This window comes from Caballeronia sp. A2-2 (assembly GCF_057612605.2).
Genome location: NZ_CM173618.1, coordinates 916209 through 1028873, shown reverse-complemented (window position 1 = coordinate 1028873; position 112665 = coordinate 916209). Strand labels below are relative to the sequence as shown.

The window sequence follows — 112665 nt, the reverse complement described above, 5'->3', positions numbered from 1 at the left end:
CTTATCACCGCTGGATGGAAACGGTCGTGCCCGCGACCATGGGCGCATTACCGGCGCTTTGCGTGCCCGCAGGCTTTGGCGCGAATGGTTTGCCCGCGGGCATTCAGATAATCGGCCCGACGCAAAAAGATCTTGCGGTATTGCAAATGGGTCTGGCCTATCAACAGGCAAGCCGTTGCAACGAAGTGCAAAGTCCTTTGCTTGCCTGAGCATTCATCACGCAGCCGCGCTTTCAACCGTGCGTTTTCTCACAGGCGGACGTCCCGCGCGTTTGACTTTCGTGCTGCTGTTTGCAATCAGAAATACATCACGATCCGGCGCGTCCTTGATCCATGCGGGAGGACGCGCATGGCCGCTCCACGTGAGACCCGAAACAGGATCGCGGTATTTAGGCGGGAGTTTGCCTTTCTCCGCGTGACCGTTCGCAGCCTTGACGGTTTTCTTCATGCCATTCTTCGAACCGGGCGGACGGCCACGGCCGGACTTGGCGAGATCGGCCACGCTCAGTCCGTATTCCTTCATTAACGCGCAAATGCTGGCAATGACTTCAGTGGATTTCTTTTCACGCAATGCATCTGCGCGGCGCTGCAACTTCTGTATCTGGCTTTCCAGTTGCGAGAGTGAAGGCATAGTCCCTCCTTGGATTGAACTGCGAAGTAAGCATGAGCGGGAGCTAAAGCAGAAAACAAGGCGGCCTTGCCGCGAACATAGAGTTTGCAAAGTAAGTCACTCGACGCTTTCATTCAGCCACAGCGATATCTTAGAGGCCCCGTTTATCGCCAGTCTTTTTTTATCAAAAGATTACCTTTGATTTTGAAAATAACAGCGCGCCCGGCGTTGGCTTCGCTTAGTCATTTTCTTTAGGCCGTTTAGCGAGGCGCAAAAAAATCGGTGCGGGCCGCTTCGCTTTTTTCGGAGGAGTAAAAAAAGGCCGGCATTCTTTAGTCGAATGTCGGCCTTTCTGGTTGAACCACTAGATCTATTCGTGAGACGTGACGGCCTCTGCTGCAACCGCCACCGCCGACACGGGCGCAAGCGCCAGCGCGAGAATCATCGCGCCGCTGTTGAGCGGCACCGAACTGCCGACGCGCCTCGGACGATAAACCGGCTGACCGCGCCGGATGGACTGCCCGCTCAACACGCACGTGCCGCCCTTGCGCGCCGAGCATAGCGCCCAGACCTGCTCCGAATAGTTAAAGGAAGTTGGATCGTGCCACGAAAGCGCGAGCGTCGATTCGCTCAGACGTTCCAGCACACGAATGTTCACGCACCGCGCTTCGCTTGTGCCGTGGCCTGTCCACTTTACCGTTCTATGCGCCGGCGACGGCACCGCGCAGGCATGCACGCCCGCTCGTTCGGTCGAACGGCTCGCGCGGCCATCGAGCATTGCAAGCGTCCTGCTCCAGGGATCCAACACCGAGGGATGTTTCATGTTCCGCTCCTGCTGACGGCAAATCACCGCCAGCGAAAGCTGGCCGCATGTTGCCCGGTGGACTTGCAGGGATGCGCGGTTGGCCTGCCGTCCTACACAGGGCCGCCGCTTCGGATGATCCGCCCAGACCGCTATGGGCGCAGTGTGCCGCTATTGCCAAACGTAACTAGGGTAGTACACCTGAGCATGCTTTTGTTTTCGTTTTTTCCATTGCTGCTCCGACCATGCACACGCTCCTTTGAATTTTGCTTCGAGTTCAGCATGAAAACCCGCCATTTGAGATTGCGCCCACCCGCGCATCACCAACCGTCCGCACTAAGGCAACCGAACGGTCGTTCATCGCGAACCTGAAATGCCAGTGCGGGTTTATCCTAGCGCGCCGAAAAGCGCAGCGCCATCCCTCTCGTACGGCTGATGCTTACACCGGAGCCGCTGCGGAAACTCAGCCGGCACAAAACCATAAAAAACTCGCGTGTCAGCGTAATGAATGCACGACATTTGCCCGCTCGCGCACGTTTCAGGACATATGATTGCTGCGTGCTCCGGCCAATTTCTGACAAAATAAAACCAGCGAACCGGACAACCCTCTGTCGAATCATGACAAGCAAGCTCGCCATCCACGCAACCATTTCGGCGGACCGCGCCTCCGTCAGCTTCGTCTCGTTCTCACGTGAACAGGCGATCCAATGCAATATCACCCGCAAGGCTCTGGAGCAGTGTTTTTGGGCGCCGGCGGGCGCAAGCGACGAGCGCCTGCTCAAGGCGCTCGCGGACGGCTATGAAAGGATCAGCGCGCGCGTGCACCGCAAGTTTCTGGCGCATCCGTCGCAGTCCATTCATCTGGACGTCATGGATTTTTCTTCGTAAGCGTCGCTTGCCTTAACTTCGCGACATCCTCCACGGCCACGGCGGGCGTTGCGTTGTTCCATGAGCCGCGAATGAATGTCAGCACATCGGCGATCTGCTGGTCGCTCAGTACCGGCGCGTAGTGCGGCATGGGATACGGCGCGGGCACGCCCTGAATCACGAGATCGCCCGTGCCGTTGAGCGTCACGTTGATGAGCGAAGTCGCGTCCTTTTCCAACACATTCGGATTGCCCGCCAACGGTGCCAGCATGGGCGCGAAGCCGCGTCCGTCCACGCCGTGGCAATGCATGCAGAACGCGGTATAGACGCGCGCGCCCGAATCGTTCGCTGCGGGGCGCGCAAGCGATACCTTCGTGGCCTTCGCATCATACGAATACGGCGGCGCGCCGTTGCCCCCTTGCGGTGGCAAAGACTTGAGGTAGCGCGCCATGGCCGTCACGTCGTCATCGCTCATGCCTTGTGTGCTGTTATTGATGACGCTCGTCATCGCACCGAACGCCGACGCATGCGCGTTCGCGCCGGTCTTGAGAAACGCGGCGAGGTCCGCTTCCGACCATCGTCCGAGGCCGACGTTATGTTCGCCGGTCAGGTTCGATGCGAACCAGTTGTCGAGCACGCCGCCAGTGAGATAAGCGCTCTTGCTTTCATCGAGCGCCTGTTCCTGAAATGCGATGCCGCGCGGCGTATGACACGAACCGCAATGCCCGAGCCCTTGAATGAGATATGCGCCGCGATTCCACGCGACATCCTTGCCCGCCTTGTCCTGATAAACGTGCTTATCCAGAAAGACGATATTCCAGAGCTTGAGCGGCCACCGCATGTTCATTGGCCATTTGATATCCGGTTCGCGATTGGCTTGCTTGACAGGCGTCACGCCATGCATGAAATAGGCGTAAAGCGCCTTCATGTCCTCATCGTTGATCTTTGCATAGGACGGGTAAGGCATCGCGGGATAAAGATTGTGGCCGTCTTTAGCGATACCTTCGCGCATGGCGCGGGCGAATTCTTCTTCCGTATAGCGGCCGATGCCCGTATCAGGATCGGGCGTGATATTGGTCGTATAGATTGCGCCCATGGGCGTCATCATCGGCAGGCCGCCCGCGAGCGGTTTGCCGCGCGGCGCGGAATGACAGGCCACGCAATCGCCCGCGCGCGCGAGATAGGCGCCGCGCGTGACGAGCGCATCGTCGGCGCGTGCCATCGATGACGAGACAAGGCACGCGGCAATCAGCAGCTTCAATGCGGTTTTCATGGTCGGGCCTCCGTCACGCGCTTTGCAACTGATTACCGACCGGCAATTGCCTCAAGCGCTTGCCCGTCGCCGCAAAAATCGCATTGGTGATGGCCGGCGCGAGTGCCGCCGTGCCTGGCTCGCCAATGCCGCCCGGTGCTTCCGTGCTCTGCACGATATGCACTTCGATGGGCGGCGTTTCGTGAATGCGCAACATTCGATAATCCGTGAAGTTGCTTTGCTGAACGCGTCCGTCCTTGATCGTGATCTCGCTATAAAGCGCTGCCGTGATGCCGAAAATAATGCCGCCCTGCACTTGCGCCTCGACGGTATTCGGATTGACCACCATGCCGCAATCCACCGCGCATACCACGCGATCCACGCTGACCGCGCCGCTCTTGTCCACCGTGATATCCGCGACCATCGAAAAGAAGCTGCCGAATGCGTGCATGACCGACACGCCGCGTCCCTTGCCCTGACCTTGCGGCGGCTGCTTGCTCCAATCGGCCGCTTGTGTGGCGACATCGAGCACGTTGAGCGCGCGTGGCGATTTATTCAGGAGTTCTCGCCGATATTGCACGGGATCGGCTTTGGCCTGAACCGCGAGTTCATCGACGAAACTCTCAACGACGAAAGTCCCGCGCGTCGGACCCACGCCGCGCCAGAAAGCGGTCGGCACATTACGCGGTTCATGCCGCACATAATCGATGAGTTGATTGGGCAAGTCATACGGCAAGTCGGAGGCCACTTCCACCGCGTCAGGATCGACGCCGTTCTTCTTGACGGCAGGCGGCGCAAAACGCGCCAGCACCGATGACCCGACGATGCGATGCGTCCACGCAACCGGCTTGCCCTTGTCGTCCAGTCCCGCCGAGAGCTTGTCGTAATAGCACGGGCGGTACATGTCGTGCTGAATGTCTTCCTCGCGCGTCCACATGACCTTGACCGGCGCGTTCACTTGCTTGCCGATCTTGAGCGCTTGCGTGGCCATGTCGAATTCGAGCCTTCTGCCGAAGCCGCCGCCTATCAGATGGTTATGCACGATGATCTTGTCCGCGGGCAAACCGGTGGCCTTCATGCCTGCATCGCGGATGCGCGTGGGCACTTGCGTGCCGAGCCAGATGTCGCAGGAATCGGCCTGAATGTGGACCGTGCAGTTGATCGGCTCCATCGTCGCGTGCGCGAGGAACGGTTGTTTATAAACGGCATCGACGCGCGTTTTAGCGTTTGAGAATGCATGATCGACATCACCATCCTTGCGCGCGATGGCTTCGGTCTTTTGCTGCGACGCGTTCGCCATGTCATCGAAAATCTGTTCGACGGTCACGCTCGCGCCAGGGCCTTCGTCCCATTGAATGGCGAGCGCCGCCGCACCGCGTTTCGCGGCCCAAGTGTGATCGCCGATTGCCGCGACGCCATCGTCGAACTTGATGACTTGCCTGAAGCCGGGGATTTTCTTCGCGTTCGTATCGTCGACCGAAACCAGCTTGCCGCCGAATACCGGGCAATTGACGATGCACGCATAGACCATGTCCGGCAAGCGCACATCCAGTCCGAACATAGCCGCGCCATCTACTTTCTCGGGTGAGTCGAGACGCTTGACGGGCTTGCCGATGATTTTAAATTGCTTCGGATTCTTAAGGCTTACGCTTTGCGGCACGGGCATTTTCGCGGCGGCTTCCACGAGATCGCCATAGCTCGCGCTTTGTTTCGTCGATACGCGCATGACCTTGCCGCCTTGCGCATCGCAGGTTGCGGGATCGCATTGCCATTGTTGCGCGGCTGCGGCGACGAGCATGACGCGCGCGGTCGCGCCTGCGCGTCGCAAAGGCTCCCATGCATAGCGGATCGAAGTCGAACCGCCCGTCAACTGACCGCCGAGAAGCGGGTCCGTAAAGAGCTTTTCGTCGGGCGGCGCGTGATCGATCGTAACGCTTTCGAGCGGTACTTCGAGTTCCTCCGCGATCAGCATCGGCAAGGACGTATAAACGCCCTGACCCATTTCGACCTTCGGCATGATGAGCACGACCTTGCCGCTTTTGTCGATCTGCACGAAGGCATTCGGTGCGAATACGCCATCCTGCGGCGCTTCGACGGCGTCGCCGCCGATCACGGTCTTGTCGTTGCGTTGATCCTGACTCGCCGCCGGAAGGCTGAAGCCGATCAGCAAGCCGCCTCCCGCCGTGGCGCCCACCGATACACCGAACTTAAGAAACGCACGACGCGAAAACCCTGCGCGTGCCGCGTGCCGGCCCGCTTCGATCAGTCCTTGCGACATGTCACGCCTCCTTCGCAGCGTGCTTGATAGCCGCGCGAATGCGGTTATAGGTGCCGCAGCGGCAGATGTTGCCGGCCATCGCGGCATCGATGTCTGCATCGCTCGGATCGGACACGGTGCTCAACAGCGCCGAGGCCGACATGACTTGACCCGATTGGCAATAGCCGCATTGCACGACATCGAGTTCGCGCCAGGCGGTCTGCACTTTCTTGCCTGCGGGCGTATCGCCGACGGCTTCGATCGTCGTTATCTTGCGATCGCCGACGGCGGCCACGGGCAACACGCAGGAGCGCACCGCCGCGCCATCGAGATGCACCGTGCATGCGCCGCATTGCGCAATGCCGCAGCCGAACTTCGTGCCCGTCAGACCGACGAGGTCGCGCAATACCCAAAGCAGCGGCATGTCGGGCGGTGCATCGACGTTATGAGTCTGCCCGTTGATGGAAAGCGTAGTCATGAGCGGTTCCGTCCAGTAGTGGGGTCCAGCGGACAGCGCAAATGCGTAAAGCCTGAAATTAACCTGAAATTAATTCAGCGCTTTTCGTCCCTTTGAGTGAGTTTTTGGCAAAGGACGGCGGCAGGGAATTGCAAGGCATCGAAATAATAGCGCTGCTTTAAGGCTTTAGCACAAACCCCTGCATAGCGGCTTTGTAGCCTACATATGGCTTACGCTAAAGGAAATTGGCGGGTTCGACAGTTAGTTGCGGCTAAGAATAGCAAAACGATAACGGCGATGAGACGCGGTTACGCTCTCACTCATCGCATCTCTTAGGGCTATTCAGGCTTCTCTCGTCCTAGTCGTTACGCTTGAAGGAATGAGCCACGCGAAAGGCATAGAGTCATGGCCTCACAGGCAGAACTAAAAAGATTCCGCACCAATCTCGCCGATGAACTCGACAGCGCGGCGCTTTATGACACGCTTGCGCTTAGCGAATCGAGCGAAGACAAGAAGCGCGTCTATACCGAGCTTGCCGCCGCCGAGCGTCGTCATGCCGATATATGGGCCGCGAAGCTCAAGGCGAACGGTGCGCCGGTGCGCGCGCATCGCGTGAGTGCGAAGACGTGGCTCACGCGTACGCTTGCGCGCACGTTCGGCCCGGACTTCGTGTTGCGCACGGTCGCGGCCAATGAGATGGCCGATCGCGATAAATACGCGGATCAGCCCGATGCCGCGCAAATGTCGGTCGAGGAACGGCATCACGCGGAACTCGTTCAAGGCGTGGCGCGCAATAATAGAAAGAGCGATGTTTCGCGCGGTGCTTCGATTGCCGAAGCGGAATCGTGGCATCGGGGCGTGGCATCGGGGAATGACTTGCGTGCTGCGGTGCTCGGCGCAAACGACGGGCTCGTATCGAATTTTTGTCTCATCATGGGCGTGGCCGGTGCGGGCAGCAATAGCCGCACGGTCTTGCTCACCGCGCTCGCGGGGCTTGTTTCAGGCGCTGCATCGATGGCGTTGGGCGAATGGCTGTCGGTCACCAATGCACGCGAACTGGCGCGCACGCAAATCGCGCGTGAAGCGGATGAACTCGAACACATGCCCGATGCCGAGCGCCACGAGCTTGCGCTCATCTATCAGGCGAAAGGCATCGATCCTGTCGATGCAAGGCGCGTGGCATCGCAAATCATGCGTGATAAAGACAAGGCGCTCGATACCTTGACGCGAGAAGAACTCGGCATCGATCCTGGCGAACTCGGTGGCAATCCGTGGACCGCGGCGCTTGCTTCTTTCATGCTGTTTGCCATTGGCGCGATCTTTCCGGCGGTCGCATTCTTCTGGTCGAGCGGCATGCATGGCATCGTGCAATGCGTGATTTTGAGCGGTGTGGGATTGGCGGGCATCGGCATGTTCACGTCCTTGTTCAATGGACGCAGCGTGCTTTTTTCCGCCTTCCGGCAAGTCGCGATCGGGATGGTCGCGGCGGTCTTTACGTTTGCCTTAGGAAAATTGCTTGGCGTTTCATTGTCGTGATTCATCCGGAACGCGCATGGCTCCGTTAAACTGGTTTCCCTTTTCAACGCCGCCATGCCATGAATCAAATCTTAGCGCTTCGTCCTTTCGTGCCCGCCGAAAACTTCGACGTTTCCAAACGCTTTTATGAAGCACTGGGCTTTCGCATCACGCATGAAGACAAAGACATTGCGATGCTCAAGGCCGAGAGCTTCAGCTTTATTCTGCAGAATTATTATTCGAAGGAATTCGCGGAAAATCTCATGCTGCAAGTGCTCGTGCGCGATGTGGATGCGTGGTGGTCGGAGCATAACCCGGAGGCGCTTGCGGCGCAGTTTTCTGTGAAGGCGGCGCGGGCGCCGGCTGTTCAGAGTTGGGGGTTGAAGGTGGGTTTTATTTGGGACCCGTGTGGGGTGCTTTGGCATTTCGCGGAGGCGGTGTTTTGATTTGTATTGGCTGAGACTCGACCTATTGGACAGCGTCGGGTGACGTTTCGCTTTCGCTGTTTTGTCGGGGCGAGGGCTGCTGTTTTTTTGTCGTGCAAGGGGCTTCTTCTGTTTGTGTCTTTATTGCAGTAGCCGCCTCCCCGGCGGGGGGGTAACTTTCTTTGCTGCTGCAAAGAAAGTCACCAAAGAAAGCAGCTTTTTACCCCATGCTCGCTGGCTGGAAAGGGTTGGTCTGGATTAACGATGCAGTGGCCGCAATAGGACTTGCCACGCATAACAAGCCGCTTGGGCAACCTCGCGATCACGCGCTCGATTACTCAAGTCTTAGTGGACCGCATTCATGCTTTCGGCCATGCGCTTCGCGCGCCGAGAGCTTTAGAACGGAATCCCGCAGCCTATAAGCGCCCAGCCACCCCACGCTTTCCCGCAAGATTGCTATTCGGCCCTACCTTAGTTAGTGCTCCGACTGAAAGGTGCTTCCGTTGGTGTGTGCGCTTTGCCTAGAAGCACTTACCTAGGTAGGGCCCAATGGGAGAGGTGCGATGCGGTGTGATGTGGCTGGGCGCTGATACGCTGCGGGATTCCGTTCTAAAGTTCTCGGCGCGCGCAGCGCATGGCCGAAAGAATGAATGCGGTCCACTAAGACTCAAGGATTCGAGCCCGAAATCGCTAGGTTGCCCACACGCTTAACAGAACGTGGGACATCCTATTGCGGCCACTGTATCGTTAATTCAGACCACACTCTCCAGCCAGCGTGCGGAGGGGTAAAAGCTGCTTTCTTTGGTGACTTTCTTTGCAGCAGCAAAGAAAGTTACCCCCCCGCCGGGGAGGCGGCTACTGCAATAAAGTCCCAAACAAGAGCAGCGCTTTGCACGAAAGAACAACAAAACCAACTCAGCAACGACAACAAAAAAACCTCATCTCGAACGTTACTGTCTAAATTTAATGGCCAGCCGTTCAAGAGAAGGCGAACGTTGTTCAAGCCCGACCCCGGAATCATCCATCTCGTCAATCCATTCACGCCGAAAAGCCAAAGGCGTCTTCTGCTTGAGCGCTTTGAAAGCGCGATTGAAATTCGCCACACTAGGAAACCCCGTGCGCGCCGCAATCACCGAAACCGGCCAAGATGTATCGGTCAACATACGACAAGCATGCGCCAGCCGCACGCGAATCAAATACCGTCCCGCGCTCTCTCCCACGTGCTGCACGAAATAGCGATTAAGCGTGCGTTCCGACAAATTGGCCGCGTCTGCCAATTCCTTGAGCGACAGACGCTCCTTGAAACGCGTATCGATCAAGGCAAGCACGCGGTTGATGCGCTCCGGTTCGTGTCCTGAAGGCAAACCCGTACGAGCCTTGTCGAATGCGCTTGGCGATGCAAGCGCCTGCGCTTCTTCATCCGCAAGCATGCAAAGCAAGTTCAGGACAGCCGCGAGACGCACGCGCGGCAAAGGCGACAATAACGCGTCGAGTTGCGTACGCATCGTCGCCCCTGCGTTTGCATTGAATGCCAAACCACATGCCGCGCGCCGTAATAGCCGATTCAGCGGCTCGTATTCAGGACAGCATTGCGCCAGCCGCCGCGCCCATTCGCCATCGAACCAGACGACGATCGCCACTTGCGGCGCATCGGCATCGATCGAGCGATTCGACGACCACGTATGCGGCAAATCGGGCGGCACGAGTACGAGATCGTCCGCGCCGTAGTCCGTGATGGAGTCGCCGATATAACGCTTGCCGCGACTGTTGAGCGTCAACGTCAGCTCGTATTCAGGATGGTGATGCCATTCGAACGGAATACGCGCCAACCGCCGGTTGAAGAGGCGAACCGAGCAGCCCTCGTTCATCGCCACATGTTCGTAAGATGCCTTCATGCGCGCCTTGTCCGAATATGCAAAGTAGTTGACCGGATTATGTCACTCTTTCTGCGTGCCTAAGTCTATGCTTTTCTCACGACAAAGACATCAGGAGACAACATGACCCACTCCCCTTTACTCATCGACGACCTTCCCTCTGCCATTCGTAAGGCCAAGAAAAGCCTGCGCGAAGCATTGCCGAATTACCGCCAAGTCTTCGAGGAAGTACAAGACGACATCGCCCGCCAAACCCGATGCATAACCGAAGCAAGCGCACGCGGCGACTCCGTTATTCCCGAAGTGCATCAAGCGGATATCGTCGAAGGTCGAGTCAAAGAAGAAACCCTGCGCGCCATCAAAGAACGCGGCGCATGCGTAATCCGCAGCGTCTTCCCACGCGAGCGCGCCGAGGCCTGGAACGAACAAATCGCCCAATACGTCGAAACAAATAACCTCGATGCCAAACTCGCGCATCGCGCAGAAGACAAATACTTCGGCGATCTCGCATCCAGCAAGCCGCAGATTTACGGCATTTACTGGTCGAAGCCGCAAGTCGAAGCGCGGCAGTCCGAAGCACTCACCACCGCGCGTATCTTCCTCAATCGCTTATGGAAACACGAGAGCGAAGGTCGCGTGCATTTCGACCCGGACCGTGTGCCCGTCTATGCGGACCGTTTGCGCCGACGTCCGCCCGGTTCCGAATCGCTCGGCCTTTCCGCGCATTGCGATGGCGGCTCCGTCGAACGCTGGCTCGACGACAACTTCAGAAAGGTCTATCGCCACGTGTTCAGCGGCAACTGGCGCGACTACGATCCGTTCGATGCCGCGTATCGCCCCGAAGTACGCGAAGTGCCCTCGCCCGCAGTCTGTTCGATGTTCCGCACATTTCAAGGCTGGACCGCGCTCACGCCGCAAGGACCGGGCGACGGCACGCTGCAACTCGTGCCCGTCGCCAACGCAATGGCCTACGTGCTCCTGCGCGCCCTTCAGGACGACGTCCCCGACGATGACCTCTGCGGCGCCATGCCCGGCCGCGCGCTGTCCATCAGCCGCAAATGGCATGACGTGCTGTTCGACGCGGTATCGTCCATTCCGCTCATGCAGGCGGGCGACGCCGTGTTCTGGCATAGCGACGTCATTCATGCGGTGGAAGACGCGCATCGCGGCCAAGGCTACAGCAACGTCATGTATATCTCGTCCGCGCCGAACTGCGCGAAGAACGATGCCTATCTTTCAAGACAAGCGGCGAGCTTCCTCAAGGGAGATAGCCCGCCGGATTTTCCAGCCGATAATTTCGAAACCGACTTCGAGGGCCGCGCGACCTTAAACGATCTCACGCCCCTCGGCCGCTCGCAAATGGGTCTTTGATCAAACTCATTCCTCCAGCACGATCTGCACCTTCACATCCGTCGGCACGCCGCTCGCGGCCTCCTCGAATGCCTTGATGCCTTCCGCAAACGGGAACGTCCGCGAGATAAACGGCTTCACATCCAGCTTGCCGGATGCGATCAACTGAATCGCGCGCGGAAAAATATTGGCATAACGAAACACCGACTCGATGCGTGCTTCCTTGATCTGCAGCGCGACCACGTCCAATGGCACGGCGCGCTGCGGCATGCCCACCAGCACGAGACAGCCACCGGGGCACAGCAGATCGACGATGCCATCGAACGCCTTTTCATTGCCACTCGCCTCGAAGACGATATTCGCGCCCCAGCCATCGGTCAGTTCCGCGAGCACGTCTTTTACGGCCTTTTCCTTGATGTTCACCGCCGTCACGCCCTGCACGCCGCCGATGAGATCGAGCTTCTCCTGCACGAGATCGCACACGATGGCGCGGCTGCAACCGCCCGCAAGCGCGGCCAGCGCGCACATCATGCCGATGGTGCCCGCACCCAGCACGACGGCCACATCGCCCGGCTTGATAGCCGCTTTCTTCGCAGCCTGAAGTCCGATCGACAGCGGCTCGACAATCGCGCCTTCCGCGAAACTCACGTTATCGGGCAACTTGAACGTGAACGCCGCCGGATGCACGACAAAGGGCGCGAGGCATCCATTCACAGGCGGCGTGGCCCAGAAGCGCACCTTGGGATCGAGGTTGTAATTGCCCTCGCGCGAGGCCCGCGATTCCATGTCCGGCACGCCCGGTTCCATGCATACGCGGTCGCCTGCCTTCAGATGCCGCACCTCCTCGCCCACTTCCACGACCGTGCCCGATGCTTCGTGCCCGAGCACCATCGGCTCATTCACGACGAACGGCCCGATGCGCCCATGCTGATAGTAATGAATGTCGCTGCCGCATATGCCCACCGTGTGAATGCGGATGCGCACATCGCGCGGTCCCACGACCTGCGGCAAACTGAACGGCCGCAAGCTGATGCGCTTCACGCCTTCGAGAACCAGAGCGTCCATTATCGTTCCTTTGGTATCCGTATCAATTAGACTGGAATCCACCGTCCACCAGCAGACTCACGCCTGTGACCATGCTCGAATCCTCACCGAGCAGATAGGCGATGGTGCGCGCCACCTCCACCGGCTCGACGAAACGTTTGAGCGGAATGCGCGCGAGCATCGGCGCGGATTTCTCGGGTTCGCTCCATACCTTCTCGGCCATCGGCGTGAGCGTCACAACCGGGTTGACCGTGTTCGCGCGAATGCCGTGCGGGCCGAGTTCGTTCGCCATCACGCGCGTCATCGCATCGAGCCCGCCTTTCGAGGCGCAATACGCCGCATGCAACGCAAAGCCCACGTTCGCCGACAGACTCGACACATTGACGATCGACCCGCCCACGCCACGCCCGATCATGCTGCGCGCGCACTCCTGCGCGACGATCATCGCGGCGCGCACGTTCACGTTCATGATGAGATCGAAGGCCTCTACCGTGGTGTCGAGGAACGATTGCAGTTCGGTGATACCCGCGTTGTTGACGAGCAAGTCCACCGGCTGCGCGGCGCGTGCGGCTTCGCGCGCGGCGTTCGCATCCGCCAGATCGACGGCGATGGTCTCGCAACCGGTCTGCTCGTTCAGTGCCGCAAGATCATCCGGACTCCGACTCATCGCGATGACACGCGCGCCGCGCTCGGTGAGCAAATGCACGACCGCATGGCCGATGCCCTTCCCCGCGCCCGTCACCAGCACGGTCTTGCCCGCGAACTCGCGATTCCTGTCGATGGCTGTCATGGTCTCTCTTGTAAGGGCGCGTCGCACAGGCGTCGCGCCATGTCTTCATCGGTCACGAGCACCGATGCATAACGGCCACGCAGCGCCGCGCGCGTCACATGAAACTTCTTCACACCGCCGCTCACCAGAATCACGCGCTTCATGCGGCGCAGATCGTCGAGCGCAATCGCCACGGTGCGGCGGTTCAACGGATGATCGATTAGTTCGCCATCCTCATCCATGAAGTGACCGAGCATGTCGCCTACCGCGCCCGCCTTTTGCAGCGTGCGCAACTGCTCGGGACTTTCTATGCCATACGTCACCACCAGCGACTCCGTAAGATCGCCTGCGGTGAGCAAGGCGAGGTCCGCGTTACGCGCGAGATCGTAGGTTTCGCGCACAGCGGTTTCTTGCAAGATCACATCGCGCGCTTTCTGGCTGCTCACATAAATGGGCGCGGCGAACAGATAACCATCCGCGCGGCAGATGTTCGCGAAGTCGGACACGATATCGAACGTGTTGATGCTCGGGCAATGCGACAGCCCGCCTTGCAGCGATACCGCCGACACCGCGCCATACGAGCGTTGTGGCATGGCGCGCAGCACCGAGCGAATGGTTCTACCCCAACCCAGCCCGATAGTCTGTCCCGCGACAATCTGCTTGGAAAAATACGCCGCCGCACCAATGCCGAGCGCCGCATTGTTCGCCTCGTTGTTCGCACCGGTCGGCACGACCACCGCGCACTCTAAGCCAAAGCGTTTCGTCAACGCCTCTTCCAACGCGACACACGGCGCAATCTTGCTGTTGATCGTGATCTGCACAAGACCCGACTCACGGCTCGCCGCCAGCAGCCGATTCACGCGCACGCGATTGCTCCCGATACGCTGCGCGATCTCCTGCTGCGTCAAATTTCCGACGTAGTAATGCCATGCCACGCGCGCCTGCAGTTCTTCTTCCGAATCGATGGATTCGTCCGCTTCTGCGACGGCTATTGTCGGTGCGCTCTTGCTCATGTGTTTAACGTTCGCTCTCTATCAAAGGCCCGCGATCTTACTTCACCGCGCCCATCGTCAGACCTTGCACGAGGCGTCCGGACACGAGCAGCGCGAATACGACCATCGGCAGTACGATCAATGTGCCCGTCGCCATGATCTCGCCCCACGGCAACTCATAGCCGCTCATATAGCTTGTCGCGGCGACGGGCGATGTCATCGCATCCGTGCGTGTCAGGACGAGCGCGTACAGCAAATCGTTCCATGAAAAGATGAACGCGAAGATGGCGGACACCACGATGCCCGGCATCGCGAGCGGCAGATTGATTCGCCAGAACACGCGCCACGGCGATGCGCCATCGAGCCGCGCGGCTTCATCGAGTTCGACGGGGATATTGCGGAACTGATCCGTGCAGATCCACACGACGATAGGCAGCGAGAACGTCAGATACAAAAGGATCAGCACGATATGCGTATCGACCAGATCGAGCTGCGTGGCGATCAGAAAGAACGGCACCGCGAGCACCACGGGGCTGACCATGCGGTTCGAGATGAACCAGAACCACAGGTCTTCCTTGCCGCGAAATTCGTAGCGCGCGAGTGCATACGCGGCCGGCGTGCCGAGCAGGATCGCCAGCACCGTCGTGCAACTCGCGATGATGAGCGAGTTCAGCAGACTGCCCGCCACGTCATGCTCGAAAAGCGCCGCTGAATAGTGATGCAAGGTCGGACTGAACAGCCATTTCGGGGGATAAGCCAATGCATCGCTCTGGCTTTTCAGGCTCGTCGTGACCATCCAGTAGAACGGAAATACCGATGACATGAAAACGATCAGTAATCCGATGAAATGCCAGACCGTGGCCCGTTTGCGCGCCGCGCGAGCACGCTTCGCGCGTTGCGACACGTTGCCCTTCGTCGCTTGCAGAGCAGGTGAACTCACGCAGCCTCCCGATACACGAAGCGGATATAAAGACGCGACAGCACGATCGTCAGAATGAGCAGGATGATGGCCTGCGCGGACGCCATGCCCTGATCGAAGAGACGAAAGCCCACGCGCTGAATGTAGATGCTGATGAATTCGGTCGCAGCACCGGGACCGCCGCGTGTCATGGTGAAGACGGCATCGAACATCTTGAGCATGTCGGCCGAGCGCAGAATGAGAATGGCGGTCAGGCCCGGCAGCAGATAAGGCCGCTGCAAATGCCAGAGAATCATGCTCCATTTCGGCGTTTCAAGACGCGCGGCTTCTTCCGCTTCTTTTGGCACCATCGACAATCCGGCCAACAGAATGAGCGCGCAAAAAGGCGTCCATTGCCAGATATCCATGATCATCACGGAGACGAACGCAAGCGTCGGGTCCGCGAGCCAGTCCTGCGGCGGAATGCCGAACAAGCCAGTCAGATAGTTCGCCACGCCGAATTGACGGTTGAAGATGAGCCGTCCGATCAATCCAACCACTGCATACGTGGTCGCCATCGGAATGACAAGGCTCACGCGCGCCGCCACGCGCATCCACGACAACGCGGTTCTATGCAGCATCAATGCAGCGAACAACCCGAGCGCGATTTCAATGGGCAACGTGAGGCACAAAAACAACGCGGTACGTCCGAGCGCTTGCCAGAAAGAAGGCTCCGTCAGCGTCGCCACATAGTTGTCGATACCGACGAACGGCGTGCCCGATGCAAGGTCCGCGAGCTTGTACTGATGAAACGAGTTGTACAGCGCCAGCAGCAGCGGATAAATGCCGATGACCGCGAGCGCCGCGATGGCGGGAATCAGGAACCAGAAGGCAGGCGAACGCGGCAACACGCCGAGAAAGCGCGTGGGCTTGCGGGGTCGTCCCAAATGCGTTGCTGTCGATGCCATTGTTCGATCGCCTCCGGTTCCTTACCTTGTGCAAAGTTACTTCAGCAAAGGCTTCTTGCCATCGTAATAGCCCGCTTTCTTCAGGATATCTTCGGTTTTCTGGCCGATGGTCTGCGCGCCCTCCTTCACCGTGACCTGACCGAGCATCATCTTGCTGCCCCATTCGCCGATGACTTCCGACACCGCCGGCCATTCCGGGAAACGCGGACGATAATCCGGTACGCCGCCCTGCCACGATTCCACCATCGGCTTCACGAACGGATACTTGTCCTGCACCGCCTTGTCCTGATAGATGCCCATGCGCGCCGGCACGCCGCCCGCTTCGAGATACGGCTTCGCCATGGCCTCGGACGTGATCCATTGAATGAACAGCCATGACGCGGCCTGCTTCTTCGCATTGGACTTGGCGTTGACCGCGAGCGAGAAGCCGCCGAGCGCGGGCTTCAATCCCGCCGGTCCCTTCGGTTCGGTGGTGATGGCGAGGCAATCGCCGATCTTCGACTTGCTCGGGTCCGTCAGCGTGGGATAGAACGCGGACCATTCGGTGATCATCGCGACCTGACCTTGAGCGAGCGCATTGACCGCTTCCGCATGATCGAAATCGACGATGCCCGGCGGCATGTATTTCATGAGCTTTTGCCGGTATTCGAGGCCCGCTTGCGACTCCGGCGACATGAGGTTGGACTTGAACTTCGCATCGAGCAGCGAGCCGCCGTTGGGCCACAGCACGCGCATGAAGCTGTCGGCCGATTGCGTCTCACCGCGACGCGATTGCAGCGCGTAAGCGAACTTGTCGCCCTTGGTGAGCTTCGGGCCATACGTGTTGAGCAATTCGTCCCACGTCTTGGGTGGCCCATCGAAACCGGCGTCCTTCAACATGCACTTGTTGTAGAACATCAGGCCCGAGTAGTTATCGAACGGCAAGCCGTACGTCACTTTGTCCCACGAGCCGAACGAATCGAGCAGGATCGGGAAAAACCCTTTGAGATTGAGATTCGGGTCCGCGAGCTTCGGGTCGTTGGTGAACTTGCTGATGGGCACGAGCCATTTGTTGCTGGCGAATTCGCCGATCCACACCACGTCCACGAGCACGATGTCCTGATCGCCACCGCCCACGAAATTGAGCACTTCCTTCTCACGCGTATTCTCGTACGGAATCACTTCCCAGCGCACCTTGATGCCGGTCTCTTTCTCGAACTGAGGAATCAGGGTTTGCGCGGCCTTGTAGCCGGGACGATCCAGAAAAACGGCCTTGATGGTGGTGCCGGAATACGGTTCCGCGGCTTCCTTGAGCGTCCACGCCTGCGCGTTCGATGCCGCGAACGCAGCGCTTGCCGCCAGCAGCGCGAGCGCCGTGACGTGTTTGACCGGGCCCACGAATTTCGCCTGCGTGATGCGCTTCTTCATGCCTGTCTCCTTGGTTTTTATCGAGCGATGATGGTTTGCAGTTGCGGCAAAGGCGTGCGATGTTTCTGTATGTCGTTTCACTTGTAATTTCGGTTTTACAATTGTATATTTTGGCCCGAACAGGTTGTCAAGAACTAAATCGAAACCGCATCCGATGCTGCGCTGCGATGTCGCTCAAGACCGACCTCGCCGCGCGGCGATCATCAGAATCGGGAGACGTGCATGAGCGCAGTTCATCTGCAAGAGATCCGCAAGACCTTCGCGGGCACCGAAGTGCTCAAGGGTATCGATATCGAAGTGACGGACCGTGAGTTCATGGTGTTCGTCGGCCCGTCGGGCTGCGGCAAGTCCACCTTGCTGCGGACCATCGCGGGACTCGAAGAAAGCGATTCGGGACACGTGTTGATCGGCGGCGAGGACGTGACGGACCTCGAACCCTCGCAGCGCGGCGTGGCCATGGTGTTCCAGTCCTACGCGCTGTATCCGCACATGAGCGTGTATGAAAACATCGCGTTCGGGCTGCGCATGCTCAAGCTGCCCGAGGCGCAGATCAAGGAACGTGTGCAGCGCGCCGCCGAGATCCTGCAAATCAATCAGTTGCTCGAACGAAAACCGCGCGCGTTGTCGGGCGGGCAGCGTCAGCGCGTGGCCATTGGCCGGTCCATCGTGCGTGAGCCGAAGGTATTCCTGTTCGACGAACCGCTCTCCAATCTCGATGCCGCCCTGCGCGTGCAGATGCGCCTGGAACTCATCAAGCTCCACAAGCAACTCAACGCCACGATGATCTACGTCACGCACGATCAGACCGAAGCCATGACCATGGCCGATCGCATCGTCGTGCTCAATCATGGGCGCGTGGAGCAGATTGGTTCGCCGCTGGAGTTGTACCGCACACCGCGCAATCGCTTCGTGGCGGGTTTCATCGGCTCGCCCAAGATGAACTTCATGGATGTGCGGGTGACGCGCGTGGATGGCATGGGCGTGACCATCGAACTGCCGGGCGGCGATCCGCTGACGCTGCCCTTCGCGGCAGGCTCCGTGAAGGCGGGTGAGATGCTCACGCTCGGCATTCGGCCGGAGCATTTCATCGAAGCGTGCGGCGGCGATATCGACAGTGGTCTTGCGGGCGAGGTCATGGTGATCGAGCATCTAGGCGGGGAAACGCTGCTGCACGTGCGTTTGCCCAACGACCTCGTGATTCAGGTGAAGGGCTCGGGTGAATCCACTGCGGTCGAAGGGCAACGGCTCAACGCGGGCTTCAGCATTCGGCACGTGCATTTGTTTCGCGAGGATGGCAGCGCGCTCGAACGCATGAAGCCGGTGACGGAAACCGCCGCCGCGTGATTAAGTTTTTACCGGGAAATGCCGTATACGAGGACAAGCCGGTGCCCGCACAGCGGGCCGCCGTTTTCGATCCGTTCCCTGTCCTTTCATGGCACTCAGCTTCCGTCCGCTGGCGGCGTCCGCCACCGTGCTCGCGCTCGCCCTCGTGTTGAGCCCGGCACCGCTGTCCTACGCGCATTCCGGCAGCGCGGAATTGCCGGTGTCGCTGACCATTCGCGACATCTGCACGCTCGATACCGATGCCCGTCAGGCGCGCGTGTCGTGCGCGGCGGGCGGGCCGTATCGCATCGTCTCGGGTGCGTATTTCGCCACGCTCAAGGTGACTCGGATCTCTACAAGCACGGACCGCGGTGGCTCCGTCGTCGAAATCGCTTTCTAGCCCGAGCCGTTGCACTAGCACAAACGAAGCAGACGACTGTTACAATCTGTTACGTCTATCGTCGGAAGAATATTGATAATTGAATCGTCTCACGCCGCGCAGGTTTCGCTGAATCGATCACGCAAACGTTGGCGCGCACGGGACACTTCAATAAAAAAGACGAGAGAGGTGACGTATGCGCCGTCATGCGATCCCAGTTTCACTGCTTTCCCTCGCGCTGGCGACGGGACCGCTCATTCCCTTCGGGGCAAGCGCCGCCACGCGAACCACGACCTTCACGGTCACACTCACGCTGCAGAACGACTGCCAGATCGCGGCCAACGCGCTCAATTTCGGCAGCTCGGGCGTCATCGCGGCGAATATCGATCAGACCACCACGCTTGCGGTCACGTGCACGAACGGCGCGGCGTATAACGTCGGGCTGGATGGCGGATCGGTCAGCGGATCGAGTATCGCGAACCGTCTGCTTGCGGGCACCGGCACGCCCATTCCGACCGTCGCGTATCAGCTTTATCGCGATTCGGCGCGCTCGCAGGTGTGGGGCCAGACGGTCGGGACAGACACGCAATCGGGCACCGGCACGGGCGCGGCGCAAACGTTGACGGTGTATGGCCGTGTCGCGCCGCAGACCACGCCGGCCGCGGGCACGTACACTTCCACGATCACCGCGACCATCACGTTCTGACCATGCGCAAACCGCCCTTACGACGAGCCGCGTGGCGGCTCGGCGGGCGGGTCGTCGTCTGCGCATGGCTGGTGCTGCCGCCGATGTCCGGCGCGCAGGCCGCCGCGTTGCAGGTGTCGCCCATCCGCCTCGACCTCGGGGCCGAACAGCCCGCCGCCGTGCTCACGCTGCACAACGAAGGCCAGGCGCCGCTCGATGCACAAGTGCGCGTGTTCGCCTGGAGCCAGTCGCCCGACGAGGACCGGCTCGATCGCACGAACGCGCTGGTGGCGAGTCCGCCGATCGTGCGGATCGCGCCGAATGGAGACCAGACCGTGCGCATTCTGCGTGTGTCGAACACGCCGCTCGCGCATGAGGAAACGTATCGACTCCTGATCGATGAAATCCCCGATGGTCAGACGCAGCCCAACGGCGTGCGCATGCAGTTGCGCTATTCGGTGCCGGTGTTCGCGGGTGCGACGGATGCGCAAGCAAGTGCTGTCACCTTCGCACTGGAACGCGGCGATACGGCGAACGGCGCGGCCACGCTGATGCTGCGCGCATCGAACGCAGCGGATGGTCACGCGCAACTCAGCCGCGTGCGGCTCGAATGGTCGGACGGCCAATCCACCGCGCTCTCCGATGGCCTGCTCGGCTACGCATTGCCCGGCGCGACGCGTCGATGGCCCGTTGCCAACGCGCCCGCCGGTGCGACCTCGGCAACGCTGCACGCGCTCGTCAACGGCGTGCCGCTGACCGCGCGCGTGGCGATCGAACCCGAGCACGTTCCGGCATCGCCACCCAACCGCTGAGCCATGAATGCGCTCGTCTCACGGATGGTTGGGCTGGCTCGTCCCGCTCTGTCTCTCGATGCCCGTCGCGTCTTACTCACAATCGAACGATGCAACGTTCATGCAAGCCCGCACGCTGTATCTGGAAGTCGCGATCAACGGCACATCGACGCAGAAGATCGCGCAATTCTTCGTCACCGGGGAGATGATCTACACGAGCGCGAGTGAATTGCGCGACCTCGGTCTTCGCGCTGACGATCTGCATGCCGATCAGGATGGCCGCATCGCGCTCGGTCTTGTGCCGGGCTTGCGTTATGCGTATCGGCCGCAGCAACAACGCATCGACCTCGATGTGACGGATGCGCGCCGCATACCCGCCGCGCTCGCCAACGCGCGCGCTAGGCCGCCTGTCGCGGTGAGCGGCACGGGGCTCGTCGTCAATTACGAAGCGAGCGTGCAGACCAATTCGCCGACGCAATACGGTCTTTATAGCGAGGAACGGTTCTTCCATCCGTTCGGTGTGCTCGACAATACCGGCACGGCGTATTGGTATGCAGGCGCGCATCGATACATCCGGCTCGATACGTCGCTCACTCATTCGGATGCCGAATCGATGACGACGCTGCGTCTGGGCGATACCATCACATCATCGCTCACGTGGACGCGCGCCGTGCGCATGGGCGGCGCGCAGATTTCGCGCGATTTCGGTCTGCGGCCCGATCTCATCACGTATCCGGTGCCAGCGCTCGCGGGTTCGGCCGCCGTGCCGAGCGCGGTCGATCTGTACGTGAACAACGTGCGGCAATACAGCGGCGCGGCGCCTTCCGGGCCGTTCGTCATCAACGCGGTGCCCGCCATCAACGGCGCGGGCGAAGCGGTCATCGTGAGCCGCGACGTGCTCGGCCGCAGCGTGATGACCACGGTCCCGCTCTATATCGATTCGCGCTTGCTGGCGAGCGGTCTGAGCGATTTCTCCGTCGAAGCCGGTTTTGTGCGGCGCGCGTATGCGCTGCGTTCGTTCGACTACGCGGGCGAACCATCGCTCTCGATGTCGCTTCGACGCGGCATGACGGATGCCTTCACGTTCGAAGCGCACGGCGAAGCCACGCGCGGCGTGTATCAGGCGGGCGTGGGCGCGCTGATCGGCTTCGGGCAGGCGGGCGTGTTCAACGTGTCGCTTGCGGGCAGCGCGGGCAGTGGCGGCACCGCGCCCGCACCGTTTTATGCGTTCCCGGCGAGCTTCGACGACCCTGCCGTGACGCTCGGCCCCGTCACGCCCTCAGGTGGCAGCGGCCTGCAACTCTCGGCGGGATGGCAATGGCACACGCCAGCCCTTTCGCTCGATCTTCAGGCGCAAAAAGCCAGCACGCATTACAGCGATCTCGCTTCCGCCGAGGGCACGCCCGTGCCACGCACGACCTATCGCGCGACGCTCGCCGCACCATTGCGCGCATTCGCCACCCATGGCACGGCAAGCGCGAGCTTCGTAGGCCTGAACGATCCGTATTACGGCGACTCGCGCATCGGCTCGCTGTCGTACACAGTGACGTTGCCGCGCGGCACGTCGTTATCCGCGAGCATCTATCACGATTTCGGCGATACCCATAACACCGGTCTCTTCGCCGCACTGTCGTTCGCACTCGGCGGCGCGCTCAACGCAAGCGTCGATGCAGGCGCGGACCACGGCAAGCCACTGTTCGGCGCGGCCGTGACGAAGACCGCCGATTACGGCGGCGGAATCGGCTGGCAAGTACAAAGCGCGCAGCAGAACGGCGTGCAACAGTCGCTCGCGCAAGGCACCTATCGCGGCCGATACGGCGATCTGCTCGCCACCGCCGCCAACGCGCAATCGCGCGTCTACGGCGAACTGGATGCTTCCGGCTCCTTCGTCGTGATGTCGGGCGACGTGCTCGCGGGCCGCCGTATCGACGATGCCTTCGCGCTCGTATCGACCGATGGCGTCCCCGATGTCCCTGTGCTGCACGAAAACCGCGAAATCGGCAGGACCAACGGCGCGGGGCATCTGCTGGTGCCGGATTTGATCGCGTATCAGGCGAACCATCTCGCCATCGATCCGCTTGGTCTTCCAGCCGACACCGCCGTGGATACGACCCAACTCAATCTCGCGCCGCAAGCGCATGCAGGCGTGGTCGCGCATTTTCCGCTGCACGGTTTCACCGGCGCGCAGTTGCAAATGGTCGATGCAGACGGCGCGCCCTTGCCGCCCGGCACCGTGCTGATTCATCGCGAAACGGGCAAGCGTTACGTGGTGGGCTACGACGGCCTCGCCTTCATCGACGATCTCGCGCCACGCAACACGCTGGACGCGGCGCTGGCCAGCGGTCATTGCGAAGCGAACATTCCTTTCGAAGCCCATACACACGCATTGCCGACGCTCGGGCCGTTTGCCTGCCGGTCCGCGCCATGAAGCGCATCGCTTTTGTGTTCCTGTGGTTCATATTCGCGGGCACGCCTGTTTATGCTCAGGTCTGCACAGCATCGATATCGGGCATCAACTTCGGGTCGATCGCACCCGCGACGGATTCATCGGCGAACGCTTCAGGCTCGGTCTCGGTGACGTGCAGCGGCTTCGTGCTCACGTTGCCGGTGCGGGCGTGCATCAGCATCGGAACGGGAAGCGGCGGCACGTCTTACGCGCCCCGGCTGGCCGCGAATAGCACGAACACACTGCAATACAACCTCTATGCCGACTCGGCGGGGAGCACGATTTGGGGCTCGCGGCGCTCGGCGAGTTATGGCGCGGTGGCCGTCGATATTCCACTCACGCTCGCGCTCGGCACCGCGTCCGGCACGCGCACGGTGCCTTATTACGGACGCGTCGTGGCGGGACAAACGGCGCTCGTCGCGGGCACTTACGTCTCGACATTTTCCGGTGCGACGCAGGCCGAAATGACGTATCAGCAATACTTGTTGAGCGCGCCCGATTGCTCGGCCGTCACCGCGAATTCGAACGCGCTGTCGTTCATGGTCACGGCGAACGTCATCAACGATTGCACGCTTGCCGCGACCAACATCAATTTCGGCACGGCGGGCGTGCTCAACACCACGCTTTCCGCAACGGGCACGCTCACGGTGGCCTGCACCAATAACGACGCATGGTCCATCGCGCTATCAGCAGGCGGTGGGAGCGGCGCGAGCATGGCGGACCGTCGCATGACGCGCGGCGGCAGCGGCGATCAGGTGCACTACCAACTTTATTCGAACGCCGCGGCCACCACGCCGTGGGGCGATGGCACGAGCGGCACGGCAACGGTTTCGGGCACCGGCTCGGGCGTGAGTCAGGCGATCACCGTCTATGGACGCGTGCCCGCGCAAACCACGCCGCTTGCCGGGAGCTATGCGGACACCATCGTCGCGACCATCACATATTGAGGACATCGAGGTAATCGGGATTGCAAAATTTTCCGCGACGCCACGTACAAAACTTCAATTTGATCCGTCCGGTACAGAGAGGCCGGGTTGCAGAAACTGCGTGTCACCGTAACGCGGCTGACACGCGTCACGTAACCTTGGCAAAACGTGTTGCGAATGTGAACACTTCGGCCGGTAGAAAACAGTGCAAAGCGCCTTCCTTGCAGGTTTCCATCTGCACAAATGGCGGAAGCGGTCGTTATGACATGGCGTCGAATACTGGCACGACTCCTGCACGAGACACCACGGTCTAAACGGAGGCTTACGGGCATGAACACAGCGGTCATGACCAGCACGACACGCCGCGCGCACGCTGCGAACGCGGTTCCGAAAGCCGGCCCGGCGCTGTCTCGCCGCGTGCTGGATGGACTTCATGCAGGCGAATTCTGTATCGCGTATCAGGGTATCTATCGAGTCGACAACGGCGAACTCGCGCAAATGGAAGCGCTCATTCGCTGGCGTCATCCCGATTACGGCATGCTGCTGCCGGGCGCGTTTTGCGCCACCTTCGACGATCCCGAAGTGATTCGCGCGGTCACCTGGTTCGTGATCGATGCCGTGGCGCGCGACCTCGCCGCATGGCGTGCGCGGGGTGGCGCGCGTTATCCGGTCGCCGTGAATGTGCCGCCTTCGGTGGTGGTCGTGCCGGGTTTCGTCGAGCGCATGGAGGCGGTGTGTCGCACGCATGGCATTACATCGGACTGCCTCGAAATCGAATTGTCGGAAAACGAGGATCTCGCGTGTTTTCCGAGCCTGCGCAAACTCGTGCAGCGTTTGCGGGACCGTGGCGTGAACATTGCGATGGATGACTTCGGCACCGGTTACGCGTGTCTCGCCGCGCTCGGGCCGATTGCGTTCGGCACGGTGAAGATCGCCCGCGAATTGTTGACGGAAGCGCCGCGTTGCCCGAATGCCTCGATGGTTTTTTCGTCGGTGCTCGCGATGTTGTCACGACTGAAGGTTACGGTAATCGTGGAAGGTGTGGAAACGGCCACGCAGGCGCAGTGGCTTGCGCAATGGCCGCAACTGATGGCGCAAGGTTTTCATCTCGCGCGTCCGGCATTCGGCATCGGTGAAGTGCCGGGTGCGCAGATGGCGGCATCAGCGGCGATGGCACGCCGCAGGCCGCATGCGAACCGCATGCGTTTCGCGAATGCCGCATGACGTGCGTTTAAGGATTTGACCGGGTTCGGACCTCCCCACGCAGTACAGTTCGACCCACCAGAGCTTCTGGCAGCCCTCGTAAAGCCAGAACTTCGCCGGCGCCAGGCAAGCGCCGGCGTCTTTTTTTGTGCGTGCTCACACCGCTCTTGTTTCGGGCTCCTCGTCAAAGATCTGAAACTTGCGCATCTTTTCCCAGAGCACTTTCCGGCTGATGCCCAGATGTTGCGCCGTATCCTGTCTGCGCCAGCCGTTCGCATCGAGCGCGGCAATCACACGATTGCGTTCGTTCATGTCCCACTTGCTGCGGTCGATCAGCAGATCCGCCACGTGTTCGAGCGGCGCGGGCTGCGCGTTGCGCGCGATCACGAGCAGGCGCTTCACGCGCGATTCATCCCACCCGCCGAGTTGTCGCACCGTCACGCCCACGCGTTCGGCCAGATTGCGCAACTCGCGCACGTTGCCGGGGAAGTAGATATCGGCGACGGCATCCGCGAGCCAGTACGGCATGTCGGGCAATGCGTCGAGTTTCTCGCGTCCGACCACTTCACAGATAAAGGCCTTGAACAAGGCAATCTTATCCAGCGCGCCGCGTTCTTCCAGCGAAGGAATACTCAGTTCGATGACCGCAAGCCGATAGTAAAGGTCCGCGCGAAAGGTGCCGTCCTTCACGAGTTGCGGCAAGCTCTTGTTGCTGGCCGCGATCAGCCGGAATTCGAGCCGCACGGGCGTGGCGCAACCCAGCCGCGTGACGGCCTGATCTTCCAGCACGCGCAACAGTTTCACTTGCTGATACAACGGCAAGTCGCCCACTTCATCGAGAAACAGTGTGCCGCCATTGGCTTGTTCGAAATAGCCCTTGTGCGCGAGAACAGCGCCGGTGAACGATCCCTTAGCATGCCCAAAGAACAACGATTCGAACAGGCCATCGGGAATCGCGCCGCAGTTCACCGCGACGAATGGGCCTTCGCGATAGCGCGTGTGCTTCTCATGCAGCAGTTGCGCGACGCGTTCCTTGCCGACGCCCGTCTCGCCATGCAAAAGCACGCTCGTGTCGCAATCGGCGAAGGTATCGACTTCGTGAAGCAGCGCTTGCATGCAGTCCGCGTGCGCGATCAACGCTTGCGATGCCTGCGCCTCCTGTCCATGCGCGCGCATCTGCTGCGCGAGTTTGCCGACCATCGCGCGCAACTCCGCGCCCGTGAAATCGAGCGGCAGAATATGCGAGTAGTCCGCGGGAAACGTGGAAGGATCGCGTTCGCGCGGGGCCGCGCCGACCCAGATCACCGGCATCGAATCGCGCGCTTGCCAGTCGCGCAGGGCGAACGCGCCGGTATCGATCACGCTCACGCTGATGATCGCAAGCGCGGGACGCCCGGACTCGCGCGGCGCGTTGATGGACGTGCCGTCCGCGCGCATCACATCGACTTCATGGCCCGACATGGCGCGCACGACGCGTTCGACGATATCCGCGCGCCCTTCCCAGACGTAAATGTCGAGGTCGTCGATTTTGATGGTCTGTTTCATGGTGCTTGCGTGGAGTGGTTCAATACGACAGTTGCGATTCGCCGCACGACAGCGACAGGTCATGCACCGTGGCCTGTCCGACCTGCGCGCCGAGCAGATTGAGCACGGGCGTGAGCACGCTGTCGAGCGCGGGCAGCAACAACGCGAGCGGCGGAATCAGCAGGTTCAGCACGGTCTGCGACAGCAGCGCAAGAATCGGATTGAGCAGCGTGAGCGGCGAGGTGATCGACAACGCGCCGTTCTGTTGCAGGCTCGTGCCAAGGCCCGAAAGCGCGGCGGACAGCGTGGCCCCGGCGGGCGCGGCCGTGGTCTGATAATCGTCCGCGTTGCCGGCGATGCCATCGAAGGTCAAGGTCGGCGCATTCACCACGGGCACCGATGCATTGAGATTCGCGGCGAGCTTGATCGTCAGGATGCCTGCGTTAACCAGCGTGGCCGGTTGCGAACAACTCCAGGTTGCGCCCATGCTGGCCGGTATGTCGCCGATGCACGTGCGCGCGAGGCCCGTCTGCACCAGCACCGACGATGTACGCGCGGCCGGCGCACCCACGCATTGCGTACCGGTGAGCCATGCCTTGCCCGGCGAGACCTCGACATACAACGGCAGATGAATGAGCGACGAACCGCTCTGCCCCGGAATCAAACCGAGTGAAAGCGACGCCACGCTGATATCGAGGAACGCGCGCACTTGCGCCGTGCTCGCAAAGGTGCGCCAGTTGCCGCTGGCGTCCTTGATCGCTTCGCCGACCGCGAGGACCGGCGGCTGGATGACCTGCACGCTGAGTTTCGTGCTGACCACGCCGGGCAGCGTCAGTCCACCCGCCACGTTCACCGCCGCCTTGCCCGCCTGCGCGATTTCCGCCGCGACGAACAAGGCATCGAACGGGCTGACGGTCGCGTTCAGCGCGGACTGCGTGTTGGCAAGATTCAGCGCGAGTATGCCCGGCGTGGTCGATGTGTTGCCGAGCGCGATGGTCTGGCCACCCGGCACGACCGCGCTCGCGATGGTCTGCATCGTGCCGATGGCGGTGGAAAGCGATGCATTCGCCACGGTCGTGGTTTGCAACGCGCCGAGCATGAGGTTGGCGATCTGCGCCGCCGTGAGCTTGGCCGCAAGCAATTGATCGACCGTGCTCACGCCCGCTGCCGCCACCAGATCGCTGATCTTCACGCGCGTGTTCGCCAAGCCCTGATACGACGCCAGCGAGAGATTTAGATTGGTGCCGAGCAACGCATTGAGCAAGCCGTTGAGCGGTCCCTGACCGATCGATGCGAGCGTCGTGCCGAGCGTGAATGCGCCAATATTGACCGTGCGCGCCACCGCGCTCGCCGTCACGATCTGCGGCGGCCCGATGAAGAACGCATTGACCGTGCGATGCGCGATGACCTTGACCGCGTTCACCGGTTGCGTGTTCGGCACGTAATAGTCCGGCGCGGGGTTGGTCTGCGCGTTGAAGGAACCGCAGGTGGTAGTCATGTCGTTGCCGGCCGCACTCGCCACGAAGCCGTTGATGTTCGCCGTGCCGAGCGCGGCGTTTTGCGCGCGCGTGCACGCCGTATCCGCGACTTGCGAGCCCGCGCTCGCCGCGAGATCGACCACGCTTTGCAGACTGCGCCGCGCGAAGAACAAATTGCCGACATCGATCGCACCGAGCGCCGCGATGGCGATGATGATCCAGATGGCGGCGAGCGTGCCAGCCGCGCCGTGCTGCGCGCGCCGGGATGTCGTGCGGACGAGTCGGTTTCTCATGAAGGCGCGTGAAGGATCAGTTGCTATCGTGATAATTCACGTCGAGCGCAGGACGTCCCGCATCTTCGAGCGAGGAGCCGTAGTGCGCCGGAATCGATGTTTCGAACGACTTGAGATAGCGCTCATAGGCACGGCTCGCTTCCGCGCCCAACATCGGCTGCGCGGGCGAAGATGCGGCGTTGCTGGCCTGTAGCATGAACCAGGCGTTCGCGGCATCGCCGATCTGTGTCTGTGCCGCGCATGTCATTGGCACCATGCTCAATGCGAGCATCAGTCCGGTCACCTTACGAATCGTGCTCATTTTTCCGTTCCTGTTATTCACGCATGCCCCATCCTAACGCGATGCGACGTGCGCACGCTCGTCATCTTTCACCGCGCGTGGCGAAACCGCATCCGCGATACGCTGTGCATCGGTGCGAATGGCTTGCTGCAAGTCGGGCGCGAGCTTCTGTTGCGTCATCAGGCCTTGTGCTTTCACGTCCTGCCCGCTGGCGAGCAGATAGAGCGCCACGTTGCTCATGATCTTGGGATTGTCCGGCGCGAGTTCGGCGGCTTTCATCAAAGGCACGCGTGCGCCTGTTATGTCGCCCAGACGCATGCGGGCGTAGGCGAGATCGGAGAGCATCGGCGCATCGGTGGGCTCTAGGCGCGATGCTTCATCGAAACGCTGTGCGGCATGCGTGAAATCGCCCGCTTCGCCCGCGATCAATCCCAGTCCGCGCAAACCGCGCGCGGCCAACGGCGTGTTCGCAAGACGCGCGTAGGCCGTCGCACTCGCTTCCGGCTGGCCGGTTTGACGCAGCGCATCGGCACGCAAAAGAATGGTGTCGGGCGAGACGCCGTATTGCTGCTCGTAAGCGTCGATATGCGCCAGCGACGCGAAATACAGCCCTTGCCGCTGCATGCGGTCGATCAGCGCGAGATACATGCCGGGCGTGTCGGGCTTCGCATCCTGCTTCATGGCCTGATCGAGCGCGGCCTGACGTTCGGCCTGAATACCCAAACCGTAGCCGTTATCCGTTTTCGTGGCGCAGGCGGTCAGCATCGCGGAGATGAGTATTAAAACGAATCGGAGCATTTGCTTAGTCATCCTTTCAACGATGAAGCCGTGCAAGCGAATGCACGATGGCGATGAACCCCGGCCCCGCCGTGACGATCAACAATGCAGGCAGCAAGGTCAGCACCATCACGCCGGTCATCTTCACCGTGAGCTTGCCGATGCGCGCTCGAAGCGTGGCGCGACGCCCTTCGCGCAGGCGGTCGCCGAACTGCTTCAACGGCTCCTGCACCGCGCCGCCATGTTTTTCCACCTGAATGACGAGGCGCATCACAGCGGCGAGTTCATCGTTTTCGTAGCTTGTGGAAAGCCTTTTTAGCGATTGCTCGCGCGTGCGGCCAGTGACGAACTGCGCCTGCGCCATCGCCAGTTCCTTTGAAAGCACGGGGAGCACCACGGGGAAGTCCTGAATCATCACTTGCATGCTTTGATCGAGCGACAATCCCACGCCTTGCAACAAGCGCAGCAGATCGACGAACATCGGCAACTCGGAATCGACCGCGCGCTGGCGGGCAATGGCCTTGCTGCGCACGAACCACTTCGGCGCCATGAAGCCGCCGGAGAGCGCGACGAACATGAGCAGCATGAAACGCGTGCCATGCGCGCCGTGATGAAAGAGCAGCATCAGCACGAGCGGCGTGCATAGCGCGCCGAGCACGCGCGATGCGAGAAAGTAGCCGCGCGCGCGGACATCGAGAAAACCGCAGCGTTCCAGCAGATGCCGGTCTTCCTCGGCCACCGCGACACGTCCGAACGGCGTATCGAGCCAGCCGATGCCCGCGCGGCCAATCGCCGCCAGCCATCCGCGTCCTTGCGCGGGTGCCTGAGCAGGATTCGCAGGCATCGGCGCGGCGCGTTGCTTCAGCGCTTGTTCCAGCGTGCGCGCCGAACGTTGCATGCGTGCATGACGCGACAAGGCGAGCGCACCGAACATCGCGGCGGCGAGTGCGGCGGCAGCCAGCGCAAACGCGCCGATGAGCGAAGGCGTGGAGTTCATGATGTCATGTCCTGAGCTTCGCCAGCCGATACAGCAGCCACGCGCCAAGCACTTGCAGCCCGAACGCGATGAAGACCAGCTTGCGGCCGAGCGGATCGACCCACATCGCGTTGAAATAACGCGGATTCGTGACGATGACCGCGCCACCCAGCACGACCGGCAACAGACCGAGCACCCACGACGACAAACGCGTCTCCGTGGACATCGCGACGAGTTCGCGATCCGCCTGCTCCAGATCGCGCATGAACGCCGACATGCGATCGAGCATCACGTCCGAGCGTCCGCCGTATTTCACCGATACGCGCAGCACCGCGCCCACCAGTTCAAGCTCACGCACGCGATACATGCGCGCCACCGCCGCAAGCGCGTGATCGATCTCCATGCCGGTGCGCAGCATCGGCAACGCGCGGTCGAGGCATTCGCGCAGCGGCGCTTCGGTGGCGGCGAGCGTCGCCTGAAATGCGGCGGGCACGCTATGACCGATCACGATGAGCCGCACGATGCCATCCAGAAACGAAGGCAATTGCCGCGTGATGTGTTGATGGCGTTTCTGCGCGCGCCACGTGAGCCACGCGTGCATGAGCGCCATCACGAGCACGGCCGTTCCGATGCCGAACAGAAAACCCGCGCGCATGGCCGCCCACGACGACGCGCAGAACGTCATTCCGAGCATGACGAGACAAAACGCACGCGGATTGCGCACGCCCGCGCGATGCATGAGATTGACGAACATCGCCCAGACGCGCGCGGCTTCGTACACCATGCGCGTCGGTGCAGGACGCGCGGCTTGCGTGGCAGGCGCCGCGCGCGGCATCGATACCGGCGCGCTTGCGCTCTGCACTTGCCGTTCGACGAAGCGCGCCGCCAGCATGCGCTCGCGCCCGAGCATCGCGCGTCGCCACAACAAGAGCGAGCCCGCCGCGCACACCAGCGCGAGCATGCCGACGAGCGCCACACCGCTAGACATTGAAGCCTCCGAAGCCTCCCATGCGCGCGGAGCCTCTACCGAAGTCATCCGCGAGCGTCGCGTTGAGCGCTTGCCGGAACTTCGCGAGTTTGGGCGAACTCGGATGAATGCCGAGCGAAGTCCAATGGTCCGTTTCCTCGCCGTTGGCATCGGTCGCGGGATCGTAGCGATACAACTCCTGCATCGCGACGATGTTGTCCGACAGCCCCGTCACTTCGGTAACCGAAATGATTCTTCTGCGCCCGTTCGACAGCCGTCCGATCTGCACGATGAAATCGATCGCGTTGGCAATCTGCCTGCGCAAACTCGCTTCCGTGCCCTGAAAGCCCGCGAAACCGGCGAGCATTTCCAGCCGGTAAAGACATTCGCGCGGCGAACTGGCGTGGACGGTGCCCATCGAACCGTCGTGGCCGGTGTTCATCGCCTGAAGCATTTCGAGCACTTCGCCGCCGCGCACTTCGCCGACCACGATCCGGTCGGGCCGCATCCGCAATGTATTGCGCAAGAGATCGCGAATCGAGACGACGCCCGCGCCATCGAAGCCACCGGGACGGCTTTCGAGCCGTACCACATGCGGATGATTCAGCGACAACTCCGCCGTATCTTCGATGGTCACCACGCGCTCATGCTTCGGAATGAAGAACGCCAGCGCGTTGAGCAGCGAAGTCTTGCCCGAACTCGTCCCGCCCGACACGAGAATATTGCAGCGCGCCTCGACCGCCGCTTCGAGCAGCGCGGCGATATCGCGATCGAGCGTGTTGTTGGCGATGAGATCGTCGGGACGCAGCGGATCGCGGCGAAACTTGCGGATCGACACCACCGGACCGTCGATGGACAGCGGCTCGATCACCACGTTGAGGCGTCCGCCGTCGGGCAGACGCGCATCGACCATCGGGTTCGATTCGTCCAGCCGCCGGCCGATGGGCGCGAGAATGCGCCGCACGATCCGCAGCAGATGCGCGTTGTCGGCGAAACGCACGGGAATGCGTTCGAGCATGCCGTGGCGCGACACGTAGACATCGCTGAAACCGTTCACGAGGATATCTTCCACGGCGGGATCGGCGAGCAGGTCTTCCAGCGGACCGAAGCCTGCGAGTTCCTTCGTCAAGGCAGCCGCCACCAGACGCACTTCGCTTTCGTTGAGCGGCACGCGGCGCAAGCGCACGAAGCTGTCCATCTCAAGATCGACGAATTGCTGGATGGCCTGACGCGACCATCGCCCGAACTCCGCTCCCAACTCCTCGATACGCGTGAGCAAGTGCTCGTGCGCGGCGCTCGCCACGTCCTGAAACTGCTGCGAATGCGCGAACGCGGTGGCGTCTTCGGCCAGATCGTTGGCGAACGCGATGTCCTTGCTGAAGTCCTGTGCCATCGTCTATGACCGTTTCAGAAGAGTGGGAAGGAAATGCCCGAGACGCTGCGCGCGCGTTTGATTTTTCGATGCGGCTTCGTCGCCGCACAGGCGCGTGACGAGCGGTGCGAGTGCGCGCACGTAGGGATCGCGTTCGGCGCTTGCGCTCAATAAAAGGCCTTGATTCACGGCGCGCCCGAGTGCCTGCGCACGTTCCGGCAGCACCGCGACGAGCGGCAATTCGAGCCGCGCGGCCAGTTGATCCGCACCGAAGTTCAAGGCTGCATCGAACTTGTTGACGACGAGTCCGAGCGTGAATGTCGGCGTTTCGGATGCATCGACGTGCAGACCTTCGATGAACGCTCTCGCCGACACCGCCGAGGCCACGTTCGGATCGCACACGAGCCACGCAACATCCGCGGCCTGAAGCACTTGCGCGACGAAATCGAGATTCGAGAAGCCACCGAGATCCACTATCTGATGATCGAAGAACGCGCGCAGCCGGTTCAACGTGCTCACGGCGGACGCGAAGGAGATTGCGCGCATCGAAGAAAGATCGGCGGGCAGCGCGGTGATCGCCAAGCCGCTCGGATGACGCGCAAACGCCGTATTCACGAACGTTTCGTCGATGCGGCGAAGGCTGCGCACGGCATCGACGAAATGCAGTTCGCTTTGGGTGTCGAGCAACAGCGCGCTGTCGGCGGCGGGCAGGCCGAGGTCGAGCAGCGCGGTAGTTTTATGCCGCGCCGCGCCGCGCTGATGCACCGCATGCGCGAGATTCGCCGCCAGCGTGCTCACGCCCATGCCGGTGCGCGCGCCGACCAGCACGGTGATTCTGCCGTGACGGCTCACGAGTTCGGGGCGTTCATCCAACAAACGCCGGACCACGGGCAGCACATCGCCTGCGTCTCCATTGAGATCGATGAAATCGCGCACGCCCGCGCGCAGCGCGACCACCGCCGACACCGGCGAGGACAGCGTGCCGAGCGCGACGATGGGCACGCTGGGGAATGCATCGCGCGCGGCTTGGGCGAGCGCGCTGGCATCGTTCGCATGAGCGAGCGTGTGCGACGTGAAATCGACGAATACGATGGACGGCGCGTGCTCCGCAATGCTCGAAACCAACGCGGCGGATTCGCACGGCGCGGCCTGCACGCTGCCGACGCTCGCGAGCGCTTCCTGAAGCCACGCGGTGCGCGAAGGATCGGCGCTCGCACACAGAAAACGCGCTGCGGGCAAGGATTCCTGCGCGTTCATCGCGAGAACCCCGGCGCGGCATCGCTGGACAAGGCGCCGCCGACGAAACTCCGCCACACCGGCCCGTTGCGCTGTTCGGCCTGCTCGCCCGGCGTCGAGGGCAATGCCGCGCCGCGCGCAATCGGCGAGACCAGATGCGGCGTCACCACGATCACGAGTTCGCGGTCCGTCTGCGAATATTGCAGCGTCTTGAAGAACGCGCCGATGATCGGCAGATCGCCGAGAAGCGGCACCTTGTTCACGTTCGACGCCGTTTCGCGATCCACGAGTCCGCCGATCACGAAGCTCTCGCCATCGCCGAGTTCGACGGCGGTTTCGGCGCGGCGCGTGGTCAGCGCGGGCACCGATACGCCGTCGATGGTGATGGCATGCGCGAAGTCGAGCTGGCTCGCCTCGGGCGCGACCTTGAGCGCGATGCGTTCGGGGCCGAGCACCGTCGGCGTGAGCGACAGGCCGATACCGTACGGCTTATAGACGATGGTCGTGGTCCCGAGCGATTGCGGCACCGGCACGGGAATCTCGCCGCCCGCGAGGAAGCTGGCGCTTTGTCCCGACAGCGCGACGAGCGTGGGCTGCGCGAGCACGCGCGCCAAGTTATTTCCTTCGAGCAAGCTCAGATTGGCGAACAGTCCGCGCGATGTCGAATTGAGCACGAGGTTGAACGCTGACGCAATCGGCGACGTCGCCGTGACCTGCAACGGACTGCCCGCGCCGCCCGTGACATTGCCGAGCGAACTCGGTGAAAACGTCCCGAACGCGAAGCCCGCGTTGTTCTGCGAGAACAGGTTGAAGCCCGCTTCCTTCAGCACCGACTTGCTGAATTCGACCACTTTCACATCCACCTGAACGACGCTTTTCGTGGCGATGGTCACGGCATCCACAAGCGCGCCGTCCTTGCCCACCGATGCCTGCGCCGCCGAAACCGCGCGCTGGTGCGAGGTCATGGTCGGCGTGGAGCCGGTGAGCACGGCGGTTTTTCCCAGCACGCGCAATGACGGTGAATCGCGGCCGAGCAAGGCTTGACTCGCTGCGGCCTGCACGTCGATGGTGTAGGTGCGCGGGGCATCGCTGCCGCGTTCCCAGAGCAGCATATCGGTCGTGCCCGCTGCCTTGCCGACGAGCAGCGCGCCGCCGCCGTCCTTGAGCAGAATCACATCCGCGACAGCCGGATCGCCGATAGCGACGCGCGACAGCGCATGGCCGCGCGCAATCGACTGCTGGCCACCGACGACGAGCTTGTACGCTGCGCTCGCATCGGATTGCGCCGCTTGCGCGTTCGCGCCAAACGCCACGAGCACGCTGATGCTCAAAAAAAGCGCCGCCACGATACACATGCGCCGCGAGAAAAATTGCCGGTTCTTCATCATCGTCATGCCCGGACGCTTGCGCGCCCTGCTCTTGCGTAGGTCCTGCATTGAACGTTCAATCCGCGATGTGCTCCACGCGTCCGCCGCGAATCACTTCGATCACGCTTGCGCGGGGTACTGTTCGCTGCGTTGGCGCGACCGTCTCATGAACGACGCGCGCAACCGCCAGCGTTCCCAGCGACATCCCCGCCGCCGCGCGTGTCGAGCCGTTTTCCGGCGCGTTTGCCTTGACCTGCACGAGCGGCGCAAATATTGGCTGCGGCGGCGTTTCATCGTCACCGCCATTGCGCAAAGCCAGCACGATGCGGCCCGCGCCTTCGGCGAGCGTGAGGGCATCGACATCGGCGGTGCGCACGGCGAGCACGGCGGTGCGGGCGGCGCTGGCATTGCGTGCCGGTTGTGCATTCGCATCGGACGCGCCGTTGGGCTGCGCACCGCCCACCGATGCCGCGCCCACGCTCAGCACGCGCACCTTCGACAACAGCAGACGCGCCTGCGTCGTCTGTACTTCGGCATCCGAATGACCCGCGCCTTCGCGTTTGAGCGAGAAGAACACATCGACGAAATTGCCCGGCCGCACGTAATTGCCGACCGCGTTCGTTTCGTCGATCTGCACGGCGACCGCACGTTCGCCGGGGGCGATGACATCCGCGAGACCGCTGGACAGCGACGCTTCGGTGAGCGGCGCGCCCTGCACCACCGCCGCGCGCGTGACGCGGCCGGCGAGCAGGTTCGGATCGGTGAACGCGCCGGGTGTGGTTTCGGCCTGCATGCGCACGGTGAGCGCGGCGGCATCGAGCGGCTGACCGGCAGGCAGATCGCGCGCGGCGACGACCACGGGAACGAGGCGCGTATCGGCGGCAATGGAAGGCGCGGCCTGCGATGCGGGTGGCGCATGCGGTGCGGGCGAGCGCGCCAGCATGAAGGCGAATGCGCCGAGCACGACGGCGAGCATCAGCAGCAAAAAGGCGAGCGTGCGGGTGAGATTGGCCATGATGTGCGCGTTCAGAACAGGTTGTTCGGGTCGAGCTGGACGGACGCCTGAGCGACGAGCGCATCCGGCAAGGCCATCTTCAACAGCGGCAGCGTGGGCATGAGCGGCTTGCCCGCATAGTCATAGTCGAGCGTGACCTGGATGCAGTTCATCGTCGTGTCGAAGGTGCAGGCGGTGGTCGTCGTGCTGCATTGGGTCGGTTGCATCAGCCAGTTCGACATGTTTTGCGCGGCCAGACATGCGGCCTGCGCGCGCAACGTGAGCGAAGCCGCGATGCTCGTCGCGCCCGGCTGCACGCGCAACGCGGCGCGCGCGCCTTCCTCGGCGGCGAGCGTGAGCGACTGCTGCGCGACGAAGATCAGGCTGTAGGTGACGATGGCGTACAGCACGAGGAAGAACAGCGGAAACACGATGGCGAATTCGATCGCCATGTTGCCGCGCTGGGCTTTGCGGCTTTTCATGCGCGTGCTCCCAGCGCGATCACGGCGAGATGCCCGAGCGCCGCGAGCGCGAGCAATGCGCCGTAGGGCGTGCTGTTGCTTCGGCGATCATCGGCGGGAATCTCGCGCAGCGTCAGCGCGACACGACGACGCCGGACGAGCAGCATCAACGCATGAACGAACGCAAGCAGGCTCGCGACGCACCATATGCCGAGCAGCGCGCGCGGCCCGCACCATGCGCCGAGCGCGGCGAAGAGCTTGACGTCGGCGGCGCCCATCATGCCGAGCGCGTAGAACGGCAGCAGCGCGGCCGCGCCGGTGGCGAAGCCGCTCAGCGCGCCACGCGCGAAGACGCCGAACGGAGAATGTCCGAACGCCGACAACAGCAGCGCACAACCCGCTCCCGTGAAAACGAGCGAATTGGGAATCAGCCTGCGCCGCCAGTCGCACGAGACGACAGCGGACGCCCAGCCGATAAAAAACGCGTATTCGATCGAGATCATGAGACGCAGTAAATCGGCAGGCACGCGCATTACCGGCATCCGCCCAATCAAGGCGAATACCCGTAAAACGAAAATTCAGGGCGAAACGATTGGTCACGCGCCAGCGATTAACCGGCGCGCGATTCGAGTTTCCCAAAGAAAATCGGGTTAATACGGAACGCCCGTATTAACCCGTAGTGCTCTTGCCTTGCAACTCGGTCTTGATGGCTTCGAACGTCGAGGACAACTGGGTGGCGACGTCCCCGACCGCCGCCATGATTCCCAATGCCAAAACGCCTGCGATCAGCCCGTACTCGATGGCGGTAATGCCCCGGTTGTCCCGAATGAATTGAAGGAAGGTTGCTTTCATTTTAATGGCCCTCGGAATGGTCTTGCTCGGTGCAACAGGCGATCCTCTTCCTGCTGCTTTCGAACCGGCGCGCAACCCTTTGCAGCATGGGCGTGCGGGTTCGAAAGCAGCCTGACATGAGGCCACCTTTCTCTCAGTTATGTAATGTTTTTTTTGGGCGTTGCCTTCTCTCTGGAACGTTTGCGGAGGGAAGAACACTGCCTGACGAATTTATAACCCAACGCTATCTCGAAATCAATTATCGTCTAACAGAATCTTTGTGTTTTTAGAAACACTCGTCGGTTCAAGGGGAAAGAGCTGCTTAAAAGCAGCGAGTTGATTCCGTTTAATCCTGCCCGATTTAATGAATCGCGTATCGTCGATTTTCGATGATAGTCGCAATCAAAAAAATCGCACGTAACGTCGGAATGCGTAACGTATCCGTGAATTCGTAACGTTACGAGGTGCGTTCGGCGCTTCGCTTTTGCAGGTTCGCCGCCCTCCGCGAAATACCGTCCGATTGCGTCAAACGCTCGCCGCAGAAGGATTTTCCGATTACGTGCGATGCCCGATGCGCTCAATGGCATACCTCCTGCAAATGTCCGCTCGCGGTTCCTTAAAGACAAACACCGAGGGCATCATGAACACGAGCAATATCGGACGCGACCTTTTGCGCACCACTCTGATCGCGGCGGCGGCCGCAAGCGTGCTCTCGCTCGCTGCATGCGGCGGCTCCGGCTCCATGAGCAAGGGCGCATCGGGCAGCGGGTCGGGGACGATTTCGACGGGTGGCAACAGTGACATGGGTTCGGGGGGAACAGGAGGTTCGGGGACCACCACCGGCAGCACCGGCGGCGGTGGAAGCAGCGGGGGGAGCGGCAGCAACGGCGGCACGGGCGGCGGCGGAACCGGAACCACGGTGACGCCACCCGTCGCGGCGGTCGCCGACAAGACCGGCAACGTGGTGTCCGCGCTCGGCGACACGGTTTCGGGGTTGGGCACGGTCATCGCCACAACCCCGACACCGGCCGTCGATGCGGGCACCACGCAAGCCGCGGGCGGTGTCGTGTCGAATCTCGGCGCGGCGGTGTCCACGCTCGGCGATGGCGTGTCGGCGGGTCTGGGCACGATCGGCACATCGGCCGATCCGGTCGGCACAACGGTGGCGAGTGTCGGCGGCGTCGTGCAGAAAACGGGCGATGCCGTGTCGAGCGCGGGGACGCTCGTCACGAGTCTGGGCAGCGGCACGCTCGCGCCGCTCGCCCCGGTGACGACGCCGGTGGGCGCGATTGTCGGCATCGTCGGGAATGCGGTGAATCAGACGGGCGGTGTGCTGGGTCAGTCGCTCACGAGCGCGCCGGTCACGCAACTCACGCAAACCGTGAGTCAGGCGATCACGCCGATCACGGCTACTGTCGGCACGGCGACGCAAACGATTGGCAATGCAACCGGTCTTGGTCAGCCCGTCAACAACCTGCTTTCGTCGATTGGCGGCGCGTTGAATCAGGCCGGGCTGAATGTCACGGCCAACGGCGGCAATGCGCTCACGGCGGGCGTGGGTCAGCTCGTTTCCGCGACGGGAACGACGGTGGCATCGGCGGGCGGCTTGTTGAACGGGTCCAATCCGGTCGCGCCCGTCACGGGAATTCTCGGTGGCTCGACGGGTGGCGTGCTGGCGCCGGTGACGAGCGTCGTCAGTGGTCTGACGGGCGGGTTGGGCGGAGCCACGGGCAGCCCCGTGACGGGGACCGGCGCCCTCGCCCCTGTCACGGGACTGTTGAGCGGCGTCACGGGCGCGCTCTCTGGCAACGCGGCGAGCGGGGCTGGACCGCTTGCACCGGTGACGGGTGTCGTTGGTGCGCTGACGGGCGGAAGCGGCACGAGCGGTTCGGCAGGCAATGGCGGCGTGCTCGGCACCGTGACTTCGATTACCGCAGGGCTCGGCGTGACGGTCGCGACCACGCAAGGCAGCACGGCTGCGGCGCCTGCTCCGGCGTTGTCGTCGGCATCGGGTGGCACGAACAACACGACCGGCACCAACGGCGGCGGCTTGCTCGGCGCGGTCGGTTCGGTCGTCGGCGGCGTGCTGGGCGGGGTGCGGCGTTAAGGACATCGATCGGGCGTGGTCTTGCGCCCGATCGATGTGTCTACGAGCATCGAGTAAGGAAAGGCAGCACCACATAACGACACGACGAAGAACGCGGCGGCGCATTTAAACCGCACGACGTTCTCGCGGCATCATCACGAGGGAAACACCATGAAGATCCGTTCATTCAAACGGGCCTGCTGTCTCGTCGCGCTCACGATTCCCATCGCTCACGCGCAGACGCCGCCCGCCGCGCCACGCGCGAGCATCGGCGGGAATCCGCTGGATGCGCTGCCGAAGGTCGATGCGCCATCCAAACCCTCCGTTTCCGTCGATGTACAAGCGCCCGCGCCCGCACTCGATGCGCTGCTCGCGCGCCATGTCACGCCGACCAAAATCGAGATCGAAGGTGTGAAGGCGCTGCCCTTCAAGGACATCGCCGGGCGCTTCACGCCGCTGGTCGGCCATAACGTGACCATCGGCCAGTTGATCGAAACCGCCAACGGCGTGACCGCGCTGTACAAGGAACGCGGCTATGCGCTGTCGTTCGCGTTCATCCCCGCGCAGACGTTCGCGGATGGCGTGGTGCGCGTAACCGTGGTCGAAGGTTATATCGCGGATGTCGTCATCAAGGGCAATCCGGGCGCGGCGGAAAAACGCATCCGCGCCGTAGCCGATCGCATGCGCGCCGACCGGCCCTTGCGGCAGGCGACCTTCGAGCGCTACATCAACGTCCTCGGCATGATTCCGGGCGTGAAGACGCAGGCCACCGTCGCGCCGCCGCAGAACACCGACGGCGCGGCCACGCTCACGCTCGATGTCGAACGCAAGCCGGTGAATGTGAGCACGGGCATCGACTTCAATCATCCTGGCGTGCAGGGGATTCTGGGCGCGACGGAGAACGGCATGCTGGGGCTGGGCGAATCGCTGTCGGTGTCCGCGCTGCTGCCCAAGGGCCGCGACGATCAGACGTACTACGCCGCGAGCGGCACGCTGCCGATCGGCACGGACGGTCTGACCGCGAAGGTCGATGCCTCGCATTACCACGGTCATCCGGTCGACAATCCCGGCTTGCCTTCGTATATCGAGCGGACCGTCGTGAATGAAAAGCTCGCGTTTTCGGCGGTGTATCCGTTCATTCTGTCCAATGCGCGCAGTCTGACGGGCACGGCGACGGTGTATGCCTCGCACGATGAAGGCCGCTTGAAGAACACGATCGCGTTCGGCAATCCGCAACTCACGCAGCGTTCGCAAGTGCGCGTGACGCAGTTGCAGCTCGATTACACCGGCATCGGTGCGGGCGTGGTGCGGCGTGCGAGCTTCAACGTGGCGAAGGCGTTTGATGTGCTCGGCGCGTCGCGCAGTGCGGAGACGAATATCGCCGGTTATGCGCCGGTCAATCCCGTGTCGATCACCTTCGTGCGCACCGGTGCGACCTACACGCAGAGCAATGACTGGCCGCTGGGCATTGGCACGGTGTTTTCGACGACGGGGCAGTATTCGCCGGATACGCTGCCTACTTCCGAGCAGGTGTCGTTCGGCGCGCAGCATTTCGCGCAGGGTTATCAGCCGGGCGAGGTGTCGGGGGATTCGGGCTGGGGTGCGTCGTTCGAGGTGAACCGGGCTGTGGTGATCGGGATGACTTATCTGAAGACGTTCACGCCCTATGTTTCCTTCGATGCGGCGCGCGTTTATCTGCATGGCGGCACGGCGAATCCGCGGCGGTTGTCGTCGGCGAGCGTGGGCTTCAGGATTTCGGATGCGAAGCACTACAGTATTGATTTGTCGGTCGCGAAAGCATGGGGGATGCGCCGGTGGAGAGTGCTTCGAGGAGTCCTCGGGTGAACGCGGTGTTGTCGTATCAGCTTGAGTGAGGTTTGATGACGGGGGATTTTGTGGAAGGGGCTGCTGTTGTTTGTGCTTTTTATTCAGTAGCCGCCTCCCCGGCGGGGGGGTAACTTTCTTTGCTGCTGCAAAGAAAGTCACCAAAGAAAGCAGCTTTTTACCCCAGGCACGATGGCTGGAGAGGGTGGTCTGGATTAACGATGCAGTGGCCGCGTTAGGATGTCCTGCGTTTCGTTAAGCGCGTGGGCAACCTCGCGATTTCGCGCTCGAATCCTTTGGCCCTAGTGGACCGCATTCATTCTTTCGGCCATGCGCTTCGCGCGCCGAGAACTTTAGAACGGAATCCCGCAGCGTGCGCGTGCCCAGCCACCTCACGCGCCATCGCTGTATTGCTATTCGGCCCTACGTTCGTTAGTGCTCCGACTAAAAGGCAAGCGTCAACGTGCACCATTGCCAATGCAAGTTTGAGCTTTTGCGCGCGCGTGGCAAACACGCCTTTTGTGAAAGCACTAACCAAGGTTGGGCCGAATAGCAATCTAGCGGAGAAGCGTGAGGTGGCTGGGCGCTAATAGACTGCGGGGTTCCGTTCTAAGGTTCTCGGCGCGCGAAGCGCATGGCCGAATGAATGAATGCGGTCCACTAACGCTAAAGAATTCGAGCGCGATATCGCGAGGTTGCCTAAGCGGCGCGTCAAACGTGGAAGGTCCTATTGCGGCCACTGCATCGTTAATTCAGACCACACTTTCCAGCCAGCGTGCGGAGGGGTAAAAGCTGCTTTCTTTGGTAACTTTCTTTGCAGCAGCAAAGAAAGTTACCCCCCCGCCGGAGAGGCGGCTACTGAATAAACATCACCAACAGCAGCAGCCCCTTCCACGACAAAAAACCAGCAACACAAAATCACGGCGTAGAAGCCGGCACCGGCTTCCCAGCCTTCTGCGCCTGAACCTTAGCCTCCGCGTTCTGAATATTCTGCGGATAGTTATTTTGATCGCCGCCAGGGTTATACCCATTCTTCTCAAGCGCGCCCAACTCCGCGTTCTTCTTCTGACGCGCGGCCTTGCGCTGCTCTTTCTTAACGGCCTTGGGCGTCGAGGCCCCGGCGGCATCCTGCGCCTGCGCAGACGCAACCGGCACTGCAAACAAAACAGCAGCCGACAACGCGATAACAGCCAACGGTGCAGTGCATTTTTTCAGCATGGTTTCTTCTCCTCAGTCGATGGACAAACCTTCCAAACCCGCAAGCCAGCAAGTAACGCGCCTGAAACCTCACCGATCCACGATACGACTCAAGTTCCCCCGCACGCGCTGAAGCAACGCAATCAACTGATCGCTTTCGGCGCGGCTGAACCCCGCCAGCGCTTCCGCCGCGATCTCATCGCCGACACGCCGCGCACGGTCCAGCGCCTTCTCCGCCTTCGCCGTCATGCGCACCTGCCGCTCGCGCCGGTCATCGGGATTGAGCCGCCGCTCGATCCAGCCGCCCTCCTCCATGCGGTCCAGCAGCCGCCCGGCGGAAATCGGCGCGACTTCCAAAAGCCCCGCGAGCCGCGCCTGATTCACCTCGCCATAGTGCGAAAGATAAGCCAGCACGCGACACTGCGCACGCGTGAGATTGAGCGACGACTTCGCGAGTTCGTCGAAACGGTTGCCGCACAGGCGGTCCACGTCGGCCACCAGAAAGCCGAAGCGTTTGTCGAGTTGGGTTTCCATCCCGCGATTATAGGTAAGACGTCCGGTTTTTCGCCGGTTGCATGAGCGCGTGCCGTCCGTATAATAAGCTGGCTTATCATCACCCTGATTACAATTTCGACGAGCGCCCAAGGCGCGCCCCATGTCTTCCCAATCCCCGATGCAAAGCGCCCCCGTGCCGCTGAACCGCACGATGCTGACGGTCTCGATCATGCTCGCCACGCTGATCCAGACGCTCGACAGCACCATCGCCAACGTGGCGCTGCCGCACATGCAAGGCGCGCTGTCGGCGTCGCAGGACGAGATCACATGGGTGCTGACGTCGTATATCGTCGCGGCGGCGATCGCCACGCCGCTTACCGGGTGGCTGGCGGATCAGTTGAGCGTGAAGCGGCTGTTGTGCGTGTCGATTGCCGGATTCACGGTGGCGTCAGCGCTGTGCGGGTTGTCGGAGACGCTCGCGCAGATCGTCGCGTCGCGGCTGTTGCAGGGCATTTTCGGCGCGGCGCTCGTGCCCTTGTCGCAGTCGATTCTGCTCGATATCAACCCACCCGAAAAGCAAGGTCAGGCGATGGCCGTCTGGGGCATGGGCGTGATGGTCGGCCCGATTCTCGGGCCCACGCTCGGCGGCTGGCTCACGGACAGCTACAACTGGCGCTGGGTGTTCTTCATCAACGTGCCGATCGGTGCGTTCGCGTTGTTCGGCGTGCTGACTTTCCTGCCCGCGCAAGTCGCCCGAAAATCCGTCAGGTTCGATGCCTTCGGTTTCGTCACGCTGGGACTCGCCATCGGCGCGTTTCAAGCGATGCTCGATCGCGGCGAGCAGCTCGACTGGTTCGGCTCGATGGAAATCCGCATCGAGGCCATTCTCGCCGCGCTGGCGTTCGTGTTTTTCGTGGCGCATACGGCCACCGCCGGCACGCGTTCGTTCTTCAAATACGAGTTGCTCAAGGACCGCAACTTCGCGACCGGCACGTTCTTCATCTTCGTGATCGGCGCGGTGATGTACGCCACCCGCGCGCTCCTGCCGCCGATGCTGCAAAACCTCATGAACTATCCGGTGGCGACGACCGGACTCGTCACCGCACCGAGCGGCGCTGGCACCATGTTGGCGATGCTCGTCGCCGGGCGCTTATTGAAGCGCGTGGACGCGCGGCTATTGTTGCTCGCGGGCTTCCTGATCTCGGCCTTCGCGCTGTGGCAGATGATGCAATACACCATCGTGCTGTCCGCCTCCGATATCGTCTGGCCGGGCGTGATTCAGGGCTTCGGTCTCGGCTTCGTGTTCGTGCCGCTCTCGGCGCTCACGTTTTCCACGCTCACGCCGATGCTGCGCGCCGACGGCACCGCCACCTACAGCCTGATGCGCAATATCGGCAGCAGTATCGGCATTTCGATCGTGCAGACGCTGATGACGCGCAACACGCAGGTCGCGCACGCCGATCTCGCCGCGCAGGTCACGCCCTTCAATCCCGCGATGCAGCCGATGCTCGCCTCCGGCTCCCTGCAAGACCTGGCAATGATGAACCAGACCATCACGCAGCAAGCCGCGATGATCGCGTACCTCAACGACTTCAAGCTGATGTTCGTCGCGACCTTGCTGGTGGTGCCGTTGATTCTGCTGATTCGCCCCGCGCGCAAGATGTCGAACGAGTCGCTTGCGCATGCGGCGATGGACTAAGCGCACCTCAAGCCTCGTCCCGCGTCCTCCCGATGAACGCCCCGCCGCGCGACTTGCGCGCGCGCAGACCATCGACGATGAAGTCGGCCAGCTTGCTCTCGCTTTTCCACTTCGCGGCTCGGCGCGCGGCGTCGAGATCTTCCTTGCGGATGATCGCCTTGAGCACGTCCGCGGATTGTTCACCGAGCCACGCGCGCAAACCGTCTTCACCGCGCGCCGCCAGTTCCGCGTGGACGTCGGGCGCATCGACCGGCTTGCGTTTCGCGGGCGCACGCGCGCGCACGGGCGGTGCGCCGTCTTGCGCCGGACGCAGGATCGCGTCGATCTTTTCCGCGAAATCGGGGTTGGTCGCGTACTCGGCCTCGATTACCTCAAAGAACGCCCGCAGCGGATTGTTTACCGGGCTTTTGCCTGACATAGCGCGTGAATCTCCAGTGTGAGTCCGACGAACGCGTCATGCGCGCTGCCGTATTTGGTCCTCAGCGTTCGCCAGTCGGCCGCATGGTCCGCACTGTTGGACACCGCGACGGCTTGCGGAATGTAATTCGCGAAAAAGTGCGGCTGCCGGATGTCCGCTTCGGCGAACTTGCCCAGCCGGCCGTTCGCCAGATCCGTCATGACGCGCTGGTGCAGCTTGTTGCTTTGCACCTTGGTCGCCACGATTCCGAGCGATGCAATCGGCTGCTTCACGCTGATCGCGAACTCCCGCACCTTTTCGACGATCTGAAAAATACCCCATGTCGAAACGATGTCCGGAATGGTCGGCACCACGTAACCGGTCGAGATATTCAGTCCGTTCTTGGTGACCGTGCCGAGACTCGGCGGGCAGTCGATGATGACGTAGTCGTACCGGTCGAGCACCGGCCTGAGCGCATCGCGCAGAATGTCGCGCGGATTGACGTTGAAATGCCCCGACATGGCGATGGACGGAATGCGGTCCTGCAAATCGATCAACGCAATGCTCGATGGCAGCAGATCGAGCGTGCGGATACCGCCATCGACCGTGGATACGTTCCGGACAATGGAACGCTCGATATCGAAGCGCGGAGGCAGATGATCGTTGATCTTGTCCGCGAAAAGCTGCGCGATGGTGCGCCCTTCGCGGTCGAGTTCGTCCCAGTGCTCTTCCGAGATCAGATTCACCGTGGCGTTAGTCTGCGGATCGAGATCGATCAGCAGTACCCGCTTTTTCATCTCATGCGCCAGAATTTCCGCGACGGCCACCGCCGTGGTGGTCTTGCCGACGCCGCCCTTCAGATTGATGAAACTCAATACATGTGGCGAACCGTGTTCGATCATGGGTCTCTCTCTCGCTTGTTGAATTCCTTGTCCTCGCCGGCATCGCGTTGCGAGCTTTTGGCGGGCGGCAGAATTCTACCGAACGAAGAGGATCACGAAGGACTTCGAACAACGATTGAATCGTTACTTTTAGTCATCAATTGACAAGAACGAGGTTTTCCGCGCTTGGACACAGGTTTAGAATCGCGCACCGCTCTTCGATTGTCGCGCGAAAAAATCCATGAAACTCGACGGCTTCTACATCAACCTCGCGTCGAGCGAAACAAGGCGCGCGGACATGGAAGCGCAACTGGCCGGAATCGGCTATGACACGCGTATCGCGCGTTTCGAGGCCATCGACGGCGCTCGCTTCGGCCCGTATGAGAACCGCGCGCACAACGGCATCTGGGCATGCAGGCGCTCGCACGAAGACGTCATTCTCGGCGCTGACCCGGAGAGCGCCACTATCGTGCTGGAAGACGATGTGGAAATCAGCCGTCATTTCGCCAGGGTCGTGCATGACGACGCCATTGCCTTTTTCGTGCAGCAGTATCCAACGTGCGATGTGCTCTTTCTCGATTGCTGCCCATTCAGCAATCAAATCCCTGCAATGCTGGCACAAAGTGAATTGCAGATGCGCCATCGCGCGCAGGACGCCGACGAACCGCTGCGGCACGAACCGTCGGGCGTGTCGCTCCTCGATGCCCACGCGCTCTATGCCTATTGCGCGGCCGCCTATATCGTGACGCCGAAGGGCAAGCAGACGCTACGGCGTTTGTTTGCGGCCCACGAGGTCAAGTCGGTTGCCATCGACACCCTCTATCGCGACTGGATCGCGAGCCGCGAAATGGTCGCGCAGGTGAGCGTGCCGTTTCTCGCCACGCCGAAATACGTAAACGATTCGACCATCGCTTACGACGAACTCGGGCACGTGAATTTGCCGGTACACGAAGGACAGTTGATTAACGCCATCCGCCGGCTCCTGTTCGCGGGCGATGCGGATCTGGACATGAACGAGATCGCGCGCATCATGCGCGAGGTGCGGCCGTCGCGCGAGTACGCGCTCGGCATGCAGCTTTACGAAGCCGCGCGCACCATTCTGCCTGCCTGAGCGGCCGACGCAGGCACATCAGGCGCGCCTTCCTTCGGCTGCAACAAGCTCCCGAACGCATCCGCCGACAGCGGCCGCGCCAGCAAGAACCCCTGCATCTCATCGCACATCATGTCCTGCAGACGATCACGTTGCGAGCCGGTTTCCACGCCTTCCGCGACCACATCCATATCCAGCGAATGCGCCAGCGCGATGATCGCCGAGACGATCGCGCGCCCTTCCTGACCGTTCTCGTCCAGACCGTTCGTGAAAAAGCGGTCGATCTTCAACTGCTTGGCGCGAAAACGCTGCAAGTACGCGAGACTCGAATAACCCGTGCCGAAGTCGTCGATGGCGATCTCGAAACCGTTCGCCTGGAACGCGTGAATCATCTCGATGGTGCGTGGCGCGTCCTGCATCGCCACGGTTTCGGTGATCTCGAACATGATCTGCTCCGGCGGCACGTTCGCGTCGCGCACGATACGGATCATGTTGGCGACGAGATCGACCTCGGTCATCTGACGCGGCGACAGGTTCACCGCAACCTTCACCGGCGGCCGCCCTTCCGCGCGCCATTGCGCAATGTGCCGGCACGTCTCGCGCACGACCCAGTAACCGATCTGCACGATCTGCCCGGAACGTTCGGAAATCGGAATGAATTCGACCGGCGTGAGTTCGCCGATTTCCGGATGACGCAGGCGAATCAGCGCCTCCGCACCGGCCAGCTCGCCACTCTTGCCGCGAAATTTCGGCTGGAACATCAGGTAGAAAAAGTCGTCGCTCAGGGCGTCGTGCAAGGCGCGCTGAATCTGCAAGGTGCGCATCGCGGCTTCGTTCATGCTGGCTTCGAAGAAGCGATAGGTGCTGCGGCCGCCGCGCTTGGCTTCGTACATGGCCACGTCCGCGTGCTTGAGCAGCGCATCGACACCGTCGCCGTCTTGCGGAAACAGCGCGATGCCGATGCTCGGCATCACCGTCAGCGGATGATTGCCCGCGAGAATGCCGCGCCGCATGACTTCGAGAATGCGTTCGGCCATGCGTTCGGCATCATGCGCGATGGTCAGGTTTTCGAGCATCACGACGAACTCGTCGCCGCCGAGCCGCGCCACGGTATCGCCACCGCGCACGCATTGCAGGAGCCGCTTGGAGAACGCCTTGAGCACTTCGTCGCCGACCGTGTGGCCGAGCGAATCGTTGATGGTCTTGAAGCCGTCGAGATCCATGAACAGGATGGCGAAGCCGCTGCCCGTCGAGGACGCGTTCTTGATCGCGCGCTCGATACGCTCGGTCATGGTGCGGCGGTTCGGCAAATCGGTGAGCGTGTCGAAGCCCGCCATGCGCACGATCTGTCCGTTCAGGCGCGAGACGGAACCCGCGAGAATCGAGGTGCGCGCGTCGAAACGCGACAGCACCAGCGTGATGCTCAGGATCGCCAATGTAAAGAGCGCAACCGTGGTGCCGAGCCAGCGCGAATCGATGGCGTTGGCCGCGCCGCAAATGGAGCCGGGCAAAAATTCCGCCGCCGCGTTGCCGGTGTAGTGCATGCCGGTGATCGCGATGCCCATGACCAGCGCCGCGCCCGAGCGCTTGAGCAGCACGAAGTTCTGACTCGCGTCGGCGAGCGTGCGCGCGATCCACAGCGCCGCGCCCGAGGCAACGATTGCAATCGCGATCGAGGCGGCGAAGATCCACGGATCGTAGACGATCGCGGGGAACATCTTCATCGCCGCGTCGCCGGTGTAGTGCATGGCCGCGATGCCGATGCCCATCGCCACGCTGCTGACAATAAGCCGCCGCACCGTCAGCCGCGCCCCGTTGATGACCCACAGCGCGAAGTACGACACCGCCACCGCAATGCCGAGCGACGCCGCCGTGATGCCGAAGTCGTAGCCGAGCGGAATCGGCAACTGGAAGGACAAGACGCCGACGAAGTGCATCGACCAGATGCCGGTGCCCATGGACAGCGCGCCGCCCGCCAGCCACACATGACGAATGCGCGACTGCCCAAGCATGGAGATTCGCCCGGAGATATCGAGGGCGGTGAACGAGGCAAGAGTCGCGACAATGAGGGACGCCGCGACGAGCCAGAAATTGTAAGTGCCGTGCATAGCGGTGCCGAAAGAGGTGACCTATTTAGTTAAGCGTCTTATCGGCGTGCGCTTACCGATCTTTAGCCTCTCTGGCGTAAAAATTTCTGCGTGGCGCTCACAGTTCCGGTTCGAGCAAAGCCACCACGCGATCCAGCAATTTCTCGGCAATCGGCCTGCGCTGCCAGTCTTCCAGCGTGATTTGCCGCGACCGTTCGATGTCGCGCGCGACGATCTCCATCTGCAGGCGCGCGAAGTCGCGGTCGTAGATATTGAGGTTGGCTTCGTCGTTGAGGCGGAAGGAGCGCGGGTCGAAGTTGGTCGAGCCGACCGAGACGAGGAAGTCGTCCACCACCATCAGCTTGCAATGGAACATGGTCGGCTGGAATTCGTGCATTTCGACGCCCGCAGCAAGCAGATCGCCCCAGCAGGCGCGCGAGGCCTCGCGGACCGTGTGCGTATCGATATGCTTGCCCGGCGTGATGACGCGCACCTTCACGCCGCGCCGCGCGGCTTCCACCAGCGCGTTGATGGTGAGCTTGTCCGGCACGAAGTACGCGCTCGACAAGTGGATGTTGTGCGTCGCGGCGGTGATCGCCATGAGGTACATCAACTGCATGTCATCGCTGCCGCCGGAGGGCGAACTGCTGAACATGTGCGCGAGCCCTTCACCCGGTTCGGTCAACGGTTCGATATGCGGAAAGTAATTCGGCCCGTGCAGCACGTTGCCGGTCGCCTTCACCCAGTTGTCCATGAAAACGGCCTGCATCTGGCCGACAACTGGGCCTTCCACGCGGAAATGCGAGTCGCGCCAATGCTTTTCATCCTGCGCGTGCCCCGTCCATTCCTCGGCGATGCCCACGCCGCCCGTGAACCCGATCCGCCCGTCGATCACCAGCAGTTTGCGGTGCGTGCGGTCGTTCATGCGTCCAAGCCCGGTCCAGTGCGGCTTGTGATACTGGATGACTTCCGCGCCCGCCTCGCGCAACAGGTTCAGATAATGCCGGTCCATCTTCGACGACCCCACCCAGTCCAGCAGGATATGCACCGGAATGCCCGCGCGCGCTTTCTCGGCGAGCGCCTGCGCCACCTGCTCGCCGATTTCGCCCGACCAATAAATGAACGTTTCGAACGTGATGGTCTTCTGCGCCGAACGGATGCCTTCGAGCATCGACGGGAAGATTTCGTCGCCGTTGACGAGCACTTCGAAGCGGTTACCGTCCAGCACGGGCGGACCGAGCAAGAGGCCCATCGAGCGGAGGAATTGCGGATCGTGGCTGGCGTAGAGCCGCTCGATCTTATGCTCCACTTTCTTTTCACCGCTCGTCAGATTGGCTACGACGAGCACGACGATGACGGTTACCACCGCCGTCAGGACCATCAGGGCAATCGTCGGCATGCGTTTGGGTCTCGCGTGGCGGACGTGCGTCCGGAACCGCTAGTGTAGGCGGTTCCGGACACGTGCCGCATGCGAGGCCGTTCAACTTTCGTCATGCGCGCTCATCCAGCCCTGCGCTGCGCCGATCTTCGCGATCTGCTCGGCGATGGCATCGCCCAGACGCGTTTCGTCCGACTTCACGCCTGCGTGATTCGTTTCCGACATGGCATGCACGCCGCCCGATACCGCGAGCGAGGTGGCCGCGCGCCCCGCCGCCGCGCCGATGCCCGCCATTTCCGCGATGCCCGGCGCGTGGCCGCTGTTGGCATCGGCGTCGAATTGTTCGATGACTTGCGGCGCGCCGTTCGCGGGCTTGAACACGAGTTGCACGGTGGCCGCAGCCTGGCTCTTGCCCGCGCCGAGGCCGATCAGCGTGCGGCGGCGGCGATTGCCGGCATCGATATTGTCGATGCTGCCTTCCACCGCGAGGATGTTCTGCCCGGCGGGCGGCGGCACGTCGGCGCGGACGGCGCGCAGGCCCATCGACTGAAGTTTGGCGACGATGGCATCGGCCACTTGTTCGCGTGCTTGCGCGGCGCGTTGCGCTTGTTGTTGCGCGGACGAATCGCCGGACATCGCGCTCGTGAGTTTCGACGCGATGCCGTGGTTGTCGAGCTTCACGTCGCTGGCGTCGCTGTCGAACGCGTAGACGTAGATGGTGTCGGGCCGCACGGTGGGCACCGAAGCCGTCGCGGCGCTGGCCGGGGCACACATCGAAATCAGCGCCATGCCGGTCAGCATGCTTGCGGCGATCACGCGCTTTGCGCCGTTCACAAAAGACTTGAGCGAGGAAAAATAAGCCATGTCACATCTCCGGGTTGAGGTGCGTGCTGCGGTGTTTCTGCTGTCCGTCACGCCATGGACGCCACTATGAACGCACGTCATTTCCAACGCCATCGATGAGTTATGTCGTGAAGTTACGCGTGCTCCTGCGCCTTGCGCAGCAAGGCAAGCGACCGTCCAAAATCGCCCTCGAACCTCATCGTGCCCTGATGAATGAGGTTCGAGCGCGTATCGACCACAGGCTTGATGCCGATGGCCGCTATCCTCCGGCAGAACGCGTAATCCTCCGACAGATAGAAGCCGGTTTCCGGGTCCACCATGGTGTCGAAGAACGTGTAGAGATGTTCTGCGCTGCGATTATTGAACGTTCTCGACAGATCGTTCGCATACGCCCGGTAGCGCAAATGCGGACACCGCCGCGCCAGTTCCACGAGCACTTCCCGCTTGATGAGCATGAAGCCGGTCGGCGCGTCGAGCACTTCGATAAAGCCGTCTTCGTCAGGCTCCCCGGTGCAAAGACGACTGTTGACAGGAAAGCTCGCGAAGCGCGTGCGGAACGTGTCGCGCGTGGTGCCAGCCGGCAGCGGTTCGGGGATTCCCTCGTTCGGCCAGCCGTCGATCTTGAGCGGATAGATGCCCGCCGCGACCTGGCGGTCAGCATGCAGGAGCCGCAAGACATCCGCTGCCCGAAAGCCGATGTCCGCGTCGATCCACATAAGATGCGTGAAGCGTTCTTCCGCCAGGAAATGCGCGACCATGGTGTTGCGCGCGCGCGTGACAAGGCTTTCGAAATTGTTGAAGCCCATGGTGAAGGAAAGCTTGTGCCCATAGCTGACGTTCAGCAGTTCCATCAAGCCATTGACATAGCAGGTGGTCACCGCGCCTCCATAGCTCGGCGTGGCAATGTAGAGATTTGCTTCCTTGTTCCGTGTAGCCATGACTCGAATCGAGTAAATATGAACCGCTCAGTATAGATTTGAAGATCGGCGATCCTAACTAGATAGTTCCTAAGTTCACGCGTTATAACCTGCGCATAAGCATGGTTTCTGCACGATCTCGCTGCTTCGTTTAACTTCTCTCACATGCGGCGCGCCCAAACGTGTCTGCAATCCACGAACCACGAGAAAGGAACCGACATGGATCTAAAGATCGACAACAAGCTCGCGCTGGTGTCCGGATCGACCAAGGGCATCGGGCATGCCATCGCGGTGGCGCTGGCGCGCGAGGAAGCGCGCGTCATCATCAATGGCCGCTCGCAGGCCTCGGTGGACGAAGCGCTCGCCCGGCTTCACGAACTCGTTCCCGATGCGCGCGCCGAAGGCTTCGCCGCCGATCTCTCCGACGCGGCGCAAGTCGAGAAACTCCTCACGCGTTATCCGAGCGTGGACATCCTCGTGAACAACATGGGCATCTTCGACCCCAAGCCGTTCGAGGAAATCACCGACGATGAATGGCTGCGCTTTTTCAACGCCAACGTGATGTCGGGCGTGCGGCTCTCGCGCGCCTATCTGCCGAAAATGAAGGAGAAGGACTGGGGGCGCATTGTCTTCATCAGCAGCGAGAGCGGCATTCAGATTCCCGTCGAGATGATTCACTACGGCCTGACCAAGACCGCGCAACTGGCGCTCTCGCGCGGACTCGCCGAAACTTGCGCGGGCACCGGCGTGACGGTCAATTCCGTGCTGCCGGGGCCAACAAGTTCCGAAGGCGTCACGGAGTTTGTGAACAAGCTGTCGGGCGGCAAGAGTTTCGAGGAATTTCAGAAGGAGTTCTTCGAGCAGGCGCGGCCGAGTTCGATCCTCAAGCGCTTCATCACGCCGGAGGAAATAGCGAACACGGTGGCGTATGTGTGCTCCGAGTTGTCGTCGGCGACGAACGGGGCCGCGTTGCGCGCCGATGGCGGCGTGGTGCGCGCGGCCTTCTAAACCAGCCCGCGCGCGGTTTCCAGCGCCGTGACGATAGCCGCGACGGTTTTTTCGCGCGCGGCTTCGTCGTTCTGACGCAGCGCATAGGACGGGTGATAGGTCGCGACGATCACCTTGTCGCCATACGGCACGACGCGGCCGATATGCGCCGACAAGGTCGCGCGCCGCCCGAGCAAGGCGTTAAGCGCGGTGGCGCCGAGCGTGACGATCACGCGGGCATCGACCTGCTGTAGTTCCTGTTCGAGCCAATACGAGCAGGCATCGACTTCCTGCTGCGCGGGCGTCTTGTGCAGACGACGCTTGCCGCGCGGCTCCCACTTAAAATGCTTCACTGCGTTGGTCAGATAAAGCTGCTCACGCGCGACGCCCGCGCGACGCATGGCTTCGTCGAGCAATTGACCTGCGGGACCGACGAACGGTTCGCCCTTCAGGTCTTCCTGATCGCCCGGTTGCTCGCCCAGCAGCATGATGCGCGCTGTGGACGGCCCTTCGCCCGGAACGGCTTGCGTGGCATCGCGCCAGAGCGTGCAACGGCGGCAAGCGTCGAGCGTGGTCGGGGCATCGCGTTCGGGTTGGGCGGCTTGCGCATCGACCTGAACTTGCTTGCCTTCGAGCGCGCCCACGCTCGATGCCTGCCCCACGCGCCGCGCGCCGCCCCGCGCCTGACTGATCATGCCGGGAATCAGCGCGCCTTCCGGCAAGCCTTTCCAGAAACGCACGGGCATGTGCAGTTCCAGCGCGTTTTCATTCAGCCGCGCGGGGTTGAAGATGCTGCGGTAATAGGTCATCCACAACGCTTCGGCGGCGTCGGGCGTGTCGCTCGCGTGATCGGCGGCAAGCGCGCGGCGGCGTTCGAGATGAAGATGCGCGCCATCGAACATGGCCGCGCCGTGCGGTGTCGTGATAAGCCAGCTCGACCGTCCCATGCGCGCCGCGAAGTGATTCGCGCCGTATTCGAGCACGTCATGATCCGGCTCGTACCACGCGACATATTCAGGCGGTCCGAGCGATGCATCGCGCTGACGAAAGCGCACGTAGGCGATCATGTCGTGCTGCGCGCGCCGCACGGCTTTCGCCATTTTGTTCAGCCGCGCGCCGTCTTCATCCGCCGCCGATGCCGCCGCGCGATCGCCCTGCGCCCAGCGCCACAGCACGCGATAGAGAAAGCTCCAGCGCTGCGGATCGCGGAAATGCGCGGCTTCTTTGAGCAGCGTCGCGAGTTCGCGTGAGATGCGGACGTTGGCTTCGCTTTTTTCGTTCGCCAGCGGCTGCGCATCGAATAACGAGCCGTCGTCGTCCTTCATGCGCCAATCGATCGATTCGGGCGGCAAACCGCGCGCAAGGGCATCGCGCGCTGCGTCGCGCCAGGCGTCGAAATCGTCGTCGATGGTGATGACGTGCACGATCAGAGCAGCGACAACTGCACCGGCCCGGTCGCAAGCGAGCGCCTAAGGTGGTCCGATTGCACATCGCGTAAAGGCGGACGATAGTCGTCGGTCACGACGAACGGCTTGACCTTCTCCATGCCGCATCGCAGCCGCACGAGATCCTGATACCGCACCCGCCGCGCACGCCGCAACTCGACGATGCGCTTGGCATTGCGCATGCCGATGCCCGGCACCCGCGCGACCATCCGCACCGGCGCGGTATTGAGGTCCACCGGAAAACGCTCGCGATGCGCCAGCGCCCACGCGAGCTTCGGATCGACATCGAGCGGAAGATTGCCGGCATCGCCCAGCAATTCGTTGGCGTTGAAGCCGTAACCGCGCATCAGGAAATCCGCCTGATACAGACGATGTTCGCGCAACAGCGGCGGCGCTTTCGGCGGCAAGCCCGATGGACTATCGGGAATCGGGCTGAACGCGGAGTAGTACACGCGCTTCAGTTGATACGAACCGTAAAGCGTTTCCGCCGTGCCGAGGATGGTGCGGTCGTCGGTGTCGTCCGCGCCGACGATCATTTGCGTGCTCTGCCCGGCCGGCGCGAAACGCGGTGCGCGCGGCTCCGCTTCCGATTCTTCGCGCGCCATGCGGATATTGCCCATCGCGAGCTTGATCGTCCGGCCGCTTTTCTCCGGCGCGAGCCGTTCGAGGCTGATCTCCGTGGGCAATTCGATATTCACGCTCAGACGGTCCGCATAACGCCCGGCTTGCTCGATGAGACCGGCATCCGCATCCGGAATGGTCTTGAGATGGATATAACCGCGAAATCGATGCTTCTCGCGCAGCGATTTCGCGACGAGCATGAGTTGCTCCATCGTGTAATTCGACGACTGGATAATGCCCGAGCTTAGAAACAGCCCGTCGATGTAATTGCGGCGGTAAAAGTCCAGCGTGAGGTTCACGACTTCATCGGGCGTGAAGCGTGCGCGTGGCACATTGCTCGAACGCCGGTTGACGCAGTAACGGCAATCGTAAAGACAAAAGTTCGTCAGCAAGATCTTGAGCAGCGACACGCAACGGCCATCTGGCGTGAAGCTATGACAGATGCCCGAGCCGGTGCTCGCGCCCAGTCCATCTATGCCGCGCGATTCGCGTTTGGGCGCGCCGCTGCTGGCGCAGGAAGCGTCGTACTTGGCGGCATCGGCGAGAATTTCGAGCTTTTCTGACAATTCCATGGGTTGACACTGTATGTTTATACAGTATTCTATTGAGGTGTAAGTGGGAAAGCAATGCGGCGTTCATGCTTCTGAGTCCGATACGTCGAACGTCCCGCATTGGATGCTTCAGCAAGTCCCCGGCCACGAACCACGGAGAGCCCTCTATGCGTTTCGATTACCGCACGTTCCACGTCGACTGCACCGCCCGTCACGACGAAGACGGACGCTTCTACGCGCATGCCCGCATCACCCACGCGCCGGACGAACACACGCCTTATCTGCAGGCGTTCGAATCCGGCGATCTCGATGGCTTCGCCAGCGAATGGGACGCCGTGCATTGCGCGCGAAGCTGGGCGATCGAATGGTGCGACGAGGCGCTTGCTTGATATGCTTTGCACTCCCTTGCATGTGCGCTTTCATCCTGCGGCACAGCGATTGCGGGATGTAAGGTGCGACGCGGCCCGATATGCCGGCGCGCAATGGAAAATCATCCAAGGGAGACATCATGAAGATCATCAGTCAAGGTTTGCTCGTGTCGGCGCTGGTGTTGGGTTTGTCGAGCGCGGCATTCGCGCAGGGCGGCGGTGCCGGTGGCGGCAGCGCGGGCGGCAATGGCGCGGGTCAGGGCGGCGCGGGCATGAGCACGCCGAACGCGCATGGCGTGACCGGATCGACATCGGGTGCGTCGGGCGCCAGCAGCATGGATTCCGGCAGCTCGGGCAAGATGATGCACAAGAAGAGCAAGTCGAGCATGGGCGCATCGGGCACGAGCGCCAACTAAAGCACGTTGTTTTATCGATGAAGGGCTGCATGATTGCAGCCCTTTGTCACGTCTGCTCCCTCCAAAAGCATCCCTGCCGCATGAGGATTTCGCGTTTTTCGCGCGCACTCTAAGCTGCTGCTCATGTTGCAGTCAGCGTCGCCGCGTCCGTATCCGATCTGTTTCGATCCGCCGCTTCGGCCAGTTTTCCGCCGCGTTGCGCGCGTTCGTTCAGGGAGGCGTGCCGGTGGGCCGTCGCATGGCGTTCCGGTATTGTGTGGATTGCGCGCGGCGCGGCTTCTTTGTTTTGCGGAAGGGGAGCGTGAATAGAAAACTTATCGTTATGAGTGTGGCGTGTGGGGTTATTGTTCATGGGATGGGTGTTGGTGGTTATTGGGAGGGTTAGGTGACGGGTCGTGCAAGGGGCTGCTCTTGTTTGTGTCTCTATTGCAGTAGCCGCCTCCCCGGCGGGGGGGTAACTTTCTTTGCTGCTGCAAAGAAAGTCACCAAAGAAAGCAGCTTTTACCCCGTGCCCGCTGGCTGGAAAGGGTGGCCTGAATTAACGATACAGTGGCCGCGTTAGGATGTCCCTTGGTTGGTTAAGCGTGTGGGCAACCTAGCGATTGCGCGCTCGAATCCTTTTGCCTTAGTGGACCGCATTCATTCTTTCGGCCATGCGCTGCGCGCGCCGAGAACGTAAGAACGGAATCCCGCAGCGTGCCCGTACCCAGCCACCCCACGCGCCACCGCTGTATTGCTATTCGGCCCTACCTTGGTGAGTGCTCCGACTAAAAAGCAAGCGTCAACGTGACAACACTCGCCAATGCGGTTTGAGCCTTTGAGCGCGCGCGGCAAACGCGCCTTTTGTGAAAGCACTAATCAAGGTTGGGCCGAATAGCAATCTAGCGAGGAGGTGTGATGTGGCTGGGCGCTTATAGGCTGCGGGGTTCCGTTCTTACGTTCTCGGCGCGCGCAGCGCATGGCCGAAAGAATGAATGCGGTCCACTTAGTCTAGAGAGTTGGAGCGCGTAATCGCCAGGTTGCCTAAGCGGCGCGTCAAACGTGGAAAGCCCTATTGCGGCCACCGCATCCGTTAATCCAGACCAACCCTCTCCAGCCATCGTGCATGGGGTAAAAAGCTGCTTTCTTTGGTGACTTTCTTTGCAGCAGCAAAGAAAGTTACCCCCCGCCGGGGAGGCGGCTACTGCATAAAAAGCCCAAACAAGAGAAGCCCCTTGCACAACAGAACAACAAATCCAACTCAAGCGTTCTTCGGAAACAATTCCAGCAGCCCGTCAAGTCCTAGAAGTTCGCGGTCGGGCCTTTGCCCCATTTCATCAAACACGCCGCCCCCGCGATTAATCCAAACCACAGGAAACCCGAAATAACGCGCCCCCGTGGCATCCCATGCGTTTGAAGAAACGAACAAAATCGACGCACGCGACAAACCAAACGCCCGCTCCGCGAGTTCATACACACGGTCATGCGGCTTAAACACGCGAACAGGATCGACGCTCAACAGATGGTCAAACGCATCGCGCAAACCAGCATGATCAACAACCGACCCAATGGAATGCGGCGATCCATTCGAAAGAATCGCTAAGCTAAGACCTCGCTGTTTCAACTCACGAAGCGTCCCAAGCACTTCGGCAAACGGCTGCAAACGAAGATACGCATTGCACAATGCTTCACATGCCGCCTCGCTTAGATCGAGCTTCAAATGCCGACACGTATAACGCAACGCATCTTCCGTCGCCTGCTCGAAAGTCACATAGCGGTTCATCAAACTCCGCAGCCACGTATATTCAAGCTGCTTTTGCCGCCAGATGCCGCTGATCTCACGGCCACGTCCGGGGAAAATTTCATCGCAGCGCTGCGCGACAGAATGAACATCGAACAACGTGCCGTATAAATCGAATGCGATTGCCTTGATGTGCTCCACGGTGTCTCCTTGTTTTAATCGGCGTTCTCTTCCGCTTCCTTCAACCGTTTTCGATGCGCGGCCACTTTCGCACGATTCCCGCAACTCGCCATGCTGCACCAGCGCCGCGCATGACCGCGCGTGTGGTCCGCGAAAAGCAAGGTACAGTTCGCGCCTTCGCAATGCTTCACGTGCGTGAAATCCTCTTCGCTGATGAGCTTCGCCAACGCTTCGACAATCGGCATGAGCAAGGCATCCGGTGACTCATAGCGGCGTTGCATTCGATAATCGAAACTGCCGTCATCGCGCGCGACGAGCGCCCCGTATCGATGATCGCGCTGTAGCGCCTGATTCAATGGCTCCAGCGCCCGCAAGTCCGCCCGCACAAGCGAACGTCCACGCTTTTTCAGCACGAACGTTCTGAACCATTCACGCAACCCGCGCGCTTTCTCGGCGACGTCATCCAGTTCCGCCGACGATGCCTGCGCACGCATGCGTTCGATCACGTCCACGGGCACCCATTTCGCCTGTTCGAGCCAGTTCAACAGCCCTTCACCATCTGCGATCCAGTCTATCGGCACATCCACCGGCGTGGCGAGTGAATTCAGAAAATCGAGGCCGGGTGCGTCTGCTACGAACATGGCCGGGATCGGGCGGTCATCCATGTGTCACTTCCATTCAAATGCACGATGGTTTCATCGTAACCGCTAAAAATCGTCTTGACAAGTTACAACTATGGTAAGTAACCTTCAAAGCACGCTTAACACGGTTACACAACTTATCAACGGAGAACGCGTCATGTCCACGATCACGCATCGCCATATCGACGTAGATGGTCTCAAGGTGTTCTATCGCGAAGCCGGTCCGGCGAACGCGCCGAAGCTGCTGCTTCTGCATGGCTTCCCGAGTTCGAGTCATATGTTCCGCGATCTGATTCCCCTTCTCGCGGACCGTTTTCATCTCGTCGCACCTGATTTGCCCGGTTTCGGTCTGACAGATATGCCGAGCCGCGACACGTTCGCCTATACCTTCGAAAACATTGCGAAGGTCATCGGCCGCTTCACGGAAGCAATCGGCTTCGATCGTTTCGCGATCTATGTGTTCGATTACGGCGCGCCGACGGGCTTTCGTCTTGCGTTGGCGCATCCCGAACGCATCACGGGAATCGTCACGCAGAATGGCAATGCTTATGAAGAAGGCTTGAGCGAAGGTTGGAATCCGATTCGCGCCTATTGGGAAGCGCCCACGCAAGCCAATCGCGATGCCTTGCGCCCGATGCTCTCGAAGGAAACGACTGTGTGGCAATACACGCACGGCGTGAGCGATGTCTCCAAGGTGTCGCCCGATGGCTATTCGCTCGACGATTACTACATGAGCCGCCCTGGCGCGCATGAAGTGCAGCTCGATCTGTTCGGCGATTACCGCACGAATGTCGCGTTATATCCCGCGTTTCAGGCGTATTTCCGCACGCATAAGCCGCGCGTGCTGGCGGTGTGGGGCAAGCACGATCCGTTCTTTTTGCCGCCCGGTGCGCAAGCGTTCAAGCGCGATATTCCCGATGCGGACGTGCGCTTCTTAGACACCGGTCACTTCGCGCTCGAAACACATGCACATGAAATAGCAGAAGCCATCGCCGGTTTTTTGATGCCTTAAAGTGCATGGTGAGATGCGGCGGCGCGAACCGCCGCATCCCGTTCCTTTATTGCGCCATGGCACCCGATGCCGGATGATCCGGGCTCATCTTGCTCATCGAGTCGTGCTTCTTCATCTTGTCGTCCTTGCCCATCTTGTCGTGCGACATCGAATCCTTGCTCATGGAATCGTGCGACATGGCGTCGTTGGCCATCGCGCCGCTTGCCTGCGCGTGCGCGCCCATTGCCGCACCGAATGCCAAAGCCGTGATTGCCGCCATCATGATCTTCTTCATTGCATAACTCCTTGGGGTTGAAAGTGACGCACGGCACCTGCCGCCGTCAATGAGAAACGTGTTTCATTCGGTTTGCTTACGAACCGCCGAACCAGTTGTAGCCCTGATCGACCCAATAGCCGCCGGGAAACGTATTCGTCACGATGATCTCGACGATATGCTTCGGGTTCTTGTAACCGAGCTTGGTCGGCATGCGCAGCTTCATCGGATAGCCGTATTTCGCGGGCAAACGCTCGCCGTCATAATCGAATGCAAGCAAGGTCTGCGGATGCAGCGCGGTAGGCATGTCGATGCTTTCGTAGTAATCGTCGGCGCAACGGAAGGCGATGTACTTCGCGGTCGTATCCGCGCCCGCGCGACGCAGAAACTCCGAGAACGGCGTGCCACCCCAGCGTCCGATCGCGCTCCACCCTTCCACGCAGATATGCCGCGTGATCTGCTCCGCATGCGGCAACGCATAGAGTTCGGGGAGCGTCCAGATGCGCTGGCCTTTCACGAGACCACTTACTTTCAGGCGATAGTCGCCGCCATTCACATGCGGTACATCGTCGATGCCGTAGAAGGCGTTAAAGGGAAACGGCCGCGTGAGTTGTGCTTCCGTATAAGTGGGCGCGAGACGCGTCTGATCGAATAAAAGCGCCTGCACACGGTCGTTCAGACGCGATACCGCGGTCAGGAATTTATTCACGGAGTCTTCGTCCGTGATCGAACAACCCGTGAGCATGGCAAGGCCGCCGAGCGTCAAAGCGCGTTTGCCGAACAGACGCCTTGAAGGCATGTCGAGTTCGCGCTTCGCATCCGCGAGAATCGTGGCGCGCTCGGTCATGAGAATGGTCTTTTGATCGCGTTTCATGTTCAACGTCCACGAAGCATGGTGAGCAGCGAGCGCGGCACGAGCGCGACCATCGCGACATGCACGACGATGAACGCCGCCATCACCGCCATCGCGCAGAAGTGAACAACGCGTGCACGGTCATAGCCGCCCATGAGTTCGCGCAGCCACGGGAATTGCACCGATTTCCAAATCGCCAGGCCCGAGAGCACGAGCACCATCAGATCGATCACCACGACGAGATAAGCGAGCTTTTGCACGGCGTTGTACTGCCGCAAATCCGCGTGCGAGAGATGACCGCTGAGCGCTGCGATCAGATCGCGCCATATAGCACGAATGGAAAGCGGAAAGAACTTCGCGACGAAGCGCCCGCTCGCGAGATTGAACGCGAGATAGACGATGCCGTTGAACACCAGCAGCCACATCGCCGCGAAATGCCATTGCAGCGCACCACCGAGCCAGCCGCCCAGCGTGAGCGCCGGCGGAATGACGATGCCCGCGAACACGGGCGATGCATCGTAGATACGCCAGCCGGACAGCATCATGACGATGGCGGCCAGCGCATTGAGCCAGTGCGTGATGCGCAGCCAGACCGGGTGAACCGGTCGCGCCGGTTTTGTGGGCGGCGCTTGATCCAGTGTCGTTGCCATGTGAACGCTCTCGTTTGCGGTGTCGATGCAAGTCAGTTCGTGCCGCATGCAGCGCGGGTTACAGGCGAAGCAAAAAAAAGCTGTAACCGTGCGGCGGTTTCCATCGAACTAGTCATAGTCACTCGCACGTAACATGGCCAATCCAATGGAACACGGCGGCGCCATTGCGGCGCACCACGGCATCGGTTATTCTGAAACGATCGATCTAATACACGATCGCTCGCCGGCGCTCGCGCCGCCCTCGGGATTGCATGCCATCACCGGAACCATCGTGCACGACGCGGAGTTGCGCCTGAAGTCCCTCTTTCTCGGCGGACTGGCGGGCGATTCGAACGCTTACCGCTGCTTCCTGCAGGCGCTTACGCGGCATTTGCGCGCGTACTTGCGCAAGCGTATTGCGCGCTATCCCGAAGATATCGAAGATCTCGTGCAGGACATTTTGCTCGCAGTGCACAACGCGCGGCATACGTATCGTGAAAGCGAACCGCTAACGGCGTGGGTTCATGCCATCGCGCGCTACAAGCTGACGGATTTCTTTCGCGCGCGCGAACGTCATGACGCACAGAACGACCCGCTCGATGACACCATCGAACTGTTCGCCGCCACGGATGACTCGTCGGAGATGGCGCGTCAGGATATCGGCAAGCTGCTCGCGCATCTTCCGGACAAGCAGCGTTTGCCTATCGTGCATGTGAAGCTCGAAGGGCTGTCGGTGGTGGAAACCGCGCGTATTACCGGGCTGTCGGAGTCGGCGGTGAAGATCGGTGTGCATCGCGGACTCAAGGCGCTTTCCGCATTGATACGACAAACCAGGCGGAGCACCCGATGAAAACCGACGATCTGATCGACCTGCTCTCGACCGGCGTTGCGCCCGTCGATCGCCGGGCGCTCGCGCGGCGGTTCGTGACCGCGCTCGTACCCGGCCTGCTCGGTTCGCTATTGCTGATGCTCGCAATCTATGGAATTCGGCCCGACCTGCGCAGCGCGGCGCACACGCCGATGTTCTGGGTCAAGCTCGCGTATCCGCTGTGCCTCGCTGTGGGCGCGTTGTTGCTCGTGCTGAAACTGGGACGTCCCGGCGCGCGCGTCGGACATGCGAAGGCGCTGGTCGTGCTGCCTTTCATCATCGTATGGATAGCGGGCGCATTCGTGCTTCAGGGCGCTGGAAGCAGCGAACGCTTACCGCTCGTGCTCGGGCAGTCGTGGCGCAGTTGTCCTTTCAATATCCTGCTGCTGTCGGTGCCGGTTTTTCCTGCGGTGATATGGATCATGCGAGGTCTTGCGCCCACGCGTCTCACGATTGCGGGCGCAGCAGCAGGATTGCTCGCAAGCGCGCTCGCCACGCTCGTTTATTGCCTGCATTGTCCCGAGATGAGCCCGGCGTTCTGGAGCGTGTGGTATGCGCTCGGCCTGCTGGCGGCGACGGGAATCGGCGCGTTGCTCGGACCTAAGTTATTGCGCTGGTGAACGGCGCTTGCGCTTCTCTTTGACGCCGATCATCGCAAGCGCGGGACGTGCCGCGCCTTCGAGTAACGCACGTTGCGGATTCACGCGCGCAAGCACACGCAGACCCATCAACGAAGCAAGCAGGCTCTTCGCCATGTCTGCCGCAGGAAGGGTCGCGGGAATCGAGCCATCGTCCTGGCCTGCGCTCACGCAGCGCAGGAAAAACGCTTCCATCTCTTTCAGCACGCCATTGAGCACGCGATGAAACTGCCGGTCATGCGGCGCGAGTTCCATCGCCGAATTCACGATCAAGCAGCCCTTGCGATGCGGATCGTTCAAGGACAACTCGACGATCTCCGCGAAGAAAGCCGCGATGGCGTCGCGCGGCGCCAAGCGATGCTCGAAGCGCCGCACGCGGTCACGAAACCCGCGCTCCACATAACGCTCCAACGCGCGTTCATACAGCGTGCGTTTGTCGCCGAACGCGTTGTATAGACTTGCCGAAGTCAGTCCCATCGATGCCGCGAGATCGCGCACCGAGGTAGCCTCGAAACCATGCGACCAAAAATGCGCGGTGGCGGCATCGAGCGCGGCTTCTTCGTCGAATTCACGCGGACGCGGCATGCATCACGCCTCTTTCGGATAGTTCGATGGAAACAGCGCGCGGCGTGTTTCATCGTCGTTGACGGCTTTGAACGCGTGCTGCTTGTTCACGGCACGGGCGCGCGCAACGGCGGGACGTGCATCGATCTGTGCGAACCAGCGCTTGATTTCCGGGAACGGCCCGAGCGGATCTTCGCTGCCCTTCATCACGCGCGATGCACGATCGATCCATCCCCACGCCGATATATCCGCGATCGTATAGCTATTTCCAGCGATAAACTCGCGTCCCTTGAGATGATCGTTAAGCACCTGATAATGCCGCTCGGCCTCGCGCCGATAGCGGTTCACCGCATAGTCGAGCCCTTGTGGCGCGGCATACTGAAAATGCACCGCTTGCCCTGAAAACGGCCCCAGCCCGCTCGCGATGAACATGAGCCACGACAACAAGGGCGCGCGATCTTCGGGCGCGCCGAGAAACTTGCCCGTCTTCTCCGCGAGATACAACAGGATGGCGGTCGAATCGAACACGACGGCTTCCTTGCCACCCGGTCCGAGCGGATCGACGATGGCGGGCACTTTCCCGTTCGGATTGATTGCCCGAAATGCGGGCGCATGCTGCTCGCCCTTGCTCGTATCGACGGGCTTCATTTCGTAGGCCATGCCGGCCTCCTCAAGAAACAGCGCGATTTTTGCGGGATTCGGCGTGGGATGGAAGTAGAGCTGAATCATGTGCACGTCTCCGGGTCGAGTCGAAGCCATTTTAGATCGAGCGATCCACAACGCGCAATCGAGCCGATACGCTGTTATCCTGCTTTCCACTCAATCGTGTGAGGACTTGACGATGAACCGCGCCATCAGACTCATGCTCGTATTGTCGATTGCCTCGCCCGTCGTTTGTTTCGCGCAGGCCAATTGCGATGCCAAGCGCGCGTCCGTCGAACAGGAGATTGCCTATGCCCGCGCGCATGGCAATGCCAATCGTGTCGATGGACTGGAAACGGCGCTGGCGAAGCTCAATGCGAATTGCACCGATGCATCTCTCAGAAACGCAAGCGAGCGCAAGGTCGCGGAAGCGCAAAAGAAACTGGCGGAGCGCGAACGCGATCTGAAGGAAGCGAAGACGCAAGGCAAGAGCGCGAAGAAAATCGCCGAGCGTCAACGCAAAGTGGATGAAGCGCACGCCGAGCTTGAACGTGCGCAGACCGACGCGAGCGAGTGAAACTCAGCCGCGCTGCACCAGCGAGCGGATCACATCAATAAGCGGTGTTTCGCCTTTCATGATCTCGCCCGCGTGACCTTCGAAATCGATCCAGCCTTCATTGAAGCCATCCAGCATGCGAATGCGCGGCTCCGGGTTTTTCATGCCCTGAGCCGTGAACAACGCGCTCCATGATTCGCGCGGCACCGTTTCCACGCGCACCGCCTTGCCGAGCACTTCAGCGAAGGCGGCCGCGATATCGAGAGGACTGACGCGCGACTGCCCTTCGAGTTCGACAACACACTTGTTACTGCCCGCATCACGCATGAGTTGCGCCGCAAGGCCGCCGATATCCTTTGTCGCGATCATCGGTATGGCGCGCTCAGTCGGTTGCAGGAACGAATGCACGATGCCTTCATCGCGCGCGGACTGCACATCCCATGTGCAATTTTCCATGAACCAGCCGGGACGCAGGCACGTCAGCGCGACGGGCAACTTGCGAAGCGCTGTTTCGAGCATGGTGTGTTGCGTGAGCAGATTGGTCTGCGTGGCTTGCGCGCCAATGGTCGAAAGATGCAACACGCGTTCGGGCTTTGCTTGTTCGAGCGCGGTCACGATCGACTCGATCATCGCGCGTGCCTCGGAGAAACCCGGTGCGGGATCGAAGACCGGCGGCATGAGAATGAACACGCCTCGCGTACCTTCGAATGCACGTGCAAGCGCGTTCGTGTCCAACATGTCGGCGAGTGCGACTTCGCATCCGCGCGCGGCCCATGATGCGCCCTTGGCGGCATCGCGTACGACTGCGCGAACCGGTTCGTTCGATGCCAGCAATGCATCGGCGAGCGCGCCGCCGACTTGCCCTGTAATTCCCGTGATGGCGTACATGTTCTCTCCAGAAGATCGGTGATTGATGCGATGGGTTGCATCGTAGGCCGATCACGCTTCTGGAAAAATGATGCACAGGACATTTCATCGATGACACGGTGTCATGCGTCGTGCATCGTCAGGGCAACTTGGTATCGCTTGGAACGCCGCCCGGGCCGGCCGGGTTGGGATTGCCGAACTTCGGCAACGCACCGCTGGCTCTCGCACGACGTAGTTCGTCTTCGACTTGCTGACGTGTCTTTGGCGCAGGCGTGTCGCTTGTAAGAACCGGTTTTGTCGGCGCGACGACGGGAGGTGGCGGCGCGGGAGCAGGAGCAGGAGCAGGCTCGACCTTGGGCGTAACCTCTTCGTGTACGACAGGCGCTTCGACAGGCGGCGTGGCGGCTATCGCGGGCGCGGTTTCAGGTAGCGGACGCGGCGCTTCAGCCTTGGCTTCCTCTCGCCTGACCATGCGCGTATGCGCACGAGTCGAGCGCGTTCGCCGCTCTTCGACAACGCGCTTTTCCGGTTCGACGCGCGGCGGTGCCGAGGCTTCATCGATGACAGCCGCCTGCGCGGGTGCTTCGTCCTTCGGTGCTGTTATCGTCGATGCCGCCGATGCCGCCACCGCCGGCTTCTCCCGCACCGCACCCGTCACGATGGACGCGCGTTGCCGGGACGACCACGCCTCTTCGTTCGGTTTTCGCTCAGGATGTCTGAATATAATCGAGAGCAACACGAACGACACGGTGAATACACAGATGCCGACGAGATATGGCCGAAGGGCGCCTCTCACCATCCGAAAGTCTCCATATTGAATCAAGCTGTGCGATGCGCTTTTTCAAGCGCATCGCGACCTGCTTCGTTGCTTTACGCGAATGCGCTGCTCATATGCAGCGTGCCATTCACCCCAGCCGGGAAGAACCCGCCTTGCGTCACCGCGCCTTTGTTCAGATAGACGATGTTGAGCACATCGTCATAACTCCGACTAAAGGCGATGCCGTTGTTATCGAGCGGAACGATATTGGAGATATCGCTCGTCGCCCCGGCGATGCCCTGATCGACGTCGGTCGATGCATCGAGCGAATCACGCGCATCCGAGATGGCTTGCGCGGAAGTGATGAGGCTCGGCGTCTGAATGCCTTTGCTGTAGAGCACGGTTCGCACCAGCCCCGCGTGATACGCCTCGGCCGCCAGAATGCCCGCCGCCGCTTCAAGATACACCTTGTTGGTGATGAGCGGCGCCGCGCCCTTGTAAGCCGTCACGCCGACGTCCTCGAAGATGAACGCGCCCAGCAGGAAGTTATTGTCATTCAGATACGGATTGAACGGCGTGCCGGCCGGGACGAGGCCTGCTGCCTGAGCGGCCATTGAGAAAGCGCCGTTCGGATCGGTGCCGCCGACATCGAGTGCGGGCATCGCAACCGCGGCCGTTCCGAGCGCGCTGCGCAGGAAGGCCACGTGTTCAAGTTCATCCTTCGCGATCTCTCGCGCATACGCCGCGACCACGGGATCGGTGAAGTTCACTTGCTGCCCCGGAATGACCTTGCCTTGCGTTCCTGCACCGCTCGACAGATTCGCGGCCAGGCCCGCGCCCGTCGTGGCGTATGCGTAGAACGTGGCTTCGAGATACTCCAGATTCAGGGCGAAGTTGAGGATCTCCGGGTCCGTGGGTCCGGTTGCCGCGTTGGCGTTGTCGCCCGAGCCGCCGCCGCATGCACCGAGGATCGTACCGCCTACCAAGCCTAGCCCGAGCCCGCCCGCGCTCCGGAAAAACTGCCTACGCTTTTCGCGACGCTCGACGCGCCTGTCGAGCACATCTATTACTTTGGAATTGTCCGCCATGTCCGTCTCCTTCCTTCGTAACGAGTCAGTGGACGGCGTCGGGCCATGATTTTATCTTCGGCCCGAGCGCCGGAAGAGAGGACGTGACGGCCGGGCTACTGCCATGTTGGCCACTCTCAATGGCTCGTACGTTCGGTGACTATGGGTTAGATTCGAGGTGTAACAGATTCTTTCATTTGGAGCGGGGTTCAATGGGTTCTTACTGACCTTTGATGCAGAGATGCAAATTCGACCGTAAAACGGGCAAATGCAACGTTGCGTGGGTTTCGGACAGTGGTGTTGTTGTTTTTGTTGTGTAAGGGGCTGCTGGTTTTTGGGCGTTTATATTCAGTAGCCGCCTCCCCGGCGGGGGGGTAACTTTCTTTGCTGCTGCAAAGAAAGTCACCAAAGAAAGCAGCTTTTTAACCCATGCACGCTGGCTGGAGAGGGTTGGTCTGGATTAACGATGCAGTGGCCGCAATAGGACTTGCCACGCATAACGAGTCGCTTAGGCAACCTGGCGATTACGCGCTCCAACTCTCTAGACTAAGTGGACCGCGTTCATTCTTTCGGCCATGCGCTTCGCGCGCCGAGAACATAAGAACGGAATCCCGCAGCGTATGAGCGCCCAGCCTCATCAAACCACATCGCACCCGCCCCATTGGGCCCTACCTCGATAAGTGCTTCTACAGAGCGTGCGAATCTATGGCTCAAGGCTTTTTGTCGAAGTGCTTATCAAGGTAGGGCCGAATAGCAATCTTGCGGGGAAGCGTGAGGTGGCTGGGCGCTTATAGGCTGCGGGATTCCGTTCTTAGGTTCTCGGCGCGCGTAGCGCATGGCCGATTGAATGAATGCGATCCACTAAGTCAAAAGGATTCGAGCGCGTAATCGCGAGGTTGCCTAAGCGGCAAGTTATGCGTGGAAAGTCCTACTGCGGCCACTGCATCCGTTAATCCAGACCAACCCTCTCCGGCCATCGTGCATGGGGTAAAAAGCTGCTTTCTTTGGTGACTTTCTTTGCAGCAGCAAAGAAAGTTACCCCCCCGCCGGGGAGGCGGCTACTGCAATAAAAGCCCAAACAGAAGAAGCCCCTTGCACGACGAAAAAACCCTCACTCCGGATGCCGAAACTCAAACCCCTCCCCCTTCCCATCCACAAACCCCGCATGCGGCGCCATAAAATGCCCCGGCAACAAAAGCGCCCCATGCTCGCAAGTCTTCTCAAGCACCTTCAGGCGAGTCTGCGCCGACATCACCTGATCGATACAACCAAAGCAACTCCAAGCCGGATACTTCACCTGCACCGGATGATGAAGAATATCCCCCGTCAACACGCCATATTCCCCATCCGACTTGAGCCAGATCGCCACGTGCCCCGGCGTATGCCCCGGCGCGGGCTCGATAAACAGACAGTCCGCAATCTCAGCATAGTCATCGACGATCATCGCAAGACCCGCTTCGATGATCGGCAACACGCTATCCTTGTAGCCGAGAATATGATGCCCCGTCGATTCCTTAGCAAAGCGCGCCGCCCAGTAATCGTTCTCCGTGCGCCCGAATACATACTTGGCATTCGGAAAAGTCGGCACCCAATGCCCGCCGATCAATCGCGTATTCCAGCCGATATGATCCGCATGCAAATGCGTGCACAACACATAATCGATCTCCTCCGGCACCGCGCCCGCCGCCGCGAGACGATCGAGAAACGGCGTCTGAAGATTGCACCAGTCGGGCCGGCCGGGGCGATCCTTGTCGTTGCCGACGCATCCATCGATCAGGATTTTTTGACGGCCTGTATCCAGCAGCCACGAATGCATGCTCAACAGCATGCGCCCGGTCGCGGGATCGTAATGGCCGGGCGCCATCCACGAGAGATTCTCCGCAAGCGCTTCCGGCGTCGCCAGAGGAAAGAACTTCAGGAAGTCGAACGATTTATCCACCGTCTCCTGAACCAACGTGGCCGTCACATTTCCAATCTTGAATCGAATCACGATGCACGCTCCCCCTGCAGGCCCGACGTAATCGACGAAGCATCGGCGTGAGGCTCACGGTCCGAACCGTCTTCGAGACTCGTCAGCGACGCATTGGCCGCTTCACGCAGCGGAATGATGCCCAGCACCGAAATCACCGCAGCCAGCACGATAAACGCCGCCAGCAGCCAGTAACCGCCCGCCCACATCACGAACATGGCGGCGAGAATCGGCGTGGGGCCGCTCCAGATGACGGTTGCGAGTTGATACGCCACCGACACGCCGCTATAACGAATCGCCGCCGGATACTGCTCGCTGATGAGCGCGGGCTGAACCGCCAGCGTGCTGCCCAGACCGAGCGTCATCGCCAGCGTGATCGCGGTGACGATCATCGGATAGCTGCCGGTATCAAGCATCTTGAAGAGCGGATAGATGAACAGGCCGAGAAAGATCATGCCGCCCATGTACACCTTCTTGCGGCCGATCTTGTCGGACAGCGCGCCGAACAAGGGCTGCGACAGCAACATGGCGAAGGAACCGATCATCAACGCGCGCAACGCCATGGGCCGCGCGATATGCAGGTTCTGCGTGAGATACACCAGCGCATACACGGAGATCACGAAGAAGCTCGTATTCTCGGCCGCCTGCGCCGCGACGATCTGAAACGTGCGCTTCTTCTGCGTGGCGAACACGGTCGCGATCGGCAGCTTCGCCACCGCATGCGCGCGCTGCAACTTCTTGAAGCTCGGCGATTCCGACACGCGCCGCCGAATGATGAAGCCAACGATCACCAGCACGCCGCTCAACAGAAACGGCACCCGCCAGCCCCATGCCGCGAATTGCTCGGGCGTGGTCATCGTGGTGGTGACGGCCATCACGCCGGTGGAGAGAATCAGCGCGGCGGCAATGCCCATCTGCGGCCAGCTTCCATAAAAGCCGCGCTTACGCGCAGGCGCGTGTTCGACGACCATCAACGTAGCGCCGCCCCACTCGCCGCCCACCGCGAAACCTTGCAGGAAGCGCAGCGTCGTCAACAGCACTGGCGCAGCCAGCCCAATGCTCTGATACGTCGGCAGCAAGCCGATCAGGAAGGTCACGCTGCCCATCATCAGCAGACTGAGCACGAGCATGGCCTTGCGGCCGATACGGTCTCCGAAATGCCCGAAGACGATGCCGCCCACCGGCCGCGCGATAAACCCGATCGCAAAGCTCGCCAGCGATGCGATGGTGCCCGCGACCGGATCGAATGCCGGGAAGAACAGCTTGTTGAAGATCAGCGCCGCGGCCGATCCGAAAATGAAGAAGTCGTACCACTCAAGCGTCGCGCCGATGGCGCTGGCGATCGATACTCGCCGGATATCCGAATCGTTGACCATCTTGTCTCCTCACTGTGTCTTTATAAAACGGCTTCTTTTTTCAAACTAAGTCACACGCCGGGAATCTCCACGCTCAGCAGCGGCGCATGTTGCTGCGCACCGAACGTATCGCGCTCGCCGACGCTGCCCTGCGCCCACGAACGCTTCAGCGTGAGCTTGAACGCGCGCGCGGGGTCGAAGAACATCATCGTGACGATGTCGTCCTTCGTGACGTTGTAGAGCTTGCAGATGAGCGCTTCGGTCAGCGCGCCGCTGGCCTTCACGCGTTCGTAGAGCGGTACATCGTCGAAGATCACGTCGAAGGTGATTTCGAACGGGCCGGAGTTCTTGCTGCGCACGACTTTCGCCAAGTCGCGCAGGGTCTTGTGCTGGCTTGCGATCATGTTCATACCTCCACGATCTGAATCGGAAACAGGTCAACGGGGGAATCGATCTTCATCACGTGATACACCGTGAATTTGCAGACCGGACCGATGGGGTTCTCAGGCGGATTGAGCGGAATGGCGAAGTTGCCCGCCGTGGCCACTTGCCCCGGATAAGGCGTGTGCAACACGTCGATCCGCACGCTGCTGCAAATGGCGTTCGCGAGTTCCTGCGTGCGCGCGGTCACTTCGCCGAGCAGGCCAATTTCATGCGGCACCACGTTGGCGAGCGGCTCGAAGCTGCCCATCACGCCGTTCTTGCCGTAGACGTGGAAGTTGAGCAGCGCCTCGCCCGAACGCAACTCGGGATACGTTTCGAAGGCTTCGTTCTTCACGCGCGCCAGAAAGTCGTCGATCTGTTCGATGAGAATCGGATCGCGAATGCCGCCGATAAAGATCGTGCGCATGCCGACCACGCCTGCGCCTTCGAGCTTCACGGTGTAGTCATCGGCGGGAATGAAGCGGCTGCCGCGCACGCGAACGGCGCGTTCCGTGAGTTGCTCGTAAGTCGCTTCGCGCAGATCGAGCACGCCGCCGGGACCGGTCAGCAGATCGGGGCGCGTCTTCTCATACAACGTGTGCGCCGCGACCGATGCAGGCGTGCAACGCTCAAGCGGATTCATCGGTTCGAGATCGAAGCTGTCGCGGCGGATGGTGGCGAGAATCACCTTGCCCTTCGGCTCCGCGCAGTTCGCGCCGCATTCGACGATCTTGCCCATGTGCCAATAGATGCCCGCGTCGATGCCATGCAGCATGCACAGGCCCGCGAACGGCGCGGGATCATACGAACGTCCCGCGATGATGATGTCCAGATCGGGATGCTCACGCAACGCCTTCGCAAACGGCTCCGCGCCCATCTGCGCGACGATATGCGACGACGCACCGATATCCTCAACCTGCAATTCCGGCGCAGACGCACACGGCGAGATGCGGCCTTCGCCCATGGCATCGCGCACATAGGAAGGATCGATGTCCGAATAAATCTTCGCGATCTTGAAGCGGTAGCCCTCGCGCTGCGCGATTTCCGCGATCACATCGACCATGAAATCCACATGCGCGCGGATGCCGGGACCGCCCGCCGAACTGATATAGATCGGCACCTTGCGGTTCGCGCAGGCATCGAGCATGAGCGAGAGGTCGCGCAAATAGGCTTCGCGCGTGACGAGCGTCTTGGGCAGTCCGAGCAGATACGGGCCGGGGTCGGTCGAGCCGCCATCCACGATCATCGCGTCGGGTTGCTGGTCGATGCCGCGCCAGAAGTCGGCCGCGGGAATGCCGTACCCCAGGATGCCGTTGGGCGTCAGGATCTTGATTTCATCCTTCATGCAGTCTCCGTCTCGAGTTAGCGCGCGGCGTGCGGTGTGCGTGGCCACGCGCGCGATTCATTCTTCAGTGAGGAAATTATCGATAACGAGGACGTGAAACTCCATTCGCTTTAGAATATGAATTTATAAGACAGGGTTATAAATCCCGGCCAAAGGAAGGAGACGAGGAATGCCGCGCGAAGCAGGCTCAACCAAGCACGACGGCCCCGATGCTGTCACGCTGCGCTTCGACCTGATCGAACTGGAGACTTTTTTGGCGGTGGTCGAACTGGGCAGTTTCAGCGCGGCGGCCAAGAAGATGCACGTCTCGCAGCCTTCGGTGACGAACCGCGTGCAGCGGCTGGAATCGCTGCTCAAGACGAAGCTCGTCGAGCGCACCACGCGCCGCGTGATGGCGACGCCCGATGGCGAACAACTCGCCGCGCGCGCACGGGCCACCTTGCGGGGCCTGCGCGAATTACTGTTCGATTTTCAGGCGCGCGCGGCGGCGTCGAGACTGCGCACGGTGATCGCCACCACGCCGATGCTCGCGGCCGTCATCCTGCCGCAACTCATCCAGTCGTTCCGGCAAGTTCATGCGGACATGCAGATACAGGTGCGCGATCTGCAATACGAGGATGTGGTGGAGTGCATCGAAACCGGTCAGGCGGACATGGCCGTGACCGCTTTCGATGGCGATTCGGACAAGGTGCACTTCGAGCCACTCGCGCGCGAGCCGATGCTCGTCGTGCTGCCGAACACGCATCCGCTGGCGAATGCGGGCGAAATCAATCTGGAGCAACTGGCCGACCTTCCGCTCATGCTGCTCGACCGTTACGCGCCCTTGCAGACGCGTCTATCGGCAGCGCTCGCCACGCGCGGGCTGAGGCTCAGCACCTTGCAGCACGCGACCAACGTCGGCACCGTGCTCGGACTCGTGGATGCGGGCCTCGGCGCAACGCTGCTGCCGCGCTACATGGCGCAGCGCTATTCGCTGCAATCGCGGGCCACGCTCGATCTCGTGGATATCGACCTTTCGCGCAATTTCGGCGTGCTGGTGCGCGAGAAGGCGGAACTGAATCTGGCGTCCACCCTGTTTCTCGATCATCTGCGCGAAAGGTTCGCGGGCGTGTTGAGCCCGGACGGCGCTTGAATAAATCAAGCGTGCATGTCGCGTTCGCTGAGCGGCCTGAGTTCTTCGTCCGGCACGGCTTGCGGCACGTCGCGGCGCTGCACCTTGCGCACCCAGATTGCCGTGAGGATCGGCACCAGAATCGCGGTGATGAGGCAAGCCGTCGCGACCATAGCAGTGGCCGCCGGCACGAGCGGCTTGAAGCGCGGAATCATCTCGCCGATGATCGCCGGATTCGCCACCGCCGCGCCCGCCGTGGACGATGCCGCCAGTCCCGCCGCGCCATTCCCGCCCGCAATCCAGCGATCCGCGAGAATCAGCGGAATGCCCGTCACGACGATCACGCCCAAGCCGAGCACGATACCCGGCAAACCGCTCGTCGCGATCACATGCAGGTCGATTCCATTACCCAACGCAAAGCCGAAAAACGGAATCAGCGGATGCACGCAGCGCCCGAAGAACTCGCGTAGTTCGGCATCCAGATTACCGAGCGCGAAGCCGATCAGAAACGGCAGCACCGCGCCCACGAACAAGCGCGGCTCGAAGACCGCCACACCTGTCGCGCCGAGAATGATCATGCTGACGAGCGGGCCGGATTCGATCGACATCAAGACGAACGCGCCCGCTTCTTCGCGCGTGCCGTATTGCTGCATAACTGCGGCATAGAGACCGCCGTTGGTCATGTCCATCGACGTGGTGATGGCGAGCACGGACAGCCCCGCGAACAGGCCCGCTTTCACGCCGTCGATCGGAATGAAATGCGCCGCGACGATGGTCGCGATCCACGCCACCAGCATCTTCGTGACGAGCAGCGTGCCGGACTTGCGCAACACCACGCCGGTTGCGCGCAGATCGATGGTCGCGCCCATGCAGAAGAACCACACGGCGAGAATCGGCACGGTGCCGGTGATCAGCCCGTTGGTGAACGAGCCGAAGAATTTGCCCGCGTTCGGTGCGAACGTATGCACGCATGCGCCGAAAATCAGCGGCACCAGCATGAGGCCGCCCGGCACGCGATCGATCGCCTTCTTGATGTTCATGTCTCCTCCGTGGGCCTTGTGGCCCAATTATTGGGTTCCCTTTCAGGATGCCTGTGTCAGGCATTCGTAGCATCGCACAACTTATAAGACGATGCCCGCCTTGCCCGCGCGATAAGGCGCGATGGCAAACATCGCGGTTGTTGCATAGACTTGGAAAACGCGGGAACGACGCATGGATTGCGTATTTGTCTGACGCTTGCAGGGAGGACTCCATGGAATCTGCCACCGATATCTACGCGGGCTTCGATATCTCCATCGCGACGCGGCGCAACGAACGCGGCGCATGGCTCGCGGACCCGACCGTGAGCCGCGACGGCAAGGCCGTTTTCGACACGTGGCCCGAACCTGTTCAGCCCGAATGGCGCACGCCGGAAGAAGCCATTCGTGATGGCATCGAACGGGCGCGGCGCGTCATCAGACAGCATTTGATACCGGCCGACGATCACTCGTGGGTCACCACGCGCAGCCGCGCGCAGGCGTGGTTCAACAACGAGACGGAGCACTCGTCCGGCGTCACGTTCACGCGCGGCGACTGAGGCTGCGCAGCACATCATGCGCTCGCGTCATTGGCGCGGGCGCGAGCCTCATCCATCGCGGCACGTTCGTGCCCGCATCGCGAAACACGGCTCCATAACAGGCTCAAGGGGAACACGACCGGCGACGACGCGGCCTTGTCGCGCGCGACCGGTTCAACTTCAACCACCCTGAAATCCCGGAGACGATCGATCATGGCGCTCTGCGAAATCTGTCATGCCCGGCCTGCGGTCGCACAAGTGACCGTCGCGCAAAACGGCCAGCGCAAAACGATGTCGATCTGCGAATACGACTATCGCCAATTGATGCGGCATCAAAGCATGGTGAACCCGTTCGACTCGCTGCTCGGCGGCGGCTTGTCGCGTCTGATGGGCGGAATGCCCGGCGCGCATGCTCACGATGACGAAGACGACGACGAAGGCATGGTCGCTTCCGTGCCGCGCGATTCCGTCGATGTCACGGATGCCTTCAGCGAACAAACAATGGAATTGCTGCAACGCGCCGCCGAGAAGGCGCACGAGTTGCAGAAGACCGAACTCGACACAGAGCAAGTGCTCTACGTGCTCGCCGACACCGATGTCGTCCAGGCCTTGTTCAAGGAGATGAAGCTCTCGCCCGACGACATTCGCCGCTATATCGACGAACACGCGCAAAAGGGCAAGGCCAGCGCCGATGCATCCGTCGAGAAGATGACGATCTCGCCGAGGCTCAAGAAGGCGTTTCAATACGCGTTTCAGGCATCGCGCGAACTCGGGCATTCGTATGTCGGACCGGAGCATGTGCTGATCGGGCTGGCGGCGGTGCCGGATTCCATCGCGGGGACGCTGCTTAAAAAGTACGGCGTGACGCCCGAGGCGCTGCGGCAGAAAGTGGTGAAGGTGGTCGGCAAGGGCGCGGAAGATGGCCGTGTCGATACGCCGACGAACACGCCCACGCTCGACAAGTTCGGCCGCGATCTGACGGCGATGGCGCGCGAAGGCAAGCTCGATCCGGTGCTCGGCCGCGCGCAGGAAATCGAAAGCACCATCGAAGTGCTCGCGCGGCGCAAGAAGAACAATCCGGTGCTGATCGGCGAGCCGGGCGTGGGCAAGACGGCTATCGTCGAAGGGCTGGCGCAGCGTATCGTGAACGACGACGTGCCGGAAGATTTGCGCAACAAGCGGCTCGTCGAAATCAACATCAACTCGATGGTCGCGGGCGCGAAGTATCGCGGCGAATTCGAGGAGCGCGCCAAGCAACTGATCGATGAAGTCACCGCGAAGCAGGACGAACTAATCGTTTTCATCGATGAGCTGCATACGATTGTCGGGGCCGGTCAAGGTGGCGGCGAAGGTGGGTTGGATATAGCAAACGTGCTCAAACCTGCGCTTGCACGCGGTGAGCTGAGTCTGATCGGGGCGACCACGCTCAACGAATATCAGAAGTACATCGAAAAAGATGCGGCGCTGGAAAGGCGCTTTCAACCCGTGCTGGTGCCCGAACCAACCGTCGAGCAAACCATCGTGATTCTGCGCGGGCTGCGGGACAAGCTGGAGGCGCATCATCAGGTGACCTTTGCGGATGACGCGTTCGTCGCGGCGGCGGAGTTGTCGGATCGCTACATCACGTCGCGCTATCTGCCGGACAAGGCCATCGATCTGATCGATCAGGCGGCGGCGCGCGTACGTATCCGCTCGAAATCGCGACCGCCGGAGATGCAGGAACTCGAAGCGGAGATCGCGCAGTTGAAGCGCGAGCAGGACTATGCATCGTCGAGAAAGCGTTTTGACGAGGCAAAAGGCTTTGAAGAACGCATCAAGGAGAAGCAGGCCAAACTCGATGAACAGACCGAAGCCTGGCAGCGCAAGACGGGTTCGGAAACGCTGGAAGTGACCGTCGCCTCGGTTGCGGAAGTGGTGTCGCGGCTCACCGGTATTCCGGTCACCGAACTAACACAGGAGGAACGGCAAAAGCTGCTGGAGATGGAAAACAAGCTGCGCGAACGCGTGGTCGGTCAGGATGAAGCCGTGGTCGCCGTCAGCGATGCCGTGCGTCTTTCACGCGCGGGCATGGGTCAGATGAACCGGCCGATTGCCACCTTCCTGTTTCTCGGACCGACCGGCGTGGGCAAGACGGAACTCGCGAAGGCGCTGGCCGAAACCGTGTTCGGCGATGAGCAAGCGGTCATCCGAATCGATATGTCGGAATACATGGAGCGACACGCGGTGGCGCGTTTGATCGGCGCGCCGCCGGGCTATGTCGGCTACGAAGAAGGCGGCCAGCTTACCGAACGCGTGCGGCGCCGCCCTTATTCAGTCATCCTGCTCGATGAAATCGAGAAGGCGCATCCCGATGTCTATAACGTGCTGCTGCAAGTATTCGACGATGGCCGCCTCACCGATGGCAAAGGCCGCGTGGTGGACTTCAGCAATACGATCATCATCGCGACGAGCAATCTGGGTGCGTCCATCATCATGGACAATCTGGAAAAGAGCGACGCGGATCGCGAGCCGGAAAAACAAGTGCGCGCGAAACTCATGGACGTGCTCAAGGGACATTTCAGGCCCGAGTTCTTGAATCGTATCGATGAAATCATCGTGTTTCATGGGCTTTCGCGCGAGAACATCCATGCGATCGTGCAGATTCAGATCGACCGCGTGGTGCGCACGGCGGCGGCGCAGGACATCACGTTGAAAGTCGCACCGACGCTCGTCGATCATCTCGCGGATGTCGGCTATAAGCCAGAGTTCGGCGCGCGCGAACTCAAGCGGCAGATTCGTCAGGAACTCGAAACGAAGCTCGCCAAGGAAATTCTCGGTGACAAGATCAAGTCGGGCGATACCGTCGATGTGGCTTACGACAAAGACAGCGATGAAGTGACTTTGATCAAACCCGAGGCGAAACCGGAGAAGAAAGCCAAGCCGGTCGCCGCGAAAAAGCACGCGTCAAAACTCGTGGAAAACAAGAAAGGCAACGGCAAAGGCGAGCACAGAGCGCGTTGAATTCAACCCTTAGGAGAACACGATGACGAGTCAGCAAAGCGGCCTCTCCGATGCCTTCATCGCGAAACAACGCGAACGTCTTCTGGCGATGCAGCGCGAAGTGCTCGGCGGCGAGGAAGACACCATCGCCACCGGGCGCGAGCAGCAATCGGAACATGGCTTCGAGGCGGAAGAATTCGAGGATGCCGCGCAGACCATGGAACAGGACGTCGCGAATCAGGCCTTGCGCGATGTGAACGATCAGCGGATAGCGGACATTCAGCGCGCGCTCGCGAAGATCGACGATGGCACGTACGGGCTGTCGGATGAAAGCGGCGATCCTATTCCGCAGGCACGGCTGGAAGTGATGCCGGAAGCGATTTACACGGTTGAGGAACAAGCGTCAAAAGAAAACCCTGCGCGATAACGCCAGCGCAAACACGCAAAGCACGAGCGCACCGCCGCGTTGCACGCGCGGCGGCGTAAGCCATGCAAGGTGTCCTTTGCCAAGCGCCGCGCCGCACGCGATCCATAAGAAGCCGATGGGCATGAGCGCAGAGGCAAACACAGCAATCGTGTACACGTAGGCGTGAAAATCGACGAAAGCTGCTGCGGGAAAGATGGTTCCGGCGAACAGCATCGCCTTGGGATTGAGCAAGGTTGCGATGAACAAGCCGCGCATGTTAGCGACGTCATGTGTGCGTTCGTGCGTGCGCCACATGCGCCACGCAAGCATCAGAAGGTACACCGCGCTCGCCACGCGCAACAGAGTCGGCAGCCATGCAAACCGCTCCGACATTCGCACGACGATGCATCCCCACGCCGCAATCGCGACGAGATAGCCGCCAAGCTCGGCCAGCGTCAACGGCGCGGCCCGTCGCATGCCGCGTTGGCATCCCGCAGACGCGAGCAGCGTGTTGGTCGGGCCGGGCGTGACGAGCAACAGGCCGATGCTCAACCACAGCATCCACGCCTGCGATGCGGAGAACGCCATCATTGCGCTTTCGTTGATGATGTAGCGCCTGCACACAGCGCCCACAGCGTATCGAGCCGGCGCGCGGCATCGGCGACGAACGGGTTGCTCTCGTCCCATGCATAGCCCGCCAGCACGGCAGCGATCATGCGGCGCAACGAAGGGCTTTGATCGCGATAGAAGATGATGTCCTGCAAGCGCCCCGAGTACCAGCGCTCGACGAAGGCCCGGAACGTATCGATGCCGCGTCGCAACGGCACATCGAAACGTACGTTCCAGTCCACCTGCTCGCCGCTCAATTGATCGTGCAGCACTTCGGCCGCCATGTGCGCGGAACGCATCGCGATGGTCACGCCGGAAGAAAACACGGGATCGAGGAACTCGCCCGCATTCCCCAGCAACGCATAACCGGGACCATGCAAACGCTCGACGTTCGCCGCATAACCGCCGATATGACGCGTCGGCATGCAAAATTCAGCATTGCCGATCAACGCACCGATGGTCGGCTCGCTGCGGATCAACTCACGCAGGCGTGTCGCGCGTTCGGCTTCGGGCACATCCAGAAACGCGCTCTCGGCCACGCATCCCACGGAGGTCTTGCCTTGCGCGAGCGGAATCATCCAGAACCAGACATCGCGATGTTCGGGATGCACGCCGACCACGATCTTGTCGCGGTCCGTCGCGCCTGCGGGAATGCGGTCGTACACATGCGTGAACAAGGCGCTGCGCACGGGGAAATTCGTCGGTGCTTCGAGTTTCAGCAAGCGCGGCAGCACGCGGCCGAAACCGCTTGCATCGAGCACGAATCGCGCATTCACACGGTAAGGGCGGTCTTGCTCGTCCACTACATCGAGCGTGGGTTGCGTGCCGGTTTGCATCGCGCGGACTTCGTGGCCGAAGCGTACCGTCGCGCCCTGCTGCGCCGCGCAATCGATCAGAATCTGGTCGAAGGCCGCGCGCTCGACCTGATACGTCGTGCCCCAGCCGGGCGTGAATTTGTCGCGGAAATCGTAGGCGGTCGATTCGCCGCCCCGCACGAAACGCGCGCCGTTCTTGAACTGAAAGCCCGCCTGCACGACGGCCTGCAACATGCCCGCCTCTTCCAGATAGGCCATGCTCTGCGGCAACAGACTTTCGCCGATGGAAAAACGCGGAAACGTCTGCCGTTCCAGCACGAGCACGGAATAGCCGCGCTTTCTCAACAACGCTGCCGCCACCGCGCCCGATGGCCCCGCGCCGATCACGGCGACATCCACGGACATATCGTTCATTGCTTCATTCATTGCTTCGGATTCCTTTTGAGCCATCGAGCGCGGCATCGCACCGCGTGCTTATTTCGCGAGTTTCACCAACTCGCCGGTCAGCGTGACGCCCGCTACGACCGCACCGGCGCCGCAGGTGTATTCGGTCGCGCTGGCGCGCGGCTTGTTTTCGTAGTTGCTTTGAATATCGATCACGGCATCCGCGCCGGCGGCTTTCGCCGCAGACTGAAGTTGCAGGACGGCGGAGAGGAACACGTGTTCGCAGGCGTCGTTATCCGAACGGCCGAGGGCATTGGTCTTTTTGATCGTCGAAACGCGGCCGAGCGAGGACGACACCCTTGCGTGCGTCTGCCCCGCGAAATACAGCGGCAAAAGCGGATCGACCTTCTGCGTGCCTTCGCTTCCCTTCAACGCCGCTTCGATCGGATAGAAGCCGATGGAATCGCGCGCCATGACGGGCGCCGTCGTGGTTGCCAGAGCGAGTGCGAGCAGGCTTGCGATCAAGGAGATTTTTTTCATGATGTTTGTTTGTGTTTATCAAGGAGTGGAAGCCTCGAACGCGAGGCACGCGGCCACGCCTCCGAAGCCGAAGGAAATGGATAACGCACGTCGAATGCGTGCTTCACGCGGCGCGGTCACGAGCGGCATGTCGTGCATGGCCGGATCGATCGCGTCGAAACAAGGCGAGCCGCTGATAAAGCCATCGCGCATCATGAGCAGGGTGGCGATGGCATCGAGCGCGCCGCTCGCGCCGAGCGCGTGTCCGGTCAGGCCTTTGATCGACGAGAACGGCGGCATGGCCGCGCCGAAGACATCGCGTAATGCGTGTGCTTCTTCGAGATCGCCGAGCGGCGTGGAAGGCGCGTGCGTGTTGATGTAATCCGGTGCGGTCGATGCCATCGCCTGTTTGATTGCCCGCGCGATGCCTTCCCGTCCGGGCGCGCTCATGTGCGCGGCGTCCGTCGTGTGGCCGTAGCCCGTCACCTCGGCATAGATTCGCGCGCCGCGTGCGAGCGCGTGTTCGCGGTCTTCAAGCACGAGCACGCCCGCGCCCGATCCCATGACGAAGCCATCGCGCGCGGTGTCGTAGGGTCGCGAGGCGCCGCGCGTGGACAACACGCCCATCGCGTTGAACATGATTGCGGTGCCGGTATGCAATTCCTCGCTGCCGCCCGCAAGCATGATGGTCTGCGCGCCACTGCGCACGAGTTGCCATGCCTGTCCAATCGCCAACGCCGATGTACAACACGCGGCAGTCGGCGAATACACCACGCCCTGCATGCCGTGCGCGTGCGCCAGCGCCGCCGAAGCGGTGCTGCCCATCACGCGCGTGACCACATAAGGCCCGATTCGGTCGATGCCGCGCTCACGCATCACAGCAAGCGCGTCGTCGTATTCGCTGATCGCGCCGACGCCCGAGCCGACGATTGCCCCAACATCGGGCGCAGCGATTCGCGCGGCGTCGAGCGCGGCATCCGCGATGGCATCGCGCGCCGCGTGACAGGCGAAGCGTCCCGTATCGCCGACGAAGCGCGCCAGCTTGCGATCGAGCGCAGGCTCATGCTTCACCGACGCACGGCCCGCAACATCACTCGGCAGGCCCATCTCGCGCCACGCCTCGACACGCACGATGCCGCTACGCCCCGCGCGCAACGATTCGGATACCGTATCGATTGTGTTGCCGATGCATGAAACAACGCCCATGCCCGTCACGACGACGCGACGCATGCCCGTCATGCCACGCGCCTGAAAATCAGCGACGTGTTGATGCCGCCGAACGCGAAGTTGTTGCTCATCGCGTATTCCGTGTCGATGGCACGCGGCGCGTCGATGATGTAATCGAGCATCGCGCAGGCGTGATCGATGTTCGTCAGGTTCAGCGTGGGCGCGAAGCGCTGACGGTTCATCATCTCGATGGTCCACCATGCTTCTATCGCGCCGCACGCGCCGAGCGTGTGCCCGACATAGCTCTTGAGCGAACTGATCGGCATGCGCTCGCCCATCACCTGCGCGGTCGCATGACTTTCGGCGATGTCGCCGCGTTCGGTCGCCGTGCCGTGCGCGTTCACATAACCGATTGCAGCGGCATCGAGATGCGCGATATCGAGCGATTGCTGCATGGCGCGGGCCATGGTCGTGGCGTTCGGCTGCGTCATGTGCGCGCCGTCCGCGTTGGTCGCGAAGCCGACGATTTCCGCATGGATATGCGCACCGCGCGCCACGGCGTGATCGTATTCTTCGAGCACGAGTGTCGCCGCGCCTTCGCCGACCACGAGGCCGTCGCGCGCGGCATCGAATGGACGCGGGGTGAGATGCGGCGCATCGTTGTTCGTGCTGGTGGCGTAGAGCGTGTCGAACACGGCGACGGCCGGGCCGGAGAGTTCCTCCGCGCCGCCCGCCAGCATCATGACCTGATGCCCGTGCGCGATGGCTTCCCACGCGTGACCGATTGCCTGACTGCCCGAAGTGCACGCGCTCGATGTGGGGATCACGCGGCCCTTCAAGTCCCAGAACAGCCCCACGTTCACCGCCGTGGTGTGCGGCATCATCTGCACGTAGGAGTTGGAGGTGACGTCCGTCATCGAACCGGTTTCGAGCATGGTGCCGAATGCGCGGATGGGCGCAACCGAACCCGACGACGAACCGTAAGCCACGCCCATGCGGCCATCGGCTATGTCGAGGTCATCGGCGAGGCCGGCGTCCTTCAGCGCGAGTTCGCTGGCGCGCACGGCGTAGAGCGAGACGAGGCCCATCGAACGTGTCTTCTTGCGCGGATAATCCACTGGCGTTTCGAACGCCGGAAGCGGGCATGCGAGCCGCGTATGCAAGGCTTCGAAGAAGTCCCATTGCGGCATGCGCTGCACGGCGTTGCGCCCTGCAAGCAAGTTCGCCTCGATGCTCGCCCAATCGTTGCCGAGCGCCGTCACGCCGCCCATGCCCGTCACTACCACGCGCTTCATCAGACCATCCCTCCGTTCACGCCGATGACCTGCCGCGTCACATACGAAGCCTGATCCGACATCAGAAACGCCACCACCGAAGCCACTTCGTCCGGTTGGCCGACGCGGTTCATCGGCACCGTCTTGAGGATGTGATCGACCGGCACGTCATCGAGCATGTCCGTGTCGATCAGACCCGGCGCTACGCAATTCACGGTGATGCCCCGGCTCGCGAGTTCCACCGCCAGCGCCTTCGATGCACCGATCAGCCCCGCCTTCGCCGCGCTGTAGTTCACCTGTCCACGATTGCCGATGACCCCCGACACCGACGCGATCGTCACAATGCGCCCGCCCGCCTTCGCGCGGACCATCGGCATGGTGAGCGGCTGCACGACGTTGAAGAAGCCGTCCAGCCCGGTTTCGATGACGGCATCCCAGTCTTCACCGGAAAGCGCGGGAAACGCGGCATCGCGCGTCATCCCGGCGCAGCACACCGCGCCGTAATACGCACCGTGCGCGGCGATATCCGCTTCGATCACGGCACGGCACGCGGCGCGTTCGCGTACGTCGAACTGAAGCACATGCGCTTCGCCACCCGCGCGCACGATCTCCGCCGCGACCGCTTCACCTTGCGCACGGCTCGCGCGGCAATGCACGCTCACCGTGAAACCATCCTGAGCCAACTTCAGCGCAATCGCGCGGCCAATGCCGCGATTCGCGCCCGTGACGAGAACACGACGCCCCATGAATCAAAACTCCCCGAGAAATGCCTGAAAATCCGCAGGCTGATAAACCTTGATGACGGCGTGCGCCAGACGCGCGCCATCGATATTCGAAATGCGGCAGTCGTATGCGCCCTGACCATCCGCGCCGCGCAGGATTTGCGTGGCGTCGATATGTAGATGGGCATTGCGTGCGAACGCGGCTACATCGGCCTGATAGCGCTGCGTGCCGAGCAACACGCCCGGACGCGCGACTTCGCCGTCTTGCTGCATGAGCAAGCCGACATGCGCGCCGATGGCCTGCGCCATCAGTTCGACGCCCAGATAGGCGGGCATCGCGCCGTTGTCATCGGCGTACCACGCGGATGAATCGACGTGCGCGCTCACGCACACCGACTCCGGTGCGAACGACACCACGGCGTCGAGCAGGCGCATGGTGCCGCGATGAGGCAGCAAGCTGTCGATGTCGATGTCGGAAATATTCATGTTCGTCTCCGGCGAAGCCATTCAGCCCGCGAGAATCACGCTCGCGTTGCTGCCGCCGAACGCGAAGGAATTGCTCATGGCATACGCGCGGCCGTTCAGATGCCGCACGTTCTCGATGAGATCGAGTGCAGGCAACGACGCATCGGCTTCGCCATCCCACACGTGCAACGGCAGCGCCATGCGCGCGCGTGCATGCGATTCATCGAGCGTCAGCCAGCACAGCGCGAGTTCCACGGCGGCCGCCGCGCCGAGCGTGTGGCCCGTGTACGGCTTGGTGCCGCTCGTCGCGACGCCGGTCGGAAACACACGCGCCATCAGACGCGCTTCCATGTCGTCGTTCTTGACGGTAGCGGTCGCGTGCAGATTCACGTAGCCGACTTCGCGCGCATCGATTCGTGCATCGTGCAGAGCCTGGCGCAAAGCGATTTCGGCGCCCGCGCCTTCGGGATCGGGCGCGGAAATGTGATGCGCATCGCTCGATTCGCCGATGCCCGCAATCGACACCTGCGCCTCGTCGCGCATGAGCAGAAACACCGCCGCGCCTTCGCCAATGTTGATACCCCGGCGATTGCGGCTCATCGGATTCGTGCGGATGCCGCTGGTTGCATCGAGCGAGGCGAAACCGCGAATCGTCATGTCGCAGAGCGTATCGACGCCGCCTGCGATCACGGCATCGCAGAGACCGGTTTGCAGGAGACGCCGCGCGCTTGCGATAGCCTTCGCGCTCGACGTACACGCCGTAGACACCGTATACGCGATGCCCGGCAAGTTCAGCGCGCGGGCCGCGACGGTCGCGGCGGTGCCGATTTCCATTTGCCGGTAATCGAAGGCATCGGGCAATCGGTCATGCGAAGCGCGATGCCTGAGTGCAGCCTCCGCTTCCGCGATCCCCGACGTGCTCGTGCCAATGACAACACCGATACGCGCTGCGCCATACCGTTCGCGCGCATGCTCGATGGCAGGGCGAATCTGATCGAGCGCGGCGAGCAGCAGGCGATTGTTGCGGCAATCCCATGCGGCGAGTTCTTCCGGCAGCGGACGATCCAACGCGCGCGTCACGCGACCGACAAAGCCGCGCGATGGCTCGTGACCGAGACCGGGCGCATGGCCCGCTGCCAGCGCGTGCGCCACTTCGTCCGTATCGTTGCCGAGCGCGTTGAGCATGCCCACCGCGTGTATGTAGACGCGAGATGCGCTCATCGCGATTCCTTCGGATTGCTGATCGATGCGCCATGCAGGCCCATCGGCGCAAGCAAAGCCGACAACGCGATGCCCGCCGACAGCGTGATGCCGAAGCTGCGCAGCGCGGGCATCGACGTGAAAGCAAGCATGCCGAACGAAAGCAAAGCGGTGAGTGCCGACAGCAACACGCCGGTCCATACCGCGCCGCCCTGCGATTGCGCGCGCCCGGCGATGCCTTCGCGCAGAAACACCGCGCAGTTCGATCCCACGCACAGCACGAGCATCAAGGCGAGCCAGTTGAACAGATTCAACGGCATGCGTGCGTAGCCGAATACGGCGAGCGCTACGCCTGCCGCCAGCGTCACGGGCGCGGATGCAGCAAGCGCCGCTCGCCATCCGTAACGCCAGGCGAGCGAGGCGAACACGGCGAGCACCGCCGCCGCGAGCCACAGACTCGCGCCCTCGCGGTATCGGCCGAACATGGCGGAGACGCGCGCGGCTTCATCGACGAAGGTCACGCCGGGGAGTTGCGGTGCGATCTTACGAAGGTCGTCGAGCGCGTTGTCGTTCGCGCCGAGCGGCAGCACAATGGCGGCGAAACGGCCTTCCGGCACGCGGCCTAGCCAAAGGTGACGATAAGGCGCGCTCAAGGGCGAGGCGAGCCACGTTTGAATCGTGAGCGGCGGGTGAATGGCGCGGTTTGCATCGACGTAGGCATGCGCCACGGTCTCGCGAAAGCCCGCTTTGATGAGACTTGTGGTTACCGTCGCTTCATTGCCCGATGCGCGTTCGTTCAGCAAACGCGCATCGTCGTTCTGCGTGTGAGCAGACGGAACGAATGCGGTGACGGATTGCACGGATTTGATGCGCTCATTCTCGATGAGCGGATCCAGCCGCGTCACGAGCGCTTCGGACCGCTGAAGAACGGCTTCGGCATCGTCGCCTTGCACGAGAAAGAATTGCGAGCCGCCGTCGAAACTCATCGCGGTGCGGATGGCTTGCTCTTGTTGGGCGAGTGACGCATCGCGCCGGATCAGGAGATGGATGTCGTCATCGCTCGTCAGATGCAGCCAGCCCGGCACCGATGCCACGACGATCGCGCACGCGACGAACACGCCGCGCCGGCCTGCGAGCGCGCGACGCCATGCATCGAGCAAGCGCCCCGCACGTTCGAACAATTGCGACGGAATGCGCTTCGGCGGACGGCGCAACAGCGCTGGCAACAACGTCAGCACCGATGCACAAGCCGCGCCCAGTCCGACGATGGCGAAGCACGCGATCTGTTCGAGCGCGGGAAACGGCGCGGTCGCGAGCAGCGCGTAACCGAACAGGCTCGTGCCGAGCGCGATCATCAACCCGCCGCGCACGTTGCGCACGCCGCGCGCGGGGGTCCAGTCGCGGCCCAAAGCCAGATGCGCGACGAAGTATTGGATCGAGTAATCGACGGCCTCGCCGATGAGGCTTGCGCCAAAAACGAGCGTCAAGAGATGCAGCTTGCCGAATATCGCGAGCGTCACCGCCAGTGCGCACAGCACGCCGATGGCGGTCGAGAGAAAACCGAGCGCGATGAGCGTCGCGGAACGGAACACGCACAACATCAACAGTGCGATGCCCAGCACGGAAACTGCGCCGATGACATGCACCTGACCTTCGGCTTCGAGACGCGCGGCATCGGCGTAAAACACTGCGCCGGTGCGCTGCATGCTTACGCCGGGATAGTCGCGGTTCACGCGTGCTTCCGCGCGACGGACCGCGAGACGAACCGCGCGTTGCGTCGAGGCTTCATACGCGGATGCCGCAAGCTGCGCGGTCACGAAGACGCTCGTCTCGCCGCCGTGACGTGCGACGAGCATGTTGTCATCGACCGAAAGATCACCCTGGCTGAACGGGAGGTCGGCGAGGAAGCGTTGTAGCCACCCGAAAGGATCGGCTTCGAGCGATGTCGAGAGGCCGGCTTGCATCGGCATGTTCAGGCGACGTGCAAGCAAATCGTCGAGCGAAGGCGCGTGAGCGGTCAGCGCGCGGCGGTCGTCGGCGCTCAAGAGACCGAAGCGATATGGCTGATAGAAACGCGTGACTGAAGATGGATCGAACGCGGGTAAATCGGCGATGACGTATTTGAACGCGTCGTCCTTCGCCAACTCTGTGCGTAACGCGCGGGCCGCCGCGCGGGCGCGCGATACATCGGCGCTGCTTAGCGCAAAGAACGCCTTGTCGCCCATGACGTGAGCGACTTGCTCCACTGCGCGGCGCGCGACGGGATCGTTGCCGCTCGCGGGCAGCAGTGCGAGCAGGTCCGTCTGCAAGGGTGACGGGCCGAGAAAGCGGCACGCATCATATGCGCCTGCGGCCAGTACGATGACAAGCCATAGCCCGATGCGGACCATGCGCGAGGCGAACAAGCGCTTCATCGATTTGTCTCGAACATGGCGCGTTCGTCGTCGGACAAACGGTCGAGACGCGTGACAGCACTGAGTTCGATCACGGTGACATCGCCATTCGCGGCCGTCAGTCTCAAACGATCCACATGCGCGCCGCCTTCGATACGCACCTCGCTTACCGCCTGCGCGATCTGCGGCTGAACCGGCGTGAGTCGCAGCGTCCATTGCGCAGGCGTGCCGCTCGCATCCACGCGAAACTGTGTGTAGAGCATCGAGAGATCGCCGTTTGCGAGCGAGCGCATCATCGCGGCGGCTTGTGCGGATGCCGCGCCGGATTTGCGGCGATTGCGCATGGAAGCGTCCGCATCCAATTGCACGATGCCCTTCTCGCCGATCACATAGGTCTCGCGATACGGCTCCGTCACGCGCCAGACGATGCCCCGATCCGGCGCCACGATCATGTCGCCACGGCTGACGATGGGCGCTTTCATCGCGGCAAGCGTGCTGGTCTGCGTGAAGCGCGCGCGCAGACCATCGTTGCGCGCGATGGTCGCGGCGATCGTGCGAACGAGCTGATCGTCCGGCAGCGCGGCATGCGTGCGAAGGGCGGCGGCGCACGACGACACGCCCGCAAGTAGCATAAATTGACGACGGTTCATCTTCATCTCGATGCGAATCGCGCGGCCGCGACTTTTTCGAATACTACGGATGGCGAAACATATTGCGTCTCCCCGCTCGATGCCTCCACCGCGACCTGCACGGTGAAGCCCTTCACGAGCACTTCACCGCTGGGCTCGTCCATCACGCGATAGCCGATCTTCAAGCGGTTTTCATGCTCGATCAGCGATGCCTCGACCACGAGCCGTTGACCATAACGAGCGGGACGCACGAACTTGAGCCGGCAATCGACGATAGGCCACACGTAGCCCGATGCCTGCATGCACCCGTAGTCGTAATCGATCGAGCGCAGCAATGCGGCGCGGCCGAACTCGAAGTACTTGAGGTAGTTGCCATGCCAGCACACGTTCATCGAATCGACATCGTGGAACGGGACTTCCACGGTGGCGCGCGCGGACAGCGTGCTTGGGAGAAGATCACTCATCGGTGAAGGCTTCCTGTGCCTTTGAAACGATCTCGGGGCGTTGCCAGAAATCGAAGAAGTTGAACCATTGCAAGGGCGCCTTGCGGCAGAAATGTTCGAGGCGCGCGGCATAGCGCATGGCATGTCCGGCGATGGCCTGCTCACGCTCCATGCGCGGCAACGTGATACGCGTGGCGAAGCGCTCGAAGTACACGCGATGGCGTTCGCCTTCCCGCAGGCAGAACATCAGATAGACGGGGCATTTCAGCAAATGCGCGAGCAGATACGGACCCTGCGCGAAACGCGCGGGCAAACCGAGAAACGGCGCTTCGACCGTGCGGTTCGAGTCGCCCACCGGCACGCGATCGCCGACGATCACGAGCATTTCACCTGCATCGATACGCTGCTTGAGGAGGATCGCCGTGTCCGGTCCGATATCGCCGATTTCGAGCATGCCGCGATGAAACGTCGCGTTGGCACCCTTGAGCGTGGTGTTGAAGCGCCGCGCATTCGACGTATGCACGACCGCCGTGATGCGCGCGTTGGCATTGAGCGTCGCGAGCGCGCGAATCATTTCGAGGTTGCCCAGATGTGCACCGACGATCAGCGCGCCCTGCCCGTTTGCGATGGCTTCCTCATAGGCCTCGCGTCCTTCTATCTCGATTGCATGACGCGGAATCTGGCCGCTCCATGCCGCGAGCTTGTCCAGCCCCGAACGCGCGAACGAAAGCAGATGCCGGAAAGACGTGAGCCAACCCGGCTTGGGGACGTGCGTGTCGCCGGATGTGCGTGCAAGGCGCGACAGATAACCTGCCGAGGCATCGCGCGCGGCGCGGCTCGTGAGGCAGAAGTAAGCGACGATCGGATAGAGCAGCAGGCTTGTAAATCGCACGCCGAACCATCGGCACGACAGCGCCAGCGTGCGCATGCCCAACGCGCTGCCACGTTCCGACGCGCGCCACCACGCAACCGTCGGTGTGCACGCGCGGAACTTACGTGCGAGCAACATCGGCAAACGCAACAGCATGCCGACGAACAAGCGCGTATGCATGGCGCTGATGCGCACGTTGTCGCGCCAGACATCGAAGTGCGACACGCCATCGCGCGCGTACGTCACGCGCGTGGGAATCGACACCATGCGCACGCCGCGCCAGTGCAGGCGGACGAGAATTTCGGTATCGAAGTCCATGCGCGTGCCGATCTTCACGCGATCGATCAGCGCGCAACTCGATGCGAGCGGATAGAGCCGAAAGCCGCACATCGAATCGCGGATGTCCAAGGACAACGTTTCGATCCACACCCACACGTGCGTGGCATAACGGCCGTAGAAGCGTGCGCGCGGAACGGTGTCGTCGTAGACGGGACAGCCGAGAATGACCGCTTCCGGTGCGGCTTGGGCTTGTTCGACGAAGCGCGGGATGTCATCGGGATCGTGCTGACCGTCCGCGTCGATTTGCAATGCATGCGTATAGCCCGTGCGATGCGCCGCGCGCAGACCCGCCATCACCGCCGCGCCCTTGCCGCTGTTCTGTTGCAAGCGCAGCAGGCTTACGTGAGGGCGATGCCGCGCTTCGAGTTGCGTAAGCGCATCGCGAGTGAAGTCATCGCTGCCATCATCGACGAGCAGCACGGGCAGACCGTGCTGCAAAATACCTTCGAGCGTGATGGCAATTTGCCGGCCATGATTGAAGACCGGAATCACGATGCAGGGTTTGAACGTCATGCGCTGACCTCGGCATAGTCGATCACGCCGGATGCACACGGCCGCCCGCCAACGCGATATTCGAAGCGCACGCGCGAGCGCGCGGCTTCGTGCTGGAGCGTGAGCGTCATGAGTGCGCCGGGGCGTACCGGCTGGAGGAACTTGAGGCGTTCGATCGACGTCATCGATGCGTCGCCCATGAAATGACGCGCGGCCAGACGCATGGCCCAATCGATCTGCACGACGCCCGGCAAAATCGGCATACCTGGAAAATGTCCGGCGAAATGCACGAGCGATGCGGGCACGTGTAAATCGAAGACGGCCTCGTCGCGTTCGGCGATTTCCGCGTAGATGTCGGGTAGTTGGTTATCCGAATCGAATTCTCTTGCGAGCGCTTCGGACGGCAGCTTGCCGCGATCGTCGAACGGCAGCGCCGAGCGGAAACGCCACAAACGTGGCATGACCGGAACGTGGCCCGCGAGATGGTGTACGAGTTGCGCCGTCACGGTGCGGCGTCCGCTGTCGCGCCACGCGCGTTTTCCTTCTTCAGACAGCACGATGACCGCGCCCACGCGATCTCTTGCACGTCCTTTCGCGAGCAGCACGGCCGCCGCGCCAGCCACATACGGATGACTCGCCATCCGCGCTTCCAGTTCCGCCAGCGACACGCGCGCGCCATCGACCTTGACGATACGATCCATCCGCCCGAGCAGATGGAAGCGTCCGTCGGCATCGAATCGCACGCGATCCGGCGTTGCGTATTCCTGCGCCTGACCAGCGATGACAACGTTGAGCGCGCCCTGTTCATCCGCGCGCGCTTCGATGCCTGGCAGCAAGGTCCAGGCATCGTGTTCGTCATGACGGCGCGAGGCCAACGCACCGGTTTCTGTGCTGCCGAAGATTTCGTCCGGCGCGAAGCCGAACGTCTTGGTGTAGATGCCCGCGTGTTGCGCGTCGAGCGGACTGCCCGCACACATCACCGACACGGGACGCATGGCGTCGAAATTATCGAGCATCGGCCAGCGGATGAGTTGCGCGGGCGTCGCCACGATGGCGCATGCACCGAGCGTTCGCATGCGCGCCGCAAGTTCATCAGGACGGCCGTGACGCATGCGATCGAACGCGCGTCCGGCGGCGAGCGGCCACAGGATCTGGAAAATCAGACCGAAGAAATGCTGATGCGGCACACAACCGAGCACGACAGACGAACCCAGGCGCACGCCCCACTTCGTTTCGAGCATGCCTGTTTCGGTATCCACATCATGTAGATGCTTGACGATGGCTTTCGGCGTACCGCTGGTGCCCGACGTATAAAGCACGAAACGCGCATCGGAGGCGAGTCGCGGCATCAGTGTGGCGGGTGCGTCATGTTCGAACGCAGTCAGACTGTCGAGCGCGATATCGAACGAAGCTGCAATCGATGCGAGATGGCCGGGCGTCGCGTTGGCGGGAATCACCGGCAGTTTGCTCGCCGCGAGCAATGCGAAGAACGCGCACGCGAAGTCGTACGAATCCGTCAGGCAAAGCGCGTAACGTGTTGCTTGCATCGACGAGAATCGTGACGCGAGCGTCGCCACGCGCGACTGAAATTGCGACAGGCGTATGACCGTATCGCCGTCGATGCAAACCGGACGGTCGCCGGGCGCATTCAAAAGATCGCGAAGGCTCATCATGCTGCTTTTCCGTTGCCCGATGGCTCGACAAAGCACGCACGAAACAGCCATTCGCCCACGATCAACAACCCCGCCATTCCATATCCGATGACGCCGTTATAAAGCGCCCAGATCTCGCCCGAACACAGCAGCGCCGTGCACGCGGACCCGATCGCGTTCAACACGAAAAACGCGCACCACACCATGGTCACGCGACGCGTGTATTTCACCGCGTCCGACGAAAGATGCGTCTCCCGAATGCGCGCGAAACGCTCGATCATGCTCGGCGGTCGAACGAGCGTCGCCATGAACGATGCGAACAGGCCGATATTGACCAGCACCGGATAACACCGCAGCGCGAGTTCGCTGTTGGTCACCGAGATTGCCGCAGACGCCACGCTCAACGCGAGCACGATGCAGCCATCGAGCGCGGACAGTTTGCGCAGCATCGCGCCGACGGTGCCGACGCGCAGCCAGCGCTGCAACCACAGGATGACAAGCATCGCGATTCCGCCGATGCGCGCCTCGCCCGCGTACCATGCGCCAAGCATCGCCAACGGACCGGCGAGCGTCAGCACGAAGCCCGCGCAACGGGCGAACTTTGTGTGAGTCATCGCGGACGCGCCGCTGCGGCTGTCTTGCATGTCGAATGACTCAGGAATTCAGCAGCGATTTCACGGCCGCGACGACATCGGCAACCGTGCGCACGGTCCTGAACTCTTCCGGTTTGATTCGGCGTCCTGTCATTTCCTGCAGCTTGATCGCGAGGTCCACAGCATCGATGCTGTCGAGATCCAGTTCTTCGAAAAGATGCGTGTTCAGTTCGACCCGCGCCGGATCGATACCGAAGCTCTCCGAGAAGATCGCGCGCATGCGCTCGAGAATTTCCTGATCGGTCATGCCTGTGCTCCGGTTTCTTGCTTGCGTGCATCGCGCTGACTCGTGACGAAAGCCGCGAGCGTGTCGATCGAACGGAAATGCTCGCGCGTGTTCGTGTCGTTGGCCGAGAGCGTCAGACCGTAATGCGTTTGCAGGATGATGCCGATTTCCAGCGCATCGATGGAATCGAGACCGACGCCGTCCGTTGAAAAAAGCGGCGCGTCGTCGGGAATATCGGCGGGCGTCATCCCTTCGAGATCGAGCGCGTCGATCATCAACTGTTTAAGTTCGAGCTTGAGTGAATCCATGTTCGTGAAGATGTCGTGAAATATGACTGCGCATGCCATCGGCAAGCGCGCGTGCGGCCACGGCGGGCGGTGCGTGACGGTCGATGAAACGGCGTTCGTCCACCGTCGAGAGCACCGTCACGCGAAAGCGGAACGGCCGCGGCGGTACGTGATACCAGCGCCGTTCACGGGTGAAGACGGGCGGATCGCAATCGAGCAGGACAGGCACGATGGAAGCGCCCGCTTGCTGATCTTCGGTCAACGCACGCCGCGACAGCGCGATGTGCGCAAAGCCGCGCGAAAAGAGATGCAGCCCGCCCGACGACGGACTGCGCGTGCCTTCGGGAAACACGATGAGCGAAAAGCCCTCGCGCAAACGCGCGGCGCTGGTTTCGACGAGCTTCACGGGATCGGCGTTGCTTACATAACCGGCAGCGCGCACGATGCCCATGAAACACGGATTGCGCCAGTGCGCGTGCTTGACCACGCAGCAGGCGCGCGGAATCAGCGCGAGCAGGATCATCACATCGAGCCAGGTCGGATGATTGGCGATGACGATCGCCCCGCGCGACGCCTCCCGCAACTCGCCGTTCAGTTCGAGACGCATGACGCCGAGCATGCGCAGCAGCGCGACCAGCACGCGAAAATACGCATGCACGATGCACGCAACCGCATGCCGTGCCGAACCCCGATGCGGCCACGCGAGCGCCAGCGGAAACAGCGCGAGCGAAAAGAACACGCCGGAGATCGCGAAGAACAGGAAGACGAGACCCGTGGCGCACCAGCGCCATGCGAGACCGAGCTTCGTGCTTCCGAGCGCGGCGATACGGTCAGTGCGCGGCATCGCGTGATCGCCAGTGCCATTGCTGGCCGTTGCACGCAGCCGGTTTCTTGCTCGACAGGACATGCTGTAAAGCGTGGGCTTGCGTGGGGAATTGCTCTGTCGCGGGTGTTTGTGTTTCGCAGTCGAGCCAGCCCGTGCATCGGTCGGTGTCGATCAATAACGCGAGGGCTTCGGGCGCGTGGATGTCGTCATCGACGGGACCATAGAGAGAGGGCACCGGTTCGTCGCCATGCACCACGAGCACGGGCGAGCCCGGATCGCTCATGTGCTGCGCGTAGGCTTCGAGCAAAGCAAAGCCGAGCGAATTCGGTCCCGCCGAAATGGCCGTGGCCGCCGAGCGGTCGCCGCGCACGATGCCGAGCACGCCGGTCATCGCGTTGAGAACGGAAAGGCTGAATGCGGTCGGCGAGACCGGCGTCGTGCCGCACAGGGCCTGCAATACCTCGGTCGTGCGACACAACTCGCCATGCCTCGATGAGAACACCACGCGCACGGCGGGTCTTTCATGCAGACATTCCAGCGCCACGGCAAGCGTGCTGCGGGACAAGGTGCCCAGACGTCGGCGCATGAGCGGATCGATTGCCGCCAGGCTGCCTGTGCCCGCTGCATCGCTGGCGGGCGCGGCCCAACCGGCGATGGGAATGGAGTAAGGCACGGGAGACTTGGACATCGAAAATCGCTTGCGTCGAATCGGCTTGGCAGAGAAGAGCGCGAATCTTACGGCTCGATCGCCGATGCATTGACGAAATGCTTCGATTTCCGACGAATTGAATCAAACGCAAATTATTTTTTACGTTCGCTTAGTCAGCGCGCGGGTGTTCGCGGAATCGTCCGTAGCGAGCGTGCAACGTTGCACGCACATGCGGAAGGTCGCGCGATGACCGACAAAAAAACGGCCCCGGAAGAACCGGGGCCGCCTTTCGCCACAACACGTTTTTATCGATACACCTTACTTCTTCACATCGAACCGGTCGAGATTCATCACCTTGGTCCACGCTGCCACGAAGTCGCGCACGAACTTCTCCTGCGCGTCCCCGCTCGCATAAACCTCGGACACCGCGCGCAGCACCGAATGAGATCCCAGCACGAGATCCACGCGCGTGCCGGTCCACTTCTTCTGCCCGCTCTTTCGATCGACGCCTTCGAATGCATCGCGCGACGTGGCTTTCCACTCCACGTTGGTATCGAGCAGATTCACGAAGAAATCGTTCGTGAGCGTTTCCGGACGGCTGGTGAAGACGCCGTGCTTTTCCTTGTTCGACACATTGAGCGCCCGCAATCCGCCGATCAGCACCGTCATTTCCGGTGCGGTCAGCGTCAGCAGTTGCGCGCGGTCGATCAACAGATGTTCGGCCGGCACGCTGAAGTGCTCTTTCAGGAAATTGCGGAAACCATCGAAACGCGGTTCGAGCATGCTGACCGATTCGGTGTCCGTCTGATCCTGCGAGGCATCCATGCGGCCTGGGGTGAACGGCACGCTGACCTTGCTGCCCGCCTTCTCCGCCGCCTGCTCGATGGCCGCACCGCCCGCCAGCACGATCAGGTCCGCGAGCGACACCTTCTTGCCGCCGGACGCGCCGCCGTTAAAATCCTTCTGGATGTTTTCGAGCGCGCCGAGTACCTTCGAGAGCTTCTCCGGTTCGTTGGCCTGAAAGTCCTTTTGCGGCGCCAGACGGATGCGCGCGCCATTCGCGCCGCCGCGCTTGTCCGACCCGCGGAACGTCGATGCCGATGCCCACGCCGCCGCGACCAGATCCGCCACCGGCACGCCAGCCGCGAGAATCTTCTGCTTGAGCGCGGACACATCGCCGTCATCGATCAACGGATGATCGGCCGCCGGAATCGGGTCTTGCCAGATCAGTTCTTCGGCCGGCACTTCCGGGCCGAGATAACGCGCCTTCGGACCCATGTCGCGATGCGTCAGCTTGAACCACGCGCGGGCGAAGGCATCGGCGAACTGGTCGGGGTTCTCCCAGAAGCGCTTCGAAATCTTCTCGTACTCCGGATCGAAGCGCAGCGAAAGGTCGGTGGTCAGCATCGTCGGCTTTTGCTTTTTCGATGCATCGAACGCGTGTGGAATGGTATCGCCGCCATCCTTCGCGACCCATTGATTCGCGCCCGCCGGGCTCTTGGTCAGTTCCCATTCGTGGCCGAACAGGTTTTCCCAGAAGCCGCTACCCCATTGCGTCGGCGTGGCGGTCCACGTGACTTCCAGACCGCTCGTGATGGTGTCCGCGCCCTTGCCGCTGCCGTACTTGTTGTGCCAGCCGAGGCCCATGAGTTCGAGGTCGGCGGCTTCGGGTTCGGCGCCCACGTTGTCTGCCGGGCCCGCGCCGTGCGTCTTGCCGAAGGTGTGCCCACCGGCGATCAGCGCGACGGTTTCCTCATCGTTCATCGCCATGCGCGCGAAGGTCTCGCGGATGTCATGCGCCGCCGCGAGCGGATCGGGGTTGCCGTCCGGACCTTCCGGGTTGACGTAGATCAGGCCCATCTGCACCGCGCCGAGCGGGTTTTCCAGAATGCGGCCGCCATCGGTGCGGCTGGTTTCTTCGCCGTGCATGTCGGCATCCGCGACGAGCACGCCTTCGTCCTTTTCATCGCGCGGCGCGCCGCCCTTGCCGTAGCGCACATCGCCGCCCAGCCAGGTTTTTTCATTGCCCCAATAAACGTCGAGGTCCGGTTCCCACGTGTCTTCACGACCGCCTGCAAAACCGAAAGTCTTGAAGCCCATTGTTTCGAGCGCGACGTTGCCGGTCAGAATCAGCAGGTCGGCCCATGAAATCTTCTGCCCGTACTTTTGCTTGATCGGCCAGAGTAGACGACGCGCCTTGTCGAGACTGACATTGTCCGGCCAGCTATTGAGCGGCGCGAAACGTTGCTGGCCGCGTCCACCGCCTCCACGTCCGTCGCCGGTGCGATAGGTGCCCGCGCTGTGCCACGCCATGCGGATAAAGAGCGGGCCATAGTGACCGAAGTCTGCCGGCCACCATTCCTGCGAATCGGTCATGAGCGCCGCGAGATCTTTTTTCAGCGCGTTGTAATCGAGGCTCTTGAAGGCCTCGGCATAGTTGAAACCCGAATCGAGCGGATTCGATTTCGACGAGTGTTGCGCGAGCAGGTCGAGCCTTAGTGCCTGAGGCCACCAGTCGCGATTCGTCGTACCGCCGCCAGCGGTATGGTTGAACGGACACTTGGATTCGTTTGACATGCGTTCATCTCCTTGCGAGGACGTATCACTGCTTGTTGTACTGTCGCGTCGGACCTGCGCTGAAACGATGCACAAGCCGTTCGACACTGCGCGCCAAATCGATGTCTTGCTGCAACTGAAAATATACGTGAGCGCGACGGGGAGTTGAATGGGATTGTGGCAATGCAGGTGATAGTGCCTGTCTATGCTGCGCTGCGGGATGTGCGCTCGGTGATGCACTGCTCGTTGAGTCTAGCAGCGTATCGTGGAATCGGCATGACAGATGCGAACGGTCCGATGCGCCCGCACCAGACCGAAAAAGCAATTGTTTCGGTTCCCTAACGGAGATGAGCGATCATGAAACGCCTAGCTCCAGTCATCCATATCGTGCTTGATCTTGTGCCGGTTCGCGATCAACTCCTCCACGCTCGGCTCGTTGTTCATCGCGCGTGAAATGGCGAGCTTGGTAGCCTCATAGTTCGTGCGATACATATCCTTCTTGTCGAGGTTCGCGTCCGTCGCGCAGCGCGGGTCGATCCACACGAGACTGATGATGCACAACGCGTTGGCCTGTTCCTTCGGCAGAATGCCTTCGATCAAACAATCGACTACCGCATCTGCGGTAGCGGATTGCACCACACCGCCGAACAATTCGATATTCGCCATGTCCTTGAGCGTGACCTTCGGCACCATGATGGTCGCGGGCCGCACGAGTTGATTGCACGCGCGGATGGCGAACATCGCGGTGTGGCCTTTGGTCTGCGCCATCATGTTGGCGAACGCGTGGCCGACCGGGCCGTCCACGCGGCCAATCAGGATTTCGGGCATCGCGTCGGTGGCCTGGCCGGGCGCGGCGAACACGGTGGCTTCGCCTGCGCGAAAGGTCAGATCGAGGCTCATGAGGCATCTCCTTTATGGAAGGTTATGTGGACCATCAGGCAAACCGGTTCGACGGACGCGCAAGACCCAGCTTGTCGCGCAAGGTGCCATCACGATACGCCGTCTGCGCGACTCCGCGACGCTGAAGCTCCGGCACGACCTCGCGCACGAACTCGGCGCAATCGGTCGGCAACACGGGAAACATCAGCATGAAGCCATCGCAGATACCGGCGCGGAACCACGCTTCCATTTCATCGGCGATATCGTGCGCGGTGCCCGCCATCACATGCGCGCCACCCGCATTCGACAGCAGCCGCGCCACTTCGCGGATGGTCTTGTTCTGCGCCTTGAGCGCCTGCATGCGTTCGAGATTGGTGCGCTGGCCGTCGTAATGCGCGGCATCGGGAAGATCGGGCAAAGGACCATCGAGCTGCATGGCGGATACATCCACACCGCACCAGCTCGACACGAGGTCCACGCCCATGCGCTCCGGCACGAGACTTTCGAGGAACGCGCGCTTTTCCTGCGCTTCCGCCTTACTCTTGCCGATGACCGGATTCACGCCCGGCAGAATCTTCATGTCACCGGGCGCGCGGCCAAAGCGCTGCAAGCGCGCATCGATGTCCTTGCGATAGGCAAGCCCTTCGTCGATGCCACGGCATCGCGTGAAATGAAGATCGGCGTAACGCGAGGCGAGATCACGGCCATCGTCCGATGAACCCGCCTGCGCGATCACCGGATAACCCTGACGCGGACGCGGCACGTTCAGCGGCCCGCGCACCTTGAAATGCGCGCCATCATGTCCGAGGCGATGAATCTTCGCCGGATCGGCAAAGCGCCCGCTATTCTTGTCGATGAGCACCGCGCCGTCTTCCCAGCTATCCCACAACGCTTCGACCACATCGAGATATTCCGCTGCACGCTCGTAGCGAAAGCGATGTTCGAGATTCGCGTCGCGCCCGAAGTTCATCGCTTCCTCGTCCATGCCCGAGGTCACGACATTCCATCCCGCGCGGCCATGACTCAAATGATCGAGCGATGCGAACATCCGCGCGACGTTATACGGCTCGCTATACGATGCGGACACCGTGCCGATCAGCCCGATATCGCGCGTGACCGCCGACAGCGCGGCAAGCAACGTGAGCGGTTCGAGCCGCGCGTTCGCGTAGTGCTCGACATTGCTCGCGTAAGAGTCCCACATGGCAACGTGATCGGCGATGAACAACGCATCCATGAACGCGGATTCGCCGAGCATCGCCAGTTGCCGGAAGTAGTCGAGGCCGAATATTTCGCTCGTGGGCGCATCCGGATGACGCCACGCCATGCGGTGATCGCCCTGCGGATTGAAAACGAAAGCCCCGAGGATCATGTGTTCGCGATTCATGAAAGCGCGCGCTCCTGTTCGTGGACGTCGATACAGGTCGGGATTCTAGAAGCATTTGCGGGATCGCACAGGAGCGCGCGTTTCACGGCGCGCGCACGTCCTCGCGCAACCACTGGATCAGTGCGTCGATGGCAGGCGTCATCGTGCGTCCATGCGGCACGATGACGTAATACGAATCGGGCGATTTGTACGTGCCGAACGGAAGCCGCACCAATTCGCCCTGAGCGATCAAATCCTGCACCAGCCGTCCCCAGCCGAGCGCGATGCCCTGACCGAAGCGCGCGGCCTCGATCGCATCGGTATAAAGGCTGCAACGAAACACGTAGTTCAGACGCACGGGCCGCACGCCGACCGCGGGCAGCCACGCTTCCCAGCCGGTCCAGCCTTCGTAGGTCGAATCGGAATCGATCAGCGCGGCATGCGCCATGTCTTCGAGCGATGAAGGCGTGCCGAACGCATCGAGCCATTTGGGTGAGCAGACGGGGAACACTTCTTCGTCGAACAGCAGCGTGGACGTGCCATCGGGCCAGCGGCCATTGCCGAAGCGCACCGCCACGTCTATTTCCTTGTGACGCAAATCGGCCGTGAACATCTGCGTGGAAAGATGCAGGCGGATATCCGGCAACGCCTGCCTGAGCGACGCAAGACGCGGCATCAGCCGGAAATGCGAAAACGCGGACGTGGCCGCGAGCACGAGTTCCTGCTGATCGGGACCGCTCGCCAGCCGATCGAACACGCCTGCGATCTTCTGCATGGATTCCGCGACGACGAGATACAACGCCTCGCCTTCCTCCGTCAGTTCGATCGAGCGATGCAGCCGCCGAAAGAGCCTGCATTCCAGCGTATCTTCGAGCACCTTCACCTGACGGCTGACCGCCGCCTGCGTCACGCCGAGTTCGTGCGCCGCGAGCGTGAAGCTGGCGAGCCGCGCGACGGCTTCGAACTCGACGAGCGCGGTGAGCGAGGGAATGAGCCGCCGATAACCTTTGGGAGATGCTTTCATCGATGGATATACGCGTTCGCTATCCCGCGACCACTGAAGCCGCCCGCCCTTCCACGACGAGCACCGTGCAGCCGTGTTCCGAATACGTGCTGTGACACGAGCCCGCAGGATAGGCCACGGTCTGGCCGGGCAGGAAGTGCGCGCCGTCGTCATCGGTGAAGATGCCTTCGAGGACCATGATGAGTTCGGTCGCGTCATGCCGATGAAGAATGGATCGCGCGCCGGGCGCGAGGCGCATCCAATAGCTGTGCCATGCGCCGCTTTGGTCGTCGGCGACGGGTATCCACGAAAAGCCGGGAAGCGCGGTATCGCCGATCAACATGGGCCGCCAGTCGCGTTCGTCGATGCTGTACCAGCGCCTGCCATTCTTCACGTCGAGGCCAGCCAAGGAAACCGAATCGTTCATTGCACCACCTTCGCCTGTTCCGCAGGCCAGCCCTGCATCATGGTTGCGATCTCCGCTTCGAGCCATTGCCTGAACTGCTGATATTCGGGCCGCGCCTTCGCATTGCGATGCGTGATCAGATAGTGATGACGGTCGTGAAACACGAGCGCATCGCTGACGGGCCGCACGAGCTTCTTCTGTTCCACCTGACGATGCACGAGATGATGCCAGCCCAGCAGCGTGCCCTCGCCCGCCTCGGCCTGCGCCACCAGCAAGCGATAGTCGTTACTCTCCAGATGTTCGTTCTGATCGAGCCGGTCCGAGCCATCGCCCTGCTGAAAATAATTCTTCCACACACGCCAGTCCACATGCTCGCACACTTGCGAGCGCCCGAGCAGCGACAAGCTCAACGTGGGCCGCGCCAGCAGATCGAGCGGCTTGAGCGAGCGCGCATGAAAGTGCCGCTCATGAAATTGCGGACTGCACACCGGATACACGATGTCATGAAACAGCGGCTCCACTTCGTATTCCATCTCACGCGGCGGGTTCTTCGTGATGATGATGTCCGGCTGCATCAACTCATCGAGTTCCATGAAATGCTCGGTGACCATCACATGCAAGCGAATCTCCGGAAAGCGCTCGCGAAACGCAGATAAACGCGATGAAAGCCACAACGCCGAGAACGTATGCGAGATGCACACGGTCAGCGCGTGCCGGTCCACGCGCCGCACCGCTTGCGCCGCCTCCGCGATATTCATGATCGACAGATACGACGCGTTATAGAGAATGCGGCCCGCATCCGTCAGCGCAATATGACGGCCGGTGCGCTCGAACAAGGACACCTCGAGCGCGTCTTCCAGTTCCTTGATCTGACGGCTCACCGCCGCCTGCGTCACGCACAGCACTTCCGCCGCCTGCGTGAAACTCTCGTAACGCGCCGCCGTGACGAAGCAGCGCAGCGCGCGCAAGGAAGGCATCTGCGCCAGAAGCCGGTCTGCGAACTGCTGTTTTTTCTGCATGGGCTTTACCTTGGCCGGCGCGCTCGTTCATGGTTCATGGTTCATGGTTCATCGTCGTACGCTACCCCGCGATCCGCTGCATGATGCGGTCGAGCGCTTCCGAATAATGCGCGAAGGTGCCGCGCCCGCTCAACTCGGCATGAAGCTGTTCGTTGATGCCGCCCGTCGTGCTGGATTCCTTCACCATCTGCGCGAAGGGCTGCGTGCCGTGGGCGGCATCGTGCGTCAGTCCTTCATGATAGCCGGACAAAAACGCGCGGGCGGCATCGTAGGAAAGGCCTTGTTTGACGAGCCATGACGCCTGTTCTTCCAGCAGCGCGTAGAAGCTCGCCATGGTCGCGGTGATGGCGGACAACGCATCGAATTCGCGTTCGCCCGATACTTCCACCGCGCGCCCGAGCGCCGCGAAAATCGTTCCCGCGATGTCATCGGGCGGGCATAGCGCCGTCGTGCCCTTGCCTTCAGCTACCGCAGGCAACGGCACCGCGCGCACGATCGTCTTCACATCGCCCACGAGTTCACGCACCCGCGCGATGGAAATGCCCGCCATCAAACTGATGACGTGATGCCGCTTATCGAACCTTAAAGCGCCGAGCACGTCATGCGCAATCTGCGGCACGACCGCGAGAAACACCACGTCCGACGCGTCCAGCACGTCCTGATTGCTCGCGCTCACTTCGATGCGCGCATCCAGCGCCGCCAGCCGCGCCGCAATCTCCGCATTGCGCGGCGACAGCGCAATATGCGCGAAGTCCACGTCGAACTTCGTCATGCCGGTGACGATGGCCCGCGTGATCGAACCCGTGCCGATGAATCCAATGCGCATGATGCTCCTCTTGATGATGATGTTCAGTCGAGCTTGAGCCAGGTGGTCTTCAGCTCGCAATATTGATCGTGTGCATACACCGACTTGTCGCGCCCGCCGAAACCGGATTGCCCGAAGCCGCCGAACGGCGTGGTGGCATCGCCTTCGCCGAAACAGTTCACCGTCACCGTGCCCGCCCGGATGCGCGCCGCAATCTTGTGCGCGCGATTCACGTTGTCCGTCCACAGCGATGCCGCGAGCCCATAGCACGTATCGTTAGCAATCCGCACGGCTTCATCGATATCCGCATATTCGATGAAGCACAGCACCGGTCCGAACACTTCCTCGCGCGCGATGCTCATCTCCGGCGTGACGTCATCGAAAATAGTTGGTTGGACGAACCAGCCGCCTGTTTCCGTAAGCGTCGCCGCGCCGCCGTGCGCGAGCCGCGCGCCTTCGGCTTTCGCGCGTTCGATATGGTCCAGCACCTTGCGGTAATGCGCTTCCTCGATCAGCGCGCCGAGTTTCACGTCCGGGTCCAGCGGATCGCCCGTTTTCCAGCCTTCGAGCACGCCACGCACCTTGTCGAGCAAGGCGGCCTTATGGCTCGAATGAACCAGAATACGCGATCCCGCGCTACAGTTCTCGCCCATGTTCCAGAACGCGGCGGCGACGGCCTGTTCGGCCACGGCATCGAGATTCACCACATCGGGCAACACGACTTGCGGGTTCTTGCCGCCGCATTCGAGCACCACGCGCTTGAGGTTCGTATCGGCGGAATAGCGCAGGAAGCGCTTGCCGGTTTCCGTCGATCCGGTGAACGCGACGAGATCGACATCGTGATGCAGGCCAAGCGCCTGACCCGCGCTTTCGCCGAAGCCCGTGACCACGCTCAACACGCCCGGCGGCACGCCCGCTTCCAACGCGAGATCAGCAATGCGCAGCGTGGAAAGCGATGTCTGCTCGGCAGGCTTCACGATCACGCTGTTACCCACCGAGAGCGCCGGACCGATCTTCCACGCCAGCATGAGCGCCGGAAAATTCCACGGCAACACCGCGCCCACCACTCCAATCGGCTCGCGCGTAATCATGCTCACCACATTCGCGCCCGATGGCGAAAGCGCGTCGTAACGCTTATCCGTCATTTCCGCATGCCAGCGAATGCAGGACGCGGTTTCGGGAATGTCCAGCCCCATGCATTCGCCGATTGGCTTGCCCGCTTCCAGCGCTTCGAGCAGCGCGAGTTCTTCCGCGTTGTCATCGATGAGTTGCGCCAGCCGTTGGAGCACCGCCTTGCGATGCGCGGGCGCGGCCTTCGACCACACGCCGGATTCGAACGCCTCACGCGCGGCGATCACGGCGCGGTCCACGTCGGTGGCATCGCAACGGGCGATATCGGCAAGCACTTTGCCCGTCGAGGGATTGAGCGTGTCGAACGTTTCATTCGATGCCGCGTTGCAGCGCGCGCCCGCGATCAATGCGCGGCCATCGAGTTTCAATGCTTGCGCGCGGTCCGTCCAGTCTTTAAGCGTGGTCATGTGAATGTCCTCGAAGATTCAAAGCTCGGCGCCCGCCGAGAATTCCTTGACCCAGATCGCCGCCGATACCGCGACGTCCGCGATGGGCCGCATCGGCAACGTGCGCGGATGCGGCTGATGCAGCAGTTGATCGATCAGGGGATTGCCTTTTCCTTTGCCCAACGCGTGTTCCGCGATCAGCTTGCCCGCCGCCGAACCGCGGCTCAGGCCCAGTCCGTTGCAGCCGACCGCTTCGAACACGCCGTCCGCGCGTTGTCCGAAAAGCGCGCCGTTGTTCGCGGAAAGACACAACGCGCCGCCCCATGTGTAGTCGAGCGAAACATGTCCGAACATGGGAAAGCGCCGTTCGAACGAACGTTGATGCAGGTGCTTCGCCTTCGCCAGATCGCCTTCGGACACTGCAAGATTGGGCCGGAACGCGAAGTGATTGCGCACGCAGATGCGGTTCGTCGACAAGCGGCGCACGGTGGTGCCCATGGGATCGGCTGGGATCAGCGCCCAGGAATCATGACCACCGAGCGCGGCGATTTCGTCGGCGTTCATCACGCGTGACATCGACGCAAACGTGTACACCGGTAGCAAGCCGTTCGGATGCCCGCCGAAGGTCGCTGCATACGCGTTCGTACACAACACGACGCGTTTCGCCACGATGCGGCCTTGCTCGAAGTCGAGCGTGGTCGTGTCGCCGCGCGTGTCAATCGCTTTCACGGCGCTGAGTTCGAACACGCTGACGTTGGCCGGTTGCGTCGCGGCGAGTCCGCGCATGAGCGCTGCGGGCTGCACCGTGCTGCAACCGGGCGTGAACAGTGCGCTGCGATAGAAACGCGTGCCGGTTATATCGGCGATGGCGTTTTCATCGAGCCATCGGCACGGTTCGTCGATACGCTGAAGGCCTTCCGCAAAGTGCTTCAGTGCCGCGTGTCCCTTCTTGTTCACCGATGCGTGAAACTTGCCGTCATCGCGCCAGTCGCAATCGATGCCATGCTGCTTCACAACATCACGCACATAGTCGATGCCGTGGCGTTGCAGACGCACATCGGCCTGATCGGCCTCGACGCTGCGCGAATAGCTTTCGCTGCTGATGTCATGCGGCAGATCGACGAAGAAGCCCGAATTGCGCCCCGCCGTCGACCGCCCGATACGATCGGCCTCGATCAGCGCGATCGACGCATCCGGCGCGAGTTCCGCCAGCCGCCGCGCCGCGCACAGACCGGTAATGCCGCCGCCGACCACCACCCAGTCGAAGCGCTGCTCGCCGGTAAGACAGCGCGCATCGGGCGGGGCAGGCAGGCTTTCCCACCAGCCGTTCACGCCGTCAGGCGCGGGAAACCGCAAGAACTCCAGTCTCGAGGCCATGCACGTTATCGCGCGTCACGCAGCAGGGGTTGAACGAGCTTCGCGAATGCGTTGCGCTCTTGTTCATCGAGTGTGCCGAGCGGCGCGCGTGCGTGACCGACTTTGGTGCCCGCGAGTTCGCAACCGTAACGCACGTACTGAATGAATTTGCCGCTGCGTTCGAGCAGTTCGAGTACGGGAAGAAGCTGCGTCATCAACTGGCGGCCTTTCACGAAATCGCCTTGTTTCACGCAGGTATCGAGCAATTCCGTATGCGCTTCCGGCAGGAAGTTCGATGCACCCGCCACCCAGCTTTTCACGCCCCACACGAAGAATTCGAGCGCCTGATCGTCCATGCCGCAACTCAGCGTGAAGCGTGCCGGAAGATGCGTCGCCAGATGATGCAGATGCGCGATATCGCCCGTGCTCTCCTTCATCGCCGCGAAGTTGGGACGTTCGAGCAGCTTGTCGAGCACGGCATCGCCGATGGCGGTGCCGGTACGCGCCGGGAAGTTGTAGAGCATGACGGGCATGTCGAGCGCGTCGTCCACGGTCAGCAGATGGTGAAGCAATTCATCTTGCGTTGGCTGCACGTAGTACGGTGCGGCAATCAACAGCGCGTTCAGGCCCGCGCGCTTCGCTTCACGGCCTAGCCGCAATACTTCATGCGTAGTCGTCGCGTTGATGCCTGCCGTGAGATACGTTTTGCCGCCCGCCGCCTGCGCGACGGTATCGAACGACTTCACGCGCTCGTCGAAACTGAGCGCGTAATACTCGCCCGTCGTGCCGCCCACGCCCAGACCCGCAACGCGGCTCGCGAGATTGGCCGCGTGCTTGCCGAGCATGTCGTGATCGATTTCGCCATCGCTCTTGAACGGCGTGACGAGCGGGGTATGTACGCCTTCGAAACTCATGATGAGCCCTCTTTCTCTGATGTGATCGAGTGTGTTTGTCTGAATCTTCGCGCGTTATGCAATTGCTTCGGAATGCGCATAAATGGGAAACTGACCGCACAGATCGCGTACGCGGGCGCGGACCGATCGTTCGATTTGTTCATCGCCCGCCGGTTCTTTTTCGAGTGCGGAAAGCACGTCGAGAATCATCTCGCCCACTTGTTCGAACTGCTCGATGCCAAAACCGCGCGTGGTGCCCGCAGGCGTGCCCAGACGAATTCCGGAGGTGACCATCGGGTTTTGCGTGTCGAACGGAATGCCGTTCTTGTTGCAGGTGATGCCCGCGCGTTCGAGCGCTTTCTCGGCTTGCGTTCCGGTGAGACCTTTGCCGCGTAGATCGACCAGCAGCAAATGATTGTCGGTGCCACCGGTGACAAGACTCAGCCCGCCACGCTGCAACACGTTGCCCAACGCCTGCGCGTTCTGCAGCACGCGGCCGATATACGCATTGAACTCAGGCCGCAACGCTTCGCCGAACGCCACCGCCTTGCCCGCGATCACATGCATCAACGGGCCGCCTTGCAAGCCGGGAAATACCGCCGAGTTGATCTTCCTGGCGATGTCGCCATCGTTGGTCAGAATAAACCCGCCGCGCGGACCACGCAGCGTCTTGTGCGTGGTGGAAGTCACGACATCCGCATGACGCACGGGGTTTTCATGACGCCCCGCCGCGACGATGCCCGCGATATGCGCCATGTCTACCATCAACAACGCGCCCACGCTGTCCGCGATCTCGCGAAACGCCGCAAAATCCAGCGCACGCGGATAAGCCGAATATCCCGCGATAATGAGCTTCGGCCGATGCTCCTCCGCCATGCGCCGCACCTGCGCATAATCGATGCGCAAGGTCTCGCGGTCCACGCCGTACTGCACCGCGTTGAACCACTTGCCGGACAGCGCCGGACGCGCGCCATGCGTGAGATGACCGCCCGCATCGAGCGACATGCCCATCACCGTATCGCCTGGTTTCACGAGCGCCAGCATGACCGCGCCGTTGGCCTGCGCGCCCGAATGCGGCTGCACGTTGGCGAATTCCGCATCGAACAGGGACTTCACGCGATCCAGAGCCAGCGATTCCACACGGTCCACGTGTTCGCATCCGCCGTAATAGCGTTTCGACGGATAGCCTTCCGCGTACTTGTTCGTCAGCACCGTGCCTTGTGCCTCCATCACGGCGGCGGACACGATATTCTCCGACGCGATGAGTTCGATCTGCGTCTGCTGACGCCGCAATTCAAGAGCGATTTCCGATGCGATCACGGGATCGCGGCTTTGCAGCGTCTCGGCGAAGAAGCGCGCGTTGTCGTTCACGAGGGTGACTCCGTATTGGGCTTGCGGGTATCGATATGCTTACTGTTCCAGCCAGGCCTTGACCTTCTCCGGATGCGCATCGACGAACTTCTTTGCAGCGGTCGCGTAATCGTTCGTGCTGTTGCCTTCGAACTCTATGGCTTCCACATCCGCGAGCGTCAGCTTGAAGTGCTTGAAGAAGACATCGGCGCGCGGGAACTTGCCAGCGAACTGTTTCGAGGCGAACGCGTGAATCTGTTCTTCGCCGCCGAGCGTTCCTTTGGGATCCTTCAGATAGCGCATCTGCCATTTCTGGAACAGCCAGTGCGGGCTCCACACCGTTGCCACGATCCACTGCTTCGATTGATACGCGCGTTGTACCGCCGCGAGCATGCCCGCCTCGCTCGCGGATTGCAGCTTGTAGCCGTTGAGGTCATACGCCTTGATCGTTTTCTCCGATGCCTGCATCAAACCGCCGCCCGGCTCGATACCTTGAATCACGCCGTTGAGCTTGCTCTGCACGTCGGGTTTGGAAAGATCCGCAATCGACGACAGTTCCGATTCGGGCACATAGGCAGGCACCGCCCAGCCGTTCTTGCCACCCGTGTAGATGATGCCGACATCATCCAGATCGTTCTTGTAGCGCGCGACATACATGCCGTGCGTGACCGGCAGCCAGCCGCCGACCATGATGTCCAGATCGCCGCGCGCGACGCCCTGATACTGAATGCCGATGTCCGCCTGCACGAAGTTCACCGGCTGCTTGAGTTGCGTTTCCAGCACGACCTTCGCGACATTGGCCACAGCAAGCACATCCGCCCAGTTGGTGACGGCGATCTTGATCGGCTCGGCGGCGATGGCGGGCGCGGCACTCACGCCGAACGCGATGAGGCACGAAAGCAATCGCGCGATGAATCTGGTATTCATTTAGAACTCCCTATACATGTGGAAATTTTTGGCTGTTGCGTTCAGGTCCGCACGGTGTTGTTCGCCGGTTTGACGACCACTTTCCTTTTCACCTTGCGCGACTTCACGCCGAAACTTTCCGTCAGACGGTCGAGGATGATCGCCAGCAGCACCACACCCAATCCGCCTTCGAAACCGATGCCGATATCGAGCCGCTGAATGCCGCTCAACACGTATTCGCCGAGCCCGCCCGCGCCGATCATCGAGGCGACCACGACCATCGACAGCGCCATCATGATGGTCTGATTCACGCCCGCCATGATGGACGGCAACGCGTTCGGCAATTGAATCTTCCAGAGCAGTTGCGCGTCCGTGCTGCCGAACGAGCGGCCTGCTTCCAACAATTCTTCGCGCACCTGACGAATGCCGAGCGTGGTCAGACGTACGACGGGCGGCATCGCAAAGACAATCGTGGCGATCACCGCGGGCACGCGTCCGAGCCCGAACAGGATCACTGCGGGAATCAGATAGACGAACGCGGGCATGGTCTGCATGAAGTCGAGCAACGAACGCAGCACCACTTCGGCGCGATCGCTGCGAGCGCCCCAGATGCCGAGCGGCACGCCGATCACGAGACTGAAGAACGTGGCCGCGACGACCAGCGCAAGCGTCGAAACCGTGTTGCTCCACAAACCCATGTAATGAATCACGAGCAAGGCCGCCCCGACAAACGCCGAGAACACGACACCACGACGCCACAACGCAAGCGCCATGAACAGCACGAGCATGGCGATGAACGGCATCGCGCCCAAGCCTTTTTCGAACAGTCCGATGACCGCGCCGAGGGCCGCCGAAAACGCGTCGAAGCCGCCGCGAAAGTGCTCGAAAAGATAGTTGACCGCGTTCTCCGCGATGCTTCCGATGATCGACGAATTCATGCGGCTCTCCGTTGCATGACCTGCCTGAGAATGGCCCGGCACGAGACCACGCCCGCGAGGCGTCCGTGTTCGTCGGTGACGGGAACGTCGTGCTCCTGATCGAGCGCGATGGCCGCGAGACGATGAAGATCGGCATCGAGCGGAACGGCGGCGATGTCGCGAATGAGCGCTTCACGAATGGGACGGTTGCCGCTTTTATGCAGCGATGCGGGCGTGACGCAACCCTGATAACGTCCGGCTTCATCGCAGACATAGCCGCAGTCCGCGCCGCTGTCGATCAGGTGGTTCAGATAGCGATCAGCGGGCGCGCTCGTATCGCAGGCGATCACGCCGCGCTGCACTTTCGACAGCAGGCTCGACGCTTCCAGAAAGCGCGATACATCCACGTTGCGGAAGAACTCGCGCACGTAGTCATCGGCGGGAGATTGGATGAGTTCGGCGGGCGTGCCCACTTGAATCAGCCGCCCGTCTTTCATGATGCCGATGCGTCCGCCGATCTTGATCGCTTCCTCGATATCGTGCGAAATGAACACGATGGTGCGTTGTTCTTCCTTCTGCAAACGCAGCAGTTCGCTCTGCATTTCGAAGCGAATGAGCGGATCGAGTGCGGAGAACGCTTCGTCCATCAGGAGCACCGAAGGATTCACTGCAAGCGCACGCGCCAGTCCCACGCGTTGCTGCATGCCACCGGACAACTCGCCCGGATAGAGCTTTTCGTATGAACCGAGGCCCACGCGCGTCAACGCAACGCGCGCGGTTTCGTAGCGGTCGAGCTTTCTCTTGCCCGCCACTTCCAGACCGTAGGCGATGTTGTCGATCACCGTGCGATTGGGCAGCAGCGCGAACGACTGAAACACCATCGCCATTTTTTCGCGGCGCACGGCGCGCAGTTCAGGCACGGTCATCGGCGCGATGTCGCGGCCTTCGAGAATCACCTGGCCCGAGGTCGGTTCGATCAAACGATTGAGCAGTCGCACGAGCGTGGACTTGCCCGAGCCGGACAAACCCATGATGACGAAAATCTCACCCGCGTTGACGCCGAGACTCACGTCATCGACGGCGACCATGTTGCCGGTTTGCGCGAAGATTTCGTTGCGCCCGAGGCCTTGTTTCAGCATCTCGGCAGCGCGTTCCGGCTTCGCGCCGAAGATCTTCGAAAGGTTCTTGACCGTGAGAATCTCGGTGCCGGCAGCAGTTGCGGTGCGGGCAGGCGTGGTCGCGGACTGGGCGCGCGGGGCAGCCGGATCGAAGGACGTGTCCGGTGCGAGAGTCAGGTTGGGAATCATCGTGTCGAAGGCACCTTGGCGGTTTGCTCATAACGTGGGACCAAGCGTATCGCGCCAATTTCGGGCTTCCAGCGACATTTTCTGGACCCTTTCCGATACTTTTGGTAATGCACTCGGGCGCGGAAATGAGCGGAGCGCGAACAGGGACGGTGCAGACGGAGGCTTTTGGGAAGAATGAAGCGGGAAGCGTTATAGGGAACACCCTATCCGTGCGAATTCCGCGCTATCCTCCCCGCATGCTCGAACTCACACAACGCGATACCGCCATGCTGGGCGGGGATTTCGGCGACGGCGTGGCGCTCGCCA

110 protein-coding genes and 2 pseudogenes (2 of these 112 running past the window's edge) are annotated in these 112665 nt (G+C 61.6%); 28 read left to right on the top strand and 84 right to left on the bottom strand.

Translation table 11 applies throughout. The features are described 5' to 3' along the window. Positions 1-209: the end of an amidase gene (locus tag ACZCWR_RS28395; RefSeq protein WP_487304996.1), read on the top strand. Its footprint begins 1243 nt before the window's first position; 209 of the gene's 1452 nt are visible here — the last part of the coding sequence; its start codon lies off the left edge, out of view; its stop codon occupies positions 207-209. A gap of 7 nt (positions 210-216) precedes the next feature. On the opposite strand, the gene ACZCWR_RS28390 is transcribed toward ACZCWR_RS28395, so the two are convergent. Together ACZCWR_RS28390 and ACZCWR_RS28385 are read right to left on the bottom strand one after the other, a co-directional pair. After that, on the bottom strand, positions 217-630 hold the full coding sequence (locus tag ACZCWR_RS28390) for an H-NS histone family protein (protein ID WP_487304995.1): 414 nt from the start codon (positions 628-630) through the stop codon (positions 217-219). A 349-nt stretch (positions 631-979) separates the two neighbouring features. After that, positions 980-1432: a DUF3331 domain-containing protein gene (locus ACZCWR_RS28385; RefSeq protein WP_487304994.1), complete on the bottom strand. Its 453-nt coding sequence runs from the start codon at positions 1430-1432 to the stop codon at positions 980-982. 597 nt (positions 1433-2029) lie between these two features. On the opposite strand from ACZCWR_RS28385, the gene ACZCWR_RS28380 reads away from it, so the two are divergent. Further along, positions 2030-2299 (top strand): DUF1488 family protein, encoded by a 270-nt coding sequence (locus ACZCWR_RS28380; RefSeq protein ID WP_487304993.1) that lies wholly within the window; start codon positions 2030-2032, stop codon positions 2297-2299. On the opposite strand, the gene ACZCWR_RS28375 is transcribed toward ACZCWR_RS28380, so the two are convergent. From ACZCWR_RS28375 to ACZCWR_RS28365, 3 genes are read right to left on the bottom strand one after another with little or no spacing between them, the layout of a single operon-like run. Further along, positions 2280-3551 carry a cytochrome c gene (locus ACZCWR_RS28375; protein ID WP_487304992.1) on the bottom strand — a complete coding sequence of 424 codons (1272 nt, stop codon included), beginning with the start codon at positions 3549-3551 and terminating at the stop codon, positions 2280-2282. The two genes, ACZCWR_RS28380 and ACZCWR_RS28375, sit on opposite strands and share 20 nt — an antisense overlap. 13 nt (positions 3552-3564) lie before the next feature. Beyond that, the gene (locus ACZCWR_RS28370; RefSeq protein WP_487304991.1) at positions 3565-5808 is read right to left on the bottom strand and encodes a xanthine dehydrogenase family protein molybdopterin-binding subunit; all 2244 of its coding nucleotides are present in this window, start codon (positions 5806-5808) and stop codon (positions 3565-3567) included. 1 nt (position 5809) lies between these two features. Next, the gene (locus ACZCWR_RS28365) at positions 5810-6265 is read right to left on the bottom strand and encodes a (2Fe-2S)-binding protein (RefSeq protein ID WP_487304990.1); all 456 of its coding nucleotides are present in this window, start codon (positions 6263-6265) and stop codon (positions 5810-5812) included. Between the two features lie 384 nt (positions 6266-6649). Between ACZCWR_RS28365 and ACZCWR_RS28360 the strand changes: the two genes are divergently transcribed. Continuing rightward, positions 6650-7780, top strand: a complete 1131-nt coding sequence (locus ACZCWR_RS28360; RefSeq protein ID WP_487304989.1) for a VIT1/CCC1 transporter family protein — start codon at positions 6650-6652, stop codon at positions 7778-7780. 59 nt (positions 7781-7839) lie between these two features. Beyond that, positions 7840-8205: a VOC family protein gene (locus ACZCWR_RS28355; protein ID WP_487304988.1), complete on the top strand. Its 366-nt coding sequence runs from the start codon at positions 7840-7842 to the stop codon at positions 8203-8205. A 929-nt stretch (positions 8206-9134) separates the two neighbouring features. Here the strand turns inward: ACZCWR_RS28355 and ACZCWR_RS28350 are convergent. Then, a complete protein-coding gene (locus tag ACZCWR_RS28350; RefSeq protein ID WP_487304987.1) occupies positions 9135-10079 on the bottom strand; it encodes a cupin domain-containing protein in 945 nt (314 codons plus the stop codon). A gap of 102 nt (positions 10080-10181) precedes the next feature. Between ACZCWR_RS28350 and ACZCWR_RS28345 the strand changes: the two genes are divergently transcribed. Next, positions 10182-11429 (top strand): DUF1479 domain-containing protein, encoded by a 1248-nt coding sequence (locus ACZCWR_RS28345; protein ID WP_487304986.1) that lies wholly within the window; start codon positions 10182-10184, stop codon positions 11427-11429. A 6-nt stretch (positions 11430-11435) separates the two neighbouring features. Here the strand turns inward: ACZCWR_RS28345 and ACZCWR_RS28340 are convergent, their stop codons facing one another. Genes ACZCWR_RS28340 through ACZCWR_RS28315 form a run of 6 tightly spaced genes read right to left on the bottom strand, consistent with a single transcriptional unit; the run spans position 11436 to position 17486 of the window. Beyond that, complete coding sequence (locus ACZCWR_RS28340) at positions 11436-12473, bottom strand: NAD(P)-dependent alcohol dehydrogenase (protein WP_487304985.1); 1038 nt, start codon at positions 12471-12473, stop codon at positions 11436-11438. Positions 12474-12495: 22 nt separating this feature from the next. Further along, complete coding sequence (locus ACZCWR_RS28335) at positions 12496-13242, bottom strand: SDR family oxidoreductase (protein WP_487304984.1); 747 nt, start codon at positions 13240-13242, stop codon at positions 12496-12498. After that, the gene (locus ACZCWR_RS28330; RefSeq protein ID WP_487304983.1) at positions 13239-14234 is read right to left on the bottom strand and encodes a sugar-binding transcriptional regulator; all 996 of its coding nucleotides are present in this window, start codon (positions 14232-14234) and stop codon (positions 13239-13241) included. The genes ACZCWR_RS28335 and ACZCWR_RS28330 overlap by 4 nt, the downstream gene beginning before the upstream one ends. 37 nt (positions 14235-14271) lie before the next feature. Further along, positions 14272-15153, bottom strand: coding sequence for a carbohydrate ABC transporter permease (locus tag ACZCWR_RS28325; RefSeq protein ID WP_488876499.1), 882 nt, complete (start codon positions 15151-15153; stop codon positions 14272-14274). After that, positions 15150-16079 carry a carbohydrate ABC transporter permease gene (locus ACZCWR_RS28320; protein WP_487304982.1) on the bottom strand — a complete coding sequence of 310 codons (930 nt, stop codon included), beginning with the start codon at positions 16077-16079 and terminating at the stop codon, positions 15150-15152. Before ACZCWR_RS28320 ends, ACZCWR_RS28325 begins: the two co-directional genes overlap by 4 nt. 36 nt (positions 16080-16115) lie before the next feature. Continuing rightward, complete coding sequence (locus tag ACZCWR_RS28315) at positions 16116-17486, bottom strand: ABC transporter substrate-binding protein (protein ID WP_487304981.1); 1371 nt, start codon at positions 17484-17486, stop codon at positions 16116-16118. 222 nt (positions 17487-17708) lie between these two features. On the opposite strand from ACZCWR_RS28315, the gene ACZCWR_RS28310 reads away from it, so the two are divergent. From ACZCWR_RS28310 to ACZCWR_RS28280, 7 genes are all read left to right on the top strand, one after another. Further along, the gene (locus ACZCWR_RS28310; RefSeq protein WP_487304980.1) at positions 17709-18830 is read left to right on the top strand and encodes an ABC transporter ATP-binding protein; all 1122 of its coding nucleotides are present in this window, start codon (positions 17709-17711) and stop codon (positions 18828-18830) included. Between the two features lie 88 nt (positions 18831-18918). Then, positions 18919-19209, top strand: coding sequence for a hypothetical protein (locus ACZCWR_RS28305; protein ID WP_487304979.1), 291 nt, complete (start codon positions 18919-18921; stop codon positions 19207-19209). Between the two features lie 175 nt (positions 19210-19384). Next, entirely contained in the window at positions 19385-19894 is a 510-nt protein-coding gene (locus ACZCWR_RS28300) for a Csu type fimbrial protein (RefSeq protein WP_487304978.1), read from the top strand. 2 nt (positions 19895-19896) lie between these two features. Continuing rightward, positions 19897-20685 (top strand): fimbrial biogenesis chaperone, encoded by a 789-nt coding sequence (locus tag ACZCWR_RS28295; protein ID WP_487304977.1) that lies wholly within the window; start codon positions 19897-19899, stop codon positions 20683-20685. 100 nt (positions 20686-20785) lie between these two features. Further along, positions 20786-23092 carry a fimbria/pilus outer membrane usher protein gene (locus ACZCWR_RS28290; protein WP_487304976.1) on the top strand — a complete coding sequence of 769 codons (2307 nt, stop codon included), beginning with the start codon at positions 20786-20788 and terminating at the stop codon, positions 23090-23092. Beyond that, positions 23089-24057, top strand: coding sequence for a Csu type fimbrial protein (locus tag ACZCWR_RS28285; protein WP_487304975.1), 969 nt, complete (start codon positions 23089-23091; stop codon positions 24055-24057). The genes ACZCWR_RS28290 and ACZCWR_RS28285 overlap by 4 nt, the downstream gene beginning before the upstream one ends. 309 nt (positions 24058-24366) lie before the next feature. Beyond that, a complete protein-coding gene (locus tag ACZCWR_RS28280; RefSeq protein WP_487304974.1) occupies positions 24367-25260 on the top strand; it encodes an EAL domain-containing protein in 894 nt (297 codons plus the stop codon). Between the two features lie 135 nt (positions 25261-25395). On the opposite strand, the gene ACZCWR_RS28275 is transcribed toward ACZCWR_RS28280, so the two are convergent. From ACZCWR_RS28275 to ACZCWR_RS28215, 13 genes and pseudogenes are all read right to left on the bottom strand, one after another. Continuing rightward, complete coding sequence (locus ACZCWR_RS28275; protein ID WP_487304973.1) at positions 25396-26784, bottom strand: sigma 54-interacting transcriptional regulator; 1389 nt, start codon at positions 26782-26784, stop codon at positions 25396-25398. Between the two features lie 19 nt (positions 26785-26803). Then, on the bottom strand, positions 26804-28534 hold the full coding sequence (locus tag ACZCWR_RS28270) for a TadG family pilus assembly protein (RefSeq protein ID WP_487304972.1): 1731 nt from the start codon (positions 28532-28534) through the stop codon (positions 26804-26806). Positions 28535-28550: 16 nt separating this feature from the next. Next, positions 28551-28835 carry a DUF3613 domain-containing protein gene (locus tag ACZCWR_RS28265; RefSeq protein WP_487304971.1) on the bottom strand — a complete coding sequence of 95 codons (285 nt, stop codon included), beginning with the start codon at positions 28833-28835 and terminating at the stop codon, positions 28551-28553. 75 nt (positions 28836-28910) lie between these two features. Continuing rightward, a pseudogene (locus ACZCWR_RS28260) lies at positions 28911-29654 on the bottom strand (pilus assembly protein); the annotation flags it as partial. After that, a complete protein-coding gene (locus ACZCWR_RS28255; protein WP_487304970.1) occupies positions 29629-30588 on the bottom strand; it encodes a type II secretion system F family protein in 960 nt (319 codons plus the stop codon). The gene ACZCWR_RS28255 and the pseudogene ACZCWR_RS28260, both read right to left, overlap by 26 nt. A gap of 4 nt (positions 30589-30592) precedes the next feature. Then, on the bottom strand, positions 30593-31555 hold the full coding sequence (locus tag ACZCWR_RS28250) for a type II secretion system F family protein (RefSeq protein ID WP_487304969.1): 963 nt from the start codon (positions 31553-31555) through the stop codon (positions 30593-30595). After that, positions 31548-32927, bottom strand: coding sequence for a TadA family conjugal transfer-associated ATPase (locus tag ACZCWR_RS28245; RefSeq protein ID WP_487304968.1), 1380 nt, complete (start codon positions 32925-32927; stop codon positions 31548-31550). The genes ACZCWR_RS28250 and ACZCWR_RS28245 overlap by 8 nt, the downstream gene beginning before the upstream one ends. Before the next feature lie 3 nt (positions 32928-32930). Then, a complete protein-coding gene (locus tag ACZCWR_RS28240; RefSeq protein ID WP_487304967.1) occupies positions 32931-34163 on the bottom strand; it encodes a fimbrial protein in 1233 nt (410 codons plus the stop codon). Beyond that, complete coding sequence (locus ACZCWR_RS28235) at positions 34160-35497, bottom strand: type II and III secretion system protein family protein (RefSeq protein ID WP_487306174.1); 1338 nt, start codon at positions 35495-35497, stop codon at positions 34160-34162. Before ACZCWR_RS28235 ends, ACZCWR_RS28240 begins: the two co-directional genes overlap by 4 nt. 88 nt (positions 35498-35585) lie before the next feature. Beyond that, positions 35586-36524 (bottom strand): Flp pilus assembly protein CpaB, encoded by a 939-nt coding sequence (cpaB, locus tag ACZCWR_RS28230; protein WP_487304966.1) that lies wholly within the window; start codon positions 36522-36524, stop codon positions 35586-35588. Positions 36525-36535: 11 nt separating this feature from the next. Next, entirely contained in the window at positions 36536-36985 is a 450-nt protein-coding gene (locus ACZCWR_RS28225) for a TadE/TadG family type IV pilus assembly protein (RefSeq protein WP_487304965.1), read from the bottom strand. Continuing rightward, positions 36982-37497 (bottom strand): A24 family peptidase, encoded by a 516-nt coding sequence (locus tag ACZCWR_RS28220; RefSeq protein ID WP_487304964.1) that lies wholly within the window; start codon positions 37495-37497, stop codon positions 36982-36984. The genes ACZCWR_RS28225 and ACZCWR_RS28220 overlap by 4 nt, the downstream gene beginning before the upstream one ends. Positions 37498-37633: 136 nt before the next feature. Further along, positions 37634-37816, bottom strand: coding sequence for a Flp family type IVb pilin (locus tag ACZCWR_RS28215; RefSeq protein ID WP_487304963.1), 183 nt, complete (start codon positions 37814-37816; stop codon positions 37634-37636). A 619-nt stretch (positions 37817-38435) separates the two neighbouring features. Here ACZCWR_RS28215 and ACZCWR_RS28210 point away from each other — a divergent pair. Both ACZCWR_RS28210 and ACZCWR_RS28205 read left to right on the top strand, forming a co-directional pair. Then, entirely contained in the window at positions 38436-39902 is a 1467-nt protein-coding gene (locus ACZCWR_RS28210; RefSeq protein ID WP_487304962.1) for a collagen-like triple helix repeat-containing protein, read from the top strand. Positions 39903-40052: 150 nt separating this feature from the next. After that, a pseudogene (locus ACZCWR_RS28205) lies at positions 40053-41755 on the top strand (ShlB/FhaC/HecB family hemolysin secretion/activation protein). A gap of 868 nt (positions 41756-42623) precedes the next feature. Here ACZCWR_RS28205 and ACZCWR_RS28200 read toward each other — a convergent pair. Both ACZCWR_RS28200 and ACZCWR_RS28195 read right to left on the bottom strand, forming a co-directional pair. After that, positions 42624-42923 (bottom strand): DUF4148 domain-containing protein, encoded by a 300-nt coding sequence (locus ACZCWR_RS28200; protein WP_487304961.1) that lies wholly within the window; start codon positions 42921-42923, stop codon positions 42624-42626. Between the two features lie 69 nt (positions 42924-42992). Further along, entirely contained in the window at positions 42993-43436 is a 444-nt protein-coding gene (locus ACZCWR_RS28195) for a MarR family winged helix-turn-helix transcriptional regulator (RefSeq protein WP_487304960.1), read from the bottom strand. Positions 43437-43557: 121 nt separating this feature from the next. On the opposite strand from ACZCWR_RS28195, the gene ACZCWR_RS28190 reads away from it, so the two are divergent. After that, positions 43558-45096 (top strand): DHA2 family efflux MFS transporter permease subunit, encoded by a 1539-nt coding sequence (locus tag ACZCWR_RS28190; RefSeq protein WP_487304959.1) that lies wholly within the window; start codon positions 43558-43560, stop codon positions 45094-45096. Positions 45097-45103: 7 nt separating this feature from the next. On the opposite strand, the gene ACZCWR_RS28185 is transcribed toward ACZCWR_RS28190, so the two are convergent. Next, positions 45104-45514, bottom strand: coding sequence for a hypothetical protein (locus ACZCWR_RS28185; RefSeq protein WP_487304958.1), 411 nt, complete (start codon positions 45512-45514; stop codon positions 45104-45106). Beyond that, positions 45493-46395 (bottom strand): ParA family protein, encoded by a 903-nt coding sequence (locus ACZCWR_RS28180; RefSeq protein ID WP_487304957.1) that lies wholly within the window; start codon positions 46393-46395, stop codon positions 45493-45495. Before ACZCWR_RS28180 ends, ACZCWR_RS28185 begins: the two co-directional genes overlap by 22 nt. A 220-nt stretch (positions 46396-46615) precedes the next feature. On the opposite strand from ACZCWR_RS28180, the gene ACZCWR_RS28175 reads away from it, so the two are divergent. After that, positions 46616-47485, top strand: coding sequence for a hypothetical protein (locus tag ACZCWR_RS28175; RefSeq protein WP_487304956.1), 870 nt, complete (start codon positions 46616-46618; stop codon positions 47483-47485). Here the strand turns inward: ACZCWR_RS28175 and ACZCWR_RS28170 are convergent. From ACZCWR_RS28170 to ACZCWR_RS28155, 4 genes are all read right to left on the bottom strand, one after another. Then, positions 47452-49572, bottom strand: coding sequence for a putative bifunctional diguanylate cyclase/phosphodiesterase (locus ACZCWR_RS28170; RefSeq protein WP_487304955.1), 2121 nt, complete (start codon positions 49570-49572; stop codon positions 47452-47454). The two genes, ACZCWR_RS28175 and ACZCWR_RS28170, sit on opposite strands and share 34 nt — an antisense overlap. Before the next feature lie 97 nt (positions 49573-49669). Beyond that, on the bottom strand, positions 49670-50950 hold the full coding sequence (gene cls, locus ACZCWR_RS28165) for a cardiolipin synthase (protein ID WP_487304954.1): 1281 nt from the start codon (positions 50948-50950) through the stop codon (positions 49670-49672). A gap of 81 nt (positions 50951-51031) precedes the next feature. Then, positions 51032-51793, bottom strand: a complete 762-nt coding sequence (locus ACZCWR_RS28160) for a DUF4410 domain-containing protein (protein WP_487304953.1) — start codon at positions 51791-51793, stop codon at positions 51032-51034. A gap of 113 nt (positions 51794-51906) precedes the next feature. Continuing rightward, complete coding sequence (locus tag ACZCWR_RS28155) at positions 51907-52710, bottom strand: hypothetical protein (protein ID WP_487304952.1); 804 nt, start codon at positions 52708-52710, stop codon at positions 51907-51909. Between the two features lie 198 nt (positions 52711-52908). Here ACZCWR_RS28155 and ACZCWR_RS28150 point away from each other — a divergent pair, with 198 nt between their 5' ends. Continuing rightward, positions 52909-53697 (top strand): SDR family NAD(P)-dependent oxidoreductase, encoded by a 789-nt coding sequence (locus ACZCWR_RS28150; protein ID WP_487304951.1) that lies wholly within the window; start codon positions 52909-52911, stop codon positions 53695-53697. Here ACZCWR_RS28150 and ACZCWR_RS28145 read toward each other — a convergent pair. Next, entirely contained in the window at positions 53694-55100 is a 1407-nt protein-coding gene (locus tag ACZCWR_RS28145; RefSeq protein WP_487304950.1) for a UdgX family uracil-DNA binding protein, read from the bottom strand. The two genes, ACZCWR_RS28150 and ACZCWR_RS28145, sit on opposite strands and share 4 nt — an antisense overlap. Before the next feature lie 2 nt (positions 55101-55102). Beyond that, the gene (locus ACZCWR_RS28140) at positions 55103-56314 is read right to left on the bottom strand and encodes a putative DNA modification/repair radical SAM protein (RefSeq protein ID WP_487304949.1); all 1212 of its coding nucleotides are present in this window, start codon (positions 56312-56314) and stop codon (positions 55103-55105) included. A 146-nt stretch (positions 56315-56460) separates the two neighbouring features. Here ACZCWR_RS28140 and ACZCWR_RS28135 point away from each other — a divergent pair, with 146 nt between their 5' ends. Both ACZCWR_RS28135 and ACZCWR_RS28130 read left to right on the top strand, forming a co-directional pair. Then, a complete protein-coding gene (locus tag ACZCWR_RS28135; protein WP_487304948.1) occupies positions 56461-56682 on the top strand; it encodes a hypothetical protein in 222 nt (73 codons plus the stop codon). A gap of 119 nt (positions 56683-56801) precedes the next feature. Continuing rightward, positions 56802-57077 carry a hypothetical protein gene (locus ACZCWR_RS28130; RefSeq protein WP_487304947.1) on the top strand — a complete coding sequence of 92 codons (276 nt, stop codon included), beginning with the start codon at positions 56802-56804 and terminating at the stop codon, positions 57075-57077. A gap of 121 nt (positions 57078-57198) precedes the next feature. Here ACZCWR_RS28130 and ACZCWR_RS28125 read toward each other — a convergent pair whose 3' ends face one another. The 3 genes from ACZCWR_RS28125 to ACZCWR_RS28115 form a co-directional block, all read right to left on the bottom strand. Continuing rightward, the gene (locus ACZCWR_RS28125; RefSeq protein ID WP_487304946.1) at positions 57199-57429 is read right to left on the bottom strand and encodes a hypothetical protein; all 231 of its coding nucleotides are present in this window, start codon (positions 57427-57429) and stop codon (positions 57199-57201) included. A gap of 888 nt (positions 57430-58317) precedes the next feature. Continuing rightward, positions 58318-58998, bottom strand: a complete 681-nt coding sequence (locus tag ACZCWR_RS28120; RefSeq protein ID WP_487304945.1) for a haloacid dehalogenase type II — start codon at positions 58996-58998, stop codon at positions 58318-58320. Between the two features lie 14 nt (positions 58999-59012). Beyond that, positions 59013-59642: a CGNR zinc finger domain-containing protein gene (locus ACZCWR_RS28115; protein ID WP_487304944.1), complete on the bottom strand. Its 630-nt coding sequence runs from the start codon at positions 59640-59642 to the stop codon at positions 59013-59015. A gap of 133 nt (positions 59643-59775) precedes the next feature. Here ACZCWR_RS28115 and ACZCWR_RS28110 point away from each other — a divergent pair, with 133 nt between their 5' ends. Then, positions 59776-60630 (top strand): alpha/beta fold hydrolase, encoded by an 855-nt coding sequence (locus tag ACZCWR_RS28110; RefSeq protein WP_487304943.1) that lies wholly within the window; start codon positions 59776-59778, stop codon positions 60628-60630. 46 nt (positions 60631-60676) lie between these two features. On the opposite strand, the gene ACZCWR_RS28105 is transcribed toward ACZCWR_RS28110, so the two are convergent. The 3 genes from ACZCWR_RS28105 to ACZCWR_RS28095 all read right to left on the bottom strand — a co-directional run bounded on the left by ACZCWR_RS28105 (position 60677) and on the right by ACZCWR_RS28095 (position 62386). Further along, complete coding sequence (locus ACZCWR_RS28105; RefSeq protein WP_487304942.1) at positions 60677-60904, bottom strand: pentapeptide MXKDX repeat protein; 228 nt, start codon at positions 60902-60904, stop codon at positions 60677-60679. A gap of 76 nt (positions 60905-60980) precedes the next feature. Continuing rightward, the gene (locus ACZCWR_RS28100) at positions 60981-61757 is read right to left on the bottom strand and encodes a molybdopterin-dependent oxidoreductase (RefSeq protein WP_487304941.1); all 777 of its coding nucleotides are present in this window, start codon (positions 61755-61757) and stop codon (positions 60981-60983) included. Positions 61758-61759: 2 nt separating this feature from the next. After that, a complete protein-coding gene (locus ACZCWR_RS28095; protein ID WP_487304940.1) occupies positions 61760-62386 on the bottom strand; it encodes a cytochrome b/b6 domain-containing protein in 627 nt (208 codons plus the stop codon). Positions 62387-62657: 271 nt separating this feature from the next. Here ACZCWR_RS28095 and ACZCWR_RS28090 point away from each other — a divergent pair, with 271 nt between their 5' ends. Continuing rightward, positions 62658-63215: a sigma-70 family RNA polymerase sigma factor gene (locus ACZCWR_RS28090; RefSeq protein ID WP_487306173.1), complete on the top strand. Its 558-nt coding sequence runs from the start codon at positions 62658-62660 to the stop codon at positions 63213-63215. Further along, on the top strand, positions 63212-63853 hold the full coding sequence (locus ACZCWR_RS28085) for a DUF1109 domain-containing protein (RefSeq protein ID WP_487304939.1): 642 nt from the start codon (positions 63212-63214) through the stop codon (positions 63851-63853). Before ACZCWR_RS28090 ends, ACZCWR_RS28085 begins: the two co-directional genes overlap by 4 nt. On the opposite strand, the gene ACZCWR_RS28080 is transcribed toward ACZCWR_RS28085, so the two are convergent. Then, positions 63839-64456: a TetR/AcrR family transcriptional regulator gene (locus ACZCWR_RS28080; RefSeq protein ID WP_487304938.1), complete on the bottom strand. Its 618-nt coding sequence runs from the start codon at positions 64454-64456 to the stop codon at positions 63839-63841. The two genes, ACZCWR_RS28085 and ACZCWR_RS28080, sit on opposite strands and share 15 nt — an antisense overlap. Before the next feature lie 3 nt (positions 64457-64459). Beyond that, complete coding sequence (locus ACZCWR_RS28075) at positions 64460-65164, bottom strand: glutathione S-transferase family protein (protein WP_487304937.1); 705 nt, start codon at positions 65162-65164, stop codon at positions 64460-64462. A 112-nt stretch (positions 65165-65276) separates the two neighbouring features. Here ACZCWR_RS28075 and ACZCWR_RS28070 point away from each other — a divergent pair, with 112 nt between their 5' ends. Continuing rightward, the gene (locus ACZCWR_RS28070) at positions 65277-65654 is read left to right on the top strand and encodes a DUF1090 domain-containing protein (RefSeq protein ID WP_487304936.1); all 378 of its coding nucleotides are present in this window, start codon (positions 65277-65279) and stop codon (positions 65652-65654) included. 3 nt (positions 65655-65657) lie between these two features. On the opposite strand, the gene ACZCWR_RS28065 is transcribed toward ACZCWR_RS28070, so the two are convergent. From ACZCWR_RS28065 to ACZCWR_RS28035, 7 genes are all read right to left on the bottom strand, one after another. Further along, positions 65658-66521 carry an NmrA family NAD(P)-binding protein gene (locus tag ACZCWR_RS28065; RefSeq protein ID WP_487304935.1) on the bottom strand — a complete coding sequence of 288 codons (864 nt, stop codon included), beginning with the start codon at positions 66519-66521 and terminating at the stop codon, positions 65658-65660. 118 nt (positions 66522-66639) lie between these two features. Continuing rightward, positions 66640-67299, bottom strand: a complete 660-nt coding sequence (locus ACZCWR_RS28060; RefSeq protein WP_487304934.1) for a hypothetical protein — start codon at positions 67297-67299, stop codon at positions 66640-66642. Positions 67300-67370: 71 nt separating this feature from the next. Then, a complete protein-coding gene (locus ACZCWR_RS28055; protein WP_487304933.1) occupies positions 67371-68345 on the bottom strand; it encodes a ferritin-like domain-containing protein in 975 nt (324 codons plus the stop codon). Between the two features lie 1090 nt (positions 68346-69435). Beyond that, positions 69436-70314 carry an MBL fold metallo-hydrolase gene (locus ACZCWR_RS28050; RefSeq protein ID WP_487304932.1) on the bottom strand — a complete coding sequence of 293 codons (879 nt, stop codon included), beginning with the start codon at positions 70312-70314 and terminating at the stop codon, positions 69436-69438. Continuing rightward, positions 70311-71669, bottom strand: coding sequence for an MFS transporter (locus ACZCWR_RS28045; protein WP_487304931.1), 1359 nt, complete (start codon positions 71667-71669; stop codon positions 70311-70313). The genes ACZCWR_RS28050 and ACZCWR_RS28045 overlap by 4 nt, the downstream gene beginning before the upstream one ends. 50 nt (positions 71670-71719) lie before the next feature. Then, complete coding sequence (locus tag ACZCWR_RS28040; RefSeq protein ID WP_487304930.1) at positions 71720-72052, bottom strand: DUF4387 domain-containing protein; 333 nt, start codon at positions 72050-72052, stop codon at positions 71720-71722. Positions 72053-72054: 2 nt separating this feature from the next. Beyond that, positions 72055-73416 carry an acyclic terpene utilization AtuA family protein gene (locus ACZCWR_RS28035; RefSeq protein ID WP_487304929.1) on the bottom strand — a complete coding sequence of 454 codons (1362 nt, stop codon included), beginning with the start codon at positions 73414-73416 and terminating at the stop codon, positions 72055-72057. Positions 73417-73585: 169 nt separating this feature from the next. Here ACZCWR_RS28035 and ACZCWR_RS28030 point away from each other — a divergent pair, with 169 nt between their 5' ends. Beyond that, positions 73586-74548 carry a LysR family transcriptional regulator gene (locus ACZCWR_RS28030; RefSeq protein ID WP_487304928.1) on the top strand — a complete coding sequence of 321 codons (963 nt, stop codon included), beginning with the start codon at positions 73586-73588 and terminating at the stop codon, positions 74546-74548. 5 nt (positions 74549-74553) lie between these two features. On the opposite strand, the gene kdgT is transcribed toward ACZCWR_RS28030, so the two are convergent. After that, complete coding sequence (gene kdgT / locus ACZCWR_RS28025; protein WP_487304927.1) at positions 74554-75567, bottom strand: 2-keto-3-deoxygluconate transporter; 1014 nt, start codon at positions 75565-75567, stop codon at positions 74554-74556. 212 nt (positions 75568-75779) lie between these two features. On the opposite strand from kdgT, the gene ACZCWR_RS28020 reads away from it, so the two are divergent. Further along, positions 75780-76103 carry a DUF6566 family protein gene (locus ACZCWR_RS28020; protein WP_487304926.1) on the top strand — a complete coding sequence of 108 codons (324 nt, stop codon included), beginning with the start codon at positions 75780-75782 and terminating at the stop codon, positions 76101-76103. A gap of 14 nt (positions 76104-76117) precedes the next feature. Here the strand turns inward: ACZCWR_RS28020 and ACZCWR_RS28015 are convergent, their stop codons facing one another. Further along, positions 76118-76297 (bottom strand): hypothetical protein, encoded by a 180-nt coding sequence (locus ACZCWR_RS28015; RefSeq protein WP_487306195.1) that lies wholly within the window; start codon positions 76295-76297, stop codon positions 76118-76120. Here ACZCWR_RS28015 and ACZCWR_RS28010 point away from each other — a divergent pair. Continuing rightward, positions 76293-79082 (top strand): ATP-dependent Clp protease ATP-binding subunit, encoded by a 2790-nt coding sequence (locus ACZCWR_RS28010; protein WP_487306172.1) that lies wholly within the window; start codon positions 76293-76295, stop codon positions 79080-79082. The two genes, ACZCWR_RS28015 and ACZCWR_RS28010, sit on opposite strands and share 5 nt — an antisense overlap. Positions 79083-79104: 22 nt before the next feature. After that, a complete protein-coding gene (locus tag ACZCWR_RS28005; protein ID WP_487304925.1) occupies positions 79105-79488 on the top strand; it encodes a TraR/DksA family transcriptional regulator in 384 nt (127 codons plus the stop codon). Here ACZCWR_RS28005 and ACZCWR_RS28000 read toward each other — a convergent pair. From ACZCWR_RS28000 to ACZCWR_RS27845, 32 genes are all read right to left on the bottom strand, one after another. Then, entirely contained in the window at positions 79465-80058 is a 594-nt protein-coding gene (locus tag ACZCWR_RS28000) for a LysE family translocator (RefSeq protein WP_487304924.1), read from the bottom strand. The two genes, ACZCWR_RS28005 and ACZCWR_RS28000, sit on opposite strands and share 24 nt — an antisense overlap. Continuing rightward, positions 80055-81317, bottom strand: coding sequence for an NAD(P)/FAD-dependent oxidoreductase (locus tag ACZCWR_RS27995; protein ID WP_487304923.1), 1263 nt, complete (start codon positions 81315-81317; stop codon positions 80055-80057). The genes ACZCWR_RS28000 and ACZCWR_RS27995 overlap by 4 nt, the downstream gene beginning before the upstream one ends. A 48-nt stretch (positions 81318-81365) precedes the next feature. Further along, complete coding sequence (locus tag ACZCWR_RS27990; protein ID WP_487304922.1) at positions 81366-81815, bottom strand: excinuclease ABC subunit A; 450 nt, start codon at positions 81813-81815, stop codon at positions 81366-81368. Positions 81816-81833: 18 nt separating this feature from the next. Next, positions 81834-83033 (bottom strand): beta-ketoacyl-[acyl-carrier-protein] synthase family protein, encoded by a 1200-nt coding sequence (locus tag ACZCWR_RS27985; RefSeq protein WP_487304921.1) that lies wholly within the window; start codon positions 83031-83033, stop codon positions 81834-81836. Beyond that, on the bottom strand, positions 83030-84256 hold the full coding sequence (locus ACZCWR_RS27980) for a beta-ketoacyl-ACP synthase (RefSeq protein ID WP_487304920.1): 1227 nt from the start codon (positions 84254-84256) through the stop codon (positions 83030-83032). The genes ACZCWR_RS27985 and ACZCWR_RS27980 overlap by 4 nt, the downstream gene beginning before the upstream one ends. After that, entirely contained in the window at positions 84256-84981 is a 726-nt protein-coding gene (locus ACZCWR_RS27975) for a 3-ketoacyl-ACP reductase FabG2 (RefSeq protein ID WP_487304919.1), read from the bottom strand. The genes ACZCWR_RS27980 and ACZCWR_RS27975 overlap by 1 nt, the downstream gene beginning before the upstream one ends. A gap of 3 nt (positions 84982-84984) precedes the next feature. Continuing rightward, positions 84985-85443: a hotdog family protein gene (locus ACZCWR_RS27970; RefSeq protein ID WP_487304918.1), complete on the bottom strand. Its 459-nt coding sequence runs from the start codon at positions 85441-85443 to the stop codon at positions 84985-84987. A gap of 21 nt (positions 85444-85464) precedes the next feature. After that, positions 85465-86643, bottom strand: a complete 1179-nt coding sequence (locus ACZCWR_RS27965; protein ID WP_487304917.1) for a beta-ketoacyl-[acyl-carrier-protein] synthase family protein — start codon at positions 86641-86643, stop codon at positions 85465-85467. Beyond that, positions 86640-89036, bottom strand: a complete 2397-nt coding sequence (locus tag ACZCWR_RS27960; RefSeq protein ID WP_487304916.1) for an MMPL family transporter — start codon at positions 89034-89036, stop codon at positions 86640-86642. Before ACZCWR_RS27960 ends, ACZCWR_RS27965 begins: the two co-directional genes overlap by 4 nt. After that, entirely contained in the window at positions 89033-89665 is a 633-nt protein-coding gene (locus ACZCWR_RS27955) for a LolA family protein (protein ID WP_487304915.1), read from the bottom strand. The genes ACZCWR_RS27960 and ACZCWR_RS27955 overlap by 4 nt, the downstream gene beginning before the upstream one ends. Before the next feature lie 2 nt (positions 89666-89667). Beyond that, positions 89668-90108 (bottom strand): acyl-CoA thioesterase, encoded by a 441-nt coding sequence (locus ACZCWR_RS27950; protein WP_487304914.1) that lies wholly within the window; start codon positions 90106-90108, stop codon positions 89668-89670. Then, positions 90101-91810: a glycosyltransferase family 2 protein gene (locus tag ACZCWR_RS27945; protein WP_487304913.1), complete on the bottom strand. Its 1710-nt coding sequence runs from the start codon at positions 91808-91810 to the stop codon at positions 90101-90103. The genes ACZCWR_RS27950 and ACZCWR_RS27945 overlap by 8 nt, the downstream gene beginning before the upstream one ends. Beyond that, positions 91807-93462 (bottom strand): ApeI family dehydratase, encoded by a 1656-nt coding sequence (locus tag ACZCWR_RS27940; protein WP_487304912.1) that lies wholly within the window; start codon positions 93460-93462, stop codon positions 91807-91809. The genes ACZCWR_RS27945 and ACZCWR_RS27940 overlap by 4 nt, the downstream gene beginning before the upstream one ends. Beyond that, positions 93459-94055 carry a COG4648 family protein gene (locus tag ACZCWR_RS27935; RefSeq protein ID WP_487304911.1) on the bottom strand — a complete coding sequence of 199 codons (597 nt, stop codon included), beginning with the start codon at positions 94053-94055 and terminating at the stop codon, positions 93459-93461. The genes ACZCWR_RS27940 and ACZCWR_RS27935 overlap by 4 nt, the downstream gene beginning before the upstream one ends. Positions 94056-94095: 40 nt before the next feature. Further along, positions 94096-94341 (bottom strand): acyl carrier protein, encoded by a 246-nt coding sequence (locus ACZCWR_RS27930; protein ID WP_487304910.1) that lies wholly within the window; start codon positions 94339-94341, stop codon positions 94096-94098. Next, positions 94338-94628 carry a phosphopantetheine-binding protein gene (locus ACZCWR_RS27925; protein WP_487304909.1) on the bottom strand — a complete coding sequence of 97 codons (291 nt, stop codon included), beginning with the start codon at positions 94626-94628 and terminating at the stop codon, positions 94338-94340. Before ACZCWR_RS27925 ends, ACZCWR_RS27930 begins: the two co-directional genes overlap by 4 nt. Further along, positions 94603-95451, bottom strand: coding sequence for a lysophospholipid acyltransferase family protein (locus ACZCWR_RS27920; protein ID WP_487304908.1), 849 nt, complete (start codon positions 95449-95451; stop codon positions 94603-94605). Before ACZCWR_RS27920 ends, ACZCWR_RS27925 begins: the two co-directional genes overlap by 26 nt. Continuing rightward, a complete protein-coding gene (locus ACZCWR_RS27915) occupies positions 95438-96121 on the bottom strand; it encodes a beta-ketoacyl synthase chain length factor (protein ID WP_487304907.1) in 684 nt (227 codons plus the stop codon). Before ACZCWR_RS27915 ends, ACZCWR_RS27920 begins: the two co-directional genes overlap by 14 nt. Positions 96122-96400: 279 nt before the next feature. Further along, positions 96401-98659, bottom strand: a complete 2259-nt coding sequence (gene katG, locus ACZCWR_RS27910; RefSeq protein ID WP_487304906.1) for a catalase/peroxidase HPI — start codon at positions 98657-98659, stop codon at positions 96401-96403. Between the two features lie 345 nt (positions 98660-99004). Next, positions 99005-99538 (bottom strand): formaldehyde-activating enzyme, encoded by a 534-nt coding sequence (gene fae / locus ACZCWR_RS27905; protein WP_487304905.1) that lies wholly within the window; start codon positions 99536-99538, stop codon positions 99005-99007. Between the two features lie 34 nt (positions 99539-99572). Then, positions 99573-100901, bottom strand: coding sequence for an LLM class flavin-dependent oxidoreductase (locus tag ACZCWR_RS27900; RefSeq protein WP_487304904.1), 1329 nt, complete (start codon positions 100899-100901; stop codon positions 99573-99575). Positions 100902-100983: 82 nt separating this feature from the next. Further along, positions 100984-101904, bottom strand: coding sequence for a LysR substrate-binding domain-containing protein (locus ACZCWR_RS27895; protein WP_487304903.1), 921 nt, complete (start codon positions 101902-101904; stop codon positions 100984-100986). A gap of 19 nt (positions 101905-101923) precedes the next feature. Beyond that, a complete protein-coding gene (locus ACZCWR_RS27890) occupies positions 101924-102310 on the bottom strand; it encodes a cupin domain-containing protein (RefSeq protein ID WP_487304902.1) in 387 nt (128 codons plus the stop codon). Next, positions 102307-103308, bottom strand: coding sequence for a LysR substrate-binding domain-containing protein (locus ACZCWR_RS27885; RefSeq protein ID WP_487304901.1), 1002 nt, complete (start codon positions 103306-103308; stop codon positions 102307-102309). The genes ACZCWR_RS27890 and ACZCWR_RS27885 overlap by 4 nt, the downstream gene beginning before the upstream one ends. 61 nt (positions 103309-103369) lie before the next feature. Beyond that, positions 103370-104134, bottom strand: coding sequence for a pyrroline-5-carboxylate reductase (locus ACZCWR_RS27880; protein WP_487304900.1), 765 nt, complete (start codon positions 104132-104134; stop codon positions 103370-103372). 23 nt (positions 104135-104157) lie between these two features. Next, on the bottom strand, positions 104158-105651 hold the full coding sequence (locus ACZCWR_RS27875) for an aldehyde dehydrogenase (protein WP_487304899.1): 1494 nt from the start codon (positions 105649-105651) through the stop codon (positions 104158-104160). 18 nt (positions 105652-105669) lie between these two features. Then, on the bottom strand, positions 105670-107007 hold the full coding sequence (locus ACZCWR_RS27870; RefSeq protein WP_487304898.1) for an NAD(P)/FAD-dependent oxidoreductase: 1338 nt from the start codon (positions 107005-107007) through the stop codon (positions 105670-105672). Between the two features lie 5 nt (positions 107008-107012). Then, positions 107013-107900, bottom strand: a complete 888-nt coding sequence (locus tag ACZCWR_RS27865; protein ID WP_487304897.1) for a dihydrodipicolinate synthase family protein — start codon at positions 107898-107900, stop codon at positions 107013-107015. Between the two features lie 54 nt (positions 107901-107954). Then, positions 107955-109250, bottom strand: coding sequence for a serine hydroxymethyltransferase (gene glyA, locus ACZCWR_RS27860; protein ID WP_487304896.1), 1296 nt, complete (start codon positions 109248-109250; stop codon positions 107955-107957). A 39-nt stretch (positions 109251-109289) separates the two neighbouring features. Then, positions 109290-110156 carry a glycine betaine ABC transporter substrate-binding protein gene (locus tag ACZCWR_RS27855; protein ID WP_487304895.1) on the bottom strand — a complete coding sequence of 289 codons (867 nt, stop codon included), beginning with the start codon at positions 110154-110156 and terminating at the stop codon, positions 109290-109292. Between the two features lie 41 nt (positions 110157-110197). After that, the gene (locus ACZCWR_RS27850; protein WP_487304894.1) at positions 110198-111073 is read right to left on the bottom strand and encodes an ABC transporter permease; all 876 of its coding nucleotides are present in this window, start codon (positions 111071-111073) and stop codon (positions 110198-110200) included. After that, positions 111070-112359, bottom strand: a complete 1290-nt coding sequence (locus ACZCWR_RS27845) for a quaternary amine ABC transporter ATP-binding protein (RefSeq protein ID WP_487304893.1) — start codon at positions 112357-112359, stop codon at positions 111070-111072. The genes ACZCWR_RS27850 and ACZCWR_RS27845 overlap by 4 nt, the downstream gene beginning before the upstream one ends. A 236-nt stretch (positions 112360-112595) precedes the next feature. Between ACZCWR_RS27845 and ACZCWR_RS27840 the strand changes: the two genes are divergently transcribed. Next, a protein-coding gene (locus ACZCWR_RS27840; RefSeq protein WP_487304892.1) for an aconitase X crosses the window boundary here: on the top strand, positions 112596-112665 show its start. 1184 nt of this gene lie beyond the right edge of the window; only the first 70 of its 1254 coding nucleotides appear in the window; it begins with the start codon at positions 112596-112598; the stop codon falls past the right edge of the window.

Excerpts from the sequence above, each read along its gene's own strand:
- ACZCWR_RS28390 (WP_487304995.1), bottom strand. The coding sequence starts at position 630 with ATGCCTTCACTCTCGCAACTGGAAAGCCAGATACAGAAGTTGCAGCGC.
- ACZCWR_RS28385 (WP_487304994.1), bottom strand. The coding sequence starts at position 1,432 with ATGAAACATCCCTCGGTGTTGGATCCCTGGAGCAGGACGCTTGCAATG.
- ACZCWR_RS28380 (WP_487304993.1), top strand. The coding sequence starts at position 2,030 with ATGACAAGCAAGCTCGCCATCCACGCAACCATTTCGGCGGACCGCGCC.
- ACZCWR_RS28375 (WP_487304992.1), bottom strand. The coding sequence starts at position 3,551 with ATGAAAACCGCATTGAAGCTGCTGATTGCCGCGTGCCTTGTCTCGTCA.
- ACZCWR_RS28370 (WP_487304991.1), bottom strand. The coding sequence starts at position 5,808 with ATGTCGCAAGGACTGATCGAAGCGGGCCGGCACGCGGCACGCGCAGGG.
- ACZCWR_RS28365 (WP_487304990.1), bottom strand. The coding sequence starts at position 6,265 with ATGACTACGCTTTCCATCAACGGGCAGACTCATAACGTCGATGCACCG.
- ACZCWR_RS28360 (WP_487304989.1), top strand. The coding sequence starts at position 6,650 with ATGGCCTCACAGGCAGAACTAAAAAGATTCCGCACCAATCTCGCCGAT.
- ACZCWR_RS28355 (WP_487304988.1), top strand. The coding sequence starts at position 7,840 with ATGAATCAAATCTTAGCGCTTCGTCCTTTCGTGCCCGCCGAAAACTTC.
- ACZCWR_RS28350 (WP_487304987.1), bottom strand. The coding sequence starts at position 10,079 with ATGAAGGCATCTTACGAACATGTGGCGATGAACGAGGGCTGCTCGGTT.
- ACZCWR_RS28345 (WP_487304986.1), top strand. The coding sequence starts at position 10,182 with ATGACCCACTCCCCTTTACTCATCGACGACCTTCCCTCTGCCATTCGT.
- ACZCWR_RS28340 (WP_487304985.1), bottom strand. The coding sequence starts at position 12,473 with ATGGACGCTCTGGTTCTCGAAGGCGTGAAGCGCATCAGCTTGCGGCCG.
- ACZCWR_RS28335 (WP_487304984.1), bottom strand. The coding sequence starts at position 13,242 with ATGACAGCCATCGACAGGAATCGCGAGTTCGCGGGCAAGACCGTGCTG.
- ACZCWR_RS28330 (WP_487304983.1), bottom strand. The coding sequence starts at position 14,234 with ATGAGCAAGAGCGCACCGACAATAGCCGTCGCAGAAGCGGACGAATCC.
- ACZCWR_RS28320 (WP_487304982.1), bottom strand. The coding sequence starts at position 16,079 with ATGGCATCGACAGCAACGCATTTGGGACGACCCCGCAAGCCCACGCGC.
- ACZCWR_RS28315 (WP_487304981.1), bottom strand. The coding sequence starts at position 17,486 with ATGAAGAAGCGCATCACGCAGGCGAAATTCGTGGGCCCGGTCAAACAC.
- ACZCWR_RS28310 (WP_487304980.1), top strand. The coding sequence starts at position 17,709 with ATGAGCGCAGTTCATCTGCAAGAGATCCGCAAGACCTTCGCGGGCACC.
- ACZCWR_RS28305 (WP_487304979.1), top strand. The coding sequence starts at position 18,919 with ATGGCACTCAGCTTCCGTCCGCTGGCGGCGTCCGCCACCGTGCTCGCG.
- ACZCWR_RS28300 (WP_487304978.1), top strand. The coding sequence starts at position 19,385 with ATGCGCCGTCATGCGATCCCAGTTTCACTGCTTTCCCTCGCGCTGGCG.
- ACZCWR_RS28295 (WP_487304977.1), top strand. The coding sequence starts at position 19,897 with ATGCGCAAACCGCCCTTACGACGAGCCGCGTGGCGGCTCGGCGGGCGG.
- ACZCWR_RS28290 (WP_487304976.1), top strand. The coding sequence starts at position 20,786 with ATGCAAGCCCGCACGCTGTATCTGGAAGTCGCGATCAACGGCACATCG.
- ACZCWR_RS28285 (WP_487304975.1), top strand. The coding sequence starts at position 23,089 with ATGAAGCGCATCGCTTTTGTGTTCCTGTGGTTCATATTCGCGGGCACG.
- ACZCWR_RS28280 (WP_487304974.1), top strand. The coding sequence starts at position 24,367 with ATGAACACAGCGGTCATGACCAGCACGACACGCCGCGCGCACGCTGCG.
- ACZCWR_RS28275 (WP_487304973.1), bottom strand. The coding sequence starts at position 26,784 with ATGAAACAGACCATCAAAATCGACGACCTCGACATTTACGTCTGGGAA.
- ACZCWR_RS28270 (WP_487304972.1), bottom strand. The coding sequence starts at position 28,534 with ATGAGAAACCGACTCGTCCGCACGACATCCCGGCGCGCGCAGCACGGC.
- ACZCWR_RS28265 (WP_487304971.1), bottom strand. The coding sequence starts at position 28,835 with ATGAGCACGATTCGTAAGGTGACCGGACTGATGCTCGCATTGAGCATG.
- ACZCWR_RS28255 (WP_487304970.1), bottom strand. The coding sequence starts at position 30,588 with ATGAACTCCACGCCTTCGCTCATCGGCGCGTTTGCGCTGGCTGCCGCC.
- ACZCWR_RS28250 (WP_487304969.1), bottom strand. The coding sequence starts at position 31,555 with ATGTCTAGCGGTGTGGCGCTCGTCGGCATGCTCGCGCTGGTGTGCGCG.
- ACZCWR_RS28245 (WP_487304968.1), bottom strand. The coding sequence starts at position 32,927 with ATGGCACAGGACTTCAGCAAGGACATCGCGTTCGCCAACGATCTGGCC.
- ACZCWR_RS28240 (WP_487304967.1), bottom strand. The coding sequence starts at position 34,163 with ATGAACGCGCAGGAATCCTTGCCCGCAGCGCGTTTTCTGTGTGCGAGC.
- ACZCWR_RS28235 (WP_487306174.1), bottom strand. The coding sequence starts at position 35,497 with ATGTGTATCGTGGCGGCGCTTTTTTTGAGCATCAGCGTGCTCGTGGCG.
- cpaB (WP_487304966.1), bottom strand. The coding sequence starts at position 36,524 with ATGGCCAATCTCACCCGCACGCTCGCCTTTTTGCTGCTGATGCTCGCC.
- ACZCWR_RS28225 (WP_487304965.1), bottom strand. The coding sequence starts at position 36,985 with ATGAAAAGCCGCAAAGCCCAGCGCGGCAACATGGCGATCGAATTCGCC.
- ACZCWR_RS28220 (WP_487304964.1), bottom strand. The coding sequence starts at position 37,497 with ATGCGCGTGCCTGCCGATTTACTGCGTCTCATGATCTCGATCGAATAC.
- ACZCWR_RS28215 (WP_487304963.1), bottom strand. The coding sequence starts at position 37,816 with ATGAAAGCAACCTTCCTTCAATTCATTCGGGACAACCGGGGCATTACC.
- ACZCWR_RS28210 (WP_487304962.1), top strand. The coding sequence starts at position 38,436 with ATGAACACGAGCAATATCGGACGCGACCTTTTGCGCACCACTCTGATC.
- ACZCWR_RS28200 (WP_487304961.1), bottom strand. The coding sequence starts at position 42,923 with ATGCTGAAAAAATGCACTGCACCGTTGGCTGTTATCGCGTTGTCGGCT.
- ACZCWR_RS28195 (WP_487304960.1), bottom strand. The coding sequence starts at position 43,436 with ATGGAAACCCAACTCGACAAACGCTTCGGCTTTCTGGTGGCCGACGTG.
- ACZCWR_RS28190 (WP_487304959.1), top strand. The coding sequence starts at position 43,558 with ATGTCTTCCCAATCCCCGATGCAAAGCGCCCCCGTGCCGCTGAACCGC.
- ACZCWR_RS28185 (WP_487304958.1), bottom strand. The coding sequence starts at position 45,514 with ATGTCAGGCAAAAGCCCGGTAAACAATCCGCTGCGGGCGTTCTTTGAG.
- ACZCWR_RS28180 (WP_487304957.1), bottom strand. The coding sequence starts at position 46,395 with ATGATCGAACACGGTTCGCCACATGTATTGAGTTTCATCAATCTGAAG.
- ACZCWR_RS28175 (WP_487304956.1), top strand. The coding sequence starts at position 46,616 with ATGAAACTCGACGGCTTCTACATCAACCTCGCGTCGAGCGAAACAAGG.
- ACZCWR_RS28170 (WP_487304955.1), bottom strand. The coding sequence starts at position 49,572 with ATGCACGGCACTTACAATTTCTGGCTCGTCGCGGCGTCCCTCATTGTC.
- cls (WP_487304954.1), bottom strand. The coding sequence starts at position 50,950 with ATGCCGACGATTGCCCTGATGGTCCTGACGGCGGTGGTAACCGTCATC.
- ACZCWR_RS28160 (WP_487304953.1), bottom strand. The coding sequence starts at position 51,793 with ATGGCTTATTTTTCCTCGCTCAAGTCTTTTGTGAACGGCGCAAAGCGC.
- ACZCWR_RS28155 (WP_487304952.1), bottom strand. The coding sequence starts at position 52,710 with ATGGCTACACGGAACAAGGAAGCAAATCTCTACATTGCCACGCCGAGC.
- ACZCWR_RS28150 (WP_487304951.1), top strand. The coding sequence starts at position 52,909 with ATGGATCTAAAGATCGACAACAAGCTCGCGCTGGTGTCCGGATCGACC.
- ACZCWR_RS28140 (WP_487304949.1), bottom strand. The coding sequence starts at position 56,314 with ATGGAATTGTCAGAAAAGCTCGAAATTCTCGCCGATGCCGCCAAGTAC.
- ACZCWR_RS28135 (WP_487304948.1), top strand. The coding sequence starts at position 56,461 with ATGCGTTTCGATTACCGCACGTTCCACGTCGACTGCACCGCCCGTCAC.
- ACZCWR_RS28130 (WP_487304947.1), top strand. The coding sequence starts at position 56,802 with ATGAAGATCATCAGTCAAGGTTTGCTCGTGTCGGCGCTGGTGTTGGGT.
- ACZCWR_RS28125 (WP_487304946.1), bottom strand. The coding sequence starts at position 57,429 with ATGAACAATAACCCCACACGCCACACTCATAACGATAAGTTTTCTATT.
- ACZCWR_RS28115 (WP_487304944.1), bottom strand. The coding sequence starts at position 59,642 with ATGGATGACCGCCCGATCCCGGCCATGTTCGTAGCAGACGCACCCGGC.
- ACZCWR_RS28110 (WP_487304943.1), top strand. The coding sequence starts at position 59,776 with ATGTCCACGATCACGCATCGCCATATCGACGTAGATGGTCTCAAGGTG.
- ACZCWR_RS28105 (WP_487304942.1), bottom strand. The coding sequence starts at position 60,904 with ATGAAGAAGATCATGATGGCGGCAATCACGGCTTTGGCATTCGGTGCG.
- ACZCWR_RS28100 (WP_487304941.1), bottom strand. The coding sequence starts at position 61,757 with ATGAAACGCGATCAAAAGACCATTCTCATGACCGAGCGCGCCACGATT.
- ACZCWR_RS28095 (WP_487304940.1), bottom strand. The coding sequence starts at position 62,386 with ATGGCAACGACACTGGATCAAGCGCCGCCCACAAAACCGGCGCGACCG.
- ACZCWR_RS28085 (WP_487304939.1), top strand. The coding sequence starts at position 63,212 with ATGAAAACCGACGATCTGATCGACCTGCTCTCGACCGGCGTTGCGCCC.
- ACZCWR_RS28080 (WP_487304938.1), bottom strand. The coding sequence starts at position 64,456 with ATGCCGCGTCCGCGTGAATTCGACGAAGAAGCCGCGCTCGATGCCGCC.
- ACZCWR_RS28075 (WP_487304937.1), bottom strand. The coding sequence starts at position 65,164 with ATGATTCAGCTCTACTTCCATCCCACGCCGAATCCCGCAAAAATCGCG.
- ACZCWR_RS28070 (WP_487304936.1), top strand. The coding sequence starts at position 65,277 with ATGAACCGCGCCATCAGACTCATGCTCGTATTGTCGATTGCCTCGCCC.
- ACZCWR_RS28065 (WP_487304935.1), bottom strand. The coding sequence starts at position 66,521 with ATGTACGCCATCACGGGAATTACAGGGCAAGTCGGCGGCGCGCTCGCC.
- ACZCWR_RS28060 (WP_487304934.1), bottom strand. The coding sequence starts at position 67,299 with ATGGTGAGAGGCGCCCTTCGGCCATATCTCGTCGGCATCTGTGTATTC.
- ACZCWR_RS28055 (WP_487304933.1), bottom strand. The coding sequence starts at position 68,345 with ATGGCGGACAATTCCAAAGTAATAGATGTGCTCGACAGGCGCGTCGAG.
- ACZCWR_RS28045 (WP_487304931.1), bottom strand. The coding sequence starts at position 71,669 with ATGGTCAACGATTCGGATATCCGGCGAGTATCGATCGCCAGCGCCATC.
- ACZCWR_RS28040 (WP_487304930.1), bottom strand. The coding sequence starts at position 72,052 with ATGATCGCAAGCCAGCACAAGACCCTGCGCGACTTGGCGAAAGTCGTG.
- ACZCWR_RS28035 (WP_487304929.1), bottom strand. The coding sequence starts at position 73,416 with ATGAAGGATGAAATCAAGATCCTGACGCCCAACGGCATCCTGGGGTAC.
- ACZCWR_RS28030 (WP_487304928.1), top strand. The coding sequence starts at position 73,586 with ATGCCGCGCGAAGCAGGCTCAACCAAGCACGACGGCCCCGATGCTGTC.
- kdgT (WP_487304927.1), bottom strand. The coding sequence starts at position 75,567 with ATGAACATCAAGAAGGCGATCGATCGCGTGCCGGGCGGCCTCATGCTG.
- ACZCWR_RS28020 (WP_487304926.1), top strand. The coding sequence starts at position 75,780 with ATGGAATCTGCCACCGATATCTACGCGGGCTTCGATATCTCCATCGCG.
- ACZCWR_RS28015 (WP_487306195.1), bottom strand. The coding sequence starts at position 76,297 with ATGATCGATCGTCTCCGGGATTTCAGGGTGGTTGAAGTTGAACCGGTC.
- ACZCWR_RS28005 (WP_487304925.1), top strand. The coding sequence starts at position 79,105 with ATGACGAGTCAGCAAAGCGGCCTCTCCGATGCCTTCATCGCGAAACAA.
- ACZCWR_RS28000 (WP_487304924.1), bottom strand. The coding sequence starts at position 80,058 with ATGATGGCGTTCTCCGCATCGCAGGCGTGGATGCTGTGGTTGAGCATC.
- ACZCWR_RS27995 (WP_487304923.1), bottom strand. The coding sequence starts at position 81,317 with ATGAATGAAGCAATGAACGATATGTCCGTGGATGTCGCCGTGATCGGC.
- ACZCWR_RS27990 (WP_487304922.1), bottom strand. The coding sequence starts at position 81,815 with ATGAAAAAAATCTCCTTGATCGCAAGCCTGCTCGCACTCGCTCTGGCA.
- ACZCWR_RS27985 (WP_487304921.1), bottom strand. The coding sequence starts at position 83,033 with ATGACGGGCATGCGTCGCGTCGTCGTGACGGGCATGGGCGTTGTTTCA.
- ACZCWR_RS27980 (WP_487304920.1), bottom strand. The coding sequence starts at position 84,256 with ATGAAGCGCGTGGTAGTGACGGGCATGGGCGGCGTGACGGCGCTCGGC.
- ACZCWR_RS27975 (WP_487304919.1), bottom strand. The coding sequence starts at position 84,981 with ATGGGGCGTCGTGTTCTCGTCACGGGCGCGAATCGCGGCATTGGCCGC.
- ACZCWR_RS27970 (WP_487304918.1), bottom strand. The coding sequence starts at position 85,443 with ATGAATATTTCCGACATCGACATCGACAGCTTGCTGCCTCATCGCGGC.
- ACZCWR_RS27965 (WP_487304917.1), bottom strand. The coding sequence starts at position 86,643 with ATGAGCGCATCTCGCGTCTACATACACGCGGTGGGCATGCTCAACGCG.
- ACZCWR_RS27960 (WP_487304916.1), bottom strand. The coding sequence starts at position 89,036 with ATGAAGCGCTTGTTCGCCTCGCGCATGGTCCGCATCGGGCTATGGCTT.
- ACZCWR_RS27955 (WP_487304915.1), bottom strand. The coding sequence starts at position 89,665 with ATGAACCGTCGTCAATTTATGCTACTTGCGGGCGTGTCGTCGTGCGCC.
- ACZCWR_RS27950 (WP_487304914.1), bottom strand. The coding sequence starts at position 90,108 with ATGAGTGATCTTCTCCCAAGCACGCTGTCCGCGCGCGCCACCGTGGAA.
- ACZCWR_RS27945 (WP_487304913.1), bottom strand. The coding sequence starts at position 91,810 with ATGACGTTCAAACCCTGCATCGTGATTCCGGTCTTCAATCATGGCCGG.
- ACZCWR_RS27940 (WP_487304912.1), bottom strand. The coding sequence starts at position 93,462 with ATGATGAGCCTTCGCGATCTTTTGAATGCGCCCGGCGACCGTCCGGTT.
- ACZCWR_RS27935 (WP_487304911.1), bottom strand. The coding sequence starts at position 94,055 with ATGACTCACACAAAGTTCGCCCGTTGCGCGGGCTTCGTGCTGACGCTC.
- ACZCWR_RS27930 (WP_487304910.1), bottom strand. The coding sequence starts at position 94,341 with ATGACCGATCAGGAAATTCTCGAGCGCATGCGCGCGATCTTCTCGGAG.
- ACZCWR_RS27925 (WP_487304909.1), bottom strand. The coding sequence starts at position 94,628 with ATGGATTCACTCAAGCTCGAACTTAAACAGTTGATGATCGACGCGCTC.
- ACZCWR_RS27920 (WP_487304908.1), bottom strand. The coding sequence starts at position 95,451 with ATGCCGCGCACTGACCGTATCGCCGCGCTCGGAAGCACGAAGCTCGGT.
- ACZCWR_RS27915 (WP_487304907.1), bottom strand. The coding sequence starts at position 96,121 with ATGTCCAAGTCTCCCGTGCCTTACTCCATTCCCATCGCCGGTTGGGCC.
- katG (WP_487304906.1), bottom strand. The coding sequence starts at position 98,659 with ATGTCAAACGAATCCAAGTGTCCGTTCAACCATACCGCTGGCGGCGGT.
- fae (WP_487304905.1), bottom strand. The coding sequence starts at position 99,538 with ATGAGCCTCGATCTGACCTTTCGCGCAGGCGAAGCCACCGTGTTCGCC.
- ACZCWR_RS27900 (WP_487304904.1), bottom strand. The coding sequence starts at position 100,901 with ATGAATCGCGAACACATGATCCTCGGGGCTTTCGTTTTCAATCCGCAG.
- ACZCWR_RS27895 (WP_487304903.1), bottom strand. The coding sequence starts at position 101,904 with ATGAAAGCATCTCCCAAAGGTTATCGGCGGCTCATTCCCTCGCTCACC.
- ACZCWR_RS27890 (WP_487304902.1), bottom strand. The coding sequence starts at position 102,310 with ATGAACGATTCGGTTTCCTTGGCTGGCCTCGACGTGAAGAATGGCAGG.
- ACZCWR_RS27885 (WP_487304901.1), bottom strand. The coding sequence starts at position 103,308 with ATGCAGAAAAAACAGCAGTTCGCAGACCGGCTTCTGGCGCAGATGCCT.
- ACZCWR_RS27880 (WP_487304900.1), bottom strand. The coding sequence starts at position 104,134 with ATGCGCATTGGATTCATCGGCACGGGTTCGATCACGCGGGCCATCGTC.
- ACZCWR_RS27875 (WP_487304899.1), bottom strand. The coding sequence starts at position 105,651 with ATGACCACGCTTAAAGACTGGACGGACCGCGCGCAAGCATTGAAACTC.
- ACZCWR_RS27870 (WP_487304898.1), bottom strand. The coding sequence starts at position 107,007 with ATGGCCTCGAGACTGGAGTTCTTGCGGTTTCCCGCGCCTGACGGCGTG.
- ACZCWR_RS27865 (WP_487304897.1), bottom strand. The coding sequence starts at position 107,900 with ATGAGTTTCGAAGGCGTACATACCCCGCTCGTCACGCCGTTCAAGAGC.
- ACZCWR_RS27855 (WP_487304895.1), bottom strand. The coding sequence starts at position 110,156 with ATGAATACCAGATTCATCGCGCGATTGCTTTCGTGCCTCATCGCGTTC.
- ACZCWR_RS27850 (WP_487304894.1), bottom strand. The coding sequence starts at position 111,073 with ATGAATTCGTCGATCATCGGAAGCATCGCGGAGAACGCGGTCAACTAT.
- ACZCWR_RS27845 (WP_487304893.1), bottom strand. The coding sequence starts at position 112,359 with ATGATTCCCAACCTGACTCTCGCACCGGACACGTCCTTCGATCCGGCT.